Annotated in this window: 97 protein-coding genes, 2 tRNA genes and 1 pseudogene (1 of these 100 running past the window's edge); 63 read left to right on the top strand and 37 right to left on the bottom strand. The window is 67.6% G+C overall.

What is annotated here, in order from left to right; all coding sequences use genetic code 11:
* Positions 1-1,349: the 5' portion of a PucR family transcriptional regulator gene (locus tag ACIA76_RS32820; RefSeq protein WP_397157418.1), read on the bottom strand. It extends 151 nt beyond the left edge of the window; 1,349 of the gene's 1,500 nt are visible here — the first part of the coding sequence; it begins with the start codon at positions 1,347-1,349; its stop codon lies beyond the left edge, outside the window.
* Positions 1,350-1,604: 255 nt separating this feature from the next.
* Here ACIA76_RS32820 and ACIA76_RS32815 point away from each other — a divergent pair, with 255 nt between their 5' ends.
* The 9 genes from ACIA76_RS32815 to ACIA76_RS32775 all read left to right on the top strand — a co-directional run bounded on the left by ACIA76_RS32815 (position 1,605) and on the right by ACIA76_RS32775 (position 11,623).
* On the top strand, positions 1,605-2,474 hold the full coding sequence (locus ACIA76_RS32815) for an FAD binding domain-containing protein (RefSeq protein WP_397157416.1): 870 nt from the start codon (positions 1,605-1,607) through the stop codon (positions 2,472-2,474).
* A complete protein-coding gene (locus ACIA76_RS32810; RefSeq protein ID WP_397157414.1) occupies positions 2,474-2,947 on the top strand; it encodes a (2Fe-2S)-binding protein in 474 nt (157 codons plus the stop codon). The genes ACIA76_RS32815 and ACIA76_RS32810 overlap by 1 nt, the downstream gene beginning before the upstream one ends.
* On the top strand, positions 2,944-4,311 hold the full coding sequence (locus ACIA76_RS32805) for an 8-oxoguanine deaminase (RefSeq protein ID WP_397157412.1): 1,368 nt from the start codon (positions 2,944-2,946) through the stop codon (positions 4,309-4,311). Before ACIA76_RS32810 ends, ACIA76_RS32805 begins: the two co-directional genes overlap by 4 nt.
* Positions 4,308-6,638 (top strand): molybdopterin cofactor-binding domain-containing protein, encoded by a 2,331-nt coding sequence (locus ACIA76_RS32800; protein ID WP_397157410.1) that lies wholly within the window; start codon positions 4,308-4,310, stop codon positions 6,636-6,638. The genes ACIA76_RS32805 and ACIA76_RS32800 overlap by 4 nt, the downstream gene beginning before the upstream one ends.
* 155 nt (positions 6,639-6,793) lie before the next feature.
* Positions 6,794-8,230, top strand: a complete 1,437-nt coding sequence (locus ACIA76_RS32795) for an NCS2 family permease (protein WP_397157408.1) — start codon at positions 6,794-6,796, stop codon at positions 8,228-8,230.
* Positions 8,231-8,235: 5 nt separating this feature from the next.
* Positions 8,236-9,408, top strand: coding sequence for an XdhC family protein (locus ACIA76_RS32790; RefSeq protein WP_397157406.1), 1,173 nt, complete (start codon positions 8,236-8,238; stop codon positions 9,406-9,408).
* 70 nt (positions 9,409-9,478) lie between these two features.
* On the top strand, positions 9,479-10,258 hold the full coding sequence (locus ACIA76_RS32785) for an enoyl-CoA hydratase-related protein (RefSeq protein ID WP_397157404.1): 780 nt from the start codon (positions 9,479-9,481) through the stop codon (positions 10,256-10,258).
* A 64-nt stretch (positions 10,259-10,322) separates the two neighbouring features.
* Entirely contained in the window at positions 10,323-10,754 is a 432-nt protein-coding gene (locus tag ACIA76_RS32780) for a helix-turn-helix domain-containing protein (protein ID WP_397157402.1), read from the top strand.
* Entirely contained in the window at positions 10,751-11,623 is an 873-nt protein-coding gene (locus ACIA76_RS32775; protein ID WP_397157401.1) for an alpha/beta fold hydrolase, read from the top strand. The genes ACIA76_RS32780 and ACIA76_RS32775 overlap by 4 nt, the downstream gene beginning before the upstream one ends.
* Here ACIA76_RS32775 and ACIA76_RS32770 read toward each other — a convergent pair.
* Positions 11,605-12,342, bottom strand: a complete 738-nt coding sequence (locus tag ACIA76_RS32770; RefSeq protein WP_397157399.1) for an SDR family oxidoreductase — start codon at positions 12,340-12,342, stop codon at positions 11,605-11,607. The two genes, ACIA76_RS32775 and ACIA76_RS32770, sit on opposite strands and share 19 nt — an antisense overlap.
* A 50-nt stretch (positions 12,343-12,392) precedes the next feature.
* On the opposite strand from ACIA76_RS32770, the gene ACIA76_RS32765 reads away from it, so the two are divergent.
* The 5 genes from ACIA76_RS32765 (at position 12,393) to ACIA76_RS32745 (ending at position 17,036) form a co-directional block, all read left to right on the top strand.
* A complete protein-coding gene (locus ACIA76_RS32765; protein ID WP_397157398.1) occupies positions 12,393-12,722 on the top strand; it encodes a winged helix-turn-helix transcriptional regulator in 330 nt (109 codons plus the stop codon).
* Positions 12,715-13,134, top strand: coding sequence for a hypothetical protein (locus ACIA76_RS32760; protein ID WP_397157396.1), 420 nt, complete (start codon positions 12,715-12,717; stop codon positions 13,132-13,134). The genes ACIA76_RS32765 and ACIA76_RS32760 overlap by 8 nt, the downstream gene beginning before the upstream one ends.
* A gap of 115 nt (positions 13,135-13,249) precedes the next feature.
* Entirely contained in the window at positions 13,250-14,155 is a 906-nt protein-coding gene (locus ACIA76_RS32755) for a metal-dependent hydrolase (RefSeq protein WP_397157395.1), read from the top strand.
* Positions 14,152-15,261: a PDR/VanB family oxidoreductase gene (locus ACIA76_RS32750; RefSeq protein WP_397157393.1), complete on the top strand. Its 1,110-nt coding sequence runs from the start codon at positions 14,152-14,154 to the stop codon at positions 15,259-15,261. Before ACIA76_RS32755 ends, ACIA76_RS32750 begins: the two co-directional genes overlap by 4 nt.
* An 11-nt stretch (positions 15,262-15,272) precedes the next feature.
* Entirely contained in the window at positions 15,273-17,036 is a 1,764-nt protein-coding gene (locus ACIA76_RS32745) for an SDR family oxidoreductase (protein ID WP_397157391.1), read from the top strand.
* Here ACIA76_RS32745 and ACIA76_RS32740 read toward each other — a convergent pair.
* Positions 17,033-18,016 (bottom strand): TerC/Alx family metal homeostasis membrane protein, encoded by a 984-nt coding sequence (locus ACIA76_RS32740; protein ID WP_397157389.1) that lies wholly within the window; start codon positions 18,014-18,016, stop codon positions 17,033-17,035. The genes ACIA76_RS32745 and ACIA76_RS32740 overlap by 4 nt on opposite strands.
* A gap of 240 nt (positions 18,017-18,256) precedes the next feature.
* On the opposite strand from ACIA76_RS32740, the gene ACIA76_RS32735 reads away from it, so the two are divergent.
* Positions 18,257-19,252, top strand: coding sequence for a zinc-binding dehydrogenase (locus tag ACIA76_RS32735; RefSeq protein WP_397157387.1), 996 nt, complete (start codon positions 18,257-18,259; stop codon positions 19,250-19,252).
* 1 nt (position 19,253) lies between these two features.
* On the opposite strand, the gene ACIA76_RS32730 is transcribed toward ACIA76_RS32735, so the two are convergent.
* Positions 19,254-19,679: a nitroreductase family deazaflavin-dependent oxidoreductase gene (locus ACIA76_RS32730; RefSeq protein WP_397157385.1), complete on the bottom strand. Its 426-nt coding sequence runs from the start codon at positions 19,677-19,679 to the stop codon at positions 19,254-19,256.
* A 114-nt stretch (positions 19,680-19,793) separates the two neighbouring features.
* Between ACIA76_RS32730 and ACIA76_RS32725 the strand changes: the two genes are divergently transcribed.
* A tRNA-Ile gene (locus ACIA76_RS32725) sits at positions 19,794-19,867 on the top strand.
* A gap of 66 nt (positions 19,868-19,933) precedes the next feature.
* Here the strand turns inward: ACIA76_RS32725 and ACIA76_RS32720 are convergent.
* Both ACIA76_RS32720 and ACIA76_RS32715 read right to left on the bottom strand, forming a co-directional pair.
* Complete coding sequence (locus tag ACIA76_RS32720) at positions 19,934-21,016, bottom strand: hypothetical protein (protein WP_397157383.1); 1,083 nt, start codon at positions 21,014-21,016, stop codon at positions 19,934-19,936.
* A 249-nt stretch (positions 21,017-21,265) separates the two neighbouring features.
* Positions 21,266-22,096: a helix-turn-helix transcriptional regulator gene (locus tag ACIA76_RS32715; RefSeq protein ID WP_397157382.1), complete on the bottom strand. Its 831-nt coding sequence runs from the start codon at positions 22,094-22,096 to the stop codon at positions 21,266-21,268.
* Between the two features lie 120 nt (positions 22,097-22,216).
* On the opposite strand from ACIA76_RS32715, the gene ACIA76_RS32710 reads away from it, so the two are divergent.
* Both ACIA76_RS32710 and ACIA76_RS32705 read left to right on the top strand, forming a co-directional pair.
* Positions 22,217-23,278: an aldo/keto reductase gene (locus ACIA76_RS32710; RefSeq protein WP_397157380.1), complete on the top strand. Its 1,062-nt coding sequence runs from the start codon at positions 22,217-22,219 to the stop codon at positions 23,276-23,278.
* Between the two features lie 189 nt (positions 23,279-23,467).
* Positions 23,468-24,304, top strand: coding sequence for a hypothetical protein (locus tag ACIA76_RS32705; protein WP_397157379.1), 837 nt, complete (start codon positions 23,468-23,470; stop codon positions 24,302-24,304).
* A 247-nt stretch (positions 24,305-24,551) separates the two neighbouring features.
* Here the strand turns inward: ACIA76_RS32705 and ACIA76_RS32700 are convergent, their stop codons facing one another.
* From ACIA76_RS32700 to ACIA76_RS32685, 4 genes are read right to left on the bottom strand one after another with little or no spacing between them, the layout of a single operon-like run.
* Entirely contained in the window at positions 24,552-25,649 is a 1,098-nt protein-coding gene (locus ACIA76_RS32700; protein ID WP_397157377.1) for a FecCD family ABC transporter permease, read from the bottom strand.
* Positions 25,646-26,653 (bottom strand): FecCD family ABC transporter permease, encoded by a 1,008-nt coding sequence (locus tag ACIA76_RS32695; protein ID WP_397157375.1) that lies wholly within the window; start codon positions 26,651-26,653, stop codon positions 25,646-25,648. The genes ACIA76_RS32700 and ACIA76_RS32695 overlap by 4 nt, the downstream gene beginning before the upstream one ends.
* Positions 26,640-27,704: an iron-siderophore ABC transporter substrate-binding protein gene (locus ACIA76_RS32690; RefSeq protein WP_397157373.1), complete on the bottom strand. Its 1,065-nt coding sequence runs from the start codon at positions 27,702-27,704 to the stop codon at positions 26,640-26,642. The genes ACIA76_RS32695 and ACIA76_RS32690 overlap by 14 nt, the downstream gene beginning before the upstream one ends.
* 7 nt (positions 27,705-27,711) lie before the next feature.
* Complete coding sequence (locus tag ACIA76_RS32685; RefSeq protein ID WP_397157371.1) at positions 27,712-34,524, bottom strand: amino acid adenylation domain-containing protein; 6,813 nt, start codon at positions 34,522-34,524, stop codon at positions 27,712-27,714.
* A 155-nt stretch (positions 34,525-34,679) separates the two neighbouring features.
* Between ACIA76_RS32685 and ACIA76_RS32680 the strand changes: the two genes are divergently transcribed.
* From ACIA76_RS32680 to ACIA76_RS32665, 4 genes are read left to right on the top strand one after another with little or no spacing between them, the layout of a single operon-like run.
* On the top strand, positions 34,680-35,963 hold the full coding sequence (locus ACIA76_RS32680) for a lysine N(6)-hydroxylase/L-ornithine N(5)-oxygenase family protein (protein WP_397157369.1): 1,284 nt from the start codon (positions 34,680-34,682) through the stop codon (positions 35,961-35,963).
* A 2-nt stretch (positions 35,964-35,965) separates the two neighbouring features.
* Positions 35,966-36,901, top strand: a complete 936-nt coding sequence (locus ACIA76_RS32675) for a methionyl-tRNA formyltransferase (protein WP_397157367.1) — start codon at positions 35,966-35,968, stop codon at positions 36,899-36,901.
* Positions 36,894-38,603, top strand: coding sequence for an ABC transporter ATP-binding protein (locus tag ACIA76_RS32670; protein WP_397157365.1), 1,710 nt, complete (start codon positions 36,894-36,896; stop codon positions 38,601-38,603). Before ACIA76_RS32675 ends, ACIA76_RS32670 begins: the two co-directional genes overlap by 8 nt.
* Complete coding sequence (locus tag ACIA76_RS32665; protein WP_397157362.1) at positions 38,600-40,390, top strand: ABC transporter ATP-binding protein; 1,791 nt, start codon at positions 38,600-38,602, stop codon at positions 40,388-40,390. Before ACIA76_RS32670 ends, ACIA76_RS32665 begins: the two co-directional genes overlap by 4 nt.
* 123 nt (positions 40,391-40,513) lie before the next feature.
* On the opposite strand, the gene ACIA76_RS32660 is transcribed toward ACIA76_RS32665, so the two are convergent.
* Positions 40,514-40,849: a cupin domain-containing protein gene (locus ACIA76_RS32660; RefSeq protein WP_397157360.1), complete on the bottom strand. Its 336-nt coding sequence runs from the start codon at positions 40,847-40,849 to the stop codon at positions 40,514-40,516.
* A 54-nt stretch (positions 40,850-40,903) separates the two neighbouring features.
* Here ACIA76_RS32660 and ACIA76_RS32655 point away from each other — a divergent pair, with 54 nt between their 5' ends.
* The 3 genes from ACIA76_RS32655 (at position 40,904) to ACIA76_RS32645 (ending at position 42,841) form a co-directional block, all read left to right on the top strand.
* Positions 40,904-41,857: a GlxA family transcriptional regulator gene (locus ACIA76_RS32655; RefSeq protein ID WP_397157358.1), complete on the top strand. Its 954-nt coding sequence runs from the start codon at positions 40,904-40,906 to the stop codon at positions 41,855-41,857.
* A 367-nt stretch (positions 41,858-42,224) separates the two neighbouring features.
* Positions 42,225-42,659, top strand: coding sequence for a hypothetical protein (locus ACIA76_RS32650; protein ID WP_397157356.1), 435 nt, complete (start codon positions 42,225-42,227; stop codon positions 42,657-42,659).
* Positions 42,656-42,841 (top strand): transcriptional regulator, encoded by a 186-nt coding sequence (locus ACIA76_RS32645; protein WP_397157354.1) that lies wholly within the window; start codon positions 42,656-42,658, stop codon positions 42,839-42,841. The genes ACIA76_RS32650 and ACIA76_RS32645 overlap by 4 nt, the downstream gene beginning before the upstream one ends.
* Positions 42,842-42,899: 58 nt before the next feature.
* Here the strand turns inward: ACIA76_RS32645 and ACIA76_RS32640 are convergent, their stop codons facing one another.
* Entirely contained in the window at positions 42,900-43,688 is a 789-nt protein-coding gene (locus tag ACIA76_RS32640; RefSeq protein ID WP_397157352.1) for a BTAD domain-containing putative transcriptional regulator, read from the bottom strand.
* Positions 43,689-43,997: 309 nt separating this feature from the next.
* Positions 43,998-44,336 (bottom strand): hypothetical protein, encoded by a 339-nt coding sequence (locus tag ACIA76_RS32635; RefSeq protein ID WP_397157350.1) that lies wholly within the window; start codon positions 44,334-44,336, stop codon positions 43,998-44,000.
* Between the two features lie 575 nt (positions 44,337-44,911).
* Between ACIA76_RS32635 and ACIA76_RS32630 the strand changes: the two genes are divergently transcribed.
* The gene (locus ACIA76_RS32630; RefSeq protein ID WP_397157348.1) at positions 44,912-46,039 is read left to right on the top strand and encodes a sensor histidine kinase; all 1,128 of its coding nucleotides are present in this window, start codon (positions 44,912-44,914) and stop codon (positions 46,037-46,039) included.
* Positions 46,036-46,719, top strand: coding sequence for a response regulator (locus tag ACIA76_RS32625; RefSeq protein ID WP_397157346.1), 684 nt, complete (start codon positions 46,036-46,038; stop codon positions 46,717-46,719). Before ACIA76_RS32630 ends, ACIA76_RS32625 begins: the two co-directional genes overlap by 4 nt.
* Here ACIA76_RS32625 and ACIA76_RS32620 read toward each other — a convergent pair.
* Positions 46,690-47,370 carry an SDR family NAD(P)-dependent oxidoreductase gene (locus ACIA76_RS32620; RefSeq protein WP_397157344.1) on the bottom strand — a complete coding sequence of 227 codons (681 nt, stop codon included), beginning with the start codon at positions 47,368-47,370 and terminating at the stop codon, positions 46,690-46,692. The two genes, ACIA76_RS32625 and ACIA76_RS32620, sit on opposite strands and share 30 nt — an antisense overlap.
* A 388-nt stretch (positions 47,371-47,758) precedes the next feature.
* Here ACIA76_RS32620 and ACIA76_RS32615 point away from each other — a divergent pair, with 388 nt between their 5' ends.
* Positions 47,759-48,550 carry a UbiA family prenyltransferase gene (locus ACIA76_RS32615; protein ID WP_397157342.1) on the top strand — a complete coding sequence of 264 codons (792 nt, stop codon included), beginning with the start codon at positions 47,759-47,761 and terminating at the stop codon, positions 48,548-48,550.
* A 4-nt stretch (positions 48,551-48,554) separates the two neighbouring features.
* Here the strand turns inward: ACIA76_RS32615 and ACIA76_RS32610 are convergent, their stop codons facing one another.
* Genes ACIA76_RS32610 through ACIA76_RS32595 form a run of 4 tightly spaced genes read right to left on the bottom strand, consistent with a single transcriptional unit; the run spans position 48,555 to position 53,787 of the window.
* Positions 48,555-49,601: a polyprenyl synthetase family protein gene (locus ACIA76_RS32610; protein ID WP_397157340.1), complete on the bottom strand. Its 1,047-nt coding sequence runs from the start codon at positions 49,599-49,601 to the stop codon at positions 48,555-48,557.
* Positions 49,602-49,651: 50 nt separating this feature from the next.
* Positions 49,652-51,277 (bottom strand): AMP-binding protein, encoded by a 1,626-nt coding sequence (locus ACIA76_RS32605; protein WP_397157338.1) that lies wholly within the window; start codon positions 51,275-51,277, stop codon positions 49,652-49,654.
* Positions 51,277-52,224 (bottom strand): UbiA family prenyltransferase, encoded by a 948-nt coding sequence (locus tag ACIA76_RS32600; RefSeq protein WP_397157336.1) that lies wholly within the window; start codon positions 52,222-52,224, stop codon positions 51,277-51,279. Before ACIA76_RS32600 ends, ACIA76_RS32605 begins: the two co-directional genes overlap by 1 nt.
* Before the next feature lie 27 nt (positions 52,225-52,251).
* Positions 52,252-53,787, bottom strand: a complete 1,536-nt coding sequence (locus ACIA76_RS32595) for an AMP-binding protein (protein ID WP_397157334.1) — start codon at positions 53,785-53,787, stop codon at positions 52,252-52,254.
* A gap of 286 nt (positions 53,788-54,073) precedes the next feature.
* Between ACIA76_RS32595 and ACIA76_RS32590 the strand changes: the two genes are divergently transcribed.
* From ACIA76_RS32590 to ACIA76_RS32530, 13 genes are all read left to right on the top strand, one after another.
* The gene (locus ACIA76_RS32590; protein WP_397157332.1) at positions 54,074-54,862 is read left to right on the top strand and encodes a 2,3-dihydro-2,3-dihydroxybenzoate dehydrogenase; all 789 of its coding nucleotides are present in this window, start codon (positions 54,074-54,076) and stop codon (positions 54,860-54,862) included.
* Between the two features lie 31 nt (positions 54,863-54,893).
* Entirely contained in the window at positions 54,894-55,553 is a 660-nt protein-coding gene (locus ACIA76_RS32585; RefSeq protein ID WP_397157330.1) for an isochorismatase family protein, read from the top strand.
* Between the two features lies 1 nt (position 55,554).
* On the top strand, positions 55,555-57,480 hold the full coding sequence (locus ACIA76_RS32580; protein WP_397157328.1) for an anthranilate synthase family protein: 1,926 nt from the start codon (positions 55,555-55,557) through the stop codon (positions 57,478-57,480).
* Entirely contained in the window at positions 57,473-58,330 is an 858-nt protein-coding gene (locus tag ACIA76_RS32575; protein ID WP_397157326.1) for an SDR family NAD(P)-dependent oxidoreductase, read from the top strand. Before ACIA76_RS32580 ends, ACIA76_RS32575 begins: the two co-directional genes overlap by 8 nt.
* Positions 58,331-58,417: 87 nt before the next feature.
* Complete coding sequence (locus ACIA76_RS32570) at positions 58,418-59,314, top strand: DUF5995 family protein (protein ID WP_397157324.1); 897 nt, start codon at positions 58,418-58,420, stop codon at positions 59,312-59,314.
* Positions 59,315-59,329: 15 nt separating this feature from the next.
* Complete coding sequence (locus ACIA76_RS32565) at positions 59,330-60,259, top strand: SGNH/GDSL hydrolase family protein (RefSeq protein ID WP_397157322.1); 930 nt, start codon at positions 59,330-59,332, stop codon at positions 60,257-60,259.
* Positions 60,259-61,308: a hydroxymethylglutaryl-CoA reductase gene (locus ACIA76_RS32560; RefSeq protein ID WP_397157320.1), complete on the top strand. Its 1,050-nt coding sequence runs from the start codon at positions 60,259-60,261 to the stop codon at positions 61,306-61,308. The genes ACIA76_RS32565 and ACIA76_RS32560 overlap by 1 nt, the downstream gene beginning before the upstream one ends.
* A 9-nt stretch (positions 61,309-61,317) precedes the next feature.
* On the top strand, positions 61,318-62,496 hold the full coding sequence (locus ACIA76_RS32555; protein ID WP_397157318.1) for a hydroxymethylglutaryl-CoA synthase: 1,179 nt from the start codon (positions 61,318-61,320) through the stop codon (positions 62,494-62,496).
* A 77-nt stretch (positions 62,497-62,573) separates the two neighbouring features.
* Positions 62,574-63,575 (top strand): mevalonate kinase, encoded by a 1,002-nt coding sequence (mvk, locus tag ACIA76_RS32550; protein WP_397157316.1) that lies wholly within the window; start codon positions 62,574-62,576, stop codon positions 63,573-63,575.
* Between the two features lie 87 nt (positions 63,576-63,662).
* The gene (mvaD, locus tag ACIA76_RS32545; protein ID WP_397157314.1) at positions 63,663-64,676 is read left to right on the top strand and encodes a diphosphomevalonate decarboxylase; all 1,014 of its coding nucleotides are present in this window, start codon (positions 63,663-63,665) and stop codon (positions 64,674-64,676) included.
* Positions 64,663-65,775 carry a phosphomevalonate kinase gene (locus ACIA76_RS32540; protein WP_397157312.1) on the top strand — a complete coding sequence of 371 codons (1,113 nt, stop codon included), beginning with the start codon at positions 64,663-64,665 and terminating at the stop codon, positions 65,773-65,775. Before mvaD ends, ACIA76_RS32540 begins: the two co-directional genes overlap by 14 nt.
* Complete coding sequence (fni, locus tag ACIA76_RS32535; RefSeq protein ID WP_397157310.1) at positions 65,772-66,866, top strand: type 2 isopentenyl-diphosphate Delta-isomerase; 1,095 nt, start codon at positions 65,772-65,774, stop codon at positions 66,864-66,866. The genes ACIA76_RS32540 and fni overlap by 4 nt, the downstream gene beginning before the upstream one ends.
* Positions 66,867-67,006: 140 nt before the next feature.
* The gene (locus ACIA76_RS32530; RefSeq protein WP_397157308.1) at positions 67,007-67,480 is read left to right on the top strand and encodes a flavodoxin family protein; all 474 of its coding nucleotides are present in this window, start codon (positions 67,007-67,009) and stop codon (positions 67,478-67,480) included.
* A gap of 61 nt (positions 67,481-67,541) precedes the next feature.
* On the opposite strand, the gene ACIA76_RS32525 is transcribed toward ACIA76_RS32530, so the two are convergent.
* A complete protein-coding gene (locus tag ACIA76_RS32525; protein ID WP_397157306.1) occupies positions 67,542-68,651 on the bottom strand; it encodes an NAD(P)/FAD-dependent oxidoreductase in 1,110 nt (369 codons plus the stop codon).
* Positions 68,652-69,111: 460 nt separating this feature from the next.
* Here ACIA76_RS32525 and ACIA76_RS32520 point away from each other — a divergent pair, with 460 nt between their 5' ends.
* The 10 genes from ACIA76_RS32520 (at position 69,112) to pcaB (ending at position 81,783) form a co-directional block, all read left to right on the top strand.
* Complete coding sequence (locus ACIA76_RS32520; RefSeq protein WP_397157305.1) at positions 69,112-70,236, top strand: 3-deoxy-7-phosphoheptulonate synthase; 1,125 nt, start codon at positions 69,112-69,114, stop codon at positions 70,234-70,236.
* 23 nt (positions 70,237-70,259) lie between these two features.
* Positions 70,260-72,509, top strand: a complete 2,250-nt coding sequence (locus ACIA76_RS32515) for a LuxR C-terminal-related transcriptional regulator (protein WP_397157304.1) — start codon at positions 70,260-70,262, stop codon at positions 72,507-72,509.
* Positions 72,510-72,605: 96 nt separating this feature from the next.
* Positions 72,606-73,622: a glucose-6-phosphate dehydrogenase (coenzyme-F420) gene (gene fgd, locus ACIA76_RS32510; RefSeq protein ID WP_397157303.1), complete on the top strand. Its 1,017-nt coding sequence runs from the start codon at positions 72,606-72,608 to the stop codon at positions 73,620-73,622.
* A 33-nt stretch (positions 73,623-73,655) separates the two neighbouring features.
* Positions 73,656-74,627, top strand: coding sequence for a nitroreductase/quinone reductase family protein (locus tag ACIA76_RS32505; RefSeq protein WP_397157301.1), 972 nt, complete (start codon positions 73,656-73,658; stop codon positions 74,625-74,627).
* A 42-nt stretch (positions 74,628-74,669) separates the two neighbouring features.
* Positions 74,670-75,083, top strand: coding sequence for a hypothetical protein (locus ACIA76_RS32500; RefSeq protein WP_397157299.1), 414 nt, complete (start codon positions 74,670-74,672; stop codon positions 75,081-75,083).
* Between the two features lie 25 nt (positions 75,084-75,108).
* Positions 75,109-76,365, top strand: a complete 1,257-nt coding sequence (locus ACIA76_RS32495; protein WP_397157297.1) for an acyltransferase family protein — start codon at positions 75,109-75,111, stop codon at positions 76,363-76,365.
* Between the two features lie 67 nt (positions 76,366-76,432).
* Complete coding sequence (locus ACIA76_RS32490) at positions 76,433-76,636, top strand: hypothetical protein (RefSeq protein WP_397157295.1); 204 nt, start codon at positions 76,433-76,435, stop codon at positions 76,634-76,636.
* 138 nt (positions 76,637-76,774) lie between these two features.
* Positions 76,775-78,244 (top strand): MFS transporter, encoded by a 1,470-nt coding sequence (locus ACIA76_RS32485; RefSeq protein WP_397157293.1) that lies wholly within the window; start codon positions 76,775-76,777, stop codon positions 78,242-78,244.
* A 103-nt stretch (positions 78,245-78,347) separates the two neighbouring features.
* On the top strand, positions 78,348-80,405 hold the full coding sequence (locus tag ACIA76_RS32480; protein ID WP_397157291.1) for an FAD/NAD(P)-binding protein: 2,058 nt from the start codon (positions 78,348-78,350) through the stop codon (positions 80,403-80,405).
* The gene (gene pcaB, locus ACIA76_RS32475; RefSeq protein ID WP_397157289.1) at positions 80,392-81,783 is read left to right on the top strand and encodes a 3-carboxy-cis,cis-muconate cycloisomerase; all 1,392 of its coding nucleotides are present in this window, start codon (positions 80,392-80,394) and stop codon (positions 81,781-81,783) included. Before ACIA76_RS32480 ends, pcaB begins: the two co-directional genes overlap by 14 nt.
* 209 nt (positions 81,784-81,992) lie before the next feature.
* Here the strand turns inward: pcaB and ACIA76_RS32470 are convergent, their stop codons facing one another.
* The gene (locus ACIA76_RS32470) at positions 81,993-83,498 is read right to left on the bottom strand and encodes an MFS transporter (RefSeq protein ID WP_397157287.1); all 1,506 of its coding nucleotides are present in this window, start codon (positions 83,496-83,498) and stop codon (positions 81,993-81,995) included.
* A gap of 116 nt (positions 83,499-83,614) precedes the next feature.
* On the opposite strand from ACIA76_RS32470, the gene ACIA76_RS32465 reads away from it, so the two are divergent.
* Positions 83,615-84,316, top strand: a complete 702-nt coding sequence (locus ACIA76_RS32465; RefSeq protein WP_397157285.1) for a hypothetical protein — start codon at positions 83,615-83,617, stop codon at positions 84,314-84,316.
* 19 nt (positions 84,317-84,335) lie between these two features.
* On the opposite strand, the gene ACIA76_RS32460 is transcribed toward ACIA76_RS32465, so the two are convergent.
* From ACIA76_RS32460 to ACIA76_RS32450, 3 genes are all read right to left on the bottom strand, one after another.
* Complete coding sequence (locus tag ACIA76_RS32460) at positions 84,336-86,444, bottom strand: tetratricopeptide repeat protein (protein ID WP_397157283.1); 2,109 nt, start codon at positions 86,442-86,444, stop codon at positions 84,336-84,338.
* A gap of 199 nt (positions 86,445-86,643) precedes the next feature.
* The gene (locus tag ACIA76_RS32455) at positions 86,644-87,570 is read right to left on the bottom strand and encodes a hypothetical protein (RefSeq protein WP_397157281.1); all 927 of its coding nucleotides are present in this window, start codon (positions 87,568-87,570) and stop codon (positions 86,644-86,646) included.
* A 4-nt stretch (positions 87,571-87,574) separates the two neighbouring features.
* The gene (locus ACIA76_RS32450; RefSeq protein WP_397157279.1) at positions 87,575-88,621 is read right to left on the bottom strand and encodes a 3-oxoacyl-ACP synthase III family protein; all 1,047 of its coding nucleotides are present in this window, start codon (positions 88,619-88,621) and stop codon (positions 87,575-87,577) included.
* A gap of 352 nt (positions 88,622-88,973) precedes the next feature.
* Between ACIA76_RS32450 and ACIA76_RS32445 the strand changes: the two genes are divergently transcribed.
* On the top strand, positions 88,974-90,587 hold the full coding sequence (locus tag ACIA76_RS32445) for a TerD family protein (protein ID WP_397157277.1): 1,614 nt from the start codon (positions 88,974-88,976) through the stop codon (positions 90,585-90,587).
* A 163-nt stretch (positions 90,588-90,750) separates the two neighbouring features.
* Here the strand turns inward: ACIA76_RS32445 and ACIA76_RS32440 are convergent, their stop codons facing one another.
* Together ACIA76_RS32440 and pabB are read right to left on the bottom strand one after the other, a co-directional pair.
* Positions 90,751-91,464, bottom strand: coding sequence for a hypothetical protein (locus ACIA76_RS32440; protein WP_397157275.1), 714 nt, complete (start codon positions 91,462-91,464; stop codon positions 90,751-90,753).
* 205 nt (positions 91,465-91,669) lie between these two features.
* On the bottom strand, positions 91,670-93,835 hold the full coding sequence (gene pabB, locus ACIA76_RS32435) for an aminodeoxychorismate synthase component I (protein ID WP_397157273.1): 2,166 nt from the start codon (positions 93,833-93,835) through the stop codon (positions 91,670-91,672).
* 101 nt (positions 93,836-93,936) lie between these two features.
* On the opposite strand from pabB, the gene ACIA76_RS32430 reads away from it, so the two are divergent.
* On the top strand, positions 93,937-94,986 hold the full coding sequence (locus tag ACIA76_RS32430; RefSeq protein WP_397157554.1) for a phosphotransferase family protein: 1,050 nt from the start codon (positions 93,937-93,939) through the stop codon (positions 94,984-94,986).
* A gap of 140 nt (positions 94,987-95,126) precedes the next feature.
* Here ACIA76_RS32430 and ACIA76_RS32425 read toward each other — a convergent pair whose 3' ends face one another.
* Complete coding sequence (locus tag ACIA76_RS32425) at positions 95,127-96,323, bottom strand: serine hydrolase domain-containing protein (protein WP_397157271.1); 1,197 nt, start codon at positions 96,321-96,323, stop codon at positions 95,127-95,129.
* A 48-nt stretch (positions 96,324-96,371) separates the two neighbouring features.
* Between ACIA76_RS32425 and ACIA76_RS32420 the strand changes: the two genes are divergently transcribed.
* The 3 genes from ACIA76_RS32420 (at position 96,372) to ACIA76_RS32410 (ending at position 99,740) form a co-directional block, all read left to right on the top strand.
* A complete protein-coding gene (locus tag ACIA76_RS32420) occupies positions 96,372-97,205 on the top strand; it encodes a serine hydrolase domain-containing protein (protein WP_397157269.1) in 834 nt (277 codons plus the stop codon).
* 94 nt (positions 97,206-97,299) lie between these two features.
* Positions 97,300-97,833, top strand: coding sequence for a DUF3145 domain-containing protein (locus ACIA76_RS32415; RefSeq protein WP_397157267.1), 534 nt, complete (start codon positions 97,300-97,302; stop codon positions 97,831-97,833).
* Complete coding sequence (locus ACIA76_RS32410; protein WP_397157265.1) at positions 97,809-99,740, top strand: hypothetical protein; 1,932 nt, start codon at positions 97,809-97,811, stop codon at positions 99,738-99,740. Before ACIA76_RS32415 ends, ACIA76_RS32410 begins: the two co-directional genes overlap by 25 nt.
* 69 nt (positions 99,741-99,809) lie before the next feature.
* Here the strand turns inward: ACIA76_RS32410 and ACIA76_RS32405 are convergent, their stop codons facing one another.
* The 6 genes from ACIA76_RS32405 to aceE all read right to left on the bottom strand — a co-directional run bounded on the left by ACIA76_RS32405 (position 99,810) and on the right by aceE (position 108,441).
* Complete coding sequence (locus ACIA76_RS32405) at positions 99,810-101,240, bottom strand: acyl-CoA carboxylase subunit beta (RefSeq protein ID WP_397157263.1); 1,431 nt, start codon at positions 101,238-101,240, stop codon at positions 99,810-99,812.
* A 133-nt stretch (positions 101,241-101,373) separates the two neighbouring features.
* The gene (locus ACIA76_RS32400; RefSeq protein ID WP_397157261.1) at positions 101,374-102,624 is read right to left on the bottom strand and encodes a KasA/KasB family beta-ketoacyl-ACP synthase; all 1,251 of its coding nucleotides are present in this window, start codon (positions 102,622-102,624) and stop codon (positions 101,374-101,376) included.
* Between the two features lie 12 nt (positions 102,625-102,636).
* Entirely contained in the window at positions 102,637-102,939 is a 303-nt protein-coding gene (gene acpM, locus ACIA76_RS32395) for a meromycolate extension acyl carrier protein AcpM (protein ID WP_397157259.1), read from the bottom strand.
* A 115-nt stretch (positions 102,940-103,054) separates the two neighbouring features.
* The gene (locus ACIA76_RS32390) at positions 103,055-103,978 is read right to left on the bottom strand and encodes an ACP S-malonyltransferase (protein WP_397157257.1); all 924 of its coding nucleotides are present in this window, start codon (positions 103,976-103,978) and stop codon (positions 103,055-103,057) included.
* 128 nt (positions 103,979-104,106) lie between these two features.
* The gene (locus tag ACIA76_RS32385) at positions 104,107-105,438 is read right to left on the bottom strand and encodes a PucR family transcriptional regulator (RefSeq protein ID WP_397157255.1); all 1,332 of its coding nucleotides are present in this window, start codon (positions 105,436-105,438) and stop codon (positions 104,107-104,109) included.
* 147 nt (positions 105,439-105,585) lie between these two features.
* Positions 105,586-108,441, bottom strand: coding sequence for a pyruvate dehydrogenase (acetyl-transferring), homodimeric type (aceE, locus tag ACIA76_RS32380; protein ID WP_397157552.1), 2,856 nt, complete (start codon positions 108,439-108,441; stop codon positions 105,586-105,588).
* Between the two features lie 295 nt (positions 108,442-108,736).
* Here aceE and ACIA76_RS32375 point away from each other — a divergent pair, with 295 nt between their 5' ends.
* From ACIA76_RS32375 to ACIA76_RS32355, 5 genes are all read left to right on the top strand, one after another.
* Positions 108,737-109,297 carry a hypothetical protein gene (locus tag ACIA76_RS32375; RefSeq protein ID WP_397157253.1) on the top strand — a complete coding sequence of 187 codons (561 nt, stop codon included), beginning with the start codon at positions 108,737-108,739 and terminating at the stop codon, positions 109,295-109,297.
* Between the two features lie 118 nt (positions 109,298-109,415).
* Positions 109,416-109,838, top strand: a complete 423-nt coding sequence (locus ACIA76_RS32370; RefSeq protein WP_397157251.1) for a DUF3052 domain-containing protein — start codon at positions 109,416-109,418, stop codon at positions 109,836-109,838.
* Positions 109,839-109,924: 86 nt separating this feature from the next.
* The gene (locus ACIA76_RS32365) at positions 109,925-110,389 is read left to right on the top strand and encodes a peroxiredoxin (protein ID WP_397157250.1); all 465 of its coding nucleotides are present in this window, start codon (positions 109,925-109,927) and stop codon (positions 110,387-110,389) included.
* Between the two features lie 51 nt (positions 110,390-110,440).
* A tRNA-Val gene (locus ACIA76_RS32360) sits at positions 110,441-110,512 on the top strand.
* A 52-nt stretch (positions 110,513-110,564) separates the two neighbouring features.
* Positions 110,565-110,885: a hypothetical protein gene (locus ACIA76_RS32355; RefSeq protein ID WP_397157248.1), complete on the top strand. Its 321-nt coding sequence runs from the start codon at positions 110,565-110,567 to the stop codon at positions 110,883-110,885.
* A 408-nt stretch (positions 110,886-111,293) separates the two neighbouring features.
* Here ACIA76_RS32355 and ACIA76_RS32350 read toward each other — a convergent pair.
* Positions 111,294-111,434: pseudogene (locus ACIA76_RS32350) on the bottom strand (recombinase family protein); the annotation flags it as partial.
* A 180-nt stretch (positions 111,435-111,614) separates the two neighbouring features.
* Between ACIA76_RS32350 and ACIA76_RS32345 the strand changes: the two are divergent.
* The gene (locus ACIA76_RS32345) at positions 111,615-111,905 is read left to right on the top strand and encodes a hypothetical protein (protein ID WP_397157246.1); all 291 of its coding nucleotides are present in this window, start codon (positions 111,615-111,617) and stop codon (positions 111,903-111,905) included.
* On the opposite strand, the gene ACIA76_RS32340 is transcribed toward ACIA76_RS32345, so the two are convergent.
* From ACIA76_RS32340 to ACIA76_RS32325, 4 genes are all read right to left on the bottom strand, one after another.
* Entirely contained in the window at positions 111,895-113,211 is a 1,317-nt protein-coding gene (locus tag ACIA76_RS32340; protein WP_397157244.1) for a peptide ligase PGM1-related protein, read from the bottom strand. The genes ACIA76_RS32345 and ACIA76_RS32340 overlap by 11 nt on opposite strands.
* Before the next feature lie 86 nt (positions 113,212-113,297).
* A complete protein-coding gene (locus ACIA76_RS32335; RefSeq protein WP_397157242.1) occupies positions 113,298-113,798 on the bottom strand; it encodes an SET domain-containing protein in 501 nt (166 codons plus the stop codon).
* Positions 113,799-114,371: 573 nt separating this feature from the next.
* Complete coding sequence (locus tag ACIA76_RS32330) at positions 114,372-114,662, bottom strand: hypothetical protein (protein WP_397157239.1); 291 nt, start codon at positions 114,660-114,662, stop codon at positions 114,372-114,374.
* A gap of 128 nt (positions 114,663-114,790) precedes the next feature.
* Positions 114,791-115,207, bottom strand: a complete 417-nt coding sequence (locus ACIA76_RS32325) for a hypothetical protein (RefSeq protein ID WP_397157237.1) — start codon at positions 115,205-115,207, stop codon at positions 114,791-114,793.
* Positions 115,208-115,343: the final 136 nt, after the last annotated feature.

The following is a 115,343-nucleotide window of genomic DNA, read 5'->3' as shown; positions in this document are numbered from 1 at the left end:
GTCTCGAGGAATGTCTCCAGGGTGTGCACGAGATCCGCGCCATTGTCCTGGTCGTAACTGGTCAGCGGGTCCAGCAGGCGCAGCCGGAACATCCGGCGGACCTCATCGGGCACGCTCGCCAAAAGCAGCATATGCGTGGCCAATTCATCGTGGCCGACGACATTGGCCGCCGGTCCGCGCCCGGCGGCCATGCGCCGCGCGTAGCGGGCCTCCTCGACCGCGCCGCGCAATCCCTCGCCGTCGACCACGCCGCTGACGCCGATCGACAGGTGGGTGGATCCGAGACCGGGTGCGAGCATATCGATCGCGGCGTGGATGCGATCGACGACGGTGCGGTCGGTGGGGACCAGGGCGATCGCCTCGCCGTCGACCACGCCCGCGGCGGGCGTTGTGCCGTAGAGGATTTCGCGCAGCAGCGCGCGTAACTCCCTGGGCCGCAGGCCGTCGTCGGCCATGGCCGCGACCGCGACGTAGCGATTCGCCGCGCCGAGCCCGGTCAGCTCCAGGCGCGAAATGATATCCGCCGGTTTGGCATCGGAGACGATCAGCCCGATCAGCTCCTCGGCCAGGCGCCCCTCGGCGCTCTGCCGATCGTCCTGACGGGCCCGCTCCAGCGACACCACCGCCGCCAGTTCACCGGCCAGTGCCCGGCGTTCCTCCGGCCAGTCGGTGCAGTCGCCCTCGAAGACCAGCAGCCAATCGGCCACCCGCGAGGTGCCGTGCTCGTCGACCGCGAACAGCGAATAGGGCCGGTCCTCGGAGATGAGCACGCGCGGCAGCCGGCGCGCCTCGAGGAAGGCCTGCACGGCATCGGCGGGCGGGGTCTGATTCGGCCCGTCCACCACCCGTCCGGCCGAGGACAGCACCCAGCAGCGCAGGCCCAGATCGTGTTCGAGCAGATTCAGCACCGAACCGAGTCCGGTGCCCGCGACCAGCTGCCGATGCCGGTCCAGGATCGCGGTGAGATCCGCCGCGCGACCCGTGGACAGCATGCGGGTCAGCCGTTCGGTGACCGTCGCGAACGCCACCTGCTCGTGCACCCGGAACAGCGGCACCCGATAGCGGCGGCAGGCGTCGATCACATCCTGCGGCGGTTCGCCGTAGCGGGCGTCGCCGGTGGCCAGCGCGGCGACCCGGCCACGGGCCAGTGCGGCGACGAAGGTTTCGGCGTCGGCCGGGGAGTGATGCCATTGCATGCCGGTGAGCACGAGTTCGCCACCGGACAGATAGCGGCTGGGATCGGGCATGTCCTGGGTGATCACCCAGCGCACGAACCGGTCGAGCTCCTCTTCCCCGGTGACGAGCTCCAAACCCAGATCCGTCATGGTGAGCAGGGAACGAAGACGCATGATTTCCGAACCTAACAGTCCGTGGCCGCGACTGTCCCCGACTTGCTCGGTACCGGGCCGATGTGTCCGAGGCCACCGGGGCCGGTAACACGGTCGTCACCGTAGGGGGCCGGGGTAACACGGTTGTCACCCGGTTTGGAGGTACACACAAACGGGTCGGTGTGAACCAATGCACAGTTCGGAGTTCCGGTCGTGGCCGGGGCGGTCTCCCGGCGGGTGTACTCGTGGAACACGTTTTATGCCGATGGAGGTCAGATGGAATTCCTGCGACCCGCCGATTGGGCGGAGGCGCTCGAATTGAAGGCCGCCCACCCGGAGGCCATGCCCATTCAGGGCGGCACCGATGTGATGGTCGAGCTGAATTTCGACAAGGGGCGTCCGGCCGCGCTGCTGGATCTGAACCCGTGCCGGCAATTACAGCGGGTGGAGCGGGTCGAGGGCAGGCTGCGGATCGGCGCGGGGGTGCCGTACGTGAAGATCATCCGCGACTTCGCCGCCGCGGTCCCGGGCCTGGCGCAGGCCGCGCGCACGGTCGGCTCACCACAGATCCGCAATCGCGGTTCGGTCGGCGGCAATCTGGGCGCCGCCTCGCCCGCCGGGGACAGCCATCCGGCGCTGCTGGCCGCGCATGCGGTGATCGAGGCCGAATCCGCGGCCCGCGGCTCGCGCATGATTCCGATCGATGATTTCTACGTCTGGGTGAAGAAGAACGCGCTGCAACCCGATGAGCTGATCCGCGCGATCTGGCTGGACCCGGCCACTGGGCCGCAATACTTCTCGAAGGTGGGTACCCGCAACGCGATGGTGATCGCGGTGTGTTCGTTCGCGGTGGCACTGCATCCGCATACCCGAACGGCGGGAACGGGTATCGGCTCCTCGGGTCCGACCCCGCTGCGGGCCACCGAGGCCGAGCGGTATCTGGCCGAGGCGCTGCCCTGGGCCGATCCCGGCCCGCTGGCTGATTCGGTATTGCGCGATTTCGGCGCGCTGGTCGCCGCGGCGGCCAAGCCGATCGACGATGTCCGCGGCACCGCCGACTATCGCAAGCACGCCCTGTCGGTGATGGCGCGCCGCACTCTGACCTGGGCTTGGAACGACCTCGCGGCGCAGAGGAGTGCGGCCTGATGCGCGTGAGCTTCGAGGTCAACGGGTCCGGTGAGACCGTCGACGAGGTCTGGGAGGGGGAGAGCCTGCTGTACATGCTGCGCGAGCGCATGGGGCTGCCCGGCTCCAAGAATGCCTGCGAACAAGGCGAATGTGGTTCGTGCACGGTGTATCTGGACGGCACGCCGGTATGTTCGTGCCTGGTCGCGGCGGGTCAGGCGCATGGGCGCTCGGTGCGGACCGTGGAGGGGCTGGCGTCGGGTGATCGGCTCGATCCGATGCAGCAGGCATTCGTCGAAGCCGGTGCGGTGCAATGCGGTTTCTGTACCCCGGGCCTGATCGTGCAGGCGCACGACCTGATCGAGCGCATCCCTGATCCCTCGGATGCCGAGATTCGGGAGGCGCTGGCCGGAAACCTGTGCCGCTGTACGGGTTACGAGAAGATCCTGGACGCGGTGCGGCTGGCCGCCGGGCGGAAGGCGGCGGCGCAGTGAATCACCCCACCGCCCAGCGGGTCGTCATTGAGAATGCCTACCTCGCACCGGTTGTCGGTGACGAGATCGAATCCGGTTATCTGACAATCGAGAACGGCCGGATCGCCGCCCTCGGCGCGGGCCCCGCCCCGAAACTCGACGGCGCCGAACGCATCGATGCCCGCGGCTGCCTGGTCACCCCCGGCCTGATCAACACCCACCATCACCTCTACCAATGGGCAAGCCAAGGCCTGTATCAGGATTCGACGCTGTTCGAATGGCTGACCGGGCTGTATCGCACCTGGGCGCGGATGGACGCCGAGGTGGTCTACGGCGCGGCGGGCGCGGGCCTGGCCTGGCTCGCGCTGTCCGGCTGCACCACCGCCAGCGATCATCACTACGTCTTCCCGCAGGGCCGCGGCGATCTGTTCGACGCCGAGGTGCGCGCGGCCGCCGAGGTGGGACTGCGCTTCCACCCGTGCCGGGGCTCGATGGACCGCGGGCAGTCCGACGGTGGGCTGCCGCCGGACGAGGTGGTGGAGAAGACCGACGAGATCCTGCGCAACACGATCGAGACGATCGACCGCTACCACGACGCGTCGTTCGATTCGATGCTGCGGGTGGCCGTCGCGCCGTGTTCGCCGTTCTCGGTCAGCGAGGCGCTGATGCGCGAATCGGCCGCGCTGGCCCGCGACAAGGGCGTGCGCCTGCACACCCATCTCGCCGAAACCCTCGACGAGGAGCGGCACTGCCGCGAGCAGATGGGTTGCACCCCGGTCGAATACATGGAGAAGATCGGCTGGCTCGGCGACGACGTCTGGTTCGCGCACGCGGTTCATCTGCACGACAAGGATATTCGGCGCTTCGCCGATACCGGGACCGGCACCGCGCACTGTCCGACCTCCAATGCCCGGCTCGGCGCGGGCATCGCCCGCGTGGCCGATCTGCTCGCCGCCGGTGCACCGGTGGGCCTGGGCGTGGACGGTGCGGCGTCGAGCGAGCTGACGTCGCTGGCCGGGGAGATGCGCCAGGCCATGCTGTTCCAGCGCGCGGTGCACGGCCCGGACGCGCTGACCGCCCGCCAGGCGCTGCGGATCGGCACCCTGGGCGGCGCCCGGAATCTGGGCCGCCACACCGAGATCGGCAGCCTCGAGGTCGGCAAGCTGGCCGATATCGCGGTCTGGCGGGTCGACGGCTTCCGTGCCGCGGTCGCGGATCCGGTGTGCGCCTTGGTATTCGGCCCCACCCCGCCGCTGGCGCGGCTGCTGGTGGGCGGCCGGACCGTGGTGGAGAACGACGAACTGCGCACGGTCGCACAGGACGAGCTCGCCGTCGCTGGTGCGCGCGCCCGCGCCCGGCTGCTGCGCGAGGAGGGTAGGCAATGACAGCCACACGTTCGACCCGCTTTCCGGGTGAGGTCGCCGCACCCGGCAAGGGCGGCATCGGCGAGAGCCCGCTGCGGCCCGACGGCACGCTGAAGGTCAAGGGCGAGTTCGCGTATTCCTCGGATCTGTGGATGGACGGCATGCTGTGGGGCACGACCCTGCGCAGCCCCCATCCGCGGGCCCGCATCCTGGGCATGGATATCACCGCGGCGGTGGCGATGGACGGCGTGCACGCGGTGCTCACCCACGAGGATGTGCCCGGCCGCAAGGTCTACGGCCTCGATCACACCTGGGATCAGCCGGTGCTGGCCATCGGCGAGGTGCGCCATCAGGGCGAGCCGATCGCGCTGGTGGCCGCCGACCATCCCGAGATCGCGCGGCGCGCCGCGGCGGCCATCGAGATCGACTGGGAGGTGCTGGAGCCGATCACCGATCCCGTTGCGGTGGTGGATGATCCGGAGAACCTGAAGGTTCAGGAGCGCGGCGGTATCGCGCGGCATCAGCCGGTGCGCGTCGGCGATCTCGCGGTGGGCCGTGCGCTCGCCGAGGTCGTGGTCAGCGGCAAGTACGACGTCGGCATCCAGGACCAGGCCTTCCTCGGTCCGGAATCGGGTCTGGTGGTCCCGGCCGAGGACGGTGGGCTCGACTTCTACGTCGCCACCCAGTGGATGCATAACGATCTGTCCCAGATCGGGCCGTGCCTGCGGCTGCCGGACGAGAAGATCCGCATGACGCTGGCCGGTGTCGGCGGCGCCTTCGGTGGCCGCGAGGACCTGTCGATGCAGATCCACGCGGGCATGCTGGCGATGTACACCGGCAAGCCGGTCAAGATGGTCTACAACCGCGAGGAGTCGTTCTTCGGTCACGTGCACCGGCATCCGGCGCAGATGTGGTACGAATTCGGCGCGACCCGCGCGGGCGCACTGACCTTCGCGAAGGTGAAGATCGTGCTCGACGGCGGCGCCTACACCTCGGCCACGCTCAACGTCACCGGCAACGCCTCGTCACTGGCGGTGGGGCCGTACGAGTTCCCGCATCTCGAGATCGACGCCTACGGTGTGTACACCAACAACCCGCCCTGCGGCGCGATGCGCGGATTCGGTGCTGTCCAGGCATGTTTCGCGCACGAGTCGATGATGGACAAGCTGGCCGACGCGCTGGGCATGGATCCGGTGCGCGTGCGTCAGCTCAATGTCGTGTCGCAGGGTTCGAGGCTGGCGACCGGGCAGGTGCTGCACGCGCCGACGCCGTTGCGCGAGATGCTCGGCCAGCTGCGCGCGATGCCGCTGCCGGAACCGTTGGACGCCACCGATATTCGCAATCTGCCCGGCGGCGCCTCACAGACCACGCACGGTGAGGGTGTGGTGCGCGGCGTCGGCTATGGCATCGGCATCAAGAACATCTGCTTCTCCGAGGGTTTCGACGACTACTCCACCGCGCGGGTGCGACTGGAAGTCGTTGCGGGAGAGGCGGTCGCGCTGGTGCATACCGCCGCGGCGGAGGTCGGGCAGGGCCTGGTGACGGTCGAGGCGCAGATCGCGCGCACCGAACTGGGCATCGAACGGGTGACGATTCACCCGGCCGACAACGGGGTCGGGGATTCCGGCTCCTCGTCGGCCTCGCGCCAGACCTATATGACCGGCGGCGCGGTCAAGACGGCCTGCGAGGCGGTGCGGGCCCGCGTGCTCGACCTGGCCGCCGCGCAGGGTCATCACGGGGCCTCGAATCTGGTTGGCGGCAAAGTGGTCTCGCCTACCGGCGAGGTGCTCGCGGCGATCGTCGACGTTCTCGATGAGGGGGTCGTCGAGGAGACCCGTATCTATCAGCACAAGCCGACCACGGGCATGGATCCGGTGACCGGGCAGGGCAACAGCCACACCCAGCTCGCCGTCTGCGTACATCGCGCGGTGGTCGACGTCGACACCGAACTCGGCCTGGTCAAGGTCGTCGCGCTGGACGCGGTCCAGGACGTCGGCAAGATCATGAACCGGCTCTCGCTCGAGGGTCAGATCCACGGCGGATCCGTGCAGGGCCTCGGCCTGGCGGTCATGGAGGAAATCCAGGTCACCAACGGAAAGGTGCGCAACCCCTCGTTCACCGACTATCTCATCCCGACCATTCTCGACACCCCGACCCAGACCCTCGAGATCCTCGAGAACGCCGATCCGCATGCCCCTTACGGGCTGCGCGGCGCCGGGGAGCCACCCACGCTCTCCTCCACTCCGGCCATCGTCTCGGCCATTCGACACGCGTGCCGGGCCGCCGGCGGATCGGGGGACCTCACCAGGGCGCCGGTTCGTCCGGGGGACATCATTTCCAGCTGTTGATCAACGGGATTCCTCGCTTCGCTCGGAAACCGAGCAAAGGCTTCGGCTTCGCCCTTGTTTCCGAGCGAAGCGAGGAATCCACAACCGCAATACCGAACCCCAGGTCCGCTGACGGCACGGACCTCAGGTCGGGTATGCCCAGGGAGGGCACACCAATGACCCAAGTACAGACTCGTACCATCACCCCCGCGGCCGGTAGGTCCGCTCTCGATCGGATCTTCCGGATCGGTGAACGCCGCAGCACCGTCTCTCGCGAAATTCGCGGTGGTATCACGACTTTCGTAGCGATGGCCTATGTCATCCTGCTCGTGCCGCTGATTCTGGGCGGCGCGACGGATATCGACGGCACGCATCTGAGCATCGCGCAACTCACCACGGCCACAGCGTTTTCCGCGGGGCTGTCCACCATTCTGATGGGTCTGGTCGGCAACGTTCCGCTGGCGCTGGCCGCCGGGCTGGGCGTGGTGCCGGTCGTCGCCTATCAGGCCGCACCGCATATGACCTGGCCGCAGACCATGGGTCTGGTGGTGCTGATGGGCGTGATCATCGTGATCATGGCCGCCAGCGGGCTGCGGACGATGATCATCAACGCCATTCCGCTGGCATTGAAGAACGCCATCGGCGTCGGCATCGGGATGTTCATCGCGCTGATCGGACTGGTGTCGTCCGGGGTGGTCGGGCACGGCTCGCCGACCGGGCCGCCGGTGGGCCTCGGCCCCGACGGACATCTCGAGGGCTGGCCGGTCGTCGTGTTCGGGGTCGGACTGCTGCTGATGCTCGCGCTCTACATCCGCAAGGTGCCCGGCGCGATCCTGATCAGCATCGCGACCTCGACCGTGCTCGCGATCGTCATCAACGCCGTCGCCACGATCAGCCCGAAGGCCTGGGGCACGGTCGTGCCGAAGATGCCCCATAAGCTCTTCGCCGCACCGGATTTCGGCCTCATGCTGCATATCGACCCGATCGGCGGCTTCGCCCGGGCGGGGGCCCTGACCGCCGGGGTGGTGCTGTTCACCCTCGTGCTGACCGGCTTCTTCGATGCCATGGGAACGGTTTTCGGGGTCTGCGACGAGGCGGGTCTGCTCGATGAGCGTGGCACCATGCCGGGCCTGGGCCGGGTATTGACCATCGACGGTGTCGCGCAGATCATCGGCGGCGCCAGCGGCGGTGCGGGTTCCACGGTCTACGTCGAATCGGCGACGGGCGTCGGAGAGGGTGCGCGCACCGGACTGACCAGCGTGGTGACCGGCGGATTGTTCTGTGCCGCGGTGTTCTTCACGCCGATCGCGGGCGTGGTGCCGATTCAGGCGGCGGCCCCGGCGCTGGTGCTGGTGGGCGCGTTGATGATGACGCAGGCCCGCAAGATCGACTGGAGCGATCTGGAGGTCGCGGTCCCCGCGTTCCTCACCATCGTGGCGATGCCGTTCACCTATTCGATCACCAACGGCGTCGGCGCGGGCCTGATCTCGTACACGGTGATCAAGGCGGCGCGCGGCAAGTTCCGCGAAATCCATTGGCTGGTATGGGTGGTGAGCGTCGTATTCGCCTGCTACTTCGCCATCTCCGCCATCGAACTGCTGTTTGGAGGGTGATGATCATGCGCGAGCTGACCACGGAACTATTGTCCTGGCATGCGGCGGACAAGGCCTATGCCGTCGCCAGCATCGTCGCGATCACCGGCAGCGCGCCCCGCCCGCTGGGCGCGGCGATGGCGGTGGACGACGAGGGCACCGTCATCGGCAGCATCTCCGGCGGCTGCGTGGAGGGCGCGGTGTACGAGCTGTGCCGCGAGGCGCTGCGCACGGGCCTGCCGCTGCGAGAGACGTTCGGCTACAGCGATTCCGACGCCTTCGCCGTCGGGCTGACCTGTGGCGGGGTGCTCGAGGTGCTGGTCCATCCGGTCGACTCGCGCGACCATGCGGCGATCGAGGCGATGCTGTGCGGCGAGGGCGCGGTCGCGCTGGTCCGGGATGTGCATACCGGCGCCACCGCGGCGCTGGGCCCGGACTGGGCGACCGGCGCGCGATTCGACAGCCGGGTGCTCGCCGAGGCGCGGGCCATGCTCGACCTGGGCGGCACCGGCATTCGCGTCATCGGTTGCGGCACAGAGGAGGTCACGGTGTTCGTGGAATCGTCGGTGCCACCGCCGCGGATGATCGTCTTCGGCGCGATCGATTTCGCGGCCGCGGTCGCCCGGATCGGCAAGTTCCTCGGCTATCACGTCACGGTCTGCGATGCCCGGCCGGTATTCGCCACACCGGCCCGCTTCCCGGACGCGGACGAGGTGGTCGTCGACTGGCCGCACCGCTATCTCGAAGGCGCCCAGGTCGATTCGCGCACGGTGATCTGCGTGCTCACCCATGACGCGAAGTTCGATGTGCCGGTGCTGGAGGTGGCGTTGCGGCTGCCGGTGGCCTATGTGGGTGCGATGGGATCGCGGCGCACCCACACCGACCGGCTGACCCGGCTGCGCGCGGCGGGGCTCACCGAAGGCGAACTGGTGCGGCTGTATTCGCCGATCGGACTGGATCTGGGCGGGCACACCCCGGAGGAGACGGCCGTGGCCGTCGCCGCCGAGATCGTGGCGGTGCGCCGCGGCGGCGGCGGGGGATCGCTGGCGGCCGGTGACGGGCCCATCCATCGGTTCGGCGCGAACGATACCGTGGCGCCGCCGCCGATGGAATACAGTGCCGCTCCCGTACCCGATCTCGCCGCACCGGTCGGACGCACCACCGACACCGTGCTCAGCGCCGCGCTCGCGCCCAGATGAGAGGGGTCGGATGCGATGGATCGGCAGGACGGGGCTGTGTGTCCGGCTCGGTCGTTCTACCGTGTGAGGCATGACCGCCGCGCAATACCAGCATCTGCTCGTAGCCCGGGACGGCGATACCGTCCACATCACCATGAACCGGCCCAAGCGCCGCAATACGCTCTCGTCCGACCATCTGACCGAACTGCTGACCGCGTTTCGCGCGGCGGGTAGCAGCGACGCCACCGGAATCGTGCTGGGCGCGGCCGGGCCGGTGTTCTCCGCCGGACACGACTTCACCGATGTCGCCTCGCGATATCTGCTGGAGGTACGCGAACTGCTGACCCTGTGCACCGAGGTGATGTCGGCCATTCAGACTGTGCCGCAGGTGGTCATCGCACGCGTGCACGGCCTGGCGACCGCGGCCGGATGTCAGCTGGTGGCCTCCTGTGATCTCGCCGTGGCGGCCGAATCCGCCGGATTCGCACTGCCCGGCGGCAAGGGCGGCTGGTTCTGTCATACCCCGGCCGTGCCGGTCGCCCGCGCGATCGGCCGCAAGCGGCTGATGGAACTCGCGCTGACCGGCGACACGATCGACGCGCATACCGCCGAACAGTGGGGGCTGATCAATCGCGTGGTCCCGGACGCGGACCTCGACGCGGCCGTCGCCGAGTTGATGGCCCGCGCGACCCGCGGCAGCCGCGCGTCCAAGGCGCTGGGCAAGCGCACCCTCTACGCACAGCTCGACCGGCCCGAGACCGACGCGTACACGATCGCGGTGGAGGTCATGGCGGCCGCCTCACAGCTGCCCGGGGCGCAGGAGGGGATGGCGGCATTCCTGGAGAAGCGGCAGCCCGTCTGGCCGGACTGACTTCCCTAACCTTCCCTAAACATCCCTATTGCGCATCTGAATAGGGATGTTTAGAGTAGTTCGCGTGACCGATCGTCTCTATTCCGTCGAGGACGTCGCCGAACGTCTCGGCCTGCATGTGCGCACCATCCGCGGCTATGTGCGCGAGGGTCGTCTGCCCGCCGTGCGCATCGGCAAGCAGTACCGCATCGCGCACGCCGATCTCGAGGCGTTCACCGGTCGCCCGGTGCCCGAGACGGTTCGGGAATCGGCGGGCCGCGAGCGATACACCGAGGTGTCGAGCATCGTCGAGATCGATGCGGTCGACCGCACCACGGCCGACCGGCTGAGCAGTCTGCTGATGGGTGCGGCGCGCAGCCATGATTCGACCGTGCGGCCGCTGCGGGTGCAGATCATCTACGACGAGCAGCGGGCTCGGATGAAGGTCGTCGTCGTGGGCGGGCTGGGTGAGACGGCTCGGTTGTTCGACTACATGGAGGGAGTGCTCGCGCCGTGAACGCGATCTACAAGTCCGAGGCCGGGGGCGAGAAGATCCTCGCTCGCTATCGAGAGGCGTTGCGCGCCTGGCCGATTCCGTTCGATGAGCTGCGCGTGCCGACGCGGGAGGGCGAGACGTTCGTGGTGGCGTCGGGTCCGATGGACGCGCCGCCGCTGGTGCTGTTGCACGGCTCGAGCGCCAATGCCAGCGCCTGGCGTGGCGATATCGCCTCCTGGGCACGGGATTTCCGCGTCTACGCGGTGGACCTGGTGGGTGAGCCGGGTCTGTCCGCGCCGTCTCGGCCGCGCCTGGATTCCGAGGAGGTCGCGCTGTGGCTCGACGATGTCCTTGCGGGCCTCGGGCTTACGCGGGCCGCGATGCTGGGTATGTCCCTGGGTGGTTGGACCGCACTGGATTACGCGCTGCGCCGCCCCGGCCGGATCGATCGGCTGGTGTTGCTGTGCCCGGGCGGGATCGGGCCGCAGCGGTTCGGCTATCTGCTGAAACTGTTGCCGCTGCGGCTGTTCGGACGCCGGGGCCTGCGCCGGACGGCGAGCATCGTCACCGGGCTGCGCTCGGAACAGGTCGCGCCGATCCTGGATGATGTGGTCCTGATCGCCACCCACTTCCGGCCCCGCATGGAGCGGTTACCTGTGTTCACCGACGATCAGCTGCGCGGGCTCGCCATGCCGGTGCTGGTGATCGTCGGCGGTCTCGACGTCATGTTCGACTCCGCGGAGATCGCCCGGCGGGCACGCGAATTCGTGCCGCATGCGACGGTGCGATTGCTGCCGGAGGTCGGGCATGCGATCTTCGGGCAGACCGCGGCGGTGGGGGAGTTCCTGGAAACCGCTGTGGCCGACGGGGTTCAGGACGAGGTCAGGTAGTCCGCGCCGCCGACGTAGACGGTCGAGCCCGGCTCGGCCGGATGCGTGGTCGCGTCCGCGACGGCGGTGGCGAACTCCTCGACGGTGGGCAGCGGGCCGTGTTCGGTCCGGGCCGCCACCGCCGCCGGATCACGGCGCTCCAGCAGGCGCACGATGATGGTGCCGTCGATCATATCGCCCGAGACCACGGTGAAACCGATTCCGCGCTCGGCGAATTCGGGGATCAGGGCGCGCAGCGCGTCCTCACCGGCCCGCTTGCTCGCCGCGATCGGCTCATAGCCCGCGGGAACGGGCCTGCGGCCGTGGAAGTGGGCCTGATGGCTGGTGACGAAGACGACGCGGCTCCCGGCGGCCAGCCGCGGCCCGGCCGCGCGCACCAGCCGCAGCTGCGCATCGCGATTGATGGTCATGGCGTAATCCGGCGGGGCGCCGTGCTCGAGTCCGCCGGAGGCGTTGAGCACCAGCACGTCCACCCGTCCGAGGCGGTCGCCGATATCGGCGATCATCGCCGCCGTGGCGGCCTCGTCGGTCAGATCGGCGCCGGCGATCGAGGCGCTGCCGCCCGCGGCCACGATCTCATCGGCGAGATTCTGCGCGCGCCTGCGCTTCTCGCGGTAGTTGAGTACCACGTGGTCGCCGCGGGCGGCCAGGATGCGGGCCGTCTCGGCCCCGATCCCGCGCGAGGCGCCGGTGATCAACACGATTCGCCGAGCTTGCATACCCACTCCTGCCGTTCGCTTCTGATTCAGAACTACTAGAGTAGTTCGAAATGAGAAGTGCACGGGAATCGGGGGCGTCGCGATCGGCGCGGCATGCGGTGATGGAACTGCTGGGGCAGCGCTGGATGCTGCGCGTGCTCTGGGAGCTCGAGCCCGGGCCGCTGGGCTTTCTGGAACTGCGCCGCCGGATGGGCAACTGCTCGTCGAGCATGCTCTCCGCGCGTCTGCACACCCTGCAGAATGCGGGCCTGACCGTGCAGCGCGCGGACAAGTCCCATGAATTGACCGCCGCCGGAACGGAACTCGCCCGTGCCTTGGAACCCCTGTGGGAGTGGGCCGATCGTCGGCGCGGGTCGATCGCGGAGGCCTTGGATGCGTGACCTGTTTCGGTTCGTCGGGGTAGCCGTCGTCGCCGCCCTTGCCTCGGCCTGTGGCTCCTCCGCCTCCGAGGATCCCGCGCCCACGTCGCAACCACCCGTCAGCACGCTGGAAGTTATCGACTGTTCCTTCGATAAGCCCGCCGTGCGCCCGCCTGATCTGATCTTGGCCTGTGCCGATCTGGGCGTGCGGGTCGAGCAGATCGACTGGAAAACCTGGGCCGCCGATCGCGCCGAGGGTGACGGGATCGAACGGGCCAACACCTGCGATCCGAACTGCGCGGCCGGGCACTTCATCACCAAACCGGTGCACATCATCCTGTCCGAACCGATCGAGCCTGGTCATGTGTTCACTAGAGCCACGACCATCGACGGCGCGGGGAAGCTGCTGGTCTGGCCGCTGACGAAGCGCTGACGCCCTGCCGGGAACTCTAGGTGTTACCGTCGGTCGCATGTAGTTGGTAGACTGTTGCTACGCTCACGAAGCAATCGGCACAGTGATGCCGGTGACAGTCAGACCAGGAGTACCGATGAAGTTACTTCCCCTTCGGGCGCGCCCGCGGACCATTGATCCGGGCGAGGTGGCGCTACACGCGCGGAACGTGCACTTCGACTGGCGCGATACCCCACTGCACTGGATGGCCGACGAGCCCATCGCCTCCCATCTGATCAACGCGCTGAACCTGCTGCTTCCCGAGGGCGAGCGGATGTTCTGCCAGGCCTTCTCCGAGGCGCTGCCGCTGATCAAGGACGAGAAGCTGCGCGAGCAGATGCTCGGCTTCATCGGGCAGGAATCCATGCACGCCGAGACGCACAGCGGAGTGCTCGACGAGGTGCTGACCGTGCACGGCATCGACGTGGAACCCTATGTGCGCCAGATGGAATACCTGTTCCGCAAGTCCCTGGGCCCGCGCGATGGCCAGGATGCCCGCAAGGAATTCCAGACGCTGGTCGAGCGGCTCGGCTTCATCGCGACCCTCGAGCATTTCTTCGCCTTCCTCGGCGACTGGATCCTCAATGCCGACCTCGAGCGGTTCGGCACGGATCCCAACATGCTGGACCTGTACCGCTGGCACGGCGCCGAGGAGGTCGAACACCGCTTCGTCGCCTATGAGGTGGCCGAATACTTCGAGATCGGTTATCTGCGCCGCTGCGCGCTCATGCTGTTCACCTTCCCGATCTTCCTGTCGCTGGTGGTGCGCGGCACGAAATACCTTGTGCGCCAGGACGAGTCGATGCCGGATCTGGGCTATCCGCGGCTGATCGTGCGGGTGTTCGGCTCGATGTGGCGCGGCGCGCTGCCCGGTGTGCCCTCGCTGCTGTGGAGCGCGCTGTCGGTGTTCACACCCGGCTACACCCCGGAGTCGGTCGGTTCGACCGCACAGGCGGTGGCGTATCTGGCCAAGTCCCCGGCGGCGCGGGCGATCGCGTCGTGACCCTGCGACGCCCCGTTCCGGCGCAACCACCCGCCGATCTGTACGGAAAACGGCGGCGGGACAGGACGATTCGGGTCGTGGACGCGATCGCGGAGACCCGACTCCGATGGTCGTCCCTGATCAACCGCCGCGATCGCGCCGGTCGCGTGGACGATCGGCGGCTCGGGCTGACCGTGATCGAGCGGCGGGTGGAGGCCCAGGACACCGATGTGGTCGGCCTGCTGCTCGCCGCGCCCGACGGTCGTGAGTTGCCCGCGTGGCGGCCGGGCGCGCATCTGGATCTGGAGCTGCCCTCGGGGCGGCTGCGGCAGTATTCGCTGTGCGGTGATCCCGCCGACCGGCACGCCTATCGCATCGCGGTGCGCCGCATCCCCGACGGTGGCGGCGGCTCGCTCGAGGTGCACGAGGCCCTGGGCATCGGCGCGCGCGTCATGGTGCGGGGCCCGCGCAACGCGTTCCCCTTCGTGCTGCCCGGTTACGGATCCGACTCCGCGCGACTGCATTTCGTGGCCGGCGGCATCGGGATCACGCCGATCCTGCCGATGATGCGGATGGCCGACCGGCTCGGCGTGGACTGGTCCATGGTCTACACCGGCCGCAGCCGCGACACCATCCCGTTCCTGGACGAGGTGGAGAGTTTCGGCGGCCGGGTCGCGGTGCGCACCGACGACGCCTACGGCCTGCCCACCGCCGCGGATCTGCTCGGCGAGATCGGCCCCGATACCTCCGTGTACTGCTGCGGTCCGGTGCCCATGACCGCTGCCATCGCCGCGGCCGTACGCGAAATGCCCGGTGTGGAACTGCATTCCGAGCGCTTCTCCGCGCCTCCGGTGCTCGACGGTAAGCCGTTCACGATCGAATTGGCCCGCACCGGTGAGGTGGTCGAGGTGCCCGCCGACCGTTCCGCGCTCGAGCAGGTGCTGACCCTGCGTCCGGACGCCGCCTACTCGTGTCGGCAGGGTTTCTGCCGGACCTGCCGGGTGCGCGTGCTCGCCGGGGAGGTCGAACATCGCGATACCGTGCTCACCCCCGACGAACGCGCCGACGGCGACATGCTGATCTGTGTATCCCGCTGCGGCGGCGAACGTTTGGTGCTGGACCTGTGAAGGAGAACACCGTGACCGATCGGACCCCGGCCCCGGACGCGGAACGAACCGTCCGTAGGGGCGAATTCGACCTGGCCGTCTACGAATACGGCGATCCGGCCGCGGACACCGTGATGCTCGTGCACGGCTGGCCCGACGATCACCATCTGTGGGATCGGGTGATTCCGTTGCTGGCCGACCGGTTTCACGTCGTCGCCTACGACACCCGCGGGCACGGCCGCTCCACCCGCACCGACCGCACCGCGGACTATCGGCTCGACGAATTCGCCGCCGACTTCTTCGCCGTCGCCGATGCCGTGAGTCCGGATCGGCCGGTGCATGTGCTCGCGCACGACTGGGGTTCGGTGCAGGGCTGGGAGGCGGTGTGCGAGCCGCGCGCGGCCGAGCGGATCGCCTCGTTCACCTCGGTATCGGGGCCGAATCTCGATCATCTCGCGCAGTGGATGCGCGCCAGGCTGTCCCGCGGTGCGGCGTGGGGGCCGTTCACGCAGATGCTGTCGTCGTGGTACACCTTCCTGTTCATGATCCCGGGCCTGCCACGGGTGGTGTTGCGGCCGCTGTCGGGGGAGAAGATCTGGCGGCGGTTCGTCGGGCTGATGAACGAGACCGCGCCGGAGAATGTGACGCTGGGCCCGGCGTTCCGGGAGGACTTCTTCGACGGGATGCGGGTCTACCGTGCGAATATCGTTCCGCGCCTGCTCAATCCGCGCGAGCGGCGCACCGAGGTACCGGTGCAGTTGATCATCGCGCGCCGCGATGTGGCCGTGCGTCCCGCCGGATACGACGATTCGCAGGCCTGGGCGCCGCGGCTGTGGCGGCGCGAGATCGCGGGCGGGCACTGGCTGCCGTACTCCCACCCGGAGCTGCTGGCCACGGCCACCACCGAATTCGCGACGGCGGTGGCGGGCGGCGAGGCGCCGCGCGCGCTGCGCCGGGCCGAGGTGGGGCGCGGACGGGAGCGGTTCGAGGACCATCTGGTGGTGATCACCGGCGGCGGTAGCGGGATCGGCCGGGAGACCGCGCTGTCGTTCGCGCGCCGTGGTGCGGAGATCGTGCTGTCGGATATCAATCTGGACGCGGCCAAGCAGACCGCGGAACTCGTTGCGGCACAGGGCGGTGTGGCGCACGCGTACGCGGTCGACGTCGCCGACGAGGCCGCCGTGGCCGAGCATGCGGCCGCGGTGATCGCGGCGCACGGCGTGCCCGACATCCTGATCAACAACGCGGGCATCGGCCAGGCGGGCGACTTCTTCGATACGTCCGCAAGCGAATTCGATCGGGTCATGCGGGTGAACCTGGGCGGGGTGATCAACGGCTGCCGCACCTTCGGCGCGGCGATGGCCGAGCGGGGTCTCGGCGGACATATCGTCAATCTGTCGAGCATGGCCGCCTACACCCCGCAGCGCGGCTTCAGCGCCTACTCGACGAGTAAGTCCGCGGTGTTCATGTTCTCCGACTGCCTGCGCGCCGAACTGGCGGGCAAGGGTATCGGGGTCCACACGATCTGCCCCGGCATCGTGCATACCAATATCGTTGCCACCACCAAGTTCTCGGGCGTCTCCGCGGACGAGGAGGCCGCCAGGCAGGCCCGCTACGACCACCTCTACCGGATGCGCGCCTACGGCCCGGAGAAGGTGGCCGAGCAGATCGTCAAGGCGGTGGAGCGTGACCGTCCGATCGTCCCGGTCACCCCGGAATCGCATCTGCAATACCACTTCCACCGCCTCGCCCCGGCCCTGCACCGGTTCGTCGCGGCGCGAGTGAAGCTGACCTAAGAGGCGGGCGACGCGGTGGCGCGCAGGCTGGTCAGAGTGACCACGCCCAGCGTCACCACGATCACGCCCAGCGAGGCCAGGGTCGGAATCTCCGGGATGCCGTCCCAGATGCCGTGCGCCCAGTGCAGGGTCAGCTTGACGCCGACGAAGGCGAGGATGACGGCCAGGCCGTAGGCCAGGTGGACCAGGCGGGACAGGGCCTCCTGCAGCACGAAGTACAGCGCGCGCAGACCGAGCAGGGCGAAGGCGTTGGTGGCGAAGACCAGATACGGGTCGCCGGTCACGCCGTAGACCGCGGGCACCGAATCGACCGCGAACACCACATCGGTCGCCATGACCGCGGTCACCACGAGGGCGAGCGGGGTCAGGGCGCGGCGGCCCGCCTCGCGCACGGTCATCCGGGTGCCGCGGTAGTCGTCGGTCACCGGCATCAGCTTGCGCATCAGCCGCACCGAACGCATCGAGGCGATATCGACCTCCTGCTCATGTCCACCGGCCGCATCGATGAGCAGTTTGACGGCCGTGGCCAGCAGGATCAGGCCGAACAACAGGAACGCCCAGTCCAATGAGGCGAGCGCGGCCGCACCGAGGGCGATGAATACGCCGCGCAGCACCAGCGCGCCCACGATCCCGAACAGCAGCACCCGCTGGCGCAGCGCGGCGGGCACCGCGAACGCGGCGAGCAGCAGCATGAAGACGAACAGGTTGTCCACCGACAGCGATTTCTCGAGCAGATAGCCGGTGAAGAATTCGGTAGCCGGGGTGCCGCCGTAGCCCGCCCAGACCAGCAGGCCGAAGCCGACCGGCAGTGCCAGATAGAACACCGTCCACCCGATCGCCTCGCGCATGGAGACCTCGTGCGGGCGGCGGGTGACCGCGAAATCCAGGGCCAGCAGCGCCAATACGCCCGCGATCGTCGCCGCCCACAGCCAGGGCGAGGCGATCGTGTCGAGAGCGGCGGTGGATAGATAGGTGGTCACGGGTCTCCTCGGGTACGTCTGATAACCCGAGGTCTCCTTCGCCCGTATCCGGGCGGCCACCCGGGGATTTCCGATGGCGGAATCCGTACTGACCGGTATAGCGCTTGGGAAGTACTCCCCTCGGGCGCCAGGATAGCCGACGTTTTGCCTGAAGACCAAGCGCGCGGCCGACTTGACTTGAACCACTGTTGAGGTTGGAGGCTGGTTCCCGTACCCGCAGACGAAGGGAAGTGGCCGAGAATGCGTGCGGTGGAAGTGAAATCGTTCGGCGCGCCGGAGGTGCTGATGATCGGCGAGCTGCCGGATCCGGTGCCCGGGCCGGGTGAGGTGGTGGTGGACGTCTCGGCCGCGGATGTGATGTTCCTCGACGGGCGGCTGCGCAGCGGCTGGGGCCAGGACTTCTTCCCGGTCGAGCCGCCCTATGTGCCCGGCGGGGCGGTCGCGGGCGTGGTGTCCGCGGTCGGCGCGGGCGTGGATCCCGGCTGGGTCGGCAAGCGCGTGGCGACCAAGACCGCGGCGAGCGGGATCGGGGGCGGCCTGCCGATCGGCGGATATGCGGAAAAGGCCCTCGCGCACGCGGATTCGCTCGACGAGCTGCCCGCCGGACTGGACTTCGTGCGCGCCGCGGCCCTGGTGCACGACGGGCGCACCGCGCTGGCGGTGGCCGAGCGGGCGGAACTGCGGCCGGGACAGTGGGTGCTGATCACCGCGGCGGGTGGGGGATTGGGCACGCTGTTGATCCAACTGGCGCGAGCCGCCGGGTCCCGAGTGATCGCCGCCGCGAGGGGTGCGGCGAAGCTCGAGCTGGCCCGGCGGCTCGGGGCGGATGTGGTGCTCGACTACGAGGAGCCCGGCTGGGCCGATCGGGTGCTGGAATCGGTGGGCGGCGACGGGGTGGATGTGGTCCTCGACGGCGCGGGCGGGCGGTTCGGGAGTGCCGCGCTGGGCACGCTGACCCGCGGTGGCCGGTTCATCGGATACGGCAATTCCGCGGGCGGATTCGCCGACTCGAGCGCCGAAGGCGCTACGGCGCAGGGTGTCACGGTGACCTCGCTGATGGAGCTCACGCGCGCCGATATCGACTGGTCCGGCCTCGGCCGCACGGCGCTGGCCGAGGCCGCCGCGGATCGTCTGGAAGTCGTCGTGGGGCAGACCTTCCCGCTCGACGCGGCGGCCGCGGCCCATACCGCCATCGAGGGGCGCACGGCGCTGGGCCGGACGATTCTGACGGTGTGAGCTACCGCGGGGTCAGGACGACCACCGCGATGGGGCGTTCGGTCATCGTCTGATACTGGGCGTATCGGCCGCGATTCACCTTGTCCACCAACGCCCATCGGCGCGCGTACTCCGGATCGTCGGGATAGGTCGCGCGGGCGGTCACCGCGATCCGCCGGGGTCCGACGTGAATCTCGCAGTCCGGCAGGGACTTCAGATTCGCCAGCCACCCCGGCGGTCGCGGCGACCCGCCGTTGGACGCGGTGACCAGATAGTCCTTGCCGTCCCGGGCATAGGTCAGCGCATTGGTCCTGGGCTGCCCGGTCTTGCGCCCGACCGTATGCAGCAACAACGTCGGGTTCCCCAGCAGTATCCGATGTCCCACCAACCCACCGGACTTCTCGTATACCCACTGATGCACCCGCAGGACATTCGCGAACAGACTCACCGCACGCTCCCATCGAACTCGACCCCCGGCGACACACTAGCCGCAACCACCGGTCCGGCTAGTGCATGCCCCACCCGACCCGGTACCATCGCTCGAGCCCGCAGTACGCGGTCGGGGGCGGTAGCTCAGTCGGTTAGAGCCGTGGACTCATAATCCATTGGTCGTGGGTTCGAGCCCCACCCGCCCCACAAACCTCGTACATCCGAACAAGCTCGACCTCGGATGGTTCGTGGTGCATGCCTGTTCGACCCGGTTCAGGGGAGCGTCAGTGGTGTGTCGTCGATCGGGCCCTGGCGGTAGTGCGCGAGCGTGGCACTGTTCGCGGTGGGGGAGAACTCCGCTACCGGGAAGGGGTTCCAGGCCTGGGTGTCCATCCATATTTGCCCGGACAGCGGAATCGGTCGGCCGGCGATATCGACCGAGCGTCCGGTCAGTGACTTCGCTGACGTGGCAACGCGATTGCCGTCCACGAAGAATTCGACCCTGTCTGCGTATAACCGAATTCCGTAGGAGTGGTCAGCCGAGAGCAGCGCCGGATCCAGTGGAATGGTGGTCATTTTCCTTTCTCCGGCCTGTTTGACGTAGATGTTGAATCCGGTCGCAGCGGGAGCGTCGTACATGAGCTGTGTCAACGCGTCCGAGATTCCGGTCTTGGCCATTAGTTGAGTGACCGGCCCGGTGGTGCCTTTCCAGCCGAACCATGCGACTTCCATCGCCATCGGGTCGGCCGATCGGTTGGAGATGCCCCATGCCCCGGCGCCGGTGTCCGCGACCAAGTTCGAACCCCGAAGCCGGAAAACCTCTGCCATGCCCGGCACAGTGATCGGCTGTGCGACGATCTCGGCCGATCCCCCTACCGGTGCTGTCGGGGTCTGCAGAGTTATGCCTTCAGGTCCGAAAGTCACCCCGCCGAACCCCAGATCGATATTGCACCAATCGGCACCCGACGGTGCGGCGGCGAAGGTCTCATCCAGTGCTCGCGGCGGTTGCGGATGTTCTATGCCCAGGTTCAAGGTGAGGGTTCGGGGATGCGTCGTGCCGCAGTTCGGCAGGCCGTCGGTGGACTGACCCGGTAGCCCGAGGCCGAACTGACCCGATGGCCCGGTGTACGGATCGGCGACGGCACCAGGACTGAATGCAACGAGAGCCACGCTTGCGAGTAAACCCGCGAAGGCTGTCTTTGCGGCCCGCTCGAAGAACCGACCGCACTTCTGCGACAAACGACGAGCAATCTGGTCATAAGACCACTTCTCATTCAATACGTCCATGACACTCCAGGTCTCGCTTTTGGATCGAGTGCAATACATTCCTGTACATGTGTTGCGTCGCGCCAGCATGACACGCCGATCCCATATCTGCAGTGTTCGCGTAATGACGTCGGGTTCGAAAGGCGTCGGTGACCGGTGGGGTGTGACGCACTTCACGTCAGCCGATATCGAGCGTTATGTGGACGACTGCGAGCGCAGTTGTGAGATCTCGCAGATCAGAAGCTCTGATCAGGTTGAATGTTCCTGATCAGTGCCCTTGTTCTACCTAACACAATCATCGATATGAGAACGGAGTGGCTCTCCTCCAAGGACTGCTGATCAGGGCGCGCGCAAGCGGTCCAATGCCGATCGGCTTTCATCGTCGGCGGGGCGGAAGATCGTCAATCGTTGGTCCGGATCTTCCAGTGGCATGAGCACTTCGAAATCCACGGTGATCTCGCCGACGGCGGGGTGTCGCATCGCCTTGCGGCCGCGGCCGTTGACCTTGACGTCTCGTTCGTCCCAGAGTCGCGCGAATTCCTCGTCGTGAGTGGTGAATTCGGTGATGAGGTCGGATAGCGCCCGATCGTGCGGATGGGCGGCCCACGCGGCGCGCAGGTGGGCGATTCCCTCTCGGACGACCCGTTCGCGGTCGAGATAGAACTCACGCATCGGTGGATGCCTCAGGCATAGCCACATCGCGTTGCGCTGGGACGGCGGCAGGGTGTCGAAATCCAGGAGGAGCCTTGCCATTTCGTCGTTCCAGGCCAGGATGTCGTAGCGGTGGTTCATCAGCATGGCCGGCAGCGGTGACAGGTCGGCGACCATGCGGGCCAGCGGCGGGGCCGCGGTGGTGGCGAGTGTGTCGGCGTTGCGGGGGCGCTGCTGGGCCAGGTCGAACAGGTAGGCGCGTTCGGCGGGGGCCAGGCGCAGTGCCTGGGCCAGTGCCTCCACCACATCCGCCGAGGGCCGCAGCCCACGGCCCTGTTCCAGCCGCACGATGTAATCGATGCTGATCCCGGCCAATTCGGCGACCTCTTCGCGGCGCAATCCGGGGGTCCGCCGGAACCGCCGACGCGACGGCAGGTCGAAATCGTGCGGGTCGAGCCGTTCGCGCCGGGTTCGCAGGAACGCGGCCAGCTCCTGTGTCGCGTCCACGGTGCGGGTCATCGGTCCGATGCTACCGCCAGGGTAGGACCGGCGTTCCCAGGAACTGTCTTCCCTTATCCCCGGTTCGCGGCGATCACAGACTTGTTCTCCGACAACGGATCACTAGTTCAGGAGGACACGATGTCGCTCACCCTCGACACCTACCGGCTGCTGGGCCGCTCGGGGTTGCGGATCTCACCGCTGGCGCTGGGCGCGGCGACCTTCGGTACCGAATGGGGCTGGGGCGCCGAACGGGACGAGGCGCGCAAGCTGTTCGACGTCTACGTCGAGCGCGGCGGCAACTTCATCGACACCGCCAGCACCTACACCAATGGCAGCTCCGAGCGTCTGCTGGGCGAATTCACCCGCGACAACCGCGAAAGCCTGGTGCTGGCAACGAAGTACTCGACATTGCGTCGGGCCGACGATCCGAATTCCGGTGGCGCGCACCGCAAGCCCCTGTTCGCGTCAGTGGAAACCAGTCTGCGACAGCTGAATACGGATTACATCGATCTGCTCTACCTGCACGTGTGGGATGTCACGACGCCGGTCGAGGAGATCCTGCGCGGCATGGACGATCTGGTCCGCCGCGGCAAGGTCTTGTACGTGGCGATCTCCAACGCCCCGGCCTGGCAGGTGTCGCGCATGCAGGCGATCGCCGACCTGCGCGGCTGGTCACCGCTGGTGGCGCTGCAGCTCGAATACAACCTGATCGAGCGTACCGGGGAACGTGACCTGATCCCCATGGCACGCGAGTTGGGGTTGGGGGTGATCCCGTTCTCACCGCTGGCCGGCGGGGTGCTCACCGGCAAATACAGCCGCGCCGACCTGACCGCGGTGAACGCCTCCGACGACGGCACCCGCAAGAACTTCAATATCGCCAATGGCGCGCTCACCGAACGAAACCTCGCCATCGCGGACGTCGTGCGGGAGATCGCCCACGAGCTGGGCCGCACGCCCGGGCAGGTCGGATTGGCCTGGACCCTGCAGAATCCGGACGTGACGGCACCGATCATCGGCGCGCGCACCCCCGAGCAACTGGAGGACAACCTGGGCGCCCTGGAGGTCGAATTCACCGCCGCCCAACTGGCCCGCCTCGACGAGGCCAGCGTGATCGACCTGGGCTTCCCGCACGATCTTCTCGCCAGCGTCAGGGGCCGCACCCTGACTCGCGGCGACCTGGTGATCGAACCCCGTCACTGATATCCGATCGAGCCCCGAGGGCGGCATCGCTGCCGCCCTCGGGGCGATCAGCGCCGCCGAGGTATGCGCCCGAAGGCGGTACGTAGGTTCGCGCGTAATGCGCTGGGGTTGAGCGCGTTCGGCCCGGGATGTATCAGCTGTTGTGCATTCAGCACCATCAGCGGGAGTTGCACAGGCAGTATGGGAGTCATGGCTGGATTCGTCCTCACTCCAGATCGTCGGGACCAGCTGGCCGCGTTGCTCGGTGACGAGCGGCGGCTCCGCGCGGAGTATCCGAAGGTGGCCGACTACCTGGATGCGGCGGCGATGATGTCCGGCAGTGGAGACGAACAGGCTGACGCCGCATTCGATCTCCGATTCGTGCATTACATGACCGGAGACGACGCTCAGAGTCGGAATCCCTACTGGGACATCGTCGCCCAATCGGTCTCTCACCGGGACGGTCGTCGAGTGGTCGACGGCGGTCGCCCCCAAGGCAGTGCGCGACTGGGGTTCGCGCAGACGATCCTGCAGGCGGTCTACGCCTACGCTGTCCCGTCGCCTGAAACGATCAACTGGATGACCGACTTCTGCTCGGGCAGGGAGGTGGTCGAACTCGGTGCCGGCCGGGGCTATTGGGCGGCGCAGCTGACGGTCGCCGGTCTGATCGTCGACGCTTTCGACTTCGAACCCCCGGATACGACCGAAAACGTGTCGTTCCCGGGCGCGTCCGGGCAACGCGATGTGTGGCATCGTGTCGGTGATCTCGCGTCCTTCGCTGAGCGTGTTCGCGGTCAGTCCGACCACGTGTTGTTCCTGTGCTGGCCGCCGGGTTGGGGCAATGTCATGGCATCGACGGCGCTCGACGAGTTCAGCCGTGCCGGAGGCGATCGGCTGGTGTTCGTCGGCGAACCCAAGGGTGGCAAGACGGGAGACGATGCATTCTTCGATGCCCTGGCATTAGGGTGGAAGCTGGAATCCGAAGACTCTCAGTATGTTTCGTGGTGGAATCTTGCCGATGTAGCCCAAGGCTGGGTCCGCCGGTGACCCTTCCTGGGCCTATTCGGTAGGCGATTGCTTCGGGTTGGCGGTCGCGGTCGGAATCCCGTTGGCGGTGTTCGTGATTGTGACGGTCGATGTTCGCCGCATCCCAGAGGGCTCAGACAAGCGATCCGGGACCTACGCGACCGTGAGGAGCGTGAGGGGTGACCGAGACAGGTTCTGCGATTATCGAACCCCGCCACTGATATCCGATCGAGCGCCGAGGGCGGCACCGCCGCCGCCCTCGGGGCGATCAGCGCCGCCAGGACATGCGCCCGAAGGCGGTGCGCAGGTTCGCGCGCAGGATGAGCAGCACCAGGAAAGGGCCGCCGATCGCCGCGGTCACGACCCCGACCGGGAGTGGTTCGGACAGCAGGGTCCGAGAGATGAGGTCGGCTGCCGTCAGTAGGAGAGCTCCCATGATTCCGGAGGCGAGCAGCGGTGGCGACGCTAGCCGACTCAGTCGGACGGTGACCTGGGGCGCGATCAGGGCCACGGCGAAGACCGGTCCGGCCGCCGCGACCGCGATACCGGTCAGCAGTATCGCGGTGAGCAGCAATGACATTCGTACCGCGGTGAGCCGGATGCCCAATGTGACGGCGAGATCGTCGCCCAGTGCGATCGCGCGCAGCGGATAGGCCAGCGCGATCGCCGCGACCGTCAGCGCGCCGATGCCCCATACCGTGATCCATATCTGCGACCACTGCCGCGGCTCCAACGCCCCGACCAGCCACAGCTGCGCCTGGCCCACATCGCGAATATCGGCCCGCACCAACATCCATTGCGTCAGCGCCGACATGATGGCGGTGACCGCCACACCCGCGAGCACCAGCCGCTGCTGCCCCACTCGGCCCAGGGCACTCACCGCGAGAACGAATGTCCCGGTGAGCAATCCGCCCGTCATGGCGGCCAGCGGCAGGCCGTACGCGAACAGGGTCGAGATGGTGTGGCCGCCGACCCCGGTCACCACGGTCACGGCGGCGGCACCCGCGCCACCGGTGACGCCCAGGATATCGGGCGAGGCGAGGGGATTGCGGGCGACGGTCTGGACGATCGCTCCGCTCACGCCGAGAGCCAGCCCCACCACGACACCGAGTACGGCTCGGGGCAGCCGGAGTTCGTGAATGACGAAGGCGCTCATACTGTCTCCGCGTCCCACCAGGGTGGCCAGCACATCCCACAGCGGAATCGCGAGATCGCCCGTGCCCAGGCTCACGCAGAACAGCGCGGCCGTCGCCGCCGCGGCCGTCACGGCCACCGCGAGGGGCCGCGAGCGCCAGCGGACCGCTATCCGAGTACCGGGTATCCGCACCGCGGATGTGGGCCGTCGGACCTCGACGCGCGTGGTCACCGCGTGCCCGCCTTTCGTAACAGGACGACCGCCAGGAAGAACGGGGCCCCGAGCAGTGCGACGACGATCCCGGCCTGCAGTTCCCCGGGCCGTGCCACCACGCGGCCGACGATATCGGCGGCCAACAGGACGACCGCGCCGAGGGCGGCCGCGCACGGCAGCAGCCATCGAAAGTCGGGTCCGGTCAACGAGCGCGCCACGTGCGGAACCATCAGACCCAGGAATGCGATACTCCCGCAGGCCGCGGTCGCGGCCCCCGCGAGCAGCGTGACGGTCAGGATGCCCACCAGCCGACCCCGAAACACATGGACGCCGAGCGCTGCCGCGACATCATCACCCAGATCCAGCGCGTTGAGCACCGGCGCGCACAGCGCCGCGAGCCCGAAGCCGATCACCAGGAACGGCAACATCACTCGCAGCACCGGCCATGCCAACCCGCCCACCGATCCCGCGCCCCAGAATCGCAGCGCATCCATCGATGTGCGGTCACTCAACGCGATCGCCCCGGTCAGCGCCGACAGCGATACCGAGATACCGGCCCCGACCAGAACCACCGACAGCGGCGATGCTCCCGACCCGAGCCCGGCGATGGTGAAGACCATGGCCGCGGCGAGCGCCGCGCCCCCGAACGCGAACCATACGTAGGCCACCGGGGAGGTGAGATGCAGCAGCGTGATCGCCAGCACCACGGCCAGCGCCGCACCCTGCGTGATACCCAGCAGCCCCGGATCGGCCAGGGGATTGCGCGTATATCCCTGGGTCAGGGCGCCCGCGAGTCCCAGTGCCGCACCGATGATCACCGCGAAGACGGTGCGTGGAATGCGGATGGTGCGCAGGATGTCGGCGGCCTCGCCCGGGGCGCCGGACAGGCCCTGCCACACCTGCACCGGGGTCAGCGATCCCGATCCGATCAGCAGCGACCCGACCACGGCCGCCGCCAGCCCCGTGGCCAGCAGTCCGAGGGCGAGCGGCGGCGCTACGGTTCGGACGTTACCGCGTGCCATGAGCGGCGGTGCTCAGCTTCGGTAGGGCATGGGTGACCAGCCACGGGATGTTCAGCACGTTCGGCGCGCTGATCGCGTACACCATGGGCGGATCGGTCAGTGCCACATATGAATTCGCCTTCACCGCGGCCAGGGACCGGAAGATCGGATTGGCTTCCACACTCGTCTGGAGAGCCGGTTGCAGATACCAGCTGAGCAGTACATCCGGGTTGTAGCGCGGGATGTTCTCCCAGCTGACGTCCGCCGCGAACTTGGACGGATCGGTCTGCTGGCGCAACTGCGCGAGTTCGGGGAGCGGGGTGAAGCCCAGGGTCTGCAGCAGTTCGATCCGCGGATCGGTCGCCAGATAGACGTTCAGCCCGTCCGGCTTGATCGCGCTGAACACCGCCGCGGTCTTCCCGGCGAACTCGGGGTGCTCCGAACGCGCCTGTGCCAGTTGCGCATTCGTATTGTCGACGAGAGCGGCGGCCTCCTTCTCCTTGCCGAGGGCCTTGCCGACCAGCCGGGTCTGATCCTGCCAACCGGTCTGCCAGGGCTTGCCCGGATAGCCCACGGTCGGGGCGATCGCCGACAGTTTGGCGAACTGGTCCGCGGTGACACCGGATTGCACGGCCAGAATCACATCCGGGCGCAGGGCGGCGATCTTCTCATACGGCATCGACTTACTCGTCGCCTCGAACACCTCGGGTGTCGCCGATCCGAGTTTGTCCCGCACCCAGGGCAGTACGGGGTCGTCGGTGCCGGAATCGGACTTCATGTTCGGGACGGCGACCGGCGTCACGCCCAGTGCGAGCGCCACCTCGGTGGAACCCCATCCGAGGGTGATCACCCGTTGCGGCGCATGGGAAATCGTCGTCGGTCCGAGCGCCGACTCGAGGGTGACCGGGAAGGCCCCGCCGGGTGCGGCGGCGGGAGTCTCGGCGGATCGCTCGCCGCTCGTGCAGCCGGTCGCCAGCAGCAGCGATACCGCCGCGGCGCAACCGGCCACGACCCGGCGCAGCCGTCGGCGAACGGGCGGCTGTACTCCGTGACGAAGGGAACGTTCGATCATGGGTGGCTCAATCTCCTGTCGACCAACGCCCGAGGGCGTCGTTGATGATCCGGCCGATCTCGGCAATCGGACCGGGTTGGGTCATATCCTTGTGTTCGCAGTCGATGTCATGGTTTTCGATCATGCCGCTGAAGTACGGCCGCCACAGGTCGTGAGTGGCCTTGGTCGCCGGATTGCGGGCCGCGGTGAAGAACAGCAGATTCCCGTCCACCCGGATCTGGCGCGGTTCGGATTCGAGCACCACCGCATTGGCGAAGTTGTCGATCATGGCGCGCGGTGTCTCCTCGGTGATGCCCGCCAGCGCACTGCCCTCACCACGCAGGATGTCGACCACCTGCCGACGGGTGAGGGTTCGGCCGTCGGTGAGCAGCGGCGCCGGATCGTAGCCGACCATGTACAACAGCGCCGCCAACGCATCCTGTTCGGTGGGAATGGACGGCCAGGCATCCGACGGGAAGGAGTCGAGCATGGCGACGATGCCCACCTCCCGCCCCCGCGCCTGCATCTCCGCGGCCATCGCATGCGCCACGACACCGCCCAGCGACCAGCCGACCAGATGGCAGGGGCCTTGTGGAGCAACGGATTCGATGTAGTCGAGGTATTCGACCACCATGGCCTCGAGGGTCGGGGGTGGCGGCGCGGCGGTGGCCAGATTCGTGGCCTGAATGCCGTAGAGCGGATACCGCGCATCGACATGGCGCAGCAATCCGGCGAAGCCCCAGCTGATTCCACCCGCCGGATGGAAACAGAACACCGGCGTCGCGTCGCCGCTGGTGCGCAGCGGCAAGAGGACTTCGAGTCCGGAAGTGGTTGCCGCCGAACCGGAATCGAGGGCCGACACCAGTTCCGCGGGAGTGGGCGCGGCGAAAAGCACTGCGACGGTGGCGGTGACGCCGAACTCCCGGGAGATCTCGGCCATCATCGCCGCCGCCAGCAGCGAATGTCCGCCCAGATCGAAGAAGTTGTCATCGATCCCCACCGCGTCCACCGCCAGTGCGCGGGCGAACAAGCCACATACCGTCTCCTCGCGCGCGTTGCGCGGGCCCCGGCCGACGATGCGGTGGGCGATCTGCAGGGCCGGGAGGTTGGCCATGTCGACCTTGCCATTGGGTAGCCGGGGGAATTCGTCCAGGGCGACGAAGGTCGACGGCACCATGTAGTCGGGCAGTCGGCTCGCGCAATGGCGCATGAGCGCATCGCGATCGAGTTCGGTGCCCGGCGCCAGGGTCAGATACGCGACCAACCGATCGGTCACGACCTGGACCACCACATCCTCGGTCCGCGGATCCGCCGCGAGCACCGTCTCGATCTCGCCGAGCTCGATCCGGAAGCCGCGCAGTTTGACCTGATGATCGGCGCGCCCGTAGTAGTAGATCTGCCCGTCCTCGCCCCACCACACCAGATCCGAGGTGCGATACATGCGCGATCCGTCCGCGGCGAAGGGATCGGCGACGAACCGCTCCGCGGACTTGCCGGGTTGATTGCGGTAGCCCCGCGCGAGGGAGCCACCCGCCAGATACAGCTCCCCGATACCACCCACCGCCACCGGCCGCAGCCAGCTGTCGAGAATATAGGCGCGCTTGCCCGGGTCGGGATATCCGATCGAGACCGGCCCCCGATGATCGGCCCGGACCAGTGCCAGGGTGGCGTTGACCGTACATTCGGTGGGGCCGTAGGCATTGAACAGTCGACGCCCCCGACCGTAGCGGCCGATCAGTGCCGGGGTGAGTTTCTCCGCGCCGAGCATGAGATCGATGCCGGGTGGCAGGTCCGCATCGGGGGGGAACGCGGCCGCGAAAGTCGGTGGGATGCCGACGAAGTTGGCGCGGTGGCGGCTGATCACGTCCAGCAGCGGAGTGCCCGGAAGCCGATCCTGCTCGCGGGCGATGATCAACGTGCCGCCCGAGCAGATTCCCCACATCACCTGCCAGAAGCCGAGGTCGAAGCTGATCGAGGAGAAGTGCAGCGCCCGGGTGTGCGGCCCCATCCCGATCACATCCCGTTGCAGCGCAAGCAGATCCACCAGTCCGCGATGGGTGATCTCGACGCCCTTGGGCACGCCGGTGGAGCCGGAGGTGTAGATCACATACGCCAGATCGTCCGGTCCCGGCGCGCGGCGGCGGTGCGTCTCGATCGGCGTAAGCCGTTCCCCGGTGCGCGATTCCGCGATCTCGTCCGGATCGTCGAGGATCAGGCTGGGTCGGCAGTCGGCGAGCATATGCGCCAAACGCTCCGGCGGATAACTCGGATCGAGCGGCAGATATGCCGCGCCGACGCGCAGCACCGCGACCAGCGCGACCATGAGTTCCGGCCCGCGGGGCAGCTCGAGTCCCACGATATCGCCGGTGCCGACCCCCTGCGCCGCGAGCCGATGGGCCAGGCGGTTCGACCAGTCCAGCAGTTCGGCGTAGGTGAGCGCGGTCGCGCCGCATTCGATGGCCGTCGCCGTCGAGGCCTGCGTCGCGATCGGAACGAAGATCTCGGAGAACTCGACCGGCGCCAGGTCGTGTGGCCGGATGCCGAAGTGCCGCAGCCGGTTCCGCTCGTCCTCGTCGAGTGCGCCGATCTCGGCGATGGGCACATCCGGTGCGGCCGTGAGGCGTTCGAGCAGCAGGGCCACCCGCGCGAGCAACGCGGTGGCCGTCGGCTCGTCGAACAGCTCGGTCGAATACTCCAGGGTGGCGGTGATTCCCGAGACGTCCGGCAACTGCGTGAATCGCACGGACGCCTCGAACTTGGCGGTCTCCGGCGCGATCGCGCGGACCGTGACCGGGTGGTCGCCGAATGCCGGTGTGGCCGAGGGCTCTTCCCAGTGGGTGAGCATGACCTGGAACAGCGGATGCCGCGATCCGGACCGCGGCGGGTTCACCGCCTCGACGACGGCGTCGAACGGGGTCCGCGCGTGATCGAAGGCCGCGACATCGGCGGCGCGGACATCGGCCAGCAGTTCGAGGAAGGTCCGTTCCTCCCGCACGGCGCAGCGCAGGGCCACGGTGTTGACGAAGCATCCGACAAGTTCGTCCGCGGCCGGATGGTCGCGGCCCGCGAACGGGGTCCCGATGCTCAGGTCCAGGCCCGCCCCGGTGCGCGCCAGCGCCACGAGCAGGGTGGCGTGCAGCACCGTGAAGGGGGTGACTCCGGCCCGGCGGGCCATCGCGAGCACCGCCCGGTGGATCTCGGGCGGCAGTCCACGGTCGATGGTGCGACCGGCGTGGGTCGGCAGGGCGGGACGCGGCCGGTCGGTGCGCCAGGACAATTCGTCGGGCGCGCCCGCGAGATAGGACCGCCAGAACTCGGCGTCGTTATCGTTGGAGCCGTCGGTGAGCTGCCAGTGCGCGAGTTCGCGGACGCTCGGGCCGGTTTCGGAGTCCTGTCGCGGCAGCGGCCGTCCGTCCAGGCGTGCGGAATAGGCGTCGGCCAGCTGCCGGACCAGGATCCGCCGGGAGAACTCGTCGCCGATGATGTGATGCATCACCACGCCGATACCGTTGCCGGACACGAAGAATCGCACGCCGGGCGCGAGTTCGATATCGAAGCCCGCGGCGAGCGCGTCGGTCAGCGCCGCGTCCAGATCCTCGACGTCGGTGATATCCGGCGCCGAGGACGCCACCTGTTGCACCGGTCGCCCCTGGATCACCGGGAATCGCGTGCGCAGACTCTCCTGTGCGCGCACCACATCGCCGATGGCGGCCCGTGCGACCACGGGATCCAGCACGCCGACGCCCGCGCCGAATTCGATCGCGAAACCCACCACATAGGTTGCGGGACCGTCGTTTCGATCGAGCAGCCAGATGCGATGCTGCGCGGGTGTGAGGTCCACCGGCGCAAAGGTTTCCAGTCGCTCGACGGGCCGGATCGTCCGACCCGGACTGCCGGTATCGGCCAGCGCGGTGAGCGCTCGCGGCGTCGGATGGTCGAAGATATCGCGGAAGCGCAGCCGGTCCAGCCCGGGGATCGTCGCCAGCTCGCGCAGCAGGGTGACCGCATGCAGCGAATGCCCGCCGAGGTGGAAGAAGTTGTCGCCCGGACCGATTCGGTCGACACCGGTCACCCGTGCGAAGGCCGCGCACACCGATCCGGTGAGTGGATCGGTGATCTCCTCGGCGCCCGTGCCGTGTACTCGAGGCTCGGGCAGGGCACGCTTGTCGACCTTGCCGTTCACCGTGAGTGGGAGGGCGGGAAGGACGACGATCATCGCGGGCACCATGTAGTGCGGCAGTCGTTCGGACAGATATCGCCGAATCGGTTCGGTCGACCGCGAATCCGCGGGGCCGGTGACGTAGGTGACCAGTGCCTCGGCATCCTTGGGCAGGGGCCGCGGCACGGTCACCGCCGCCGTCACGGTGGGGAATCCGATGGCGACGGCGTCGATTTCGGCGGGTTCGATGCGGAATCCGCGCACCTGCACCTGGTCGTCGCCGCGACCGAGATAGACGAGGTCGCCGTCGGCGGTGAGGGTCGCCAGGTCGCCGGTCCGATAGAGGCGCCCGCCCGCGGCGAACGGGTCGGCGATGAAACGGCCCGCCGTCAGGCCGGGGCGGCCGAGGTAGCCGTCGGACAGGCCCGGTCCGGCGATATGGAGTTCGCCGACGGCGCCGGGCACCACCGGCCGCAGTGCGGTGTCGAGCAGATAGGCGCGCAGGTCGGCGATCGGCGCGCCGATCACCGACTCCTCCCGCTCGGTATCGCCGAGGCCCACCGGGTACGCGGTGACGTGCACCGTCGTCTCGGTGATGCCGTACATATTGATCAGCCGCGTATCCGGAGCGAATTCCAGCCAGGGCCGCAGCGCGGCGGGGTCCAGCCGTTCGCCACCGAAGACGATGGCGCGCAACCGATTCGAGCCCAGTTCGCGCAGCTCCGGAATCAGGGCCCCGAATGCGGAGGGGGTCTGGTTCAGCACGGTCACCCCGGAGTCGACGATCAGGCGCGCCATCGCCCGGGTGTCCCGCACATCGGTGTCGGTGGGGACCACCAACGCCGCGCCGTGCAGCAGCGCACCCCAGATCTCCCATACCGAGAAGTCGAAGGCGTAGGAGTGGAACAGCAGCCATCGATCCGCGGGCCCCTGGCCGACAACGGATTCGGTGGCGCTGAACAGCCGCGATACGGCATGGTGGCGCACGGGCACGCCCTTCGGTGTTCCGGTCGACCCCGAGGTGTAGATGACGTACGCCGTATCCGGCGCCAGCCGCCGAGCGTGCCGATCGTGTATGGCGATGCCCGAGATATCGACGGTGGCAGCGATTTTCGCGTCGGCGACGATGAAGTCCGTGCGTGCCGAAGGGGAGTTCGGATCGGTGGGCAGGTATGCCGCACCGCTGCGCAGGACGCCGAGGATCGCCGCCACGACCTCCGGGCCGCGCGGCAACGCGATCCGGACCAGATGGCCGGGACCGATGCCGCCGGCACGCAGCGTCTCGGCGATCTGTTCGGATCGCGCGCGCAGCCGGGCGTAGGTGACCGGCGGTCGGCCGGATTCGATCAGCGCGGGGTGGTCCGGCCGCTGCGCGGCGACGGTGTCGAACGCCGTGATCAGACTGCCGCCGCGGGCGGCGGTGGCGACCGGGCCGCGATCCGTGCCGGTCGCGCGTCGCCAGAGCGTCGTATCGGCCTCGGTGCCGAATCCCTGTCCGCTGAGGTAGCGGGCGAAGCGATCGGCGTGCAGGGCGAGATCGGTGGTCGAATAGGTGGCCGGATTGCCCGCGAATTCGACGACGAGTTCGGAATCGTCTGCCGCGCTGGCGTTTCGGGTGATGCGTAGGGAGATGTCGGCGATCGGGCCCTCGGCGAGGACTTCGGTGTGTGCCGATGCGCCGGGCAGGTTCAGGGTCGGGGTGAACGGCATGATGTTGAGCAGCGGACCGCCGCTCACCGGGGTCGGGGCGGTGGTGTCCCGTTGTCCGCGTAGCTGTTCGGCCGCGGCGGCGACCAGCGACTGGTCGATGCCCGAGGACTTCCGGAGCCGATCGCGGTCGAGAGCCGGGAAGTCGAGGGTGGTCAGATAGGCCTGCGCGAGCGGTGTCCGCCACTGCGCCAAGGCCTTTCGCCCGAGTACGGGCAGGTCGACGCGGACCGAGTCTGCGGTCCGCAACAGTGCGGTGTAGCCGACCACCGCCGCCAGCGCGGTCGCGATCCAGTCGTCCGCCGCTATCCGGACCGACCGGCGGGCGCGCACCGGTAGGGGTTCGGGTGCGGCGCGGCGTCCCGACCAGGTCGCCGCCGGGGCCGCCTCGGCGCGGTCCGGTTCCGGAATCCGGCCCTCGGGCTGCAGATGCGATAGGGCCGGGAAGGTCGCGGGCGGTATCTGCTCGCCGCGTGACAGGGCGGTGTAGATCTTCTCGACCCGCTGCCGCAGCAGCGCGAAGCCGTATCCATCGAGGAGTAGGTGGTGCGCCCGGAGATACCAGGCGATCCGGCCGTCGCCGAGATGGATGAGCGCGGTGCGCAGCAGGGGTGCGCCCAGATCGGCCGCATCCTCGCCGACCGCCCGGATATCGTCGGTCATCAGCGCCCGGGCCGCGGCCTCGTCCACGGCGTCGAGGCGTTCGACCCGGATCCGCCGATCCGGATCGACGATCATCTGGGGATCGGTATCCTGGTCGGCGAAACGCACTGCCCCCAAGTAGGATTCGTCGATGGCCCGGGTGATGGCGGAATCGAGGTGCGGCAGTTCGAGGTGACTCGCGCTGTCGAACCAGGTGACCTCGGCCGTCCGATATGCGGCCGGGTCGGGGGATACCTGATGCCCCAACCACAACTCGCGCTGCGCCGCGGTCAGGCTGAAGCGTTCGGCACTTCCGATCGGGCGCAAGCTCATTGCCACTTCCTCTTAGATTAGGCTAACCTCTGTAACGCTTGGGTAGCCTAACCTAACAACCTCCCAAGTGGTACTTGCTCATGCGGGGGTAGCCCGGATCGGCCTCGTCCGAGGTCTGTACTGAAAGCACGGTTGAATTGGAAAGCCAACACGGTGTGTACGACGTGATCGGCGTGGGTGCCGGACCGTCGAATCTCGCACTGCTCGCCGCGATCGATGAACGCGCCGCCGCCCGCCCGACCAGCGCGATGGTCTTCGAGCGCCGTCGGAGTTTCGGCTGGCACTCCGGCATGTTGCTGGCGGGGGCCACCATGCAGATCTCGTTTCTGAAGGATCTCGCCACCCTGCGAAATCCCTTGAGCCCCTATAGCTTCGTCAACTATCTGTCCGCTCACGGCCGGCTCGTCGATTTCATCAACCACCAGACCTTCTTTCCCACGCGGGTCGAATTCGCCGACTATCTGGAATGGGTGGCCTCGACCGTGCGCTCGCCCATCGTGTACGGCAGCGAGGTCGTCGAGATCGAGCGCTTGTCCGAGCGGGAGCGGGCGCGATTCCGGGTTCGCGTGAACGGCCCCACCGGTCCGGTGACCAAGCTGGCCCGCACCGTGGTGGTCGCGACGGGATTGCGGGAATCGCTGCCGTCCTGGGCCACCCCGGGGCCGCGGCTGTTCCACAACTACCGGCTACTCGACAACCTCGAGCAGATCGCGATACCGGACGATGCGCGTCTGCTGGTGGTGGGAAGCGGCCAGAGTGCCGCCGAGGTGGTCTCGTATCTCTATAACCGCTATCAAGGGGCGACCGTCGAAAGCGTGTTCAACAGCTACGGATTCCAACCGGCCGACGACAGCCCCTTCGCCAATCGCGTCTTCGATCCTCAGGCCGTCGATCGCTTCTATCACGCCTCCGACACGGTGCGCCGGGATCTGCTGACCCGGCACCGCACCACCAATTACTCCTGTGTGGATCTCGACCTGATAAAGGAGTTGTACGCCATCGAATACTCCGAGGCGGTGACAGGGCGGCGGCGATTGGTGATTCGTCCCGCGACCGAGGTGGTGTCGGCCCGCACGACCGACGGCTCGGCCGACGGCCCGATCGATGTCACCGTGCGCGACCGCATGACGGGTACGACCACCACCGCCACCTATGACGTCGTGATCTGCGCGACCGGCTTCACCTCCTCGGGCCTGTCCGGGCTCGCGACGTTCCCGGATCTCGAGGGAACGGTTTCCCTCACAAGGGATTACCAGGTCCGGGTGGGGCAGGAGACGATCGCCGGACTGTTCGTCCAGGGTGCGGACGAACCGACGCACGGACTCGGCGCGACATTGCTGTCCAATGTCGCCGTGCGTGCCGGCGAACTTCTCGATTCCATTGAAAAACTGACCGCGGACACCGACTCGTCCGCCGCTCTCCTCGATCGGGTGGGATGAACATGCGCATTGTGACATTCGGCTTCCAGACCTGGGGTCATCGGACGCTGCAGGCCATTATCGGCTCCAAACACGAGGTCGTGCTCGCGGTGACGCATCCGCCGAGCGACAATCCGTACGAGCGGATGTGGAACGACTCGGTCGAGGAACTCGCCCTCGCGCACGGAATTCCGGTGCATCTCGCCAAGCGCCCGGATGACGAATTGCGGCGCGCCGTGGAGGAGGCCGATCCGGATCTCATCGTCGCCAACAATTGGCGTACCTGGCTGCCGGAGGATATCTATCGCAGGCCGCGGCTGGGCACGCTCAATATCCACGATTCGCTGCTGCCCAAGTACGCGGGCTTCTCGCCGCTGATCTGGGCGCTGATCAACGGCGATCCGCAGGTCGGGGTGACCGCGCATCTGATGGACGAGCGCCTGGACGCCGGGCCCATCGTGGCGCAGGTGGCCGTGCCCGTCGGGCCGGCCGATCGCACCGTCGATCTGTTCCACCGGACCGTCGGTGAGATCGAGCCGCTGCTGTTGCATGCGCTCGATCTCCTGGAATCCGGTACCGCACAACCGATTCCGCAGAATCCCGCGGATGCGACCTACTTCCACAAGCGATCCGAACGGGATTCGCATATCGACTTCGGCTGGCCGGCCGAGGTCATCGAACGCCTGATTCGCGCGCAGTCCGATCCGTATCCGAATGCCTTCTGCTACTTCAAGGGTGAGCGGTTGCGGGTGCTGTCGGCCTCGGTCTCCAACACTCGTTACGGCGGTACGCCCGGCCGGATCACCGTCGAGGATTCCGGCGGTATCGCGGTCACCGCCGGTCCGCAGGCGTGGAGCGGCGCGAATCGGGCGCTGATTCTGCATCGGATCCGCACCGACGACGGCGTCGAGCACGATGCCCTGGCCTATCTGGGCAATTCGGGTGGGTACCTTGAGTGATCCGGTCGGTTCGCGGCCGCGGGCGTTCGCGCTCGCGCCCGAACTTCCCGTGTCGACGGCCCAGCCGTGTATCGATGAGACCACCACGGCGCGGCAGCTCGTTCTGCGAGCCATGATCGCGCATCGGCGCTTGATGATTCCGGCGGTCACGCTGTCGGTGCTGCATCAGGTGGGCGAGATGCTGGTTCCGGTCGTCGTCGCCCAGGCCGTCGACAGCGCGGTGGCGACCGGGGATGTCCGAGTGCTGGCGGGCTGGATCGCGGTGCTGGCCCTGGTCTTCGCGACATTGAGCCTCAGCTTTCGCTTCGCGTCCCGATTGGGTTGGCTGGCAATGAATTTCGTCGATCACTCGCTGCGTATGCGGGTGATCGACCGGATCTTCGATGCCGCCGGTCTGGGTGGTCCGTCCCGGCAGCCGGGTGAGTTGCTGTCCATCGCGACCGTCGATACGCAATCGGTCGCCCGGGCCAAGGCGGCGCTGATCTATCCCTTCGGCCAGCTGGTCGGGATTCTGCTCGGCGCAGCGATTCTCGTGACCATCTCCTGGCCGCTGGGCGTGGCGGCGGTGCTCGGCGCGGTGATCGTGGTCGTCGCCTCCGATCGCATCGCCGCACCGGTCGCCAAGCGCATGCAGTCGCAGCAGGCCGCCGCCGCCTCCGCGGCCGCTTCCGCCGCCGATATCGTGGCCGGGCTGCGCGTGATCCGTGGTATGGGGGCCGAGCATACGGCCTTCGCCCGGTATCGGCGCGCGTCCCAGAATGCCTTGGCCGCAACCCATTCCGCGAACCGTGCGGCCGCGCTGCTGTCGGCGCGGCTCAGTGGGATCGGGGGGTTGTTCGTGGTCGCGATCGGGGTCTACGCGGCCGCGCTCGCGGTCGACGGGCAGTTGAGCATCGGCGAGCTGATCACCGTGATCGGCATATCGCAGTTGCTCATCGACCCGATGAGTTCGCTGGGAAAGATGTTGGGGCTGTTCTGGAATGCCGGTCTGGCCAGTGCCGGACGCATCCTCGCGGTGGTCCAGGCGCCGCCGCTGTTGCCCGCCCCCTCGATCACCGGGCCCGCATCGATACCCGCCGCGACCGAACTGAGCTTCGAACTCGGCGATCGGAGGATCGCGCTGAGGTCCGGTACGTCGATGGTGGTGTCCGCACCGCATTCCGATGTCGCTCCACTGGTCGCGGGCCTCGCGCTCGAGGGACCGGTGACGCGTGGCCGGATTCGGCTGGGCGGAGACGAATTGGTGGATCTGGGACCCGCCGAGGTCCGGCGCCGCATGGTGGTCGCGCCGCATGAGGCGCAGCTGTTCGAGGGCACCATTCTCGAGAATGTGACCGGCGGCGACGCCGGGGCGCCGACGGCCGCGCAGGAGCGGGCGCTGTTGGCCGCGGGTCTGGGTGATGTGCTCGCCGCGCTGCCCGACGGTGTCGAGACTCCGGTCGGCGAAGGGGGATTCGACCTGTCCGGTGGGCAGCGGCAGCGGGTGGCGCTCGCTCGCGCCCTGATCGCCGATCCCGAAATCCTGGTCCTCGTCGATCCGACCACCGGTGTCGATTCGGTCACCGAAACCGCCATCGCCGCAGCCGTTGTCGCGCTGCGGGCGGGCCGATCCACGCTGGTGCTCACCTACTCCCCGGCCTGGCGGGCCGCGGCGGATACCGTCGCCGATCTCGCTCCGGACACCGTGGGGGTCGGCCGATGAGTGAACAACTGACCGTCGCATCCCCGGCGCAGGTGCGCCGGGTCGTGCGCGCGCAGCTGCGGGGTCAATGGCCGGCGGTGGCCGGGGCCGCCGTCGCGCTCACACTCGCCGCGGCGGCGGCATTGATTCCCCCGGCGCTCATGGGCGCCCTGGTGGATCTGGTCGTCTCCCATCGTCGGATCCCCGGACTGGGCAGCGGCTCGGGCGCGGTGTGGCGGGCGGGCGGGGTGATGGCTCTCGCGATGGTCGCGTCGGCCGTCGCGGGCGCCTATGGATTCCTCACCAGTGCCCGCATCGTCAGTTCCGTTCTGGCGGCGTTGCAGCAGCGAGTGGTTCGCGGGGCCCTCGGTCTGCCGCTGGCGCGGATCGAGAAGGCGGGCGCGGGCGATGTGGTCTCCCGCACCGCCGAGGATGTGGCCACGGTCAACCAGACGATCGGTGAGGCACTGCCACTGGTCACCGGGTCCGGATTCGCCGTGGTCGTCACCCTGGCCGGAATGGGTTCGCTGGATTGGCGATTCGCGGCGGCGATGCTGATCCTGGTTCCCATCTACTGGCTCGGGGTGCGGCAGTATCGGCGCGACGCGCCCGAGGTCTACGCCGGTGAACGTGCCGAACGCGCCCGGCGGGCGGGGGAGATCCTGGCCTCGATCCGGGGGCTGTCGACCGTGCGCGCCTTCGGACTCGAGCACCGGCAGCGCGTCCGGATCGCCGAGCACTCCTGGTCGGTTGTGCGCCTGTCGGTGCTGACCCGGGTCTTCGCCAATCGGCTCAGCGGGCGCGTCAACCTGGCCGAATGGGTGGGTATGAGCACGCTGCTGATAACCGGTTTCGCGCTGGTGCGAGGCGGGTCGGTGACCGTCGGCGCGGTGACCACGGCAACCCTGTTCTTCATGCGGCTGTTCGGACCGATCGGACAGCTGCTGTTCCTGGTCGATCAGCTGTCCTCGGCCGCGGCATCCCTGCGGCGAATGGTCGGCGTCGCATTGGAATCCGCCGATGCCCTCGACCGCTCACCCGCCGACGGTGCCTCGGTGGTCCCGGACGCACGGCCCGGACTGGCATTGCGCGATATCGGTTTCGACTACGGCCGCGGCCCCGTGCTGCGCGAGGTGACCGCGCACTTCCCCGCGGGAACCACCACCGCCATCGTCGGGACGTCCGGCGCGGGCAAGTCGACCCTCGCGGCCCTGATCGCCGGGATCCGGGAACCGGGCACCGGGACGATCACCATCGGCGACACCGATGCGGGCGATCTCGATCCTCGCCTGCGCGCGCGTCAATTATGTTTGGTCACACAGGAAGTGCACGTCTTCGCGGGATCGCTGCGCGACAACCTGACCCTGGTGACCCCCGACGACGCACCACCCGACGACGCCGCGCTGCGGCGGTCCCTGACGGCCGTGGGCGCGGCGCACTGGGTGGCCACGCTCCCCGACGACCTGGATACGGTGGTCGGCTCGCACGGCCATGCCCTCACGGCAGTACAGGCCCAACAGCTCGCCCTGGCCCGGGTCCTGCTGCTCGACCCGCCGGTCCTGCTCCTGGACGAGGCCACCGCCGAAGCAGGTTCGGAAGGGGCCGGAGAACTGGAGCGCGCCGGCTGGCAGGCGACCCGCGATCGCACCGCGATCGTCATCGCCCACCGCCTCACCCAGGCCGAACAGGCCGACGCGGTCCTGCTGATGCACGAGGGCCGGGTAGCCGAACGCGGCACCCACACCGAACTCCTCGCCGCGAACGGCCGCTACGCCCGCCTGTGGCGGGCCTACGCCGGGAATTCGTGATCTACCCGATTCGCGGTGTGGCACTCGCTCCCCTCAGGCGAGTGCTACACGGCGCTGTCAGCGGTTTCCTCTGTGCGGCAACGGTGTTCGACAGCACCCGCCATGCGGCGCGAGCATCGGAAACTAGCCTTCGGGATAGAAGAGGAACAGCGTGCAGCCGGTGGTGGTCGCGGGCACATGCCACGAACCGGCCGGGGCATGCAGGAATGTGCCCACCGGGTAGTCGCGTGCACCATCGTTGAACGTGCCCGCGACCACGTACACCTCCTCGGGGCCGGGTTCGTGGACATCACGGCGCGGCCATGACGTGCCCGGATCCATCTCCAGCACGTTGGCGTGCGCGCCGGACGGCCCCGTCCAGAGTGGGCGTAGCCGTATACCGGGGAAGAGTTCGCGGGCGGGCGATTCGGTGACGCGGACAGAGGTATAGCCCTCCTGGGCAAGGATCTCGGCGTGCATGCCTGTCACGATGCCGGGCGCGGGCTACGTCCGGACAGTGTCGACAAAGACACTATGGGGTACTTTCCTGCCATGCATCGCGTGGTGGTCATGGTGCGGCCGGTGCAGTCGACGTTCGAACTCGGCTGCGCTGTCGAAGTTTTCGGTACGCAGCGGGCCGGTGTGCCGCAGTACTACGAGTTCGAGGTGTGCACGGAGACGCCCGGCCCGGTGCCGACGACCGCCGGGTATGCGATCTCGGTCGCGAAGGGTCTGTCGGCGCTCGCGTCCGCCGACACCGTGCTCATTCCGGGGTGGATGCCGGTGGAGGCGCCGCTGTCGGCCCGCGTGCGGCGGGCATTGCTACAGGCTCACGCTCATGGGGCCCGGCTCGTCACGATCTGCTCGGGAGTTTTCGCGCTGGCTCGTACGGGACTGTTGGACGGCCGCTCGGCTACCACGCACTGGTCGCGTGCCGCACAGTTGGCCCGGGACTTCCCTCAGGTGCGCGTGGAGCCGGACATGCTCTACGTCGACCATGGCGATGTCGCCACCAGCGCCGGAGCAGGCGCGGGCATCGACCTGTGCCTGCATCTCGTCCGGCAGGACCACGGCGCCGCGCATGCCGCCCTCCTCGCGCGGCATATGGTGCTGCCGCCGCACCGCGAAGGCGGTCAAGTCCAGTACATGCCAGCTCTCTCGACCGCGGACACGGTGAACGGCCTCCTCGAATGGGCCGGCGCGCGCCTGGCGACTCCGTTGTCGGTGAGCGATATGGCCGCGTATCTCAGCATCTCGCCCCGCACATTGGCTCGGCGCTTCACCGATCAACTCGGCACAAGTCCCGGCGCGTGGCTGCTGTCCCGCCGAGTGGCCGAGGCACGCACGCTGTTGGAGGAGACCGATCTGCCGGTCGAGGCCATCGCGGCCCGCGTCGGCCTCACCTCGGCGGTCAACCTGCGCCGCCGCTTCCGCGCTCAGGTCGGCACGACTCCGGGCGGATATCGGCGAGCGTTCCGGGTTCCCTGATACAGAACGGGTCGTTCGGCGAATCGGGACAGCGCCTTCACCCCGCTATCGCCGGGCGAAAGGCGATGAATATCAAGAGGATACGGGGTTCTGCGACAGTTGGCGTTGCCCAGACAACAGCGCCTGAAGGAGCAGACAGATGTCCGGAGCATTGTGCGAAAACCCGAGCTGCCGCGGCACCGTGACGAGCGCGGCATCGCGTTCCAGGTCACCGGCGGGTGGCGGACGCGTATGTTCCGATTGCCTGTCGCGGTTCTTCGAGACTCTGCGGCAGTTGCCGGTGTTGTATGGCCGCTGTGGGGAGTTGTTGCAGGGGGAGCGTTCTCGGGGGGTGCCGCGGGCCCATGGGGGGTTGCGGCAGGGGATCGTGTTGAAGGATGCGCTGGTCGAGGCGCGCACGGAGATCATGACGCTCGCGGTGTCGTGGGCGGCGCTGGTGGTCGACGAGGCCCATCCGCCGCGGCGACCGCGGCGGGGGGTGTCGACGCTGATCGACTTCCTGCTCGAATACGGGGATTGGCTGGCCGCGCATCCGGCGATCACCGATGCCATCGAGGAGTTCGCCGAGGCGCACGGCCTCGCTGCGCGGGCCATCGATCCCGTCCCGGATCGGATCGAGATCGGCCGATGCGACCGGCCCGGATGTCAGCAGATGGTGTACGCCGAGATGGAGACCTCGGGCACCGGTAACCGATTGGTGAGCTGCCCGGCGGGGCATACGTGGGAGCCCCATCAGTGGCTGGCCCTGTATCAGCGCCTGGGGCGGCAACCCGCCGTCCGTCGCGGGGAGACCGCGGCATGAGGACGTCCGGGCGGCGCTTGGTACCGACCGAGCTCGCCGCCCTCGCCGCGGGGGTCAAACAGGAGACCATCCGCAAGTGGGCGAGCCGGGGTAAGTTGACGCGCTACGGCAGGCCCGGCCGCGCCGAATACGATCTGTCCGAAATCCTCACGCTGCTCGGCGAACCCGGGCCGATCCGATAGACGCCCGGAACGCGGGCACAGCGCTACGGCTGTGCCCGCGTCGAGTTCTGCTGGCGGCTTATCCGGCGCGGCGAAACGATTCGAACAGCGCCGGACGCGGCAGGCTGGCGCCGCCCTCGAGGATGGCATGCTCCAGTCGGCGCAGCTCATCGGACGGCTCGAGTCCCACCTGCTGATTGAGCGTCGCGCGCGCCCGGCGATAGACCTCGAGGGCCTCGGCGGGCCGCCCGCAGCGATGCAGCGCGAGCATCAGATAGCCGTAGGCCTCCTCCCACAGGGGATGGGCATCGATATGCTCCTGCAGATCCCCGAGGATCTCCCAGGCCCGCCCGAGCGCGAGTTCGATGCGGAAGCGCGACAACTCGGCGGCCACCCGGCGCTCGGTGAGCCGATAGGCGATGCGCTGGATGCGACTGGAGGACACATCGGCCAGCACCGGTCCGTGCCACTGCGCCAACGCCATTCGCAGCGCGACCAGCGCCGCGGCGAGGTTGCCGTCGTTCTCCTGCGCCTGAGCCTGGACGATCAGTTCGTCGAACCGCGCGCTGTCCAGGTTGGACCTATCGATGAACAACCGATACCCGGGGGCCCGCGTCTCGATGCCGACCGGGCAGCCGCTGTCGGCAATCACCCGGCGCAGCACCGAGATACAGATCTGGATCTGTGATCGGGCCGTCGCCGGCGGCTGTCCGTCCCAGACCGCGTCGGTCAGGCTCTCGATGGATGTGACACTGTTCGCGTTCAATGCGAGCAAGCCCAGCACCGCGCGCTGCCGGTAGGAGTCCAGCCGCGGCGTTCCCGCTGCACCGTCGATCTCCAACGGACCGAGGATTCTGATCCCAACCATATTCTGTCCCTCATCTCAACCGGATTCGCCGAGCGACTCCGCTGTTGTTCCACCCGTGTTCATCAAAGTCCACGGCGATCGGCCAGCCAATCCGTCCTGTGGGAGCATCGCGCGCCGAAAGTAGTAGGCCCCGTTCTGCGAACGTCGCACCGAAGGCCCCAGCATTCGGGGCTTGGCGTTGGTTTCGCCGCGCTCGTACGGTGATCACATCGGAAACAAACGAGAAACAAAGACAGGCGCCCACCCCGTGCGCCTGTCCTGTGCTGCCCGGACAAATACGCCGAACCTGCTGTCGTGCAGCGGGATTCGTCAGGATGTCGGGGTCGGTTCCGGTAGTTCGATGATCACCAGGACCAGGGCCCGATCGGCGAGATTGCAGAGACGATGCGGTTTCTGCGGCTCGCGGCCGCGGATCACCTGTCCGGGGGTCAGGGTCGTCCGGCTCAGTACGCGGTCTCTCCCATCGATCATCTCGACCGGTCCGCCGGAGATCACGACGGTGATCGATCGGTGCGAGTCCTGAATCAGGCTGCCGCAGCAATCGGGCGGCACACGCTCCAGCCAGCACGTCACCCCCTGCTGGTCGACCAGGACGATGCGGTCCTGTTCGGCCGGTCGGGCAGCGCCCGCCGAAATGTCGTTCGACATTATGTCCAACCTCCTTCTCGAATTGTCGTGCTGTATGGATGTTCTCGTCGGCCGCGACGTGGCGAATACAACTTTCGGGCCGGCGTCGCACCATTGGGCGAATTGGCCCGGCGGGCGCCTATCGGCGGCGAATTGTATTCATGCGCCGGCTATCTCGGGCGTTCGTCGCCGCACCTCGAGATGGTTGACACAGCCACCGGCGCCGAGCCGTGACGGTCCGGACATCTCGGGCCGTAACCCGTTGTGCCGGAACGCTTCCGAGACTTCCATCAGCTGAACAACCTTCGAATATGCGACAGTCTGAGCGGTCGATAGAACTTCGCCCTCTCGATAGCAGCATGCGACAAGGGCTTGGGCAACAGGCCTGCGTCCTAAGAGATATTGACTGCTCCGAAGGGATCGCCACCCGGCCCGGCGGTCCGAATACATTGGGTGACATGCCATTCCATACCGATGCGCTGCAAATCCCGGCGACTACGGTACGATTTGATCTAGCTCGACACTGACCGAAGGGGTTTGGGGCGCGGGAGAGGCAGTGCTGAGATGGGGGTCGATAGTGCGAGAAGGGTGTGGTTGTGGTCGAAAGGGATACGACAGGAAGAGCGGAGCCGAACCCCAGCACCGAGGCCGACCTGTCACCCGTTCTCGCGGATCTGTTCGTCGCCCGGATTCCGGAGCTGATCGCGCAGTACCGCACCCGCCTCACCGAGATCAGCAGCCCGCTCGTCTCCGATGAGAGTGTCTGGCGGCAATGCGAATTGCAGGCCCGCCGCATCTTCGACGACTGCGCCCGCAGTCTCGCGGCCGGCAGCACCGTGGTCACGCATATCACCGATGTCTTCGATCTGGGCACCGAACGGGTCCGTCAGGGTGCGCACATCACGCATTCGGTGCGGGCCGGCAGCATCCTGTCCGAGCTGACCGTGACGGCCCTGTCCGACTGTGCCGAGCGGTTCGGCGCGCCCCAGGCCGAGCTGTTCGCCGCGGTGCGCGCACTGCAGCAGGGCATCGGCCTGCGGCTCGAGTCCGGATCCATCGGCTACGACGCCTTTCTGCTGCAGCGGGTGCGCGAGGTGCATGAGCAGGGGCAGCGCCGGCTGGCGCGGGAGATCCACGACCATATCGGCAACTCCGTGAGCCTCGCGCTGCGCCAGATCGAGCTCTACGAGCTGAAATGTGAACGCGCGGAGGATGATCCGGCATCGCGGCATGTGCGACTGGCCAAGGACGCGATCCTGGAGACCATCCAGCACACCCGCGAGCTGGTCAGCGAGCTGCGCCAGCCCGGCGTCACCGGATCGCTGGAGACCGCGCTGCGCGGATTCGCCGCCTCGCTGGGACAGTCGGGCGCGCCCCTGCAGATGTGGGTGCGCGGCAACGACAAGTGGATTCCGGGCGCGGTGGCCGAGGAGCTGTTCATCATGGTGCGGGAATGCCTGCGCAACACCTACACCCACGCGGGCGCGGCCAATGTCGTCGTCCACATCGATATCGCACCGCACGAGGTCCACGCCGAAATCATCGATAACGGCAAGGGTTTCGATGCGCAGGCGCTGCGGGCCGCCGGCCGCGGCAACGGCCTGCTCATCCTGCAGGAGCGTTCGGATCTGGTCGGCGGCACCGTGAACATCGACTCCGCTCCGGGCCGTGGTACCCGGGTCACCCTTTGGATCCCGATCGCTCAGGAGCGCCCGACCCTATGAGTCAGAACCCCATTCGCATTCTCGTGGCCGACGATCACACCCTGTTACGGGAGGCGCTGTGTGATCTGCTGCGGGTCGAGCCGGATTTCGAGATCGTGGCTCAGGTCGGCACCGGCACGGCGACGATCCAACAGGCCGGCGAGCATCGCCCGGACGTGCTGCTGCTGGATCTCGAGATGCCCGAGAGCAATCCGCCGGAGACGGTGCGGCGCCTGCTGGCCCAGGATCCGGCGCTGCGGATCATCGTGCTGAGCATGCACGATGCGCAGCAGCTGGTGCAGCAGTTGCTGTCGCTCGGTGTCCGTGGCTATCTGCACAAGGGCGCCGGACGGCACACGCTGGTCTCGGCGATCCGGCAATCGGTCGGCGACGGCCAGCAGACGGTCACGCTGTCGGTCTCGCCGGAGAGCCTGCGGGCGCGCGTGGAGGAACCGGAGGATCCCGGCACGCTGTCCTCGCGCGAGCGCGAGGTGCTGGGTCTGGTGGCCGAGGCGCTGAGCAACCGCCAGATCGCGACCCGGCTCGGTGTCACCGAGGCCACGGTGAAACGCCACCTGCGCAACATCTTCACGAAGTTGGAGGCGGTCTCCCGCATCGACGCCGTCAACCGGGCGGTCGAACGGTCGCTGATCCCGCGGCAGCGGGCCGGATCAATGGACGCCGCCCGCAGCTGGCGATGATTCCGGGTTCGGAGGGCGGGATTCGATCATCCGGCCGGAGATATCGTCCGCCGCATCCGAAATCAGGAAGTCGACCATCGCCGCGGCCTCGTCGTCCGCGCCGATTTCCGCCAGTACGGTATTCACCCGGACGCCGCGCGGTCCGAGTTCCTGGGACAGTGTTCCGGTCATCGCCTGCAGGGTTTCGCGGACCACCAGGATCTCCGGTCGCGGTTGCTCCGAGCTATCGGTCCGCGCGATGTTGACGATCCGGCCGTGTCCGGATTCGATCAGATAGCGCTCGGCCGCGCGGCTGACGAGCAGTGGTGCGCGCAGTCCGGCGAGGACCACCGAATCCCAGTCCGGCACTTCCGAACTGGTGGTGGCGCGACCCGGGAACGGCGCGTTCACGACCATCGACGGCGGCCCCAACTCCTCGGCGACGCGCAGCACGGTCGCCTCCGCCTCATGGAGAAAGCGCAGGTCGGCGCCGAAGGCCCAGATTCCGGCACGGGCCGGGCCGACGGCATCGAGGGAGGTGTCGCACCAGGACGCCCGTAGGTCGACCACGGCTATGGTGAATTCGCGTGCCGCCAGTCGGCGAACGACCGCCGCACCGAGGCTCCCACCGGCGCCGGTCACGATGGCCACACGGTGTCGACCATCTCCCATACAAGGCTCCTTCCACGAAAGCACGGGTCGGTTCCTCATCGATGCCGCCCGACTCTACGCACGTGAGCGCCCACACTACGCGACGGCGGAGAGGGGCTTACCCGGTCGTGGCGAGGATGCTGCGAAAGTAGTATTCCGCGGACGTATCGATACTACTTTCAATGCATCCGATCCTGCTTTTCGATCCGACCGGGGTACCGCATTCGGGTAATATCCGGAGAGTCGTCACCACCATAACGTAATGCGAATGCAGATGGGTATCGCGTCAATTCATTCCTCCGCTCACAGCACCGCGTGGTCTGTTTTAGCCCGCTTTTCGAAGGATTTCTTACAGGAATCCCGAATCTCGGTTCAGGTCATCTTCCTGATTCGATTCTGCACCGCGGCCGTGCTGGGCACATCGATACTCGGCGGCCAGGTGTGGATCGCCGCCGCGGCCTGGGTGCTGGCCACCCTCGCCGCCTATGTGTTCAACGGTGTCATGGATGTGACCGAGGATCGGGCGAACGGCTCGACCCGGCCGATCAGCCGCGGTTCGCTGCCCGTCCCGGTCGCCGCGGGCGGGGTGGTGGTGGCCGGTGCGCTGGCGCTGGCCATCGGCGGGGTCGTCGATGCGGGCGGGCTGCTGCCGCTGCTGATTCTGGCCCACTTGGCTTGTGGCTACGCCTATTCCGGTGCGCCCTTCTACGGTAAGCGCCGCGGCAGCACGGCCGCGTTGCTCGTGCTGGGCATGGGTGCGCTGACCTATGCCGCCGGCTGGCAGGTCGCCGGTCAGCAGGGTGGTCTGCCGGTACTGCTGCTCGGCACCGCGATGTCGCTGTGGATGGCCGGTGTCGGCGCGCTGTCGAAGGATCTGCCCGATGCGGAGGGCGATGCGGCCGGCGGGCGCCGGACCCCGGTCATCGTCTGGGGTGACACCAGGGTCCGGATCCTCATCACCGCGAACGCCCTGCTCATCGGCCTGGCCTATCTGGCGGCCGCGATCGTTCTCGCGCCGGTGCTCGTGCCGTCCGCGATCACCCTTGTCATCGGCGCACTGGCCGTGGGTGTGCTGGCCGCGACCACGCGCCGCGCCACCTCCCGCGGTGATCGGCGCCTGCCCTATCGCGCCTTCATGGTCACCCAGTACGCCGTGCATATCGCGGTCCTCGCCACCCTGCTGATCGCCGGGCTGAACTAGTCGGTCACTTGTTCCGATAGGCGACCGCATGGGCCAGGGATATCAATTCCGCTCGCCATCCCGGTTCGAGATCGGCGTCGGCCAGCGCCGCGCCGCCCTGGGCGACCAGATCCCCGATATGGGTTTCCACCTCGTCGGACGCCCCCGAGTCGAGCAGTGTGCGCTGCAGTTCCGCGCCGCCCGTGCCCGGCGTCTCGACCAGTTCGCGCACCTCGCTGTTGCGTTCGATCGCCAGCGACAGCAGCAGGGTCATCTTGTGCGTTTCCAGATCCAGCTGGGCCGGTTTCCCGAGTGTGTCGGTGTCGCCGAACATATCGAGCAGATCGTCGCGCAGCTGGAATGCCTCGCCGATGGCCAGCCCATAGGACTGGTACGCCTGCGCCAGATCGGGGCGGCTCGCCAGCAGCGCGCCGATGAGCAGCGGCCGATGGACCGAGTAGTTGCCCGACTTGAGCCGCGCGATCGTGCGCGACAGCTGTGGGTCGCCCGAATAGCGGGCGGCCGCAACGACATCGAGATGCTGGCCGACCATCAGCTCCGCACGCAGTTCGCCCCATGCCGCGGTCACGGTGGGCATCGCATCGGCCATGAAGATATCGGCGTAGACGAGCGCGAGGTCGCCGGCCAGGATCGCCACGCTCTCGCCGAATCGCCGCGGTTCGCCCTGCCAGCCCTGGGCGCGATGCTGGGCGGCGTACTTCGCATGTACCGCAGGGGCGCCGCGCCGCACGGCCGAATCGTCGAACACGTCGTCGTGAATGAGGGCGCTCGCATGCAGGAATTCGAGCGCGACGGCCGCGGAGACGATGGACCGGCCGTCGGGATCGCCGCCCGCCGCCAGATATCCGCTGATGCAGAATTCCGGGCGAATTCGCTTTCCGCCGGCCCGCATCAGTTCGGCAATCGATTCGATTGTCGCACCGGCCTCACGGTCCACCGCGGACCAGCGCAGGTACTCCTTTTCCAGGAACTCCAGAGCTGATTGTTCGGCGCGTTCCATCATGTCGTTTCTCGTATCACGCACCGAGTAGATTCCGGTCACCGCGGTCATGGTCGCAGCACCACCTTTCGACGATATCGGTATGACAAAGCGGGTGTTATTCACGCCGATTTCACGGCGAGTTCGGCGAGGCGACCGCGCACGATCTTGCCCGAGCCGTTGCGGGGAATCTCCCCGACGATCAGCACGTCGCGGGGGACCTTGTAGCGGGCCAGCTGGGATTTGACGTATCCGCGGATCTCGTCCGCGTCGAGTTCGACGCCGGGCCGCGCGACGACGAAGGCCCGCAGGCGCTGACCGAAGTCCGGATCGTCCACGCCGATCACCGCCGCATCGGCGATATCGTCGCGGTCGGCCAGCAGATTCTCGACCTCGGCCGGATAGACGTTCTCGCCGCCGGACACGATCATGTCGTCGCCGCGGCCGTCGAGGAACAGCAGACCCGAGCGATCGAAGTGGCCGATATCGCCGGTGGAGATCATGCCGTCGTAGCGGTCCTTGTCCCGGCCGTCGGTGTAGCCGCCGAAGCTCAGGCCGTTGGCGACGAAGATGATTCCCGGCGTCTCGGGTTCGCTGATCCGGGTGCCGTCGGGTCCGAACAGCGCGACGCGCACGCCCACGGGCGGTCGGCCGACCGTGCCCGGCGCCCGGCGCAACTCCGCCGGGGTGGCCACCGAGACGGCGGCGACCTCGGTGGCCCCGTAGTTGTTGTAGAGCACATCGCCGAAGGCCGCGGCCGTGCGGGCCGACAGGCCCGGCGAGATCGCCGATCCGCCGCTGGCGATGATCCGCAGGCTCGACACATCATGGCGGGCAAGGACTTCGGGCCCCAGATCGAGGATGCGGCCGAGCATTGTGGGGACCAGGATCAGGGTGTCGGCGCGGTGGCGGGCCACGCTCGCGAGGGTGGCCTCGGCATCGAACTTGCCGCGTCCGAACACCACCGTCTTGCCCAGCGCCATGGCGAGGGTGAACTGTCCCAGGCCGGTGGCGTGGAACAGGGGGGCGGCCACGACCATGGCGCCGCCGCGGGTGAGCGGGACGCGGTCGAGCAGCTGCGCCGACTGCAGCGGTGAAATGCGTTTGCGCACCGCGCCTTTCGGCGTGCCGGTGGTGCCGCTGGTGAGCAGCACCAGCCCCCCGGATTCGGCGGGCAGCGGCAGCGGGCCGGTCGCATTGCCAGCGATCAGGCTCTCCACCGTCGGCGAACCGCCGGTGACCCACGGCTTATCGCTCCAGGTCCGCAACCGTGCCACCGTATCGGGCAGAGCGGTGGTGGCGGAGGCGAATTCGTCGTCGTGGAACAGGACGGTGACGCCCTCGCGCTCGGCGACCTCGCGCAGCTGCGGTCCGGCGAATCCGGTGTTCATGATGACCAGCCGGACGCCGAGCTTCCCGGCGGCGATCATGGTCGTGACCGCGCCGCGATGGTCGCGGGCCAGCACCGCGGCGGTGTCGCCGGGGCCGATGCCCGCGGCGGACAGTCCGCGGGCCAGGGCATTGGACTGTCGTTCCAGCGCACCGTAACTGAGGGTGCCGCGGGCGTCGACGAGGGCTTGCCGGTCGGGTGAGTACCGTGCCGTATAGCTGATCATGGCCGGGAAGGGGCCGCAGTGCGCGGCGATCTTCGCCGAGTGCGCATCCGCGGCCAGGCGCAGCGGGTGGATGAATCCGCGTTTGCGCAGCACCTCGAGCGAGCGCAGGATCTGAACGGTTTTCTCGAGCATCACGACACCACCAGCGCCAGGGCCAGGCCCAGACCCATCGCATCGATGCTGCGGAAGCCGAGCACGACCGCGCGCTGCACCTGATCCTGGATCAGCCCGGCGCGAATCTGCATGGCGCGCAACACGATAGCGGGCAGCACGCACACCACCAGCAGCGGATTCAGCGATCCGATGACGAACGGCGCGACCAGCAGCAGCAGGCTCAGCACCGACAGCACGGCGATCAGGCCCCGGTAGATCGCGGGCGGGACGACGGCCGCGAGGGTGCGCCGGCCCGACTCCAGATCGCCCACGCGGTCACCGAAGTTGGCGTAGGAGACCACCAGCAGCATGCAGACGCCGACCAGCAGGCCGATCAGGACCGAATCGGTGGACCAGTGCCGGGCGATGAGCCAGACCGGCCCGAGCACCTCGGCGGTGTTGACCAGGAAGATCACGAACTCCAGCCCGGCGGGGCGGTAGCTGAACTGGAACAGCCACGAATACTGCACCGCCACAGCGACAACCACGAAGTAGGCGATCAGGAATCCGATCGGCACATCGCCGTCGAGCGGGATCAGCAGGGCCAGGCCCGCGCCGAGGGCGATCAGCCCGGTGATGACGCCGTAGGCGATGGCCTCGCGCTCGGTCACCATGCCCGACAGCAGGGGCTTATTCGATTTCGGCAGGTGGCCGCCGGTGGCGTAGTTCTTGGCGTCGCTGCCGTCCCGGAATCCGACGACATCGTCGGCGGCGCAGGTCGCGACCTTCATCGCGATCATGCCGACCAGCATCAGGCCCAGGGCGACCGCCATGCCGGGCCGGCTGACCGATTCGTGGGCCAGCAGGAGCACGGCGAGCAGCCAGGCGTAGAAGTGGTGGTAGACCCGGAGTTTGCCCAATCGGAAGTAGGCGGTGGCCTTCTCGCCGAAGGTGATTCGGGTGGACTGGATCGTATCGGTAGTCATATCGAATTCCTGTGAGATGAGCGAGGATCAGCGACTCTGCTGCGAAATGAGCTGCGCCAGCGCGGTGCGCTGGATCTTGCCGGTCGCGGTGCGGGGGAAGTCGCGGAAGTCCAGGACGACCGGCGGGGCCAGCAGCGGCAGATCGGAAACCGCCTTGCGCCAGGCCTTCTCGTCGAAGACCCCGTCGCGCACGGCGACGACCGGGGCGATATGCCGATCCTGTTCCAGCGCAATGGCTTCCAGCAGCCACGGCATGCGGGCCAGTAGTACGTCCTCCATCGCGATGGCGCTGGGGATGAGCGTCATCCGCTCGACCTGACGATCGATGAGTATCAGCTGGCGCAGGCGGGTGCGCTTACCCCAATCGCCGGTATCCCACCAGCCGTCGCGGGTGAGGCCCGCCTCGGCGGCCTCGCGCCGGTTGATATAGGTCTGGAACTGTCCCGCGGAGCGGACCTGGATCCGGCCGGGCGTGCCCGCGGGGACCGGGGCGCCGTCCGGTCCGACGATGCGCGCCTCCGAATAGCCGGGCGCGGTCCAGCCGGCGGGATGTCCCGCATGGGTCCGCCACCGGGCGCGGTGCCGGCGGCTGACGAGGCCCTTGAGGTGGATCTTGGCGGAGATGCCGCCGAGTTCGGACTGCCCGTAGGCCTCGAGGAAGGAGGCGAGCCGGTACTTGCTTCCCGCCAGCAGCCGCCGGACCGTGCCGGGGTGGATGACGTCGAAGGTGCTCACGTAGTGCCGCACCGAGGCCAGGGTTCCGTTGTCGGCCAGGTGTTCCCACTGCATGAGGGTGTTCGGATGCGCCTCGAGGTAGATCGGCTGATAGTTGCGCACGTATCGGCCGACCGACTCCGCGGAATGGTCCGCCAGCACGATCAGCGGCACATTGCGGCGCAGTGCGCAGAGCAGACCGGAGACGGTGCGGAAGTGCACGGGGGACACCGCCACCGCGGCGTATCCGCGCAGCCGCCCGAGGATCGCGAAGGCCTCCTGGGCATAGCCCTGATGGTCGGTGGCATTCCTGGTGTACTGCACCAACTTCGGCACACCGGTCGTGCCCGAGGTGTGGGTGACGATATAGGGCTCGGTGCCCGGCATCGAGACGGCGCTGGTGCGCCGCGCGGGCGTGGCGGGCAGCCGGGTGGCGAGTTCGGTCCAGTCGTCGACCCGCAGCAGGCCCTCGATCTGTTCGCATTCGGCCCGGCGGTCGGCGGTGGTGACGATGCGTTCGACCGGCACCGGTTCGAGCATGCGGCCCAGGGTTTCGGCATCGAGCGCGGGGCTGATCAGGATCGGCACACCGCCGACGGCGGTGAGCGCGGCGATGGTGATCATGATGTCCAGCGGCGAATCCAGCCATACCGCGCAGTAATCGCCGGCCCGGACACCGGTGCTGTCGAACAGCGTCGCGGCGCGCGCCGCGGCCTCGGCGATATCGGTCAGTGCCACCTGGTCGTCGACCACCGGCACGGCATCCGACGGATGGTCGCTGATCCACGGCCGGGATTTCGGCGCGATCTCGATCAGCTGGTCGTAGATGAGTTTGTGGTTACGAGTCATACTGCCACTCAATTTCGTGTCGGCCGGCGTTTTCGGCGGATGAGCGAGAAGGTGGGGATCAATACACGTCGATGGGTTGTCCCGACTGCACTCGAATGCTGAGTGTATGGTCCGGTTCCGGGCCCGGCAATCATTCGGCGATGACAATCTGCGGCGGATTCTTGGCAATATCCTGCCTGGCAGCTCCCTGCTATACCGCCGCCGCGGCGGGTCGAGATAACTTCATAACACAAGCAGACTTCTATGGACTTCACTCGAGATTTATGACGTAAGTGTGGTGAATCGAATGACAGGATCGCAGCAGGCCTCGAACGCGGAGGCCTCGCCGGTCGCACTGGTGACCGGTGCGGCCGGCGGGATCGGACGCCGGGTCGTGGACCGGCTGGCCGCACAGGGAATGACCGTCGTCGCGGTCGACCGATCGGCGGACGCATCGAAGGAGCTGCGTTCGGTGCCCGGCCGGGTCACGATCGTCCAGGGTGATGTCGCCGTCGCGGCCGATGTCGAACGGATCGTCGCCGATACCGAGCGCGATATCGGCCCGATCGACTACCTGGTCAACGCGGTCGGCATCCTGCGGGTCGGCGACGTCGTCGACCTGCCCGACGCCGATTGGGAGGAGATGTTCGCCGTCAACACCGGCGGCGTCTTCCGGATGATCCGGGCGGTGGTCAGCCGCATGGTCGTGCGGCAGCGCGGCGCGATCGTGACGGTGTCCTCCAATGCGGCGCGGACCCCGCGCGCCTCCATGTCCGCCTATTCGGCATCCAAGGCGGCCGCCACGATGCTCGCCAAATGCGCCGCACTGGAGGTCGCGAAGTACGGAATTCGCTGCAATATCGTCTCGCCGGGATCCACCCGGACCGAGATGCTGCGAGTGAGTTGGGAAAACCAGGACCGTGCCGACGCCACGATAGCCGGTGTGCCGGACAAGTTCCGGCTCGGCATTCCGCTGGGCCGCATCGCCGAACCCGACGATATCGTCGACGCCGTGGAATTCCTATTGTCCGATCGAGCCAGGCATATCACGATGCAGGAGCTCACCGTGGACGGTGGCGCAACGCTCGGCATCTGAGTGTGCATTACGAAGACAGATCAGAGGAGTAATGATGTTCGGTGGAATCCCCGACGTCATTTCGTATGAAATGCCGACGCCGGACGAGTTGCCGGAGAACATTGTCGACTGGACAATCGAACCCCATCGAGCGGTGCTGTTGATCCACGATATGCAGAACTACTTCGTGCGCCCATTGCGTGCCGGTGGATCGCTGTATTCGGAGCTGGTCACCAATATCGCCGCGCTGCGCGTGGCCTGCCTGCGCGCCGGTGTGGCCGTGGCCTACACCGCACAGCCCGGTGGTATGACCCCCGCGCAGCGGGGACTGTTGCGCGATGTCTGGGGCGGGGGGATGACCACCGACGAGACCGATCGCGCGGTCATCGCCGAGCTGACCCCCGGGCCCGCCGACCGGGTGTTCACGAAATGGCGCTACAGCGCGTTCCATCGCAACGGCCTGCTCGACCACTTCCGGGAGTCCGGTCGCGATCAGCTGATCCTCAGCGGGGTCTACGCCCACGTCGGAGTCCTGGTGACGGCGTGTGATTCCTATTCGCACGATATCGAGACGTTCCTGGCGGCCGATGCCCTCGCCGATTTCACCGCGGCCGATCATCGGATGACCCTGGACTACGCGGCCGCGCGGTGTGCCATGGTGCGCAGCACCGCGGATCTGGTGGCGGCCGTCGACGCCCGGGTGGGTGTCTGAGATGGCCATCATCGACTACTACCGCGGTTCGGCGCTGCTGGATCGGATCCTCGCCGATCCGCGGCAGCCCTTCGCGATCGTGCAACGCTGCGGCGGGCCCGGCGGAATCGACATCCTGGTCGGTGAATTCACCGCGCTGGCCGGATTGGACGAGGTGACCTCGGCCGCCGAGGATTCGAATCTGCTTGTGCTGGTGCCGTATCGGCAGATCGTCGAGCGCGGCTTCCCGTGCAACGACGATGGGGCGCCGCTGCTGGCCATGGCGGTGCGTGAGCACGAGGTCGTCGATCGGGATCTGGTGGTGGACGCGATCGGCCCGGAGATGATCGCTCCGGATTCGATCGATGCCGCCGATTTCCGCTTCGACGTCTCCGATGAGGACTATCGCGCGATCGTGGGGTCGGTGCTGGCCGACGAGATCGGCACCGGCGAGGGGTCGAACTTCGTGATCAGCCGATCGCTGATCGGATCGTTCGGACCCGATCATCTGCGCCTGTCGCTGGGCCTGTTCCGGCGGCTGCTGAGCGGCGAACGCGGCGCGTACTGGACCTATCTCGTGCATACGGGCACGCAGACCTTCGTCGGCGCGAGCCCCGAGGCCCATGCGCAGCTCGAGAACGGGACCGTGGCGATGAATCCGATCAGCGGCACCTACCGGTATCCGCCGGAGGGGCCGACGGTCGCGGGCCTGCTGAGTTTCCTGGCCGATGAGAAGGAGAACGACGAACTGTTCATGGTCGTCGACGAGGAACTCAAGATGATGTCCGCGCTGTGCCCCGCGGGCGGAACGGTGACCGGGCCCTATCTGAAGGAAATGGCGCATCTGGCCCATACCGAGTATCTGCTGCGGGGACGTACCGACCTCGGCGTGGCAGAGGTGTTGCGCGAGACCATGTTCGCGCCCACGGTGGTCGGCTCTCCGCTGGAGAGCGCCACCCATGTCATCGCGCGCTACGAATCGACCGGCCGCGGTTACTACAGCGGCGCCATCGCCTATATCGACCGGGATCCGGCCGGTTCGATCCGGATGGATTCGGCCATCCTGATCCGGACCGCGGTCGTCGACGCCGCGGGGACCGCGCGCATCGCCGTGGGTTCGACCCTCGTGCGCAACTCCGATCCGGTCGGGGAAATGCACGAAACCCACGCCAAGGCAGCGGGATTGCTGAAGGGTTCGGTCGCCACCCGGCGACCGGAGCTGGCCACCCATCCCGCCGTCGCGGCCGCCCTGCGTGGCCGCAACGCGATCGCCTCGCAGTTCTGGTTCGACGAGGCCGATACCCGGCGCATCGGCGGGGCGCCGCTCGCGCGCGGTTCGGTGCTGCTGATCGATGCGGCCGACAAGTTCACCACGATGCTGGCGAGCATGCTGCGCTCGCTCGGGTACGCGCTGACGATCGCGGCCTATGACGCCGAGGTCGAGGTCGGCGACTACGATCTCGTCCTGCTCGGGCCGGGCCCGGGTGATCCGGGCGCGCTGGACGATTCGCGGATCCTGGCGATGCATCGGCGGCTGGACCAGGTGCTGGCCGCCGATCTGCCCTTCGCGGCGGTCTGCCTGAGTCACCAGATCCTCTGTACCGCACTGGGTTTGGAGATCACCCGGCTGGATCGGCCGAATCAGGGTGTGAGCCGGGAGATTTCGCTGTTCGGTGTGCCGGTGCGGGCGGGGTTCTACAACACCTACGTCGCGCGCAGCGCGGTCGAGGAGTTCGACTCGGCGCTGGGCCGGGTCGAGGTGAGCCGCGATCCGGTCACCGGTGAGGTGTACGCCCTGCGGGGTGAGCGCTTCGCCTCGGTGCAGTTCCACGCGGAATCGGTGCTGTCCCAGGACGGTCCGGCGGTGCTCGCGGCCCTGGTCGGCCGGTTGATCGACCGGCCCGCCGCCCTGGCGCTGGCCGGGGATCGGGTGAGCGCGCGTGGGTAGCGGATCGGTCGGCCTGCGTGCGGCCGGATGGATCGCGACACTGTTGAATCGGCCGATCCCGGTGCGGCGCAACGGAACCGAGGAACAGATCGCGGGTAAGCGGATCCTGATCACCGGGGCCTCCTCGGGGATCGGGGCCGCGGCCGCGGTCGCCGCGGCCGCGGCCGGGGCGCGGGTCGTCCTGGTGGCGCGCAGGGAGCCGGAACTGGCGAAGGTGTGCGACGAGATCCGCGCGACGGGCGGGACGGCGAGCTATCGCGCCTGCGATCTCACCGACGACGGCGATATCGACCGGTTGCTGCAGTGGGTGGCCGAGGAATTCGGCTCGGTGGATGTGCTGGTCAACAATGCGGGCCGCTCCATCCGGCGGCCGATCACGAAGTCGTTCGACCGCATGCACGACTTCCGGCGGACGATGGGCATCAACTACTTCGGCCCGGTACAGCTATGCCTCGGCCTGCTGCCGCGGATGGTCGAATCCGGCAGCGGCCATATCGTCAATGTCGGCACCTGGACCGTGCCCGCCGGAACGTCACCGCGCTTCTCGGCGTATCACAGTTCCAAGATGGCGCTGACCGGATTCGGCCAATGTCTGGATGCCGAACTGTCCGGGTGCGGAATCGCGGTGACCACCATTCAATATCCGCTGGTCCATACCGCCATGAGCGCCCCGACACCGGAATTCCAACGCCTGCCCGGCCTCTCGCCGGAACAGGCCGCGGAATGGATTCTGACGGCCATTCAACGCCGTCCGGTGCAGGTGATTCCCCGCTATATCCCCGTGCTGCGCGCGATGCGCGGGCTCGCCGGTGCGCGCGCGGTGGGTCGGCTGTTGCTGCGATTCGGTTGACAACTAGCTGCTATGGAATGGCGCTCGGTCGCCCGAATACCCTTGGTGTGCGAGGTTTTTAAATCTTATCAGAAAGGCATCACCGCGATGCGACGCAATGGGCGACTCATGGTCGCGACAATGGCCTGCGCGGCAGTGCTCTGGCCCGGATTCGCCGGCACCGCCGCCGCCGACTCCCCGGTACGGACCCAAGCCTGTGGCACGCCGCTGGATACCGATGACATCGCGACCGTCACGGCGCTGTCCGATGTCGGCACCCTCACCGGGGCCGACGCGCTGGCGCGGTTGGACGAGGTCGCCGATCGTAACCTTCGGATCTCCGAAGTCCTTGTCGCACACGGTGATCGGCGCGGACTGTTCGCGCTGATGGAGGATGTCGCGACGCACGGGACCGTGCTGCCGATGCTGCGCTCGGGCGCCGGGCTGACCGATTCCGGGCGGGATGCGCGATTCGTCCTCGACTACAACGAGAACTGGCTGCGCGCGGTCCATGCCGAGTTCACCGGTGCGCCGGTCGCCTGGCAGTGGGAGCGTTACTTCGATACGGCCGCCGATTGCGCGCAATCCGGCGCCTATGCCGCCATGGTCGGCTACAACGCCCATATGAGCGTGGATATCCCGCATTCGCTCGCGACGGCCGGTATCGGGGCGGGTAATTCGGCGGATTACTTCCGATTGATGGATGCCATCGCCGTGAACAACTCCGTACTCGTCGCGAAGACGAAGCAGGTGTACAACGCCGATGTGGGCCCGCTGTGGCGCTTCTACTTCTTCGGTGAGGGCCTGGATCGAATCGCGGGCCAGGGCGTGGGTTCCGGCGCACTGCTGCGCAGCGCCCTCGCCAGTGTCAGCACGGCCAATCTGGCCAATGGCATCGGTCTCGCGAATCCGGGCACCCGCGATATCACCAATACCGCGATCAATGCGCAATGGGGAGCCGTCGACGGCGTGCTCGCCACCCTCACCAAGATGCACGGCCTGTAAGGAAGAAGAATCATCATGAAGCTTTCGACACCGTTCCGACTCTTCGCCGCGGCGTCGGTCGCCGCCGCCTCGGCACTGCTGAGCACCATCGCCCCCGCATCCGCCGACGAGCCCGTCGAGGGCAAATCCTTCGTGGCGATCGGTGACTCCTATTCGACCAACGGCAACATCATCTATTCGCTGGGCTTCGGCTACGGCGGCGATCAGCACTGTGAACGCTCGTCGACGTCCTGGCCGAATCAGCTGGCGCGCAAGATCAATGTGGCCGCCGACGATCTGGTCGACGTCTCCTGCCTCGGCGCGGATCTGGTCACCCCGCCGCATTACACCGCGAGCTATATGGCCAAGCAGGCCGCGGCCGCCGGCGCCTTCGGCCCCCGGACCCGCCTGGTCACGATCCAGCTGGGCCAGAACGACGTCTGGAACAGCACCAACCATCAGCGGATGCTCGAGTCCGAGGTCACCTGCCTGACGAACTTCATCCAGGGCTGCGGGCCCGACGCGGTGGCGGCCGGGCGGGCGCCCGATGCCGCCGGTATCAACGGCGGCCAGTACGCCGCCTGGGTCAAGCCGGTCGTGGACTACGTGAAATACTATGCGCCGCAGGCGAAGATCGTCTTCGTCGGATATCCGACGATCGCCGAGCGCGGCGATGCGAAGTGGTGCTGGGATACCCCGGTGGGCCGGATGAGCCAGCCGAATGCCGGTGCGATGACCCAGTTCCTGGACAAGGTCGACGATGCGCAGCGCGCGGCGGCGGCCCAGCTGAACGTGGAGTTCTTCGACACCCGGGCGGTCACCGCCGGACACGGCGCCTGCGCCGCGGATTCGTGGATCAACGGCTACTTCAACCCGGCCGGTGAGTTCCTCGGAATTCCGTTCCACCCGACCAAGCAGGGCGACAACGTGGTGTCCTCGGGCATCAAGGAACAGTACGGATTGTGATGAGCGACAACACATTCGCGGCCGCGACGGTTCCGCTGCGCTGGGTGGGACCGCTGAAGATCTCCGGCAATGTCGCCGAGGGTCTGATCGAGGTGCCGCTGGCCACCTACGAATCGCCCCTGTGGCCCTCGGTGGGGCGCGGCGCCAAGATCTCCACCCTGTGTGAGCGCGGCATCGTGGCCACGCTGATCGATGAGCGGATGACCAGGTCGGTGCTGCTCGAGGCCGACGATGCGGGCACCGCCCTGGCCGCTGCCCGGCAGCTCACCGACGAGCTGCCGGTGCTGCGCGGGATCGTCAACGACTGCAGTCGCTTTGCCGAGCTGATCGCGATCCATCATCAGATCGTCGGCAATCTGCTGTTCGTGCGCTTCGAGTTCACCACCGGCGACGCCTCCGGACACAATATGGCCACCCTGGCGTCGGACGCACTGCTCACGCATATCGTGAATGTCGTGCCCGGCGTGCGCTACGGCTCGGTATCGGGGAACTTCTGCACCGATAAGAAGGCCTCCGCGGTCAACGGAATCCTGGGCCGCGGCAAGAACGTCGTCGCCGAACTGCTGATTCCGCGGGAGATCGTGGAGCAGCGGTTGCATACGACCGCCGCGCGGGTCGCCGAGCTCAACCTCCGCAAGAATCTGATCGGCACCACGCTGGCCGGCGGAATCCGCACCGCGAACGCCCATTACGCCAACATGCTGCTGGGTGTCTACCTGGCCACCGGGCAGGATGCGGCGAATATCGTCGAGGGCTCCCAGGGCATCACCCATGTCGAGGATCGCGACGGGGATCTCTACTTCTCCTGCGCGCTGCCGAATCTCATCGTCGGCACCGTCGGCAACGGCAAATCACTGGATTTCGTCGAGGAGAATCTCACGCGCCTGGGTTGCCGGGAGAGCAGGGAGACCGGCGGGAACGCCCGGCGGCTCGCGGTGATCACCGCCGCCGCGGTGCTGTGCGGGGAGTTGTCTCTGCTTGCGGCGCAAACGAATCCGGGTGAGTTGATGCGCACTCACCTCCGATTCGAACGAACGGCTTCGAAGTAAGGATCGGCCATGACAGTGCCTATCGGAATCCATGACATCGCCCTGGCCACCGGTCATTACGCCATGGATCTGGCCGAGTTGGCCAGACATAACGGTGCGGACGTCAACAAGTACTACATCGGTCTCGGCCAGACCTCCCAGACCGTTCCGGCCCCGGACGAGGATATCGTCACCCTGGCGGCCGCGGCCGCCAAGCAGATCGTGGCCCGCCACGGCGTCGAGGGCATCCGGACCATTCTGTTCGCCACCGAGAGCGGGATCGATCAGTCGAAATCCGCTGCGGTCTACGTGCAGGATCTGATCGGATTGCCCGCCGCGTCGCGTGCGGTGGAACTGAAACAGGCCTGCTACGGCGGCACCTCGGCGCTGCAGCTCGCGGTGGGCATCGTGGCCCGCGACCCCGAGCAGCGAGTGCTCGTGATCGCCAGCGATATCGCGAAATACGATCTCGACTCCGGGGGCGAGAGCACCCAGGGCGGGGCCGCGGTGGCGATGCTGGTCGCGGCGAATCCGAATCTCGCGGTGGTCGATGAGACCGTCGGCCTGTACACCGCCAACGTCCAGGACTTCTGGCGGCCCAACTACCGCTCCACCCCGCTGGTCGACGGAAAGCTCTCGGTCAGTGCGTATCTCGAGGCCGTCGAACAGGCCTGGAAGGATTACGAGGGCCGGGGTGGGCGCGGCGTCTCCGAATTCGCCGGATTCTGCTATCACCAGCCGTTCACCAAGATGGCCCATAAGGCCCATACCCGGCTGCTGGAGCTGAAGGGGATCGAGGCCACCGCCGCGCGCCTGCACGCGGATCTGTCGCCGACCACGATCTACAACCGGGCGATCGGTAACAGCTACACCGCCTCGCTGTTCGTCGGATTCACCTCCCTGCTCGACCATTCCGACGATCTCGACGGACGCTCGGTGGCGCTGTTCAGCTACGGATCGGGCTGCGTCGCCGAACTGTTCTCGGTGACAATGGTTCCCGGCTACCGCGCACATCTGCGGACCGCCGACAACCGCGCGGCGATCGCCCGCCGCGAGCCCATCTCGTATGAGAAGTACCGTGCCCTGCGCGATTTCACGCTGCCCGAGGACGGTTCGGAGCTGGTCGTCTCCGCGCGCAGCCGCAGTCCGTTCCGGCTCACGGCGATTTCCGGGCATTCCAGGATCTATGCGGCGGCCCACGCGCAATGATGCGGGTGCGGACGATCCACACCGAGAACGAAATGCGTTGATGGAGTATGGAAATGCGGTGGCTACCTCCTAGTGTGTTGGATCCGCGCAGCCGGCCCGCCGTGGCGGACGCCGACGAGGGTGAGGTCGGCAGCGGGCGCGCGAGCGCCAAGCTGATCCTGTTCGGCGAGCATGTGGTGCTCTACGGCAAACCCGCGATCGCGCTGCCGGTGCCGGCGCTGCCGGTGACCGCTCGGGCCCGCCGGCGGCCCGGCCCGGTCGTGATCGAATCCTCGGCGCTGGACACCGGCCGGCGGGAATCGGCGGCGACCTCGCAGCTGGACGCCACGGCGGTGCCCCGGCTGGCCGTCTCGGCGGTGTGCGAGCACCTCGACCTGCCCGACGACGGACTGTTCATCACGGTCGACAGCGGCATTCCGGCGGGGCGCGGTTTCGGATCCAGTGCGGCCAGCGCCGCGGCGATCATCGAGGCCGTGGCGGCGCTGTGGGGCCGAAAGCTGGACCGCGACACCATGTTCGCGCTGATCCAGCGGTCGGAATCCTTCGCGCACGGCAAGGCCAGCGGGGTGGACGCGCGCACCGTGATCAGCGCGGGCGGGCCGATCTGGTTCCAGCACGGCACGGTCACACCGCTGCCCGTGGCGGGCCCGCCCCGGCCCGTGCTGGTCGTGGCGGACACCGGGGTGTACGGCAGCACCCGCCAGGCGGTGTCGGCCGTACGCGGCCGCCTCGCCGAACTCGGCGCCTACGGCACGGATCTGCTGGATCGGGCGGCGGCGATCACGACCGCGGCCGCCGCGGATCTGGCCGCCGGGCGATTCGCCGAGGTGGGGGCGAAGATGTCCGCGACGCATGACATCCTCGCCCGGCTGGGTGTGAGCTGCCCGGAGATCGAGATCCTGGTGGGTGCGGCGCTCGAGGCACAAGCCCTGGGCGCCAAGCTGTCCGGCGGGGGATTGGGCGGCTGTGTGATCGCACTGGCCGCCGACGACCAGGCCGCGGTGCGGCTGCGCGACGCCCTCATCGCCGCGGGCGCGCAGGGCTGCCACACCGTAGCGTTGAATCCGGTACCGGCATGAGTGGTCAGGCGCGGAGGCGGCAGCGGAGCGTAACCACGCAGCGCCCCACTCATGCCGCAATGAACACTGCATGAGGGAGGAGTTGGTATGAGCGTTACCGCGACGGCCTATCCGAATATCGCGCTGATCAAGTACTGGGGTAAGCGCGATGATGCGCTACATCTGCCCGAGACCAGCAGCCTGTCACTCACCCTCGGCGTCTTCGCGACGGTGACGACCGTGACCGTGAGCGATGAGCTCGCGGCCGACAGCGTCACTGTCGCGGAGGTCCCGGCGCCACCGAGATTCGCCGCCCGGGTCACCGGATTCCTCGATCTGGTCCGGGATTTGGCGGGAGATCGCCGGCGGGCCCAGGTGTGCACGGTCAATACCGGGCCGACCGGGGCGGGCCTGGCCTCCTCGGCCTCCGGATTCGCGGCGCTGGCGTTCGCGGCCTCCGGCGCCTACGGCCTCGACCTCGACCGGCGCGCGCTGTCGCGGCTGGCCCGGCGGGGTTCCGGCAGCGCCTCGCGATCCATCTACGGCGGCTTCGCCCAATGGCATCGCGGCGAAGGGTCCGGCGCCGCGGGGGATCTCAGCAGTTACGCCGAGCCGGTCGAGGCGCCGCGGCTGGATCCGGCGCTCGTCGTCGCGCTGGTCGATGCCCGGGAGAAGGCGGTCGACAGCCGGGAGGCGATGCGGCGCACCGTCGAGACCTCACCGTTCTACCGTCCGTGGGTGCAGTCCAGCGAACAGGATCTGCGCGATATGCATACCGCCCTCGCGGCCGGGGATCTGGCCGCGGTCGGCGAGATCGCCGAACGCAACGCATTGGGCATGCACGCCACGATGCTCGGCGCCCGACCCGCCGTGCGCTACTTCTCGCCCGGATCGATGCGGGTGCTGGATCGGGTGCTCGCGCTGCGCGCGGCGGGTGTGGCCGCCTACGCCACCATGGACGCGGGCCCCAATGTGAAGGTGCTGTGCGACCGGCGCGACAGCGCCGAGGTGGCCGCCGCGCTGGCCGAAACCGATTCGGCGATACGGGTTCTCGTGGCCACCCCCGGTCCGGGGGCGGCCGTCAGTGGCCTCGGCGAATCGAGCGCAGATGATCACCGTTGAGGTTCCCGGCAAGCTGTACATCGCCGGGGAATACGCGGTGCTCGAACCGGGCGGCGCGGCGGTGCTGGTCGCGGTGGACCGCTACCTGACGGTCAGCGTATCGCCCGCCCCGCCCGCGAGCCGCACGGTGACCACCGCCCGCACCGGCGACCGGCGCGTGGAATTGGCGCGCCGCGACGGGAGATCGGTTGTCGCGGACGATGATCCGGCCACCACCGCGGCGCTGCGGCATGTGCTCGCCGCCGTCGATCTGGTGGAGCGGTACGCGTTCGAATGCGGGAACGAGTCGCTCGGCTTCCATCTCGGGATTCGTTCGGAATTGGACGAGCGCGAGACCGGTCGCAAGTTCGGGCTCGGCTCCTCGGGCGCGGTGACCGTCGGGGTGGTGCGCGCGCTCGCGCAGGCCTACCGATTCGAGCTCGATGAGCAGGCGCTGTTGCGCCTGGCGCTCCTGGTCGCCTTCGCGGTCGACCCGCGCTGTTCGGGCGGCGATGTCGCGGCGTCGATGCTCGGCGGCTGGGTCTCCTATCGCGCGCCGGACCGGGCACGGGTGGCGGAGCTCTTCGCGCGCAACGACACTCGGCTCGCCGACCTCGTGGAGCGCCCGTGGCCGCAGCTGTCCGCGCGCCGCGTGCCCGCGCCCCGCACGGTGCGGCTCGAGGTGGGCTGGTCGGGGCATCCGGCCGTCTCGAGCGGTCTGGTCGAGAAGTTGCGCCGCGGCATCGCGGGCGATACGTCGGCCTACGGGCGGTTCGCCGCGGCCAGCAATGCCTGTGTCGCAACGCTGGTGGCGGCGTTGGAATCCGGGGACGACGCATCGGTCGTGGCGGCCGTGGCCTCGGCCGGGGCGCTGCTGCGCGCGGTGAGCGGTCTGGCCGGGGTGGTCGTGGAGACCGCGGAGCTGGCCGCGCTGCGCAGCGTCGCCGAAACCCTCGGCGCGGTCGCGAAGACCTCCGGCGCCGGCGGCGGCGACTGTGGAATCGCACTGGTCGCCCCGGCCGATGCGCAGCAACTGCAACAGCGGTGGCGAGCGGCGGGCATCCTGCCGCTCGAACTGCGGGTGCACCAACCGTTTTCAGCGAGAGGGCAGTACCAGTGACGACAGTGGCAGAGACCTACGGCAGCCGCAAGGACGATCACGTGCGCCTGGCGGTGGAGCAGCACCACCTGCGCGCCGCCGGTGTCGAGGTGAACCAGTTCGACGAGGTGCGCTTCGTGCACGACGCCCTCGCCGGGACTTCCGAGTCGACGGTGTCGCTCGCGACCGAGGTCGCCGGAACCCGCTGGGCCGTACCGCTTTTCATCAATGCCATGACCGGCGGCAGCGCCCGCACGGGCGAGGTCAACCGGGGCCTGGCGATCGCGGCCCGCGAGGCGAATGTGGCGATCGCCACCGGCTCGATGAGCGCCTATCTCGCCGAACCCGCGCTCGCGCCGACCTATCGGGTGCTGCGCGAGGAGCATCCGGACGGATTCATCATCGCCAACGTCAACGCCAACGCGACCCCGGAGATGGCGCGGCGGGCGGTGGATCTGCTTGGCGCCGACGCGCTGCAGATCCACATCAACACGATCCAGGAGATCGTGATGCCCGAGGGCGATCGGGACTTCTCGGCGTGGCCGCGACAGATCGCGCGGCTGGTCGAGGCGCTCGACGTGCCGGTGATCGTGAAGGAGGTCGGATTCGGGATGAGCCGGGCCGCGGTCGACCGCGTGGCCGACCTCGGTGTATCGATCGTCGACGTCTCGGGCCGGGGCGGAACGAATTTCGCCGCGATCGAGAACGCCCGGCGCCCGCTCGGCGATTTCGCCTATCTCGCGGACTGGGGACAGTCCGCACCGGCCTGCCTCGTCGATGCCGCCGCGGTGGCGCATCGGCGCGGGGTGACCCTGCTGGGCTCCGGCGGCGTGCGGCATCCGCTGGATGTGGTGCGCGCACTCGCCCTGGGCGCGCGGGCGGTCGGGGTGTCGGGCACCTTCCTGTCCGTCCTCGACAGCCACGGGGTGGACGCGCTGGTGTCGACGATCCTCGACTGGGTCACCCAGATCCGGCAGCTGATGGTGGTACTCGGCGCGCCGACCGTGCGCGATCTGGCGAATACCGATGTGCTGCTGACCGGAAATCTGGCGGAGTTCTGCCGGTTGCGCGGCATCGACCCGGGCGAATACGCCCGTCGCGCCGCGCTGTAGCAGGTGGGTGGGGGTGGCCGCATACGTCTTTCGTGCCATCCCCTACCCGTTCGGAGAATTATCTCCCGCAATCGTCGCGGTTAGGCTCGATTCGACCAGCGCCACACCGAAATCGAAAACGAAGCGAAAGGAGCATGGTCATGAAGGCCATCATCGTGTGCACCTCTGTGTCCCATGGCAATACCAAGAAGGTCGCCGACGTCATGGGTCGGGTCCTGGACGCGCGTGTCGTCACTCCCGGAGAGGTCGATGTGGCGGAACTCGCCGACTACGATCTCGTGGGATTCGGCTCGGGCATCTTCAACATGGCCTTCCACCCGGATCTGCGCAAGTTCGTCGCCGCGCTGCCGGAGCAGCAGTGGCGCAAGGCGTTCGTCCTCGCCAGCAGTGGACTTCCGGAGCCGCCGTTCCGGCGCTACGTCCGTTCGATGGTCCGGCAGCTCGAGCAGAAGGGTTTCGAGGTCGTCGACACCTTCCACGGCCGCGGATTCGACACCTACGCGCCGTTCAAGCTGGTCGGCGGCATCAAGAAGGGGCGGCCGAACGCGGCCGATCTGGAGGAGGCGCTGCTGTTCGCCGAGGGTCTGCGCACCCGCATCGGCGCGGCGTCCTGATCGGACGTCACGACGGACTTCACGACGGCGGGACACCGGCGCACGGTGTCCCGCCGTCGTGTCATGACCAGCTGTAGCCGATCGGACCCCACTGTCCGCCATGCAGTGTCGCGCGGCAGACCTGTTCCTTGGCCAGGGCCGCGAGGCGGCCGTTCAGTGTGATCCGCGCTAGCGGGCGGTCGGCGAGGTCGGTGGGCTGGACGAGCGCGTTTCGCCGTCCCAGACTCACCGCCTGCCCGACGAACTTGCGCCGCACCGGTTTCGGCTGCCGCCCGTCGAGCAGGCGCAGCACCGTCTCGGCGGCGTGCACACCGGTCGGGACCGCGGCCTGGGTACTTCTGCGGAGCGGGGTATCGAGGACCACCGCGTCGCCCGCCCCGATGATCGTCGGATCGCCCACGCTGACAAGCGAATCCGTGACCCGCAGGGCGCCGATCGAATCGACGTCGAGCCCGCTGGTGCGGGCGAGGCCGGGCACCGTGAAAGCCGTTGCCGCGAAGGTCAGTTCGCTGTCGAGGATCCGGCCGTCGGCCAGTACGATCTTCCCCTCCCGGATCTCGGCGACCGTCGCATGCTCGCACAGCACGACACCGGCCGCGGCGAAGTAGGAGCGCAGCCGCGCCCGCGCTCGGTCCGGCAGGGTCGCACCGATCTCGCCGCCGGTGATCAGCCGTACCAGGTACCGGTGCTGTTCGGCCAGCTCCGCCGCCGTCTCGATGCCGGTCAGGCCGCCGCCGATCACCGTAACGGTGCCATCGGCCGAAAGGCCGTGCAGCCGTTGCCGAGCCGCGTGGGCCGCCTCCCAGGTGTCGAGGGCGACCGCATGCTCGGCGGCGCCCGGAATCAGGTCGAGCCGGCCGTGGCTGCCGATGGCGAACACCAGATAGTCGTATCCGAGGGCAATGCCATCGGCGGTGTGCACCACCCGATTTCGTGCATCGATCGATACCGCGGCGTCCACGACGAGCCGGGCCGAGGCGGGCAGTAGCTCGCGCAGCGGCCGCGACGCCGGATGGTTTCCGGCGACGAACTGGTGCAACCGAATTCGCTCGACGAAATCCCGGCGCGGATTGACGACCGTGACGCGCAGCCGCCCACCCGCGCGGCTCAGGCGCTTCGCGGCACTCATACCGGCGTATCCGGCTCCCAGAACGACTACTTCGGTGTCCACACGAAACCCCTTGCGGTAGACCAACTTCGTGAAACGGCTAGAGCGCCGCCAACTGTTCCAGACCGCGATGTCTTCCCACAATCCTTTGTCCTTCGCGTGGCAATAGCGAAACGAAGGTGCGAGAATGGTATTTCGATTGCTGCGCAATAATAATAGGCGATCCGAATTCTTGTGACCGGTATCACACTTGACCTGGGCTTTCGTAAAGTGTCACGCTATTGGGGCGGCGCAGCTGTGCCCGCAATCGGATCGGCCCACCTCCGTCAATGGTGTGCGGCATTTCTTTCCCACGGTCGCTCGTGCATGCGATGCGCATTCTTCTTCTCTTTTCGCATCGATATGCGGGCTATTGTCCAGGGATTTACAAGCTCAAAGGAGAACGGCATGCGCGGCATATCGGTCGCAGGCCCGAATCAACGCGGGCTCCCACGATGACGTGGCAGGTCGAAGGGTTATACGAATGAATACTGATATCGCGATCGCCACCTCGCGTTCCGACCTCGATGATCGGCGGACGCTCAGCGTCAGCCCCTTGCTCTCACCCGCCGATGTCCGCCGCGCACATCCGATCGATGACACCCTCGCCGCCGTCGTGCGTGCCGGTCGCTGGGCCACCACGGACGTGCTCACCGGCGCGGACGACCGGTTGATGGTGATCGTCGGGCCATGTTCGGTGCACGATCCCGACGCCGCGATCGATTACGCCCGCCGGTTGGCCGCCAAGGCCGCCGAGGTGTCGGACCGGCTGCATGTGGTGATGCGGGTGTACTTCGAGAAGCCGCGTACCACGCTCGGCTGGAAGGGCCTGGTCAACGATCCGCATCTGGACGGATCCTTCGACGTCGACACCGGCCTGCGGCTGGGCCGGCGGCTGCTGGTGGAGATCACCGCGCTCGGATTGCCCGTGGCGTGTGAATTCCTCGATCCGATCACCCCGCAGTACATCGCGGATCTGGTGTCCTACGGCGCGATCGGCGCGCGCACCGCGGCCAGCCAGGTGCATCGGCAGCTGGCCAGTGCGCTGTCGATGCCGGTCGGCATCAAGAACGGCACCGATGGTGATGTGCAGGTGGCCGTCGACGGCGTGCGCGCCGCCGGTGCCAGCCATGTCTTCCCCGGCACCGATCTGGATGGCCGCGCGGCGCTGATTCGCACCATCGGCAATCCGGACTGCCATGTGATTCTGCGCGGCGGCAGCAATGGCACGAACTACGACGCGGCCTCGGTCGCCGAGGCGTGCATCCGACTGGAAAAGGCTTCGCTCCCACAGCGAGTCGTGATCGACGCCAGCCACGGCAACAGCAATAAGGACCACAACCGGCAGGTCGATGTGGTCAGCGATATCGCCGAGCGGATCGCCGCCGGTGAACAGGGCGTCGTGGGCGTGATGATGGAGAGCTTCCTGATCGCCGGGCGCCAGGACCTGACCCTGGGCCGGGCCGCGGAGCTGACCTACGGCCAATCCATCACCGACGCCTGCCTGAACTGGCACACCACCGCCATCCAGCTCGACCGCCTCGCCGCCGCGGTCGAGACCCGTCGCAGCAATTCGGTCACACCCCGGTTGCCGGTCACCGCGAGTTGATTCGGGCCAGCAAGGAGAACACCGTGCCCAGTACTACACGTTCAGAGTTGTCGAGCATCGGGATCGATCTCATCACCGGCGATGAGGCCGATATCGACAGCCTCCGGCTTCCGACCCTCGTCGGTCGCGACAAGGAGGTCACCGAGATCCGGTATCTGATCAACGATCCGAGGGTTCGCCTGCTCACGCTGACCGGCGCCGCCGGGGTGGGCAAGAGCCGGCTCGCCCAGGAAGTGCTGGCCCGCAGCGACTTCGGGACCGGCCGCTACGCCGCGGTGGATCTCGCCGAGGCGAACAACCGCTCGGAGGTCTGGAACACGGTGCTCGCCGCCGCCGGCTACGGCGGCCCCGGCGAGGTGCGGCAGCCGCTGGAGCTGCTCGAGGCCGGGATCGGCGCCGATCGAACCGTTCTGCTGATGGACAACTGTGATCTGGTGTCGGGCCAGATCGCGCACGACATCTCTCGTCTACTGCGGCACTGCCCGAATCTGCTTGTCGTGGCGACCAGTCGCATCGTGCTCAATCTGCACCGCGAGTATGTGGTCTACGTGCGCCCGCTGCGCACCCGCTCGGATTCGGGGCCCAACCGCCCCGCCTCGTCGGCGGCCGCGCAGCTACTGCTCGCCAGCATCGACAGCCGCTATCGCGGTTCCGCGGCGAATCGGCTGGTGCTGGACGAGATCGCGCACGAGGTCGACGGTGTGCCGCTGGCCCTGGAGCTGGCCGCGATCACCATCAACCGGATCGGATCGGCGCAGACATTGAAGCTGCTCCGATCCGGTGCGGGCCTGACGCCGCTGCCCTATGTCGATATCCCGGTGCGGCACAGGTCATTACACGATGCGGTGGCCTGGGGTATGAACCGCCTCGACGACAGTACGGTCGATGTCCTGCTGCATCTGTCTCTGTGCGAATCGGCGGTGGATCCCGACACCGTCTCCCTGATGGTCGATATGGAGGAGATGTTCATCGGCGGCACCCTGACCACGCTGATCGACCACAGCCTGGTGCAGCGCACGGTGACCGATGCCGGTCACCCCAGCTATGAGCTGATCGCGACCGTGCGCGCCTACTGTCACCGACTGCTGGAAACCGATCGCGCCCGCGGGGATCGGATCCGGCGCGATCATGTCGATCGACTGTGCGAGTTGGCCTTTCGGATCGCCGGTGAGCTGAGGCGGCCGGAGCAGCGCGCGGCCGCGCTGACCATCGCCGGGCAGCGCATCGACGACTTCCGGGCGACCGTCGCCCGGCTGATCGCGATGGGCCGGGCGGATCGCGCCGTCGAGATCGCCGGACTGCTCGAGGATGTCTGGATCCGATTCGGATATCTGTCCGAGATCGAACGGCTGCTGGCCGCGGAGACCGAACTGCCGCGCGGCCTGGAGCTGCTCGGCCAGTGGGCGCTGCGGTCGGGCCGATCCCGGCGGGCGGTCGAGCTGTTCACCCGTGCGGGGGAGGGCTATCGCCGCGGCAACGACGCCGCGGGGATGTATCGGATTCCCGCGCGGCTGGGTATGGCACAGCTGGAGGTCGGCCGGCCCGCCCGGGCCCACGAACAGCTGACCCTCGCGGGGCGTACCGAGGTCGTCGAGATCTATCTGGCCGCGCTGGCCGAACCCGCCGGGCAGCGGGACGAGGACTGGGCCCGGATCCGCGAACGGATTCGGCGGCTCGACGCCGATGCCGATCGGCTGCGGCTGTACAACGTCCTGGCCCGCACGCGACTCGGCGCCGATACCGCGCATCGCGCGCTCGAACTGTCTCGCGACGCGCTGCGAATTCCGGAATCCGGAAATCACATTCTCGAGACGCTCGCGGCGGTCGAGGGTTGTGCGATGGCATATCGGATGGCGGGCCCCGAATTCGGGGATACGGCCGCCGCTCTCTTCGGCGCGGTGCACCATATTCGCACCGCATACGCGATTCCGCTGCCGGAGGATACCGACGATCTGCGGGCCGCCCATCTCATCCGTCCGGAAACGGCCAGGGATCTCGATGATGTCATCGCCTGCGCAGTGGCGGGCCCCGAGATTCCCGCACCCGCGGAATCGCCGCTCGAGGCATTGACCAAACGGCAGCGCGAGATTGCGCTGCTGGTCGCGGACGGCCTGACCAACCGCATGATCGCCACTCGACTCGGAATTGCCGAATGGACGGTGATCAATCATCTCCGGCAGGTCATGTCGAAGCTGAACTGCCCGTCTCGACTGCATGTCGCCCTCGTGGTGAAGGGCGAACAGGACCCCGTGAAAATCGCCGAACTCGGCTGAAGAAATGACCGGACAGCTGACAAGGGCTTGCCATTGTGACATCGAATATCGACGGTAGGCTTTAGTCGACTGCAAAAGCAATTGCGACTTCGAGGAATGATAGTGACGGAACTTCGACTGGGATACAAGGCATCGGCGGAGCAGTTCGGTCCGCGTGAACTTGTCGAACTCACGGTGTCGGCCGAGGACAATGGTTTCGACAGCGCCATGATCAGTGACCATTTCCAGCCGTGGCGGTACAACGGCGGGCATGCGCCCTTCTCGCTGGCCTGGCTGGCGGCGGTCGGCGAGCGTACTCGTCGCATTCAGATCGGCACCTCGGTGCTGACCCCCACATTCCGCTACAACCCGGCGGTCGTCGCGCAGGCCTTCGCGACGATGGCCTGTCTCTACCCGAACCGCGTGCTGCTGGGCGTCGGATCCGGGGAGGCGCTGAACGAAATCGCCACCGGATTCACCGGCGAATGGCCGGAATTCAAGGAGCGATTCGCCCGGCTGCGCGAATCGGTCGAACTCATGCGGGCGCTGTGGACCGGTGAGCGCGTCGATTTCGACGGGCAGTACTACCGTGCCGTCGGCGCCTCGATCTACGACGTCCCGGCCGCCGGCGTTCCGGTGTACATCGCCGCGGGCGGTCCGCTGGTCGCCCGCTATGCCGGGCGCGTCGGCGACGGTTTCATCTGCACCTCCGGCAAGGGGATGGACCTCTACACCGAGAAGCTGATGCCCGCGGTCACCGAGGGTGCGGCGAAGGCAGGCCGCGAGGTCGAGGCCGTCGACACGATGATCGAGATCAAGCTGTCCTATGAGACCGATGCCGAACTGGCGCTGGAGAATACGCGCTTCTGGGCGCCGCTGTCGCTGACGCCGGAGCAGAAGCACAGCATCTCCGATCCCATCGAGATGGAGGCCGCCGCCGACGCGCTGCCGATCGACCAGATCGCCAAGCGCTGGATCGTCGGAACCGATCCCGACGAGGTGACCTCGCGCATCGCGCCCTATATCGACGCCGGAATGCGGCATCTCGTCTTCCATGCTCCGGGCCATGACCAGGCTCGTTTCCTCGAGCTGTTCGCCAGGGATCTGGCTCCCCGGCTGCGCAAGCTCGGTTAGATATTCGCCTCACAGAGACCGACAGGATCAACAATGCAGACACTGACGGTGGAACGCACCATCGCGGCGCCTATCGAGAAGGTCTTCGAATGGTTCGCCGATACCGACAACTACTCCTCCGCCTCGGCGGTATTGCACAACCGGCTGACCGAACCCGCCGCGGATACGCCCTACGGCGTCGGCGCGGTCCGGCAGATCACCTGGTTCTTCGGCACGTACACCGAGCGCATCACCGCCTATGACGCTCCGTACAAGCTCGGCTGGGTCATCGAGAGCGGATTTCCGGCGATCCGGCATCAGGGCGCGGAATTCATCTTCTCCGAGGTGCCCGGCGGCACCCGGGTGGTGCTGAAGACCACTGCCGAGGCCGCGATTCCACTGGGCGCGGATTTCGTGACGCGCAATGTCGGATTCCGGGTGCTCGCGGCCGGATACCGTAATGTGCTGCGGACCGCCGAGATCGCGATCACCTCGCCGCGGAAGGCGAAGCAGCTCACCCGGCAGGGCTGGATCGCCAAGCCGCGCAATTACGTATTCGACGAGGTGTTGAAGTTCATCCGCAACACCCATCACCTCATTCTGAAGGCCAGCGGCGGCAAGTGGGGTAATAAGCAATTCGGCATGGCCGCTATCGAATTGCATGTCATCGGCCGCAAGTCGGGGGCGCGCCGGACCGCCGTGCTGTGGGTGCCGCTCATGGAGAGCGATCGGGTGATCCTGGTGGCCTCCAAGGAGGGTGACGACCGCGATCCGGAGTGGTACCGCAACCTGGTCGCCGAACCGAAGGTCGAATTGACCATCGATGGCGTCACCTCGCCGTGGACGGCGCGGACCGCGAATGCCGCCGAAAAGGCCGTGCTGTGGCCGCAGATCGTGAAGTCCTACCACGGTTTCGCCGTCTATCAGACCCGTACCGACCGCGATATCCCCGTCGTGATCTGTGAGCCGCGCGCGGTGACGGAACCCGCCGTGGTCACCCCGCTCGAGCGGAAATCCTCCGTCTGACCGCACGACCGATCCACCCTTTGTACCGATCGAGGAGTTGACGTGATGAAATCCCTTCTGCCCATTCGTATTACGCTTGCGGTGCTCGGTGGCGCGGCCCTGATCTCGGTCGCGGCCTGTGGCAGCGACACCGATTCGCATACCACGACCCCGAGCACCGCCGCGGAGGCCCCGCAGTCGGCGATCTCCAGTCCGGCCGCGCCGCCGGTTCCGTCCGTGCCCGCGGCGGCTCCGGCCCCGCAGACCCCCGCCCCGGCGCCGGCCCCCGCGCCGCCCGCCGAGGACCCCGCGCCCGCGCCCGCCCCGGAACCGGCTCCCGCGCCGAAGCCCGCGCCCGCACCGCAGCAGCAGGCGCCCGCGCCCAAGCCGAAGCCCGCCCCGGAGCCCGCTCCCGCGCCGAAGCCCGCGCCACCCACCCTGTCGGACCCCGGCTTCGATCCGAAGCCCGGCTACTGACCGCGCGACGAATCGAGTTCGCGCCGTGACCGACACCCGAACGGCACCGCGGGAGACCCCCGCGGTGTCGCCCGATATCGCGCACAGCCGCCCGGCCCTCCCGTCGCTGACGGGGGCCCGGTGGTGGGCGGCATTCGCCGTCTTTCTCCTGCACGCCCTGGTCTTTCTGCCGGTGTATCCGTTCCAGAAATCGGAACTGTTCCGGCGGATCCACTACTTCATGCCCATGCAGCTGGGGGCGGCCGGCGTCACGTTCTTCTTCGTGCTGTCCGGATTCATCATCTACTGGTCGTACAAGCCCGGCGCCTCGATACCGCGTTTCTATTGGCGACGGGTTTTGAAGATCTACCCGTCGCATCTGGTCGCCGCGGTGACATTCATCCTGGTGGCGAGCGTGCCGCTGCACCGGCTGGTGGTGTGGGTGCCGAATCTGCTGCTGGTGCACACCTGGTTCCCCAAGTCCACCACCGTCGGCGGACTCAATGTGCCGTCCTGGTCGCTGGCCTCGGAAATCCTGTTCTACTTCACTTTCCCGATCGTGCTCCCGCTGATCCGGCGGATCCGCACCGAACATCTGATGCGGTGGGCCGCAGCGCTTTTCGTATTCATCCTCGCGCTGCACACGGCGTACTTCCTGTTCGTCGACGGGCCCAAGGGCATCGAGAACGCCTTCGCGCCACGGCTGGTCCCGCAGGCGACCTCGCCGATGTTCGAATTGCACGCCTCCCCGGCATGGTTCGCGCACGACGATATCCCGGTCGCGCTGTCGTACTGGCTCAGCTACAACTTCCCACTGTCGCGGCTACCCGAATTCTTCCTCGGGGTCCTCGCGGCCCGCATGGTGCTCGAGGGCCGGTGGCGCAACACCCGCATGGGTCCGCCGCTGACGCTGCTGGCGGTGGCCTACGCGGCCACCTGGGTCGTGCCGGTGAACTACAAGATGTCGGCATTCCTGCTCGCACCGATGACCGCGGTGGTCGCCACCCTCGCCGCCCGTGATCTGCAGGGCATCCGTGGACTGAATTCGTCCAGGGTGATGGTGTGGCTCGGCAATGTGTCCTTCGCGTTCTATCTGATCCAGTTCCCGGTGATGGTGCTGATCACGAGGCTGTTCATCGGTGGTCACACCTTCGGATTACTGGGCTGGCTGGGCTGGGCGACGCTGTCGCTGATCGTCTCGACGGCGGCGGGCGCGCTGCTGTACTACCGGGTGGATCTGCCGCTGATGAAACGATTCTCCGGCCGGCGAACACCCCGCGTGCGGGCCGAGAATCCGCGCTGATCCTGTCACCTCTGCGCACCGGCCGCCGGATTCCGGTGGCCGGTGCTCGATTTCCCGTAGAACAACGGTGATCATCATGCACCACAACCATGTCCCGGAAATGCTGCAATCACTCGTGCTGAGCATCGTTTCCACCGCACCGGCGGAAGACCTGGCACTCGCTTCCATCCCGACTCACGGTGTCGCGCAGTGCTATTGCGGATGCGCCTCGGCCGAATTCTCGGCCACCCTCGACGGCATTCATTCCAGGAGGAACATCATCGAATGGTGATTCGCCGCTACTCCTTTCGACGCACCGCACCTATCTTTTCGATCCGGTCCGGATACCGCATCCGAGGAATGTCCGGCCGGTCGGCACCGGCATAACGTAATCGTGGATGGCTTTCATCCGGGAAAGAGAGACAGCGTAGTGAGTTCACCGACCGAGACCTCGTCATTCCTGGCGACCCGCCGTGGCAAGCTCACGCTGGTGCTGCTGTGCACGGCCGCTTTCCTCGACTTCGTCGATAGTTCGATCGTCAATCTCGCACTGCCGGCGATCCAGCGTGAGATGCACCTTTCGGTGTCGACCCTGCAGTGGATCACCACCGGCTATCTGCTGACCTACGGCGGCCTGATGCTGCTCGGCGGGCGGCTGGCCGATCTGCTCGGGCGGCGCCGCATCCTGATGACCGGCACCGCGATCATCGGAATATCCTCCGCGGTAGCGGGTCTGGCGCACGGCAGCGAACTGCTGATCGGAGCCCGCTTCACCCAGGGCGTCGGAGCCGCGCTGATGCTGCCCGCGGCCCTGTCGATTCTGACCACCAGTTTCCACAAGGGTTCCGATCGCAGTACCGCCCTGGGGGTCTGGGCCGCGATCGGCGGTCTCGGTGCGGCGTCCGGACTGCTGCTCGGCGGCCTGATCACCCAGGGGCCGGGCTGGCGGTGGGTGTTCTACGTCAACGTGCCGGTCTGTGTTCTGATTCTCGTGGCTCTGCCCGCGCTGATCCCCAGTGACCGGCGCAACGCCCCGCGCGGCGGATTCGACCTGCTCGGAACGGCTTTGGCCACCGGCGGCCTGATGTTGCTGGTGTACGGCACGGTGCGGGCGCCGGAGCAGGGCTGGGGCAGCGCCGAGACGATCGGCGAACTCGCGGTGGCCGCGGCGCTGCTGATCGGATTCGTGGTCAACGAGCACCGGATCGCCAATCCGCTTGTCCCGCTGTCGATCTTCCGCATTCGCGGACTGGCCGCCGCCGATGTGACCCAGGCGCTGGTGGCCGCGGGGATGATGTCGCTGTTCTTCTTCATCACCCTCTACACCCAGACGGTGCTCGGCTACGGCGAGATCAAGGCCGGCTGTGCCTATCTGCCGTTCAGCGGGACCATCATCGTGGTCTCCGCGTTGACGTCGAAGATCGTGCCCCGCACCGGAACCCGGCCCGTGATCGTGGTCGGCGCGCTGGTCACCGGAGTGGGTATCCTGCTGCTGTCGCGCATCCCGACCGACGGCGCGTATCTGCGGGATCTGTTGCCGGGGTTGATGATCACCGCGGCCGGATCGGCGGCGGTCTTCGTCGCCAACACCACCGCCGCCAACGCCCGCGTGCCGGCGGATAAGGCCGGGCTGGCCGCGGCACTGCTGACCACCGCGCAGCAGATCGGCGTGGCGCTGGGCGTGGCCGTGCTGACGGCGATCGCCATCTCGCACACCGATACTCAGCTGGCCCAGGGGCATCTGCCGCTGGATGCGACGACGGCCGGTTTCCGGCGCGCGCTGCTGGTCGCGGGGATCTTGGCGGCCCTCGGCGCGGTGACCGCGCTGCGCACGGTCGACTCGCGCGGCGAAGAGGCCGAACCCCTCGCCCACTCGCGAGCCGACAAGGTCACGGTATAGCGCTGTTCCACGACGACGCCCGGATGCCGAACGCAGGCGTCCGGGCGTCGTCGTGTCAGGACATCGCCGGACCGCCATTTGCGAATCTCATGAAGGTGACATCGTGTCGAGGCACAAGCTCGAAACCCGTGAATTGACAATGTCTGTAGGACTGCTGCCCGAGGAGAGTCTGGACTGGTTTCCGCCGTCCCCGGGGTCCGATTCCGACGGGCCGTTACGCATCGCGGTGGTCGGCGTGGGACCCCGTGGACTGAGTTTCTTCGAGCGCCTGTGCGCCAACGCGGTACGGGGCGACGCGCGCGTCGAGACGGAGATCTATCTCATCGACTCGACCCGGGTCGGCACCGGACAGGTCTGGCGCACCGACCAATCCAGACATCTGCTGATGAATACCGTGGCCGCACAGGTCACGATATTCACCGATGCCAGTGTGACAATGGCAGGACCCGTCGTGCCGGGGCCCAGCCTGTTCGAATGGGCGAGCTTCCTGGCGAAGATCGGCAACTTCGCCGATCTGCCCGACGAGTTCTATCGGGAGGCGTGCCGGACCGAACCCAATACCTATCCGACGCGCGCCTTCTACGGCCACTATCTGCGCTGGGCCTACGAGCACATCCGCGATCGATACGCGCGCTGGATCCGCACCCACGAGATCACCGCCGCGGCCACCGATCTGCGCGACGATCCGGGCGGTCTGCAGGAATTGACGCTGAGCACCGGCGAACAGCTCACCGGATTACATGCCGTGGTGCTCGCCCAGGGGCATATGCCGCCCTGGCAGCCGGTGGATCCGGACGAGCTCGCCGCGCGGGTGCGCCACCGCTCGGGAGTGCTTCATATCGCGCCGGTCAACGCCGCCGATGTCGACACCGATCGGGTGCCGGAGCGCGCCACCGCGATCATCCGCGGACTCGGGCTGACCTTCTTCGACTATATGGCCCTGCTGACGGTCGGCCGTGGCGGCCGGTTCACCGAGTCCGGCGCCGAGGGGATGCTGGAGTATCTGCCCTCCGGGCGCGAGCCGCTGATCGTGGCCGGATCCCGGCGCGGCGTACCGCATCATGCGCGCGGCGAGAATCAGAAGGACGTCGACGAACGGCACGTGCCCACGCTGCTGGATCCGGCGCGGATCACCGAATTACGCCGCCGGGCAGAGCATTTCGGTGACCTCTCGTTCCGCCGCGATATCTGGCCGCTGGTGGCGCGGGAGGTGGAGGCGGTCTACTACGCGCGGATGATCACCGACCGGATCAGCCCGCGCGAGCTGCGCTGGTTCCGCACCCGCTATCTCGAGGCGCCGACCGAGCGCGCGGCGGCCGGCATTCTGGCCGAATTCGAGATCGGATCCGAACAGCGGTGGGATTGGACGGTTCTCGGCGATCCCACCGCGGGCCGCCGATTCGGCGACCTCGCCCGGTTCCACGACTGGCTGCTCGAGTATCTGGACACCGATGTGCGCAACGCCCGGCTGGGCAATGTGCACGGTCCGGTGAAGGCGGCCCTGGACGTGCTGCGGGATCTGCGTAACGAGGTCCGGTTGATCGTCGACCACGGCGGTATCACCGGCGCGTCCTATCGCGACGATCTCGACGGCTGGTACACGCCGCTGAACGCCTTCCTGTCGATCGGCCCGCCCGCGGGCCGGATCGCGGAGCTGTCGGCGCTGATCCGGGCGGGTGTCGTGCGAATCGTCGGCCCGGGCATGCGCATTCGCTTCGACGAGGACGCCGGATGCTTCGTGGCGCATTCGCCGATGGTCGACGGTTCGACCGTCGCCGCCCAGGTGCTCATCGACGCGCGGCTGCCCGAACCGGATCTGCGCGCCACCGGCGATGCGCTGCTGCGTAATCTGTTGCGGTCCAACCAGATCCGTGGCTTCGATGTCGCGAACCCGGATGGCAGCCACTATCGGACCGGCGGTCTCGAGGTCGCTCGCGATTCGCATGCCGTCCTCGACGCCGCCGGGCGGCCGCATCCGCGCCGATTCGCGGTCGGGGTGCCGACGGAGGCCGTGCACTGGGTCACCGCGGCGGGCCCGCGTCCGGGCGTGAACTCGGTGACCCTGTCCGACAGCGACAGCATCGCCCGCTCCATCCTCGCCGCCCACCGAGAGGTCGGCGGCGGAATTCACCGAAAGGACTATGCCGATGGTCGTCGATAAGGGATTGCTGGCGCCGGTGCGCGCGGGCGTGCCGATGGAGGCGGTGGTCTCCGACGACGCCTGGCTCGAGGCGATGCTCGAGGTGGAACTCGCCCTGGCGCGAGCCCAAGCGCGCCTGGGTATCATTCCGGTCGAGGCGGTCGGGCAGATCACCGCGGCCGTGCGCACCCATCGGTTCGACACCCGCGCGATCGCCGAGGCGGCGCGCGGGGCGGCGAATCCGGTGGTGGCGTTCGTGCGGGAGCTGCAACGCGTGGTGGCCGAATTCGATCCGGCCAGTGCCGATTACGTGCATTGGGGGTCGACCAGTCAGGACATCTTCGATACGGCGACGATGCTGACCGCCGCGCGGGCGCTGTCGGCGATCATCGCCGATGTGGAGGCGAGCGTGGATTCGCTCGCGCGGCTCGGGTATGCCCATCGCGATACGCTGATGGCCGCCCGGACCCTGGGCATGCATGCGGTGCCGACGACCTTCGGTGCCCGGGTCGCGAGCTGGATCCAGGGGCTGCTCGACGCCCGCGACCGGCTGCACCGGGTCCGCGAGCACGGACTGCCGGTCCAACTCGGCGGCGCCGCAGGAACATTCGCCTCCTACGTCGAATGCGCCCGCCGCAGCGGCGGCGAACTCGCCGATGCGAGCGCCATGCGGATCCAGGCCCGCCTCACCGACGAATTCGCCGCGGAGTTGGGCATGCCCGCCGCCGTCGCGCCCTGGCACAGCGTGCGTACCCCGCTCGCCGATCTGGCGGCGGCACTGGTCACCACCTCGGGCGCGCTCGGTAAGTTCGCCGTCGACGTGATCTCCCAGTCGCGTACGGAGGTCATGGAGGTGTACGAGCCGGCCGCCGCCGGGCGGGGCGAATCCTCGGCCATGCCGCAGAAGCGAAATCCCGTGCTGGCCACCATGATTCGGACCGCGTCGCTGCAGGTGCCCGCGCTGGCATCCACGGTGTTCGCCGCGATGCTGGCCGAGGACGAACGCTCGCCCGGCGCCTGGCACGCCGAATGGCAGCCGCTGCGCGAATGTCTGCTACTGGTGGGCGGCAGCGCGCATACCGCCGCGGAATTGGCCGACGGCCTGCGCGCGGTCCCCGACCGCATGAGCGCAAGCCTGGCATCGAGCCAGGGCCAGCTGGTCTCGGAGCGATTGTCGATCCGGTTGACGCCGCTGCTGGGCCGGGTCGCGGCGAAGAAGGTTCTGCAGACCGCCGCATTCGAGGCCGAGGAAACCGGAAGTTCGCTAGCCGATGTGCTAGCGGATTATGCGATGGTGCGCGACCATCTGGATATCGAGGAGATCCACGATTTGCTACGCCCGGAGAATTACCTCGGCACAGCACCCGATCTGATCGATAGGGTGCTCGGCCGGGCGTGACACATCAGTCCTGAAACAGCCGGTAGAAAACATAGAGCGCGAACAGCGCACAGCAGATAATGCAGCTGATGAAAAGAACCTCGACGAAGACGACCACGACACCCCTAACCCATTGACGAGAAACCTCGAAAATGGAAACACACCCCGGTCGCGCGCGCAAGATTTCCCGATCGGTATGGCAATCCTTTGCTATTTCTCACATCGGGAAATCAGTGCTGCCCAGTGGTTCTCGTGCCCCGGGGGACCAGCAGTGCCGCCACGACCGCGACCGTGAGGACGATGGCCGCGGCCACGTACGAGGTGACCGTCAGGGCGGAATCGAAGGCGGCGGAGGCGGTTTCGCGGATCTGGCGGCCGCCGTCGCCGCCGATCCCGGTCGCGATCTCGACGGCTCCGCCTACCGAATCGCGGGCGATGCGCAGCTGATCGCCCTCGAGCGGGAGGTCGGTCATATGCGCGGTGAACAGGGCACCGTGGATGCTGCCGAGGAGGGCGACGCCCAGGCCGTTACCGAGTTCGTAGTTGGTCTCCTCCACCGCGCCGCCCTGCCCGGCTCGTTCGGGCGGCACCGAGGAGACCAGGACGGCCGCGGCGGCGGTGATGGCGACGCCGTCGCCGATTCCCATGCATACCAACACGAGTGCCACCACGGGATAGGTCGTCGGCTCCGGCGATACGGCCAGCACCAGGAAGCCCAGCGCCAGGGTCGCCAGGCTGGTCACCAGCACCGTGCGCACGCCGATGTGGCGCAGCAGCGCGGGCGTGGCGAGCGAGCCGAGCAGGGTGGCCACCGCCGCGGGAACCATGCGCAGGCCCGCCTCGGCGGGTGAGTAATCGTGAATGTACTGCAGCCACAACGAGATCAGATACAGGGCGGCGCCGATCGCGATCATCGCCAGCAGGGTCGCCAGCGCCGCGGCCAGGAATACCGGCCGCCGGAACAGGCGCACGTCCAGGAGCGGATCGGCCAGTTCCAGTTGGCGCCGCCCGAACCAGATCAGCAGTATGACGCCGACCGCCAGCGCGGACGCGTTGCCGAGGAGGTCCTCGCCGCGCGCGAGATGTTTGACACCCCAAGCGAATCCGATGATCCCCAGCACCGACAGCGGTACGCTCGCCCAGTCGAACGGCCCCTCCGCGGGCACCCGATACTCCGGCAGCAGCCACAGCCCGGCCGCCACGGCGACCACGACCACCGGCACATTCACCCAGAACGCCGCGGCCCAGCCGAAGTGCTGCACCAGATATCCGCCGACGGTCGGGCCGACGCATGCGCCCGCACCCGCGATGGCCGACCAGATCCCGATCGCGCGGGTGCGTTCACGGGCATCGGTGAAGATGTTGCGGATCAGCGACAGCGTCGAGGGCATGACCATCGCCCCGCCCACGGCCAGCAACACCCGCCCACCGACCAGCTGCGCGGTCGTGCCCGCGGTCGCCGCCACCACCGACGCGACCCCGAACAGCACGAAGCCGAGGAGGAACAGCAGCCGGCGCCCGATCCGATCGCCGAGGGCCCCGCAGGTGACCAGCAGGCCGCCGAGGATCAGGCCGTAGACGTCGACGATCCACAGCTGCGCCACCGCCCCGGGCCGCAGATCCGAGATCAGCGAGGGTAACGCGACATTGAGGATGGTGGCATCCATCGCCACGAGCAACAGACTCGCACACAGCACCGCGAGCATGGCCCAGCGGCCGTCGTTCGGCACGGTCATGCGATCCCTCCGGAGCTCGTCGGAAGATTGGCAAGCGTGCAGCTATCCTATTTCCTCGCGGACCGGGCGGGCGCGCCTCACGGTTTTCTCATCATCGATTCCGCACAGTGATCGACATGCGGACAGTCATCGCCCTGCGCAGCGCGTCCCTGGCCGGTTGGAGCTGGGCCGCGACCCTGCTGTACGCGCCGATGGTCGCGGTCGTCGCGGCGGGCTGGCCCCGACCGTATCGGGTCGCGGTCAATCATGTCGGCGATCTGGGCGCCACCGCGTGTGAACAGCTCACCGAGATCGGCGGGTCGGATCGATACGTCTGCTCGCCGTGGCATCTGACCTGGATGATCGCGACCGTGGCGCTCGGCATCGCGACCGCGGTCGGTGCGCTGGCCTGGTCGATGCGGGCGCAGCCGCTGTTGCGTGCCGGATGCGTGCTGCTGGTGGTCGCCGCGGTCGCCCTGGTGATCGGCGCGGTCACGCCGGTGAACGTGGATCCCGGAACGCATGACGCGGCGGAGGTGCTGCGCTGGGCGGCGCAGCTGCTGGGCATGGTGTTCGTCGCGGTCGCATTGCCACAGCGCGCGATTCGGATATGGACCGGAGTCTGTGCCGGGCTGTCCGCGATCGGCGGCTGGGCGCTCTACAGCGCACCCGGCCTCGGTTTCGGGGCCGGGCTCGAGGAGCGGGTCGCCTTCGACACCCTGGTCCTGTGGACGGGCGTGACGGGTCTGCTCGTGCTGTGCGGCATGCTCGATCGTCCCGCCGGAACCACCGGATCCGCCGGGACCGGCCGCCGGATCCCCGCGCACGCGCGCGGCTGATCCGGCGGCCGGATTCGGCTCAGCCCACGGCCGATTCGGCCGCCGCATGGGCCGACAGTACGAACTGCAGATCCCCGCGCCGGGCCACCGACAGCTTCCGATACACCCGCGTCAGATGCTGTTCCACCGTGCTGGTCGTGATGGCCAGCGATTCGGCGATATCGCGGTTGCGCTTGCCCAGTGCGGCCAACTCCGCGACGCGGCGTTCGGCCGGGCTGAGCGTCTCCACGCTGCCCGCGGTCACCCGCACCCGCGGCGTCGGAACGGTGGGCGCCGGATTGCGATCACCGCGCAGCCGCCGCACCAGCGCCCCCGAACCACAGGATTCGGCCAGCCGCACCGCCTCACGCAGCAGCGGTCGCGCCTTGTCGGCGTCCCCGATGGTGCGATGTGCGCGGCCCAATTCGGTCAGGGCCGTGGCCAATTCGTGATCGTCGCCACCGGCACGAGCCACCGCCACCGCCCGCCGGAGCAGCAGCACCCGGCGGTGCGCGTCGCCGGTCGAGGCCAACAGCCGCAGCGATACCGACCCGGTGCGATGACGGTCGGCGCCGCCGATCAGCTCCAGGTGCATGGTGGCCAGCGCCTGTGCCCGCCGCCGATCTCCGAGTTCGAGATAGGCCGCGGCCAGATCGTTGCGCCACGGGACCAGCCAGGCGAAGTCCAGATGCCATTGGCGCATGAGGTTTCCGCACTGCCGGAACTGGCGCAGCGCCTCCTCGGGCCGTCCGGCCGCCAGACAGTGATGACCCCAGGCGTGCAGATACGGTAGGGCGAAACGGGATTCGAACATCGCCCGCGGTACCGGACGCCCCAGCTGCGCCGCGGCCTCGGTATGCCGGCCCTGTGCGGTCAGGGCCCGCACCAGTACCGCGATCGGCCGCCCCACCCAGACACCGAGGTGTTCGGCGGGCACGAGATTCAATGCGAGCGTGGCATTGTCGATCGCGCCGGTGAGATTCCCCTTGCGTAACAGGGTTTCCGCACGCAGCGCCGCGAATACCGAACGCCAGGTGGGCGCCCGGCGAGCCTGTGCCTCGGCGAGCAATGAGGCGCACCAGGCATCGGCGGTATCGAGCCGATCGCCGTGAATCAGACAGTCTACCGCCGCGACCAGGGCCTCCACGGTGGTGACTGCCAGTCGGTGACCGGCCAGAATGCGTTGTGCCAGACCGGCGATCTCCGCCGGCGGATGCTGCACCGACAGCGCGGCCAGCAGATCCGCGGACTGGCGATGCGGCGAGCGGCGATCGAAGGCCGCGCGCCCGCCCTCGCCGAGGCGGGTCGCGAACAGCCGTCGATGTCGATCCACATGCGTGGGATGGGTGTAGCGCAGCCACGCGCACAGGAAGTCCACGGCCGGGTCGACGATGCGGTGCGGGCCGCGGTCCAGCCGCGCCAGCGCCTGATCGGCGTGCTGGGTATGTCCGTGCCACAACATATGCAGAACGGCCGTGGGCAGTTCGGTATCCGGCACCCGGCCCGTATACAGCGCGGCCTTGAGGCGAGCGAAGTTACGGGTTCGGGTGGACGGATTGACGCGGCGTTCGACCGAGACCAGCCGGGTGGCGATCGCGGCGCGGCCGCTGGCCCGCCGGCTGGCGCGGTAGGCCAGCTCCAAACGCTGTGCGGCGCCGTCGATATCGTCGTGGATCAGCGCCTCGTCGGCGGCCTCGACGAGCACCTGGGCGGCCCAGGTGCTGCGTGCGTCACCCGCGGCGACCAGCTGTGCGGCCACCGCGGCGGCGGGAAAGTCGTTGCGGTACAGGACTTCCGCCGCGCGAGTGTGCCAATCGGCACGCTCGTCGGTGGACAGCTCGCGCAGCAGGTGCGCGCCCACCGACGGCGGATGCAGTCGATGCCCCTCTACCACGCCCATAGCGGTCAATTCGTCTACCACACCGCGGATTGCCTCCGGATCGGCGTCCAGTAGCGCCGCGACGAAATCGGCATCGGAGGCGGCGCCGAGCACCGCCATCGCCTGAGCGACCCGATGCCGCACCCGATCCGCGGCCAATGCCGTGGTCAGGCCGTCGCCTTCCGGCCGTGGCAGCCGCGTGGGGTGAGGTTCGTGTGGACCTATGACGACCGCTGCCCGGCCTCGGTCCCGAGCGACCGACCGTTGCATGCTCGTTGTCCCTTCGTCGATCTTGATGTACCCCGACTGAAGGGGTGCGCCTCGACTGAGACGCGTTCTAGCGGAAGCGGCAACGTTGCAGCTGTGTGTGTCGCGGGACACACGGGGATTCAGCCGGTGCACAACGGTTTTCGCGGGCCGCCTAGGTGCATCCCACCACCGCAGACGACGGCCTGTCGCGTGAATTATGCTACATGTCAAGTTGTTTCGCGCACAGATTGACATCAATGCCGACCGGCGCGAATGGGCATGGGCGATATGCGATGCAGGCCGCCGCGTCGCCGTCCACTGCCAGGAACAACACCGGCCGGGTGTCATCGATCAGCCCCGCGGCCTGTGCGGCCAGATAGGCGTGCACCGGTGCGGCGGTGTACGGATCGCCCAGATTCGGATCGACGCCGACGATCGCGTCCGCGGGCGCCGCGAGGCGCTCGGCCAACCGGGCCGCGAAATCCGTTGTGGGAGCGGGTGCGAGCAGGATCGCGCCGCTGCGGGCGAGTTCGAGATGTTCGTCGTCGAGGCAACGGGTGACCGCCTCGGCCGCCGCCCGCAGCGGATCACCGGCGGGCCGCACCGACAACGCGCGCCGCCCCGAGGTCCCGGCCGCGGCCAGATCCACCCAGGCCGTGGCCTGCCCGGGTCCGGTGAAGATCTGCTGGATCTCCCCGAAACCTCCTGCGCCGGAAGCGGTTCGCAGCAACATCGCCGCACCGGTGGCGGTGTAGGGGAAACCGTCGACGGTGCGTTCGGTGGACGGATGGGTATCGCCGGACAGGACCAGGGCGTATTCGATATCGCCGAGTTCGAGGAAGCATTGCGCGGCCATCAGCGCGTGCACCAGGCCGGTGCCGCCGTTCATCAGGTCGAAGGAGAAGGCGGGCACCCGGCCGGTCCGATACTCCAGGCCGACCTCCAGCCGCTTCTGCACCAGCGCGGCTACCGCCGGTTCGGAGATGTTGTGGTCGCGGAACACCCCGGCGTTGAGCACCAGGCCGATGCGCTGCGGCTCCAGCTCGGCACGGGTCAGGCAGTCGCGTCCGGCGCGGGCGGCCAGCTCGAAGTAGCTGCCGGTGTCGGCGTCGGCGCAGACGGCGGCGGAAATGATTGCGGCAGACATGTTTTCACGCCTCCAATCGGGAAATGGTCGCGGCCAGGTGTCCCGAGACGACACCGGAGGCCTCGGGCACGAGCAACACCTTCGAGCCCTTCGGAATCGCCTGTCGCGCAAGATGTTCGTGCAAGACCAAGAAGTGTGATGTGGATGCGGTGTTGCCGTATTCCTCTAATACGTTGAGCGCCTGCGGCATCGGCGTATCGAAGTGCCGCTCGGTGAGCCCGCTGATGTATTCGATCGCCGGACCCGAGAACTGATGATGCACCCAGTAATCGAATTTCTCACTCTCCCAGTCGAGTCCGCGCTCGGTGAGGAAATCGGCCATGCGGCCGATGCCCTGCAGATAACGGGATTCGCTGGCGAGCGCGCGATTGTCGGTGTACATCGCGATGCCGGTGGTCTTCTCGCTCGGCATGCCCAGGCAGTGTTCGGCCCCGGCCGCGGTCGTCATCAGCTCGACGTAGTGGATCTCGTCATCGTCGTCGCCGCGGTCGTCGACGACCACCGCCACCGCCGCATCGCCCACGGTCAGCGCCGCGAACTGCGGATCGTAGGGCTGGCTGATCTCGCGCGTGGCGGTCTCGGCGATGGGGGTGATCTGTTCGCCGCTGACCACCAGTCCGTTGCGCACCACACCCGCTTTGATCATGCGGTCCAGCAGTAGTACCCCGGTGATCATGCCCGCGCAGGCGTTGGAGACGTCGAAGTGCTGTGCCCGCCCGGCGCCGATCGCCTCGCGCAGCATGGACCCGAACGCCGGTGCGTAACAGAAGAAGTCGGGTCCGCGAAAGCGCGTGATGGAGGCGGAGATCACCACGTCGAGCTCGTCGGCCCGGTAGTCGGAATGACGCAGGCAGTCGTCGATGGCGGCCAGGGCCAGCTCGAACGACGACTCGTAGTTGTGCGGATCGCGCGAATGCACATGGCGGTTCCGGATGCCGGTGATGCGTTCCAGGTCCAGCGACCTGGGCACGGACAGTGCGGCGATCACCTCGTCGGTCGAACGGACGCTGCTCGGTGTATACGCGCCGATCGATTCGAAACGTGTACGCATAGCCCCCTACTCTCTGGATGAATTACCCGAGTTCGGACGAAATGTGTTACGGAGAAAAGGTATCGAATGAAATTGCAGATACCTTTGGTGCAGCAGCCCCGATGCGGCTGGGACATTACCAGCACGTAGGCCTCTGGAAATGGGGCCGAAGCGACGGCCCAATCGAACGGCGACCTCGAAAAGGCAAGGTGGGACGTCATTTTGGAGGAAAGGTTCCGGCATATTCCGATAGGGGGTGATAGGGGCTATATCGAAACGTTTTTCGGTACCGAGTGACACAGATAATCCGGCCCTGCCGGAAATGGCCGGCATGTGCGAGCATGTCGGACCCGCCTGGCATAGTTCGATCACGATGGAACCCCTCGACGACGGCGCGACGCCGCTACCGACTTCGCTTCTGACCGTGCTGCTTTCGTGGCGCTCGGCCCACGCGCTGGACGCGCACGCCCTGCTGCTGGGCGCGCACGGGCGGGTGCGGTCGCGCGAGGACGCGGTGTACTTCAACGCGCCGAGGCATCGATCGCAGGCGGTGACGCTGGATCAGCGGCCCGAGCCGCGCACCGCACGCCTGTCGGTCTCGCTGCCGCGCACCGAATCCGAGGTGGATTGTGTGCTGCTCGCCGGATCGATCCGCGCGGACGCCCTGGCCGCGCTCGTGCGCCCGACGCTCACGGTCTTCGACGCCGAGGGCCCGGTGGCGCGCTGCGATATCGCGGCCGCGCCGGGCGCCCATGCCCAGGTGTTCGCGCGCCTGTTCCGCTCCGAGGGGCGCTGGTGGTTTCGGCCCGAGGCCGACGGATACGCCGGGGTCGCGGAGCTGTTCACGGCCTACGGCGTGCGCGGAGTATCGCTGGGCCGCACCGAGATCGCGCCCCCGCTCGACGAAACACCGCCGCCGCCACCGGATCCGGAGCTGCCGGACTGGCATGCCGATCCCGACGACGACGCGATGCTGCGCTGGTGGGACGGCGCGGCGTGGACCGAGGCCACCACCCCACCGATACCGCAGGATTCGCGCCTGTGCGTGCGCTGCGGCCGCAGGCGCGGCTGGCGGATGCTCGGCGCGCCGACGCCGTGCCGCGACTGCGCCGCGGAGATCGAGCGCTATCTCGAGGGCTGGCGGGCCCGAGCCTGGCGGGTGCTGACCTCCGACGGGCCGCGCGGATCCGGATGGGATGAGCTGTGGACCGCGCTGCGCTATCGGCGCATCGCCGCCGACACCGGGCGCGCCGCCCTGCGCGGGCCGGGGCTGGCGTATGCCGAGCGGCTGGCCGCCTTCCTGGTCGCCGACGGCGAGGTCGACGCCGACGAGCTCGACGATTTCGAGACGACGATCGCCGCGCTCGCGCTGACCGGCCCGCAGGTGGAGGATCTGCGCCGCCGGATGCGCCGCGGCCGCGCGCTGTCACGGCTGCGGGCGGGCGAACTGCCGATCGTGCGCGCGCCGGGTCTGCATCTGGATCCGGAAGAGGCCGTACACCTGGACATTCCGGCGGTCCGCATCCGGCAGCTGGCGCGCGGGCCGCGGCCGACCGAGGGCCGGCTGATCTGCTCGACCCGCAAACTGCGCTTCCTCGGTCCCGAGGCGGGTATCGAGCTGCCCTGGTCGCGCATCGTCTCGGTGACCGCCGCCGACGGCGTGGTCGAGATCGCGGCGACCTCCGCACGCGGCGGCGCCACCTTCGAGGTCGACGATCCGGAGCTGGTCGCCGCGGCGGTGGAAGGGGCCCTGCGCGTGGCCAAACGGCTCACCCTGGCCCCAGGCCGCCGCGACCGGCGCTCGATCCCACCGGAACTCAAGGCCCAGGTGTGGCAGCGCGACGGCGGACACTGCGTCGACTGCGGCGCCACCCACTATCTGGAGTTCGACCACATCATCCCGCACAGCCGGGGCGGCGCGACGAGCGCGGCCAATCTGCAGATCCTGTGTCGAGCATGTAATCGCGCCAAGGGGGCGCGAATCTGACAGGTACGACCGGTCATTCGGTTCCGGCCGGCACGGCACTGTGTCGTTCGGTGCCCGACACGCGCCCCGTCGCGCGCGCCGGTCGTCTACGACCCGAATTGACCCCGATTCGACCCTGAAACCTCCCATCTCGGACACGATGCGGAGATTTCCGGCACGGCCGTCAGGGCACGCCCAGCAGATCGAGCACCACGCTCTGCAGCACCGCGAGCACATCGGTGGTCTGCTGGGCCCCGGTGCCGTGGGTGTGGGCCGCGACGGTGAAACCGAGCCCGATCGATGCCGAGGCGACCTCGGGCGGCCCGAAATCCGACCAGCCCCATTTACTTCCGAGCACGCCGGGCAGTTTGGCGGTGCCCCAGTCCTGGGTCGTGCCGTCGGCCGCGATCTCGTCGGCCGCGGCCATCCAGGTCAGCAGCCGGGAATTGCGATCGCGGCGCATCTTGACGGCGAGGAAATCGGCGAGATCGGCCGTACAGGTCATCGCCGAGCCCCAATCGCTGCCGCCGACGGTGTTGGCGAGGTGATATTCGGCGGCCACGGCCTCGATCGCCCGCGGATACTTGGCCGAGAGTCGGTTCGCGGCCGCGTCATCGGAGGTGCGGATCATGCGCTCACCCAGTTGTAGATCCTCGGCCGACCCGTCCCCGTGCCGCAGTGCGTAGTCGGCGATATACAGCTTCACCATCGATAAGCCGTTGCGCCGCTCGTTCTCGTTGGCCGTGCCCCACGCGATATTCGGTATCAACCACCGGAACGAGATGGCCGTCCGCGCGGGCACCACCGCTGGATCCGGCAGATTCCCCCCGGATCCCGGCCCGGCCGCGAGCAGCACGCCACTGGCCAGCACCCCGGTCACCAGCGCCCGACAGTTCATGCCTCGCCTCCGCGGTCGGTCCCGCCCTCCGGACAACTATCGCCTCTCGCGGCCGCCGAATCGCCGGATCCTCGCCGGGCACCTCGGGCGGGGCCGATCGCGTGCGGCGGTGGTGTGGAAGTCGTTGGGCGCTGGCCGATTCGGCGCACTCGATCCCGCGTGCGCGTGACACGCGGTGTCCGGCCGTGGATTCGGACCGGTCGCGTCAGCGCGTCCGGGCCGTCGCGGCGGTGCGGTCGCGGGCGGCCTCCGTGACGGCGCGCGCCGAGGCCGCGGCCTTGAGGACCATCTCGGCGTACTCCTGTTCGGCGTCGGAGTCGAGCACCACCGCCCCGCCCGCGCCGACCCGCCAGCGGCCGTCGTGGCGGACGGCCGTGCGGATGACGATATTGAGGTCGGCGGTGCCGCCGAGGCCGAGGAAACCGAGTGTGCCCGAATAGACTCCGCGCGCCTCGGTCTCCAGGGCGTCGATGATCTCGAGGGTGCGCAGCTTCGGGGCGCCGGTCATCGAGCCGCCCGGGAAGCATGCGCGCAGGCATTCGACGGCGTCGATCTCCGGGCGCAGCCGGCCCCGGACCGTGGTCACCAGCTGATGCATGGTCGTATAGGTCTCGGCCGTCATCAGCTGCGGTACATGCACGCTGCCCAGTTCGCACACCCGGCCCAGATCGTTGCGCAGCAGATCGACGATCATGAGGTTCTCGGCGCGGGTCTTGGGATCGAGTTCCAATGCGCGGCGCAGATTGTCGTCGGCGTCGGGGTTGCCACCGCGCGGCGCGGTGCCCTTGATCGGGCGGCTCTCCACCGTGCGGGTGCGGTCCACCTTCAGGAACCGCTCGGGTGAGGAGCAGGCGATCTCGAGGTCGGCGAAGCGCAGGAAGGCCGCATAGGGCGCCGGATTGCACCGGCGCAGCACGCGATAGGTGTCCAGGCCGGGGCAGTCGGCGTCGAGATAGGTGTTGTCGGTGAGGTTCACCTCATAGGTTTCCCCCGCGCGCAACTGCTCGTGGATCTCGGCGATATCGGCGAGATAGCGATCGCGCCCGCGGGTCAGGCCCGCGGCCACGACCCGTTCGTCGGCGGGCAGCGTCAGCGCGGCGGGTTCGTCCCGATCCGGCGCGGCCGCGACGATCGCGCGCGTGGCGGACAGCCAATCACGGGCCGCGGCAAGAGTATTCGCATCGGCGAGGGCGATCAGATGGGTGCGTCCGGCCAGATGATCGACGACCACCAGGCGATCGGCGAACACCCACTGCGCATCCGGCATGGGCGAGCGATATCGCGCGGCGCCGCCGCAGTCCGCCTTGACCTCGTAGCCCAGATATCCCACGTAGCCGCCGACGAAATCGAAGGGCACATCCGGGAATTCGATGCGGCGACGACGCAGCTGGGCCGAGAGATACTCCAGGATCGTGCCCGGCACGCTCCGGCCGCGCGATCCGGAGTCCACGCGCACGAATCCGTCGCCCACGCGATACCGCACCACCTCCGCCAGCGGCCCGGACGCGTCACCCAGATACGAGAACCGGTCCAGCCCGGGCTCGACATGGGTGCTGTCGAGCCAGAACGCGGTCGCCGAATCCTCGTACAGCGCACCGAATACCGCCTCGGTGTCCACGGCCCGCCCGATCACCTCATGCAGCACCGTCAGCTCGACGGGGGAGTCCGATTGCGCCGCAGGGGGATTCGTGGGCGCCGGGGCGGGACCCCGGGCCGGGGTGGGGCGATGCCCGGCCGCCTCCCTGGTGAGTCGCGCGAAGTTCGCCAGCAGCATGGCCCCGAATTCGCTGGATACCGATTCGGGATGGAACTGCACACCCCACTGCGGGCGATGACGATGGCGCACACCCATGATCACCCCGTCGGGGGCGGTCGCGGTGATCTCCAGCGCATCCGGCAGCGGCTGGGCCGCGCACAGCGAGTGATAGCGAACCGCGATGAAATCCCTTGGCACACCGGCGAACAGGCCGTGTCCGTCGTGGGTGATCCGATCCGGATAGCCGTGCCGCGCCGCCGGTGCGGGCACCACCGCGCCGCCGGCCGCCAGCACGATGCCCTGATGGCCCAGGCAGACCCCGAGCAGCGGCAGCTCGCCGTATTCGATCAACTGCCGGGAGATGCCGAAATCGCGGGCGATATCCGGACGGCCCGGGCCGGGGGAGACGACGATGTTGTCGAAGCGGTCCAGCTCCAGCTCGGCGAGATCGCCGACCTCGTCGTTGCGCACCACCACCGGCTCGATCCCGTTGACCTCGCCGATCAGATGGAACAGGTTGTAGGTGAACGAATCGTAGTTGTCCACCAGCAACGTGCGCAGCGGACCGGATCCCTCGGCGGCCCCTGCTCGCCAACGGGGCCGGGTCGTGCTCATCTGGACACCGTAGCGGGTGCGGGCGAACCCGCCGCACACCACATTGAGGGCACATGCCCGCAGTTGTGACGCGATCGTGGTGCACAATGTGGGACATGTCTGTGGTGCAACCGGCCGCGGTGTCGCGGGATGTGGTGGATTTCGCGATCGTCGGCGCATGGATGGACGAGCAGGGCCTGCCCGCAGGCGAGTTCGAGGAGGTGACCACGCTCGGCGGCGGCACCCAGAACATCATGGTGCGCTTCACCCGCGGCGGCCGCGACTATGTGCTGCGGCGCGGCCCGAAACATCTGCGCGCCAAGAGCAACGAGGTGATCCGCCGCGAGGCCCGCCTGCTCGCCGCGCTGGACGGGACCGGCGTGCGCGCGCCCGGGGTGATCGCCGCCTGCCCCGACGAGTCGGTGCTCGGCGCGGTGTTCTATCTGATGGAACCGGTCCACGGCTTCAATCCGGCCAACGAACTGCCCGAACTGCATGCGGGTGATCCCGAGATCCGGCGGCGGATGGGCCTGTCGGCGGTCGAGGCCATCGCGCGCCTCGGTGCGGTCGACTACCGGGCGCTGGGCCTGTCCGATTACGGCAAGCCCGACGGCTTCCTGGAGCGGCAGGTGCCGCGCTGGCTGGCCGAACTCGACTCCTACGGCGCGAACGAGGGCTATCCCGGTCCCGAGATCCCCGGGGTGGATCGGGTCGGCGACTGGCTCGAACGCCATCGCCCCGTGCGGTGGACACCTGGAATTCTGCACGGCGACTGCCATCTGGCGAACATGATGTTCGCCTACGACGGCCCGCAGGTGGCGGCCATGGTCGACTGGGAGATGTCGACCATCGGCGATCCGCTGCTGGATCTGGGCTGGCAGATCGCCACCCGGCCGGAACCGGGCAGCACCGGCGCCGCGCTGATCGGCAAGCTCGGCGCGGTGGGCGGACTGCCCACGGCACAGGAGATGACGGCCCACTACGGACGCTTCTCCGAGCGTGATCTGAGCAATGTCGCGTGGTACACCGTGCTGGCCTGTTTCAAGCTCGGCATCGTGCTCGAGGGCACCCACGCCCGCGCCTTCGCGGGGAAGGCGCCCAAGCAGGTCGGCGACTTCCTGCATGCGATCACCCTGGAGCTGTTCGAGCGGGCGCACCGGCTGATCGAGTGACCGCATCTCGGCGAGGATTGGCCTGTTTCTTTATGGGCCGATCGCGAGCGGGCCGCTCGGCGCAGCAACGGCTCGCTGTTCACCGTCGACTCGATGGCCCACTATTTCCTGCACGACCTGGTCCATCACCTGCACGACATTCAGGCCTGAGCGCAGCGCACCATGGCCCGGTGCAGGTTTCGGGCCCGCGCGTCGTCGAGGATCGCCACGCCGAGGCGGTTCGGGGTGTAGCCGAAGCCCAGTCCCGTACCGGGATCGGCGAATCCGACCGAGCCGCCCAGTCCGGTGGTGCCGTAGGCGCGCCGGTCGGAGCCGAATTGAAAGCTGCCGCGCGACTTTCGGAAGCCCAGATGATATCGGCTGCGGGTCAGCAGGATCAGATCCTCGGCGGGCACATCGTCGGCGGTCTCGGCGGTCGCCAGCAGATCCAGGACGCGCTCGTCGATAGGCAGCGCGCCCGTCTGCGCGGCCGCGGCGCCGTACACCTGGGCCAGCGCGCGGGCGGTGCCGACTCCGCCCGTACCGGGATGTTCGACCCCGAGGTATTCGCGCCGGGTCGCTCGCGCGGCCGCGCCGAGGCGGGGGCTGTTCAGCGCCCGATAGGTCGATCCGCGTCGGGCGTACATCTGAACGCCGATGCGCAGCGGCACATCTCGCTCGTAGCGCAGGATGTCCAGTCCGGTGGTGGCCGACAGGGTGGCGATCCGGTCCAGCGACTCGCTCTCGGGCAGTCCGATGAAGAAGTCCAGTCCGAGCGGCGTCGCGAACTCCTCGGCGAACATCCGGCCGAGCGTGCGATGCGACGGATCCACCCGGCGGATGAGCTCGCCCTGATACAGGCCCACGGTGATGGGGTGATAGCCGTGCCGAGTTCCCGGACGCCACAACGGTTTCTGCGCCGCCAGGATCTCCGCGAGCGCGTCCAGATCGCCGAAATCCCGTAGCCGCACCACGCGATCCAGCTCCGGCAGCCCGGCCTGATGATCGATCAGCTGCCGCACGGTGATCGATTCCTTACCGCGCGAACCGAATTCGGGCCAGTACCGCGCGACCGGCGCCTCGTAGTCCAATAGCCCGCGCGAGACGGCGTGCGCGAGCACGAAGGCGGCGATCCCCTTCGTGGAGGAGAACACCGGCGCCATGGTGTCGCGCTCCCAGGCCAGGGTGCGCGCGCGATCGCGGTGTCCGGCCCACAGATCCACCACCGGGCGATCCCCGGCATAGACAGCCACCGCCGCGCCGATCTCGCCGTGGCGGTCGAAGTTGCGGCGGAACGCGTCGGCGACCGGGCCGAAGCCGGTGTCCACCTCGCCGTGGATCGTGGGGAGCGCAGTCATAACGGTCTCGATGGTAGCGGCCGGGCGCGGGGTCGTAGGCTCGTGACCGTGCGAGCATTGGAGCAGATTCGGGAGTGGCCGGTTCGGCATGCCGCGGCGGGTGTGGTGACCCCGCGGGGAGTGGCCGGGACCGAGGGGGACGCCGAACGGGTGTTCGCGCTCGCCTCGGTGACGAAACCCCTTGCGGCCTACGCGGTTCTGGTCGCGGTCGAGGAGGGCGCGATTGAACTCGACCAGCCGGCCGGTCCGCCCGGTTCCACGGTGCGGCATCTACTCGCGCACACCTCGGGACTGGCCTTCGACACCACCGTGATCATGGCCGAGCCCGGCGCGCGCCGGATCTACTCCAGCGCGGGCTTCGAGGTGCTCACGCGCTATGTCTCCGAGCAGACCGGCATCGCCTTCGAGGACTATCTGCAGGAGGCCGTATTCGAGCCGCTCGGTATGAAATCCTCGGTTCTGAACGGTTCGGCCGGACATGCCGCACGATCCTCGCTGACCGATATGCTGCAATTCGCGCAGGAGTTGCTGCACCCCACACTGCTGTCCGAGCAGACGCTGTCCGATGCCACCTCGGTGCAATTCCCGGGGACCAACGGCGTGCTGCCGGGGTACGGCTCGCAGCGCCCCAACGATTGGGGTCTGGGGTTCGAGATCCGTGATCACAAGACTCCCCATTGGACCGGCGCGGCGAACTCACCGCGCAGCTACGGCCATTTCGGCCAGTCCGGCACGTTCCTGTGGGTGGATCCCGAGATCGAGGTGGCCTGTGTGGCGCTGAGCGACGAGAACTTCGGCGATTGGGCGCGCGCGGTGTGGCCACCGCTCAGCGATGCGGTCATCGCCGAGATCACTCCGTCATACAACACGGTCGAAAAGTAACACCCGTAACTCGGGACACTCCAGTAAGCTCGGGCCACGCCAGCTCGACGGGTCGTTGGGGAAGACGGCACACGTCGAGTCCGGAGGTGTACTTGTGCGCGCATCGAATCAGTTCGCGGACGCGACCTGTGGTGTCGTGTACATTCATTCGTCGCCAGCGGCGCTATGCCCGCATATCGAGTGGACGCTGTCCTCGACGTTGAAATCCCCCGCCTCCCTGCGCTGGACATCGCAGCCGGCGGCCTCGGGACAGCTGCGCGCGATCACCGACTGGGTCGGCCCGGTCGGCACCGGCGCCCGGATTGCCAACGCGTTGCGGGCCTGGCCGGTATTGCGTTTCGAGGTCACCGAGGATCCCAGCGAGGGCGTCGACGGCGAGCGTTTCAGTTTCGTTCCCGCCCTGGGCCTGTGGTGCGGCGCGACGAGTGCGAACGGCGATGTGACGGTGGGCGAGATGCGCCTGCGCGCGATCGTCCGCGCCGCCCGCGAACGCGGCCGCCAGACCGCGGCCGAGATCGCCGCCGAGATCGATTACGCGCTGGGAACCGCCTGGGACGACGAACTCGAGCCGTACCGCAGCGATGGCGAGGGCGCCGAGGTCACTTGGCTACGCCGCGATGTGGGTTAGTCGGGGTTCGAATTCCGCTGGGTCCGACCGGCTTCGGTGAGTCGCGGAAGTGCCACCCGGAGCTCCCCGAATCACCGGGCCAGCCGTTGTTGACGTGTCCTGCGCCACGGATGGTACATCATGCATCTGTCCGATTTCTTGCATTCGCCCGATGTCGGAGGTCGATGGGCGAATCATCCGCAGAGTGCCCATCAGCTACGGAGGTTGAATTGAGATTCGCCAGATTCGCAGCGACGACGGCTCTATTGACGTCCACGGTCACCGTGTTCACCGGCGGTGCCGTGCACGCCGATTCGGCCGATCCGAATGCCCAGGAAATCGCTGCGTCCGACTACCAGGTGACCGGGGAGTTGCAGGCGGCCAGCGGCTTCCGGCCGGGTATCGATGGCTTCCAATTCCAGAACTACACCAATAACCCGTCGAGCTACTTCGACCGGCCGGTGACCAACCTGACCCTGAGCTCCATGTACCGCCTGTTCGGGGACGGGATATGCAGCTATGTCGCCAATGGGGAGTGCTTCCCCAAGCCGCAGGTCAACAGGTGGATGGAGAACTGGAACGACAGCATGAATGGCGGGCATTGCTACGGCATGGCGGGTGCCAGCCTGCTGTTGTGGGCAGGACGGGAGAACGTGAGAGACTATCGCGCACTGGGGCAATTCTTCCTGAACAAGACCGCGGATATACGGTTCTCCCGTAATGCCCCCGTGCAGGAGCTGATCGCCCGACAGTTCATCGGACAGTATCTGGGCCCGGTCAAGCAGGCGATGATCAAGGGCGCCCCGAACGAGATCGTCGACAAACTCGTGCAGTCGCTGAAGCAGAATGCAGATGCTCAGAATTCGCAGAGTCCGAATCTGTCCGAGTCCTACACCCTCGGCTTCTACAAGCGTGACATGAGCGGTGGCCACGAGGTGACCCCGATCGGCGTCGAGAAGATGCCCGACAACACGCGGCGCATCCTGATCTACGACAACAACTTTCCCCGCCAGGTCCGCTACATCACGGTCGACGCGGCGAACAACTGGAAGTACACGACAGCGGCCAATCCGAACGATGCGGCCAGTGATTACGATGGCGACGCGGGAACGCGGACACTGGAACTGTCTCCTGTCGGCCCGGCTCAAGGAAAACAGGTCTTCTCCCACATCGCGCACAGCGCCCATGGGACCACCGGCAACGCTCCAGGTAAGACGGTCGACATCTCTCTCGAGGGTGACCCGGTCAACCATGGGCACCTGCTGATCACCGACGAAAAGGGTGGACAGATCGGTTTCGTCAACGGCCAGCGAATCAAGCCCACCATCGAGGGTGCGGAATACATCGATATTCGCGCCGATGACTCGAAGGAGCGCATCGAACCCAAGTACCAACTGCCCGCGGGTGGCCGTTACACCATCGTCGCCGACGGTACCGGGATCGAGGGGTCGGATACGACCGCTGTGAGTGTCATCGGCGACGCGTACGAGGTCTGGGTGGGCAATGTCAACCTCACCTCGTCCTCGAAATCGACGATCGAGATTCCGGGTGACGGCCTGAAGGTGGCCTACAAGTCCACCGATGCCCAGACCCCGGATATCGAGATCGGCGCGAGTTACGAGAATGCCGACTACACCGTCACCGCGAAGCGGGCGGCCGTCGGCGATGGCGGCGAGATCAGTGTCGCGCTTCCGTCGGACCACGATGCCCTCATCGTCGACGCGAGCAAATCGGGCGTGGCGGAGGAGCTGGGCCTCGAGATCCAGCGCGCCGACACCCAGAAGAAGGAGACGCGGGAGTTCAGCAAGGAAGGCATCGACGTGAAGTCCGGCGGCTCCGCGAAGTTGGACTACGACAAGTGGGACGAGGGCGGAAACCAGATCGAGCTCACCGTCGATGGCAACACGACCGAACTGGAAGCGAAGTAGGACCGGATACACCGCACTACCGAAAAGGGCGGGCGGCCCGAAGGCCGCCCGCCCTTGTGGCACAACCGCTTACAGCGGAATGTTCTTGTTGTGCGAGGGCTTCGCCGGGGCCGAGGCCAGGGCGGCCGCGATGATCGACCGGGTCTTGGCCGGGTCGATGACCTCGTCCACCACGCCGATCGACAGGGCGCGGCCGACGCCGCCCGCGATCTGTTCGTGTTCGGCGGTCAGGCGCTCGAGCAGGGCCTCGCGCTCGTCCTCGGGGGCCGCGGCCAGGGCCTTCTTGTGCAGGATCGTCACGGCCGCCTTGGCGCCCATGACGGCGACCTCGGAGCCCGGCCACGCGTACACCGCGGTCGCGCCGAGCGAACGGGCGTTCATGGCGATATAGGCGCCGCCGTAGATCTTGCGGGTCACCAGGGTCACGCGGGGGACGCGGGCCTCGGCGAAGGCATGCAGCAGCTTCGCGCCGCGGCGCACCACGCCCTCCCACTCCATGCCCACGCCGGGCAGATAGCCGGGCACATCGGTGACGACGACCAGCGGGATGCCGAAGGAGTTGCACAGCCGCACGAAACGCGCTGCCTTCTCGGCACTTTCGGAATCCAGGCAGCCGCCCAGATGCAGCGGGTTGTTGGCCAGCACACCGACGGTGCGCCCGGCCAGGCGGCCGATACCGGTCACCATCGAGCGGGCGTAGCCGCCCTGCAGCTCCTCGAAGGAGGATTCTCCATCGACGTTGTCGAGCAGCTCGTTGATGATCGGCTTGACGTTGTAGGCACGCTTGGCCGATGCGGGCAGCATGGCCTGCAGATCGACATCGCCGTGCGAGGCGGCGACCATATCGAACTCGCCCTGTTCGGCGAACATCGACACCAGCCGGCGGGCGCGATGCATGGCATCGGCCTCGTCGTCGGCGGTGATGTGGCTGACGCCGGACTTCTTGCCGTGCGTGACCGGCCCGCCCAGCGTGGCCATATCGACGTTCTCACCGGTGACCGAGCGGACGACGTCCGGGCCGGTGACGAAGATACGGCCCTCGGGGGCCATGATCACGATATCGGTGAGCGCCGGGCCGTAGGCCGCGCCGCCGGCGGCGAAGCCGACCACCACGGAGATCTGGGGGACCAGGCCCGAGGCGCGCACCATGGCCTCGAAGACCTCACCGACCGCATGCAGCGATTCGACACCCTCGGCCAGGCGAGCGCCGCCGGAGTGCCAGATGCCGACCACGGGAATCTTGGAGTCGATCGCGGTATCGATCGCGTCGACGATGTGCCGGCAACCCTCCACACCCATGGCGCCGCCCATCACGGTGGCGTCGGAGCAGTAGGCGACGGTGCGCACGCCATCGATCTCGCCGATGGCGGCCAGTACGCCGGAGCGGTCGCGAGGATGAAGCGGGAGAACGGTTCCGGGATCGAAGAAGCGCTGCAACCGACCCAGCGGATCACGGGGATCGGTCGTGGCGTCCGCCGAAGCGGGGGCCATGATGGTCATCGCGTAATCTCCTCGCGTGGATGTGGAGTCGCTGACGCGGCTGCGAATGTCGTTGCTCCGGGTGGGGTTTTCGTAGTCAGGGCGATTGGAAAACCCCACCGGTTCGCTTATCTTGTCGACGTGTACCGGGCGATCAGTACCGGCCGAAGGCGAGCGCGACATTGTGCCCACCGAAACCGAACGAGTTGTTGATCGCGTACTCGATGTCCTGACGGCGAGCCTCACCGTGCACGACATCGAGATCGATCTCCGGATCCTGGTTCGCCAGGTTCAGCGTGGGCGGCACGATGCCGTCCCGAATGCTGAGCACGGTGAGCACCGACTCGAGAGCGCCGACGGCGCCGATCGAGTGGCCCAGGGCGGACTTGGGCGCGTAGACCGAGGCGTGCTGGACGCCGGCCTTGTGAATCGCGTTCGCTTCCGCCGTATCTCCGATCGGAGTGGCGGTCGCATGCGCGTTCACGTGGGTGACGTCCTTGGCCGCCAGCCCCGCGGTCTGCATCGCGCGCTTCATGGCGCGCGCCGCGCCGGTGCCCTCGGGATCGGGGGCGACCAGGTGGAAGCCGTCGGAGGTGATGCCCGCACCCAGCAGACGTGCATGGATGGTGGCACCGCGCGCCTTGGCGTGCTCCTCTGTTTCGACGACCATCAGCGCACCGGCCTCGCCGAAGACGAAACCGTCGCGGTCGGAGTCGAACGGCCGCGAGGCGGCCTTCGGATCGTCGTTGCGGGTGCTCATCGCGCGCATCATGGAGAATGCCGCGATCGGCACGGAGTCGATATAACCCTCGACACCGCCGGTGACGACCATATCGGCGTCACCCATGACGATCATCCGCCAGGCGTTGGCGATGGCCTCGGAACCCGAGGAACATGCCGACACCGGCGTGACCACTCCCGCCCGGGCGTGCAGTTCCAGGCCCACGACGGCGGAAGGACCGTTCGGCATGACCATCTGAACGGCCAGCGGCGAGATCTTGCGATAGCCACCGGTCTTCAGCTTGTCGACCGAATCGACGAGGGCGTCGCCACCGCCGAGTCCGGTACCGATAGCGACACCGAGCCGCTCGGGATCGACCTCCGGGCTGCCGGCGTTTTTCCACACCTCGCGACCGAGGACGGTCGCGAGCCGCTCGACATACGCCATGCGACGGATTTCGACCCGGGTCAGCAGGGTGTCCGGGTTGACCTTGAGGTGACCGCCGATGCGGACCGGCAGGTCGTATTCCTCGATGAAGGAATCCTCGAGCGTATCGATACCGCTCTCGCCGTTGAGGAGTCCCTTCCACGTCGCATCGACGTCACCCGCGATCGACGTGGTCGCCGCCAGGCTAGTTACGACGACGTTGGGGAAGTTCCCGTTCAAAGTGGAAGGAGTGGTCACGGTATCGGGCCCTTACTCGCCCTGGCCGAACTTGGCCTTGAGCTCCGCGGCCGCGTCGGCGTTCTCGGCCTCGAGCTTCTGGATGTAGGCGACGGCGTCGCCGACGGTCTTCAGGCTCGCGAGGTCCTCGTCCGGGATCTTGACGCCGTACTTGTCCTCGGTCTGCACCGCGATCTCGACCATCGACAGCGAGTCGATGTCCAGGTCGTCGACGAAGGACTTCTCCGGAGTCACCTCGGACGGTTCGATACCCGTTACCTCTTCGATGATCTTCGAAAGTTCTTCGACGATCTGTTCCTGGGTCAGAGCGGCCACTTCGTGGCTCCCTTCTTGTTACTTCTCGGGGGGTCCGGTCTTCTTTTCGTTATGAGCCGGACTTTTGTTTCCGTCCGGCTCCGCCGGATCCGCATCGTTGCGAACCCGACGAAAGCTAGCTGGTTGCCGAGACTGTCGACAACTCCGCCAACGCAGCGATATCCTCCGGCGCCTTGAGCGCCAGATTGGGCGTGCCCTTCAGCTCCCGCTTGGCGATACCGACCAGGGTTCCGGCCGGTGGCAGTTCGGCCACCGCACAGACCCGTGCCGCGCGAACGGTCTCGGTGCACAGATCCCACCGGACGGGCCGGGTCACCTGTGCGGCGAGCTTCCCGATGGCATCCTTGCCCGAGTCGACCGGCCTACCGTCGAAGTTCGACAGGAGTACGCGGGTCGGCTCGCCGGGAACGATCCGAGAGATGGCCTCGGTCACAGCATCCTGAGCGGGCGCCATGAACGCGGTGTGGAACGCTCCGGCGACGGGCAGCGCGCGAATGCGCGCCTTCTCCGGCGGGTTGTCCGCCAGTTCCGCCAACGCATCGAGCCGACCTGCCGCCACGATCTGGCCGACCGCGTTGCGATTGGCCGGAATCAGTTCGAGCTCGGCGAGTCGGCCGAGCACGGCGGCTTCGTCACCGCCGAGCACGGCGGACATTCCGGTCGGTTCCAACGCGCACGCCCTGGCCATCTCCGCACCGCGGATCCCGGCCAGCCGCACGGCGTCATCTGCGGAGATGACTCCGGCGACCGCAGCGGCGGCAAGTTCGCCCACCGAGTGTCCGGCGACGATCGTATCCCTCGGAAGTGCTTCCGAGGGGATTTCCGCGAACGCCAGCAGCGCCGCGGCGACAACCAAGGGTTGAGTCACCGCCGTATCGGTGATCTCTTCCGCGGTGGCAGTGGTGCCCAGCCGCAGCAGGTCCAGGCCACATGCCTGCGACCAGAGGTCGAGACGGTCACGCGCGCCGGGAAGATCGAGCCAAGGCGCGAGCATGCCGGGGGTCTGAGAGCCCTGTCCAGGGGCGAACAACGCGATCACGCCTCTAACAAAACACTGTCGACCCTCGATTCGGAGATGTCGACGCGAATGAAGCTCGAGGACCGCTTTTGTGACTACCCCACAAAACGGCATGTGAGTCGTCCCGATCGACCGGTTGCGGGTCGGCGTTACACGCGATCTTCGTAAAAGGTGTCCGACGGGTCTTCTGTGGCGGTTGTGGGCGATTCGTTACGCATTCGTGTCAATCGACCCACTGTTGCGGCGATTCTGAGTACGTATGCATCCCGGGGATTCATAGGATCGCGGCCGGTGATGTCGCCGATACGCTTGAGCCGGTACCTGACCGTATTTGGATGAACGTACAGCTGCCGCGCGCACGTCTCGACGGCTCCGCCGCAATCCAGATAGGCGTCGAGAGTGTCCGACAGGGCCGATCCAGCGGCGGCCAACGGTAGCACAAGATACTCGTTGAGAGCGTCCACCGCAGCGCGATCGCCGAGCAGCGCGCGTTCGGGCAGAAGTTCCGAGGCGTGCACCGGGCGTGGCGCGCCGCGCCAGCCGACGACCGCCTCCATACCGGCCATCGCCTCGACCGCGCTGATATGCGCGGCCGACAGGGTCCGGGTGGTCGGGCCGATCACCACGGGCCCGTCGTGGAAGGCCGCGGCGAGCAGTTCGGCCAGGAACGGCGAGGGATAGCCGGCATCGCCGAGATGGCCGCTGACGACCATGACCAGCCGCGAACCCTGCACGACGGCCAGCGCCGCGTTGCCGTGCCGGGCGGCGATGGTGTGCACCGAACCGACCACCGCCACCTGATCGTTGACCGGCGTGCCGATCAGCACCGTCGCGGGCGCGGTGGCGTCCCAGTTCAAAGTCGCTGCGCGGGAAAGCATTTCGGGCCCGGTATCGCCGCGTACCACGGCGTCGACGACCAGCGCCTCGAGCCGGGTGTCCCAGGCGCCGCGCGATTCGGCGGCGCTGGCGTAGACCGAGGCGGCGGCGAAACCGAGTTCGCGGCCGTAGCGCAGCACCGCCTCGGTCAGCGCGACCAGCTGCCGGTCGTTACGGGCCAGCGCGGGCAGCCACTGTTCGAAGAACTCCATCGCGACCCGGACCATGTCCACGGTCTGGCGCAGCGTGAGCCGCCGGGCCAGATCCTGCGGGATCACCTGGAAGGCGTCGAGGCTGAAGCGGATATCGCTTTCGGGATCCTGCAGCCACTCCAGGAAGTTCACCACCGCGGTCTGCACCAGCATCTGCACGCCGGCCCGCTGGGCGGCATCCAGATCGCCGAAGAACGGCAGCCGATCCTCCATCGAGGTGATGGCCTCGGTCGACAGCCGCCCCGACAGCTGCCGTACCCGCTTGAGCAGGGTGTCCGGCAATGGATCTCGGGTCTGGCGATTGGGGGACAGCGCCCCGGTCGGCAGATAGACCTCGTGTTCGGACGAGCCCTCGGAGATCCGCCGAGGCCGCGGCGGTTTACGTTCCACCATGCAATGTTCCCTTGCGGTGGTTCCGCCGCCATAGACCCCCCGCATATGGGCGCGCCGCGGGTCTCGAATGTCCATGTGGGCGGGCCGCGGCCCCCACATGTTCCCGGCACACTTTTCGCCGGGACACGCCCATATGTCTCATGCCGGCTATTCCTCGCCGCTGTCGGACTTCGGGGCCGCGTCCACATCGTCGATGCGGTAGCGGGCCGCGGCCTCGGCGACGGTGGCCTGGTCGATCTTCCCGGTACGGGCCAGGGCCTCGAGCGCGGCGACCACGATCGACTGGGCGTCGACGTTGAATACGCGCCGGGCCGCCGGACGGGTGTCGGAGAAGCCGAATCCGTCGGTGCCGAGGGTGGTGTAGTCGCCGGGCACCCATTTGCGGATCTGGTCCGGTACCGAGCGCATCCAGTCCGAGGCTGCGACGAACGGGCCCTGGGCCCGCGAGAGCGCCTGGGTGACATAGGCGGTGCCCGCGTCGGTGGCGGGATTGCGGAGGTTGGTGATCTCCTTGGCCAGGGCCTCTTTTCGCAATTCGCTCCACGAGGTCACCGACCACACATCGGCCTGCACGCCCCACCCGGCCAGCAGCTCCTGGGCCCGCAGGCCGTCGGGCACGGTCACGCCCGCGACCAGGATCTGCGCGCGCACCTCGCCGGCACCTCCGCGCCTGTAGAGATATATGCCCTTGAGCAGGCCCTCGACATCGACGTCGTCCGGTTCGGCCGGTTGCGGGTACGGCTCGTTGTACAGGGTGATGTAGTAGCTGACGTTCTCGCCGCCGAAGGCGTCGTTCTTCATGACCGGATGAGTCCCCGGCAGCGCGGTCGATTCGGGCGCGGGCCGCCCGCCCCCGTACATCCGGCGCAGGCCGTCGCGCACGATATGGGCGATCTCGAAGGCGAACGCCGGATCGTAGGCCACCATGGCCGGATTCGTGGAGGCCAGCAGCAGTGAGTGACCGTCGTTGTGCTGCAGGCCCTCACCGGTCAGTGTGGTTCGCCCGGCGGTTGCCCCGAGGATGAATCCGCGTGCCAGCTGATCCGCCGCGGCCCACAGGCCGTCGCCGGTGCGCTGGAAGCCGAACATCGAGTAGAAGATGTAGAGCGGGATCATCGGCTCGCCGTGCGTGGCATAGGAGGTGCCGGCCGCGGTGTAGGAGGCCGTCGAACCGGCCTCGTTGATGCCCTCGTGCAGGATCTGCCCCACTTGACTCTCTTTGTAGGCAAGCATCAACTCCGCGTCGACCGATGTGTACAACTGGCCGTTGCGGTTGTAGATCTTCAACGAAGGGAACCACGAGTCCATGCCGAAGGTGCGGGCCTCGTCCGGGATGATCGGGACGATCCGCTTACCGATCTCCTTGTCGCGCAACAGCTCCTTCATCAATCGCACGAAGGCCATCGTGGTGGCCACGTTCTGCTTGCCCGAACCCTTGCGGACCGAGCGGTAGGGCTCATCGCCGGGCAGTTGCAGAGGCTTTGCCACAGAGCGACGTTCGGGCAGGAAACCGCCCAGGGTGCGGCGGCGGTCCTGCAGGTACTGGATCGCCGGGTCGTCCTTGCCGGGGTGATAGTACGGCGGCAGCTTCGGATCCGCCTCCAATTGCGCATCGGTGATCGGAATCCGCTGCACGTCGCGGAACGCCTTGAGGTCCTCCAGCGTCATCTTCTTCATCTGATGCGTGGCGTTGCGGGCCTCGAAATGCTTGCCCAGGCCGTAACCCTTGATGGTTTTGGCCAGGATGACCGTCGGCTGGCCCTGATGCGCCAGCGCCGCGGCGTAGGCGGCGTAGATCTTGCGGTAGTCGTGGCCGCCGCGCTTGAGGTTCCAGATCTGTTGGTCCGACAGCCCTTTCACCAGTTCCTTGGTGCGCGGATCGCGGCCGAAGAAGTGCTCGCGCACGTAGGCGCCGTCATTGGCCTTGTAGGTCTGGTAGTCGCCGTCGGGGGTGGAGTTCATCAGATTCACCAGCGCGCCGTCGCGATCGGCGGACAGCAGCGCGTCCCACTCGCGGCCCCAGATCACCTTGATCACGTTCCAGCCCGCGCCGCGGAAGAACGACTCCAGCTCCTGGATGATCTTGCCGTTACCGCGAACCGGGCCGTCGAGGCGCTGCAGATTGCAGTTGACGACGAAGGTCAGGTTGTCCAGTGCCTCGTTGGCCGCCACCTGGATCAGCCCGCGCGATTCCGGCTCGTCCATCTCGCCGTCGCCGAGGAAGGCCCACACATGCTGATCGGAGGTGTCGGTGATGCCGCGGTCGTGCAGGTAGTGGTTGAACCGCGCCTGGTAGATCGCGTTCATCGGCCCCAAACCCATGGAGACCGTGGGGAATTCCCAGAAGTCGGGCATCAGGCGCGGATGCGGATAGGACGACAGGCCGCGGCCGGGGCCGCCGTGGCTGTACTCCTGACGGAAACCGTCGAGCTGATTCTCGCTCAGGCGACCTTCCAGGAACGCGCGGGCGTAGACGCCGGGGGAGGCGTGCCCCTGGATGAAGATGTGATCGCCGCCGCCGGAATGATCCTTGCCGCGGAAGAAGTGGTTGAACCCGACCTCGTACAGCGCCGCCGATGAGGCGTAGGTCGAGATATGGCCGCCCACACCGATTCCCGGCCGCTGCGCGCGGTGCACCATGACCGCGGCGTTCCAGCGGATCCAGGCGCGGTAGCGGCGCTCGACCTCCTCGTCGCCGGGGAACCAGGGCTCGTTCTCGGTGGGGATGGTGTTGACGTAATCCGTCGAAGTCAGTGCGGGGATGGCGACGTGGCGCTCGCCGGCGCGCTCGAGCAGGCGCAGCATCAGATAGCGTGCACGGCCGGGGCCCTCGCGGTCGAGCATCTCGTCGAAGGACTCCAGCCATTCGCCGGTCTCTTCCGGATCGATGTCCGGTAGGTACGACGCCACACCCTCACGGATCACCCGCACGCGCGCGCCGGGCTTCGTGCGGGGCGAGCCCGCTTCGGCGGCAGCACCATTGGGGGTGGAACTCGACGACATCGGGTGCATCAGGTCTGTCAAAATCAATGCTCCTCGTACAGGGGTGGACAAGCTGATGGCTCTAACCCCGGGTAGCCACGCTGGTAGGCGAAGGCTATCCGTCGATTGCGGTTGGGGCGCATCTCACATCCTCGTCGATGATGCGTCCCCGGTCATCATGTCAGTCTGAAATCCAGTACCGTTCGCTAGGCGGCGCGGGCGGTCGCGACGGGTCCGGCGGCGCCGTCCCGTCAACCAACGTCCGATCCCGCAGGCGCCGCCATCGGACACCGTCGAGGCATCGAGAAGCGGGGAGATGATGAAACTGCTGAACCCACGTGGGTTCGGATTGACGTGCGCGACCATCGCGGTCGGCACCGGACTGGTGGTGGCGGGTTGTTCCAACGCTGTCCACGGTACCGCCACCGTGAACCAGGCGGACGCCGCGGCGTATCGGACCGAGATGTCCTCGTCGTCGGCGGCGGCCACCTCCTCCCAGAGGGCGGCCGCGCAGGCGAAGGCCGTGAGCGACAACTGCACTCCGTTCCGCGACACCACCGGGGTAGCGGTCACGAAGTACAACGATTTCGTCGACGCGCACGACAACAACGCGCCCGATCAGGACGCCAAGCGTGACGCCTCCGCGGAGACCCTGGAGAACGCGGCCAAGACCGTCGAGGGCAGGGTGAGCGCCGCCGGCGACGCGCTGTCGCCGGAGCTGGTGCAGAAGTTCGCCGATTACGTCGGTGCCGCCCGCGCGTTGGCCGCCGAGGCCCGCAAGATGACCTATACCGCGCCGGTCGGACAGCTCAACGACGCCAGCAAACGGGTCAACGACGCGCTCAACGCGGTGCGCAACGCCTGTCCGGCGCGCTGATTTCCGCCATGTCCGCGCGACATTTCCATGCATAATTGGCCCGATCGGCTTGCGTTGCGGGCGATAACCATGTTCGCTTGCAATGACCTAACTGTCGGGAGTTGAGGAGGACACCACCGTGGTCGCCGCGGCGGACGCGCAGAACTACGCTCAGAAGCTTGGCATTACGCACGACATGGTGGTTCAAGAGCTGGGCTGGGATGAGGACACCGATGACGCCCTGCGGGCCGAGATCGAGGAGACCGTCGGATCCGAGTTGCTCGACGAGGACACCGACGAGGTGGTCGACGTCGTGCTGCTGTGGTGGCGAGACGGCGACGGAGATCTGGTCGATGAGCTGTTGAACGTCATCACACCGCTCGCCGAGGAAGGCGTGGTGTGGGTGCTCACTCCCAAGACCGGTCAGGATGGTCATGTCGACCCCAGCGAGATCGCCGAATCGGCGACCCCGGCGGGGCTGACATCGACCACGCCCGTGAGCCTGGGCACATGGACCGGTACCAAGCTGACGCAGCCGAAGACGCCCTCGAAGCAGCGCTGATCGCTGTCTTGGCTAAGGTTTCGCCGGGCGGCGCGTGCGATGCCGCCCGGCGGACGTCGCCACGACGAACAGAGGGAGGACTGCGCATGCCGCTCGAAGTGGGCACGGTCGCGCCGGATTTCACGCTGAAGGATCAGAACAATCAGGACGTGCGGCTGTCCGACTACCGCGGGCACAAGAACGTGCTGATCGTGTTCTACCCCTTGGCTTTCACCGGCATCTGCCAGGGCGAGCTGTGCAAGGTGCGCGACGAGCTGCCGAAGTTCCAGAACGACAACGCCGAGATCCTCGCCGTCTCCGTCGGCCCGCCCCCCACCCACAAGATCTGGGCGGCCGAACAGGGCTACACCTTCCCACTGCTGTCGGACTTCTGGCCGCACGGCGCGGTGGCCCAGACCTACGGCGTCTTCAACGACAAATCGGGCTACCCCAACCGCGGCACCTTCGTCATCGACAAGGACGGCATCGTCCGCTTCGCCGAAATGAACGCCCCCGGCGAGCCCCGTGACCAGGCGGCTTGGGAGAAAGCGCTCACTGCGTTAGATTCGTAAACCGCCGCGTCCATCAGGACCCGGCGCCTCCGCCCCCGGGCCGAGGTTCCAGGGCGTATAGCTCAGCGGTAGAGCACTGGTTTTACACACCAGCGGTCGGGGGTTCGAACCCCTCTGCGCCCACTCGGAGAGCCTTATTCGAAACACCGACCGGTGGTGCGTTTCGAAGGTCGCCGTGGTTGTCGGCCGCGGCGTGGAGATCCGCGAAGACCGGGGTCTTTTCATCGGTTATCTGCAGCGCCATGGTCTCCGATTCTTCCATGTAGAAATCGTCCAGATAGAAACGTTGGTAGAACGTTTCGTTGAGGCGTCGGCGGACTTCCGGGTCGGCGTCTCGATAGAGGGCATAGGGATCGGCGATGAGGTTGAGTGCGTGGCGGAGCATGCTGGTGCCGATGGTCAATTCCTCGGAGGTGTTGACCTGCGCCGCTTCGAGTCGTTTGCGTTCGTTCTTCAGCGTGATGAGCTTCATCCGGACTTTGGTCTGCGGTATTGAGTCATCGGCTAGTAAATCGACCAGTCGGTCTTCTTTCTTGTCTATCTCCTCGAGTTGCCGGTTGAGTCTGGCGTGGATTTCGCGGGTGGTGGTCTGTTCGTCTGCGAGGAGTTCTTCGAGCAGGGTTCGGGATTCGGTGGCGAAGGCGGCTGGGAGTCGCAGTGTGCGGTAGTGCTCGGCTATCGCTTCTTCTGCTGCCGCGCTCGGCAACGCGGGCAGGTTGCACAGCCCCTCTTGGCTTCTGCGACAGACGAGGTAGGTGTATCGGGTTCGGTTGCGTCCGGTCAGTGCGCTGCAGACGAGTCGCGAGGTTTCGCCGTCGAGATGACAGCGGCGGCAGAAGAGGGCGCCTTTGAGGTAGTGGTTGTGGATGCGGTCGCGGTTGCCGTTGGCGCTGCGTTGCCGGAGAACGTCCTGGACGCGGTCGAAGAGTTCGTGGGATATGAGGGGTTCGTGGCGGCCGGGGTAGATCTGTCCCTTCCAGATCACGTAGTCGAGGTAGTACGGGTCGCTCAGCATCCGGTGCAGTGTCGTGGCGGACACCGGGCACGCGACCGGCCACCGGCCGGTGGGTCGGCTGTCCCCGGTCTTGTTTGGTGTGGCTCGCTATTGGCTTGCGTCCCATCGGGTGCCGTGCGGGGCATGGCTTGAAAGGGGCGTGCCCAGCTCGAAGTAGCGGTGCCTTCCCGCACGGACACCTACTCGTTCGCACGCGGAAAGAACACCGTCTTGCCGGTCATCATCGGAATGGACCCGCACAAGCGCTCGGCCACCATCGAGGTCATCGACCACCACGCGAAGGTTTTGGCAACCGGCCGCTACAGTACCGACACCTGCGGCTACGGTGAAATGCTCACCGCGGCACAGCGTTTCCCGGACCGTGTCTGGGCGATCGAGGGCTGCAACGGTATCGGCCGGCATGTGGCGCATCGGCTGATCGGTGACGGCGAAACCGTGATCGACGTTCGGTATTGCAGAAGCGGATGTTCCAGAGGCGTGGGTGGATCGATCAGTGGGTGAGTTCGGCGAGAAGTGTGTGTAGTTCTGTTTCGAGGTGGTGGGCGTGGTTGTGGTCGCGGCCGATGACGAGGTATTCGATGCGGGAGGTGGCAGGGTCGTCGGCGGCGATGATCACGCCCGAGCCGCGGTCGGCGGTGAAGTGGAGGCCTGCGTGTTCGAGGTGGTCGTGGAGTGCGATGGTGCGGGGTGCGGGGACGCCGATGCAGGTCAGCAGGACGTGGCCGGTTAGGTAGTCGTCGCCGAGTAGGCGGCGGGCGATGATGTCGAGGTTGGTGGCTCCGCCTGCGCGGCCGTTGAATTCGGTGTAGGACAGTCGGTTATCGGGGCCGAGGATGGCGTCGATGTTGATCAGGCCGTGGTAGCCGAGGCGTCGGGCCAGCAGCGCGATCTGCTGGCTGCCCGCTCCGAATTCGGCGTGCACGGTGGCCGGAAGGTCTTGCGGGGGAATCACGAAGCCTGTCCAGCGGGGTGCCATCCGCATTTCGCCGTAGTTCCGCAGAATCGGCATGCCGGATCGGGGAATGGAGAGCTCGCTGGACAGGCTGCGGGTGGCGGGCTGGTAGACCTCGACGATGAACCTCGCGGGCGCCGCACCGGCGGGCAGGTCGAGCGCATCGCCGTGAGGGAGGTTGTGCTCGTGCAGTTTTCGATACAGTTCGCCGCGTCGATCACTGGTCCCGGCGAGGACGACGGTGTGCAGGACTCCGCATCCGGTGAGCGCGGGGTCGGTGGTGATGAGAGTGTTGCCCAGGCCGCCGGAGTTCTGGTCTTGTTTGACGATGACCGATCCGGTCCGGTCGAGCAGGTCGACGACCGCGTCGAGCAGTTCACCGCCGGTAGTGACGACATACCCTTCCGGTACCGGGATACCGGTGGCGATCGCGAGGGTGCGGAACACCGATTTGCTGTTCATCAATGCGGCCAGATCCTGCGCGAACAGTGCGGTATCGGTGGCGAGTCCCAGTAGCCGTTCCCACGCGGCGATATCGCGGTCGCGGACGTAACACGACACCGTCCAGTCGTCGAGGTCCAAGCCGCTGTCGGTGATCCGATCCCGCACCGCGGCAAACAGTTCCGGGGTGGCCTGCGGATTCCACTCGATGCCACGGTAGTCCTGCATGCTCAACACCATCGGGCCGTCGCCGGGGATGTCGAGCACAGTGGTCAGGTAGGACAGGAACTCCTTGTCGACCGAGCCGGGCAGCACGGCGATGTCGGCGGCGTCCAGGCTCCACAGCATGCGCGCGGCCTCGACATAACAGCCCAGCCAGGAGTCCGGCGGCAGGTCGTCGGGTCTGGCGGTCATCGCGCGACTGTGCGGATTGGCGAGCACTACCTTCGGCATCGTGTCTGTCTTCCTGTCCAGCACCGGTATTGAGGGTGCGAGAGCTTTCAGTCCGTCGGCGAGGTGAGATAGCCCGCGAGGTGGGTGAGACGGCGGCGTTGGGCCGGGGTCAATCCCGCGTAGCCCACAATCGTGCCGCGGCAGCTCGGTGCGCCGCAGGCGCAGGCCGGGACGGCGATGGAGTGATACTCCGAACTCGCGTAGTCCCAAGTGAGTTCGTCTCCGACGCCGATCGGACGCAAGGCGAGGAAGTCGAAAGCACCGGCCGCGTTGTCGCGGATACCGAGGTTGGGCAGGCAGGAGTGGTTCAGCAACCGTGCGGGTTCATCGAAGTCGCAATGGGTGTCGATACCGGTCTGGAACGAATAGGTCGTTCGCCGGGGACTTATCGCGGTGATTCGAGCGCTGATCACCAGCCCGGCAGTGTGCCAGCGCCGAGCGGCGAACACTCCGCGTCCCTTGCCAGGCGTGCCGTCGACGAGGAGCGATGCCCGGTCGGTGCCGCCGAGCGGCGGATTCGTCGCGACTCCTGCGGTGCTGTCGACCATCGTCGTCCGTCCTGGTGTGGCGATGCGCATGTGTGGGGCAAGAAGATCGACAATACCGATGATCGGCCTTGTGTGCGGTCGCGCTCATCAGCGATCATGTTGCCTTTCAGGGCTTCCACTCGCCGGCACCGTTGACCGCGCGGTCATGAAACCGATTGCCGGACATCGCAGGCGATCCCGTGAATCATCCACAGACAGAACATGATTCGGGCGCGCCGCTGGCACCCGTGGTGCTCGTAGTGTCGGATTTCGCTCCGTAGCAATCCCCGTTCTGCGAAACTTGGTTAGGCGAGCGGGTGGGGAGGCTGATCGTGACAGTTGTGAATCCCGAGCGAGGTGGTCTGATCAGCAAGGGTTCGGTTGCGGGGCAAGTCGGGACGGAATTGCCCCGGGGTGTTGTTGGATGCGGCCGGGATCGGTTCTGTGGTAGAGACTCCTACTCCAACCGCCGCTCGATGCGGCGTTCCACATCCCTCGGTAAGGCAGAGGCACTCTGAATCCGCGGATTCAGAGTGCCTCTGCTGTCGGAGCTGTCAGGCAGGGTGCGTGGAACTCACCGGCTTGTCATCGATGTCACCACGTGGGGCAGTGTTGCGGATCGAAGTGACCAGCCTGATCGTTGTCGTCGTTGTGCCAGTGGCCGTCCCTGGTGCAGTGCCGATCCCTGTCGGGTGCATCGGGGCCGCGCCAATCGCGAGTGTCGGGCGCGGGTGTGGGGCCGGGCCCGCCTCCCGAACCCGAGAAGGGTGGTTGCTGATGCATCGGCATCGCGGCTTGGGCGGTCGCCGTCGCCTCGAATGAGGCGGTCAGCATCGCACTCACCGCTACCGCAGCGAACAAGCGGCCGAATACCTTGTGTTTCACCAGGATCCCTTCCAATCGTTCGAACCAGCAACGATCTACTCGATCGTCGCATCATCGTAATTTCCGGTGAACAGCCACCAGAGGGGATTTCTGGCTTTCTATGAGGGGTCACAGCAGCTGTGGCGCGCCTACGGCAGGTCCTCGGCGAGCAGCTGCGCGTGCACGCGTTCCAGGCTCTGCCGCCTACGCAGCACCAGACGGGTCGGCGGCGGATACCGCAACGGCGATACCGATGCGTGGCCGGCGCACCACTCCGATAACAACGACAGCGACCGCACGTCGCCCTCGTCCAGCGCGAGCAACAGCGTCGCCGACTGTCCCGGATGCGCGAGCCAATCCACACTGACCAGGACGAGCCGGCCGCCCGGCTGAGCGACGACGGCCTTGAGGTGCAGATCCGGCCAGTCGAGTGCCGATTCCGGTTCCGGCACGGCCGTTTTCAGCGCGAGCTCATGCGCGTCGAGGTTGCCGACGTGGACCAGTCGCGCAATCCACACCAGCTCGACCGCGATGAACGCAATGACGACCGCGAGCGCGACAATCACATGTCGACCATAACGCGGGTGCGAACCGCCGTTCGCGGATTCCCTGCGTGTCAGGCTGAGTTGAGTCCATTGGTTCAGAGCAAATCGGCCTGACGCGGGGCGAGATACGGATCGATATTTCATGACCAGCACGAGG

The sequence above is a fragment of the Nocardia sp. NPDC051570 genome (genome assembly GCF_044454005.1).
Taxonomy (GTDB): Bacteria; Actinomycetota; Actinomycetes; order Mycobacteriales; family Mycobacteriaceae; genus Nocardia.
This window is presented reverse-complemented; position numbering and strand designations above follow the sequence as displayed.

Bases quoted from the DNA above. Each gene is read 5' to 3' on its own strand.
- ACIA76_RS32815 (WP_397157416.1), top strand. From the start codon at position 1,605: ATGGAATTCCTGCGACCCGCCGATTGGGCGGAGGCGCTCGAATTGAAG.
- ACIA76_RS32810 (WP_397157414.1), top strand. From the start codon at position 2,474: ATGCGCGTGAGCTTCGAGGTCAACGGGTCCGGTGAGACCGTCGACGAG.
- ACIA76_RS32800 (WP_397157410.1), top strand. From the start codon at position 4,308: ATGACAGCCACACGTTCGACCCGCTTTCCGGGTGAGGTCGCCGCACCC.
- ACIA76_RS32795 (WP_397157408.1), top strand. From the start codon at position 6,794: ATGACCCAAGTACAGACTCGTACCATCACCCCCGCGGCCGGTAGGTCC.
- ACIA76_RS32790 (WP_397157406.1), top strand. From the start codon at position 8,236: ATGCGCGAGCTGACCACGGAACTATTGTCCTGGCATGCGGCGGACAAG.
- ACIA76_RS32785 (WP_397157404.1), top strand. From the start codon at position 9,479: ATGACCGCCGCGCAATACCAGCATCTGCTCGTAGCCCGGGACGGCGAT.
- ACIA76_RS32770 (WP_397157399.1), bottom strand. From the start codon at position 12,342: ATGCAAGCTCGGCGAATCGTGTTGATCACCGGCGCCTCGCGCGGGATC.
- ACIA76_RS32765 (WP_397157398.1), top strand. From the start codon at position 12,393: ATGAGAAGTGCACGGGAATCGGGGGCGTCGCGATCGGCGCGGCATGCG.
- ACIA76_RS32760 (WP_397157396.1), top strand. From the start codon at position 12,715: ATGCGTGACCTGTTTCGGTTCGTCGGGGTAGCCGTCGTCGCCGCCCTT.
- ACIA76_RS32755 (WP_397157395.1), top strand. From the start codon at position 13,250: ATGAAGTTACTTCCCCTTCGGGCGCGCCCGCGGACCATTGATCCGGGC.
- ACIA76_RS32735 (WP_397157387.1), top strand. From the start codon at position 18,257: ATGCGTGCGGTGGAAGTGAAATCGTTCGGCGCGCCGGAGGTGCTGATG.
- ACIA76_RS32720 (WP_397157383.1), bottom strand. From the start codon at position 21,016: ATGCTGGCGCGACGCAACACATGTACAGGAATGTATTGCACTCGATCC.
- ACIA76_RS32715 (WP_397157382.1), bottom strand. From the start codon at position 22,096: ATGACCCGCACCGTGGACGCGACACAGGAGCTGGCCGCGTTCCTGCGA.
- ACIA76_RS32710 (WP_397157380.1), top strand. From the start codon at position 22,217: ATGTCGCTCACCCTCGACACCTACCGGCTGCTGGGCCGCTCGGGGTTG.
- ACIA76_RS32705 (WP_397157379.1), top strand. From the start codon at position 23,468: ATGGCTGGATTCGTCCTCACTCCAGATCGTCGGGACCAGCTGGCCGCG.
- ACIA76_RS32695 (WP_397157375.1), bottom strand. From the start codon at position 26,653: ATGGCACGCGGTAACGTCCGAACCGTAGCGCCGCCGCTCGCCCTCGGA.
- ACIA76_RS32690 (WP_397157373.1), bottom strand. From the start codon at position 27,704: ATGATCGAACGTTCCCTTCGTCACGGAGTACAGCCGCCCGTTCGCCGA.
- ACIA76_RS32685 (WP_397157371.1), bottom strand. From the start codon at position 34,524: ATGAGCTTGCGCCCGATCGGAAGTGCCGAACGCTTCAGCCTGACCGCG.
- ACIA76_RS32675 (WP_397157367.1), top strand. From the start codon at position 35,966: ATGCGCATTGTGACATTCGGCTTCCAGACCTGGGGTCATCGGACGCTG.
- ACIA76_RS32665 (WP_397157362.1), top strand. From the start codon at position 38,600: ATGAGTGAACAACTGACCGTCGCATCCCCGGCGCAGGTGCGCCGGGTC.
- ACIA76_RS32660 (WP_397157360.1), bottom strand. From the start codon at position 40,849: ATGCACGCCGAGATCCTTGCCCAGGAGGGCTATACCTCTGTCCGCGTC.
- ACIA76_RS32655 (WP_397157358.1), top strand. From the start codon at position 40,904: ATGGGGTACTTTCCTGCCATGCATCGCGTGGTGGTCATGGTGCGGCCG.
- ACIA76_RS32645 (WP_397157354.1), top strand. From the start codon at position 42,656: ATGAGGACGTCCGGGCGGCGCTTGGTACCGACCGAGCTCGCCGCCCTC.
- ACIA76_RS32640 (WP_397157352.1), bottom strand. From the start codon at position 43,688: ATGGTTGGGATCAGAATCCTCGGTCCGTTGGAGATCGACGGTGCAGCG.
- ACIA76_RS32635 (WP_397157350.1), bottom strand. From the start codon at position 44,336: ATGTCGAACGACATTTCGGCGGGCGCTGCCCGACCGGCCGAACAGGAC.
- ACIA76_RS32625 (WP_397157346.1), top strand. From the start codon at position 46,036: ATGAGTCAGAACCCCATTCGCATTCTCGTGGCCGACGATCACACCCTG.
- ACIA76_RS32620 (WP_397157344.1), bottom strand. From the start codon at position 47,370: ATGGGAGATGGTCGACACCGTGTGGCCATCGTGACCGGCGCCGGTGGG.
- ACIA76_RS32610 (WP_397157340.1), bottom strand. From the start codon at position 49,601: ATGACCGCGGTGACCGGAATCTACTCGGTGCGTGATACGAGAAACGAC.
- ACIA76_RS32605 (WP_397157338.1), bottom strand. From the start codon at position 51,277: ATGCTCGAGAAAACCGTTCAGATCCTGCGCTCGCTCGAGGTGCTGCGC.
- ACIA76_RS32600 (WP_397157336.1), bottom strand. From the start codon at position 52,224: ATGACTACCGATACGATCCAGTCCACCCGAATCACCTTCGGCGAGAAG.
- ACIA76_RS32595 (WP_397157334.1), bottom strand. From the start codon at position 53,787: ATGACTCGTAACCACAAACTCATCTACGACCAGCTGATCGAGATCGCG.
- ACIA76_RS32590 (WP_397157332.1), top strand. From the start codon at position 54,074: ATGACAGGATCGCAGCAGGCCTCGAACGCGGAGGCCTCGCCGGTCGCA.
- ACIA76_RS32585 (WP_397157330.1), top strand. From the start codon at position 54,894: ATGATGTTCGGTGGAATCCCCGACGTCATTTCGTATGAAATGCCGACG.
- ACIA76_RS32580 (WP_397157328.1), top strand. From the start codon at position 55,555: ATGGCCATCATCGACTACTACCGCGGTTCGGCGCTGCTGGATCGGATC.
- ACIA76_RS32570 (WP_397157324.1), top strand. From the start codon at position 58,418: ATGCGACGCAATGGGCGACTCATGGTCGCGACAATGGCCTGCGCGGCA.
- ACIA76_RS32565 (WP_397157322.1), top strand. From the start codon at position 59,330: ATGAAGCTTTCGACACCGTTCCGACTCTTCGCCGCGGCGTCGGTCGCC.
- ACIA76_RS32560 (WP_397157320.1), top strand. From the start codon at position 60,259: ATGAGCGACAACACATTCGCGGCCGCGACGGTTCCGCTGCGCTGGGTG.
- ACIA76_RS32555 (WP_397157318.1), top strand. From the start codon at position 61,318: ATGACAGTGCCTATCGGAATCCATGACATCGCCCTGGCCACCGGTCAT.
- mvaD (WP_397157314.1), top strand. From the start codon at position 63,663: ATGAGCGTTACCGCGACGGCCTATCCGAATATCGCGCTGATCAAGTAC.
- ACIA76_RS32540 (WP_397157312.1), top strand. From the start codon at position 64,663: ATGATCACCGTTGAGGTTCCCGGCAAGCTGTACATCGCCGGGGAATAC.
- ACIA76_RS32530 (WP_397157308.1), top strand. From the start codon at position 67,007: ATGAAGGCCATCATCGTGTGCACCTCTGTGTCCCATGGCAATACCAAG.
- ACIA76_RS32520 (WP_397157305.1), top strand. From the start codon at position 69,112: ATGAATACTGATATCGCGATCGCCACCTCGCGTTCCGACCTCGATGAT.
- fgd (WP_397157303.1), top strand. From the start codon at position 72,606: ATGATAGTGACGGAACTTCGACTGGGATACAAGGCATCGGCGGAGCAG.
- ACIA76_RS32505 (WP_397157301.1), top strand. From the start codon at position 73,656: ATGCAGACACTGACGGTGGAACGCACCATCGCGGCGCCTATCGAGAAG.
- pcaB (WP_397157289.1), top strand. From the start codon at position 80,392: ATGGTCGTCGATAAGGGATTGCTGGCGCCGGTGCGCGCGGGCGTGCCG.
- ACIA76_RS32470 (WP_397157287.1), bottom strand. From the start codon at position 83,498: ATGACCGTGCCGAACGACGGCCGCTGGGCCATGCTCGCGGTGCTGTGT.
- ACIA76_RS32465 (WP_397157285.1), top strand. From the start codon at position 83,615: ATGCGGACAGTCATCGCCCTGCGCAGCGCGTCCCTGGCCGGTTGGAGC.
- ACIA76_RS32460 (WP_397157283.1), bottom strand. From the start codon at position 86,444: ATGCAACGGTCGGTCGCTCGGGACCGAGGCCGGGCAGCGGTCGTCATA.
- ACIA76_RS32455 (WP_397157281.1), bottom strand. From the start codon at position 87,570: ATGTCTGCCGCAATCATTTCCGCCGCCGTCTGCGCCGACGCCGACACC.
- ACIA76_RS32450 (WP_397157279.1), bottom strand. From the start codon at position 88,621: ATGCGTACACGTTTCGAATCGATCGGCGCGTATACACCGAGCAGCGTC.
- ACIA76_RS32445 (WP_397157277.1), top strand. From the start codon at position 88,974: ATGGAACCCCTCGACGACGGCGCGACGCCGCTACCGACTTCGCTTCTG.
- ACIA76_RS32440 (WP_397157275.1), bottom strand. From the start codon at position 91,464: ATGAACTGTCGGGCGCTGGTGACCGGGGTGCTGGCCAGTGGCGTGCTG.
- pabB (WP_397157273.1), bottom strand. From the start codon at position 93,835: ATGAGCACGACCCGGCCCCGTTGGCGAGCAGGGGCCGCCGAGGGATCC.
- ACIA76_RS32425 (WP_397157271.1), bottom strand. From the start codon at position 96,323: ATGACTGCGCTCCCCACGATCCACGGCGAGGTGGACACCGGCTTCGGC.
- ACIA76_RS32405 (WP_397157263.1), bottom strand. From the start codon at position 101,240: ATGACCATCATGGCCCCCGCTTCGGCGGACGCCACGACCGATCCCCGT.
- ACIA76_RS32385 (WP_397157255.1), bottom strand. From the start codon at position 105,438: ATGGTGGAACGTAAACCGCCGCGGCCTCGGCGGATCTCCGAGGGCTCG.
- aceE (WP_397157552.1), bottom strand. From the start codon at position 108,441: ATGTCGTCGAGTTCCACCCCCAATGGTGCTGCCGCCGAAGCGGGCTCG.
- ACIA76_RS32375 (WP_397157253.1), top strand. From the start codon at position 108,737: ATGATGAAACTGCTGAACCCACGTGGGTTCGGATTGACGTGCGCGACC.
- ACIA76_RS32365 (WP_397157250.1), top strand. From the start codon at position 109,925: ATGCCGCTCGAAGTGGGCACGGTCGCGCCGGATTTCACGCTGAAGGAT.
- ACIA76_RS32340 (WP_397157244.1), bottom strand. From the start codon at position 113,211: ATGACCGCCAGACCCGACGACCTGCCGCCGGACTCCTGGCTGGGCTGT.
- ACIA76_RS32335 (WP_397157242.1), bottom strand. From the start codon at position 113,798: ATGGTCGACAGCACCGCAGGAGTCGCGACGAATCCGCCGCTCGGCGGC.